At 36.5% G+C, this 115343-nt stretch carries 105 protein-coding genes (1 of these 105 cut by a window edge); 95 read left to right on the forward strand and 10 right to left on the reverse strand.

Annotated elements, in window-relative coordinates; translation table 11 throughout:
- The first annotated feature begins 70 nt into the window (after positions 1 to 70).
- The 22 genes from tsf to MKX83_RS10800 all read left to right on the forward strand — a co-directional run bounded on the left by tsf (position 71) and on the right by MKX83_RS10800 (position 26023).
- Entirely contained in the window at positions 71 to 952 is an 882-nt protein-coding gene (gene tsf, locus MKX83_RS10695) for a translation elongation factor Ts (protein ID WP_095369503.1), read from the forward strand.
- 122 nt (positions 953 to 1074) lie between these two features.
- Positions 1075 to 1800 (forward strand): UMP kinase, encoded by a 726-nt coding sequence (pyrH, locus tag MKX83_RS10700; RefSeq protein WP_095369502.1) that lies wholly within the window; start codon positions 1075 to 1077, stop codon positions 1798 to 1800.
- Positions 1801 to 2358, forward strand: coding sequence for a ribosome recycling factor (gene frr, locus MKX83_RS10705; protein ID WP_095369501.1), 558 nt, complete (start codon positions 1801 to 1803; stop codon positions 2356 to 2358). It abuts the gene before it with no gap.
- Between the two features lie 464 nt (positions 2359 to 2822).
- Positions 2823 to 3599, forward strand: coding sequence for an isoprenyl transferase (locus MKX83_RS10710; RefSeq protein WP_095369500.1), 777 nt, complete (start codon positions 2823 to 2825; stop codon positions 3597 to 3599).
- Between the two features lie 17 nt (positions 3600 to 3616).
- Positions 3617 to 4417, forward strand: a complete 801-nt coding sequence (locus MKX83_RS10715; protein WP_095369499.1) for a phosphatidate cytidylyltransferase — start codon at positions 3617 to 3619, stop codon at positions 4415 to 4417.
- A 118-nt stretch (positions 4418 to 4535) separates the two neighbouring features.
- Positions 4536 to 5681, forward strand: coding sequence for a 1-deoxy-D-xylulose-5-phosphate reductoisomerase (gene dxr, locus MKX83_RS10720; RefSeq protein ID WP_095369498.1), 1146 nt, complete (start codon positions 4536 to 4538; stop codon positions 5679 to 5681).
- A gap of 35 nt (positions 5682 to 5716) precedes the next feature.
- Positions 5717 to 6982: an RIP metalloprotease RseP gene (rseP, locus tag MKX83_RS10725; protein WP_095369497.1), complete on the forward strand. Its 1266-nt coding sequence runs from the start codon at positions 5717 to 5719 to the stop codon at positions 6980 to 6982.
- 92 nt (positions 6983 to 7074) lie between these two features.
- On the forward strand, positions 7075 to 8769 hold the full coding sequence (locus MKX83_RS10730) for a proline--tRNA ligase (protein WP_322909238.1): 1695 nt from the start codon (positions 7075 to 7077) through the stop codon (positions 8767 to 8769).
- 348 nt (positions 8770 to 9117) lie between these two features.
- A complete protein-coding gene (locus tag MKX83_RS10735) occupies positions 9118 to 13437 on the forward strand; it encodes a PolC-type DNA polymerase III (RefSeq protein WP_322909239.1) in 4320 nt (1439 codons plus the stop codon).
- Between the two features lie 235 nt (positions 13438 to 13672).
- A complete protein-coding gene (gene rimP, locus MKX83_RS10740) occupies positions 13673 to 14143 on the forward strand; it encodes a ribosome maturation factor RimP (protein WP_095369494.1) in 471 nt (156 codons plus the stop codon).
- A gap of 45 nt (positions 14144 to 14188) precedes the next feature.
- The gene (gene nusA / locus MKX83_RS10745; protein ID WP_341055287.1) at positions 14189 to 15307 is read left to right on the forward strand and encodes a transcription termination factor NusA; all 1119 of its coding nucleotides are present in this window, start codon (positions 14189 to 14191) and stop codon (positions 15305 to 15307) included.
- Between the two features lie 14 nt (positions 15308 to 15321).
- Positions 15322 to 15594 (forward strand): RNase P modulator RnpM, encoded by a 273-nt coding sequence (gene rnpM / locus MKX83_RS10750; RefSeq protein WP_095369493.1) that lies wholly within the window; start codon positions 15322 to 15324, stop codon positions 15592 to 15594.
- 9 nt (positions 15595 to 15603) lie between these two features.
- A complete protein-coding gene (locus MKX83_RS10755; protein WP_095369492.1) occupies positions 15604 to 15906 on the forward strand; it encodes a YlxQ family RNA-binding protein in 303 nt (100 codons plus the stop codon).
- Positions 15907 to 15925: 19 nt separating this feature from the next.
- Positions 15926 to 18058, forward strand: coding sequence for a translation initiation factor IF-2 (gene infB / locus MKX83_RS10760; protein WP_341055288.1), 2133 nt, complete (start codon positions 15926 to 15928; stop codon positions 18056 to 18058).
- The gene (locus tag MKX83_RS10765; RefSeq protein WP_095369490.1) at positions 18055 to 18336 is read left to right on the forward strand and encodes a DUF503 domain-containing protein; all 282 of its coding nucleotides are present in this window, start codon (positions 18055 to 18057) and stop codon (positions 18334 to 18336) included. Before infB ends, MKX83_RS10765 begins: the two co-directional genes overlap by 4 nt.
- Positions 18337 to 18352: 16 nt before the next feature.
- The gene (gene rbfA, locus MKX83_RS10770) at positions 18353 to 18715 is read left to right on the forward strand and encodes a 30S ribosome-binding factor RbfA (protein ID WP_095369489.1); all 363 of its coding nucleotides are present in this window, start codon (positions 18353 to 18355) and stop codon (positions 18713 to 18715) included.
- 76 nt (positions 18716 to 18791) lie between these two features.
- On the forward strand, positions 18792 to 19709 hold the full coding sequence (gene truB, locus MKX83_RS10775; protein WP_341055290.1) for a tRNA pseudouridine(55) synthase TruB: 918 nt from the start codon (positions 18792 to 18794) through the stop codon (positions 19707 to 19709).
- Positions 19710 to 19791: 82 nt separating this feature from the next.
- Complete coding sequence (gene ribF / locus MKX83_RS10780; protein ID WP_095369487.1) at positions 19792 to 20739, forward strand: bifunctional riboflavin kinase/FAD synthetase; 948 nt, start codon at positions 19792 to 19794, stop codon at positions 20737 to 20739.
- A gap of 126 nt (positions 20740 to 20865) precedes the next feature.
- A complete protein-coding gene (gene rpsO, locus MKX83_RS10785; protein ID WP_095369486.1) occupies positions 20866 to 21135 on the forward strand; it encodes a 30S ribosomal protein S15 in 270 nt (89 codons plus the stop codon).
- A gap of 201 nt (positions 21136 to 21336) precedes the next feature.
- Positions 21337 to 23460 carry a polyribonucleotide nucleotidyltransferase gene (pnp, locus tag MKX83_RS10790; protein ID WP_095369485.1) on the forward strand — a complete coding sequence of 708 codons (2124 nt, stop codon included), beginning with the start codon at positions 21337 to 21339 and terminating at the stop codon, positions 23458 to 23460.
- 204 nt (positions 23461 to 23664) lie between these two features.
- Positions 23665 to 24630 carry a polysaccharide deacetylase family protein gene (locus MKX83_RS10795; RefSeq protein ID WP_322909240.1) on the forward strand — a complete coding sequence of 322 codons (966 nt, stop codon included), beginning with the start codon at positions 23665 to 23667 and terminating at the stop codon, positions 24628 to 24630.
- Positions 24631 to 24787: 157 nt separating this feature from the next.
- Complete coding sequence (locus MKX83_RS10800) at positions 24788 to 26023, forward strand: M16 family metallopeptidase (RefSeq protein WP_341055296.1); 1236 nt, start codon at positions 24788 to 24790, stop codon at positions 26021 to 26023.
- A gap of 72 nt (positions 26024 to 26095) precedes the next feature.
- Here the strand turns inward: MKX83_RS10800 and MKX83_RS10805 are convergent, their stop codons facing one another.
- Positions 26096 to 26755 (reverse strand): class I SAM-dependent methyltransferase, encoded by a 660-nt coding sequence (locus MKX83_RS10805; protein WP_341055298.1) that lies wholly within the window; start codon positions 26753 to 26755, stop codon positions 26096 to 26098.
- 268 nt (positions 26756 to 27023) lie between these two features.
- Here MKX83_RS10805 and dpaA point away from each other — a divergent pair, with 268 nt between their 5' ends.
- The 34 genes from dpaA to mutL all read left to right on the forward strand — a co-directional run bounded on the left by dpaA (position 27024) and on the right by mutL (position 68569).
- Entirely contained in the window at positions 27024 to 27926 is a 903-nt protein-coding gene (gene dpaA, locus MKX83_RS10810) for a dipicolinic acid synthetase subunit A (protein WP_095369481.1), read from the forward strand.
- Positions 27923 to 28522, forward strand: coding sequence for a dipicolinate synthase subunit B (dpaB, locus tag MKX83_RS10815; RefSeq protein WP_095369480.1), 600 nt, complete (start codon positions 27923 to 27925; stop codon positions 28520 to 28522). The genes dpaA and dpaB overlap by 4 nt, the downstream gene beginning before the upstream one ends.
- Before the next feature lie 271 nt (positions 28523 to 28793).
- Positions 28794 to 29843, forward strand: coding sequence for an aspartate-semialdehyde dehydrogenase (gene asd, locus MKX83_RS10820; protein WP_095369479.1), 1050 nt, complete (start codon positions 28794 to 28796; stop codon positions 29841 to 29843).
- 24 nt (positions 29844 to 29867) lie between these two features.
- Positions 29868 to 31100, forward strand: coding sequence for an aspartate kinase (gene dapG, locus MKX83_RS10825; RefSeq protein ID WP_307314365.1), 1233 nt, complete (start codon positions 29868 to 29870; stop codon positions 31098 to 31100).
- Positions 31101 to 31125: 25 nt separating this feature from the next.
- Positions 31126 to 31995, forward strand: coding sequence for a 4-hydroxy-tetrahydrodipicolinate synthase (gene dapA / locus MKX83_RS10830; protein WP_341055300.1), 870 nt, complete (start codon positions 31126 to 31128; stop codon positions 31993 to 31995).
- A 567-nt stretch (positions 31996 to 32562) separates the two neighbouring features.
- Entirely contained in the window at positions 32563 to 34227 is a 1665-nt protein-coding gene (locus MKX83_RS10835; protein WP_218971969.1) for a ribonuclease J, read from the forward strand.
- A 155-nt stretch (positions 34228 to 34382) separates the two neighbouring features.
- On the forward strand, positions 34383 to 35105 hold the full coding sequence (locus tag MKX83_RS10840) for a ClpP family protease (protein ID WP_233435397.1): 723 nt from the start codon (positions 34383 to 34385) through the stop codon (positions 35103 to 35105).
- Positions 35102 to 35314, forward strand: a complete 213-nt coding sequence (locus tag MKX83_RS10845; RefSeq protein ID WP_095369475.1) for a YlzJ-like family protein — start codon at positions 35102 to 35104, stop codon at positions 35312 to 35314. Before MKX83_RS10840 ends, MKX83_RS10845 begins: the two co-directional genes overlap by 4 nt.
- Before the next feature lie 112 nt (positions 35315 to 35426).
- Positions 35427 to 37763: a DNA translocase FtsK gene (locus MKX83_RS10850; protein ID WP_095369474.1), complete on the forward strand. Its 2337-nt coding sequence runs from the start codon at positions 35427 to 35429 to the stop codon at positions 37761 to 37763.
- Positions 37764 to 38138: 375 nt separating this feature from the next.
- Complete coding sequence (locus MKX83_RS10855; protein ID WP_095369473.1) at positions 38139 to 38867, forward strand: GntR family transcriptional regulator; 729 nt, start codon at positions 38139 to 38141, stop codon at positions 38865 to 38867.
- Positions 38868 to 38917: 50 nt separating this feature from the next.
- Positions 38918 to 40012 (forward strand): BMP family lipoprotein, encoded by a 1095-nt coding sequence (locus MKX83_RS10860; RefSeq protein ID WP_095369472.1) that lies wholly within the window; start codon positions 38918 to 38920, stop codon positions 40010 to 40012.
- Positions 40013 to 40206: 194 nt separating this feature from the next.
- A complete protein-coding gene (locus MKX83_RS10865) occupies positions 40207 to 41739 on the forward strand; it encodes an ABC transporter ATP-binding protein (RefSeq protein WP_095369471.1) in 1533 nt (510 codons plus the stop codon).
- Positions 41732 to 42778 carry an ABC transporter permease gene (locus MKX83_RS10870; RefSeq protein ID WP_095369470.1) on the forward strand — a complete coding sequence of 349 codons (1047 nt, stop codon included), beginning with the start codon at positions 41732 to 41734 and terminating at the stop codon, positions 42776 to 42778. The genes MKX83_RS10865 and MKX83_RS10870 overlap by 8 nt, the downstream gene beginning before the upstream one ends.
- Positions 42779 to 43738 (forward strand): ABC transporter permease, encoded by a 960-nt coding sequence (locus tag MKX83_RS10875; protein WP_322909244.1) that lies wholly within the window; start codon positions 42779 to 42781, stop codon positions 43736 to 43738. It begins immediately after the preceding gene.
- 210 nt (positions 43739 to 43948) lie between these two features.
- Complete coding sequence (gene yfmF, locus MKX83_RS10880; RefSeq protein WP_341055303.1) at positions 43949 to 45229, forward strand: EF-P 5-aminopentanol modification-associated protein YfmF; 1281 nt, start codon at positions 43949 to 43951, stop codon at positions 45227 to 45229.
- On the forward strand, positions 45229 to 46515 hold the full coding sequence (gene yfmH / locus MKX83_RS10885; RefSeq protein ID WP_341055305.1) for an EF-P 5-aminopentanol modification-associated protein YfmH: 1287 nt from the start codon (positions 45229 to 45231) through the stop codon (positions 46513 to 46515). Before yfmF ends, yfmH begins: the two co-directional genes overlap by 1 nt.
- Positions 46516 to 46579: 64 nt before the next feature.
- Positions 46580 to 47302, forward strand: coding sequence for an elongation factor P 5-aminopentanone reductase (gene ymfI / locus MKX83_RS10890; protein ID WP_328199151.1), 723 nt, complete (start codon positions 46580 to 46582; stop codon positions 47300 to 47302).
- Between the two features lie 112 nt (positions 47303 to 47414).
- Positions 47415 to 47660 carry a DUF3243 domain-containing protein gene (locus tag MKX83_RS10895; RefSeq protein ID WP_095369466.1) on the forward strand — a complete coding sequence of 82 codons (246 nt, stop codon included), beginning with the start codon at positions 47415 to 47417 and terminating at the stop codon, positions 47658 to 47660.
- Between the two features lie 203 nt (positions 47661 to 47863).
- Positions 47864 to 48661 carry a DUF3388 domain-containing protein gene (locus MKX83_RS10900; protein ID WP_095369465.1) on the forward strand — a complete coding sequence of 266 codons (798 nt, stop codon included), beginning with the start codon at positions 47864 to 47866 and terminating at the stop codon, positions 48659 to 48661.
- A gap of 12 nt (positions 48662 to 48673) precedes the next feature.
- Positions 48674 to 49564, forward strand: coding sequence for a helix-turn-helix domain-containing protein (locus MKX83_RS10905; protein WP_341055307.1), 891 nt, complete (start codon positions 48674 to 48676; stop codon positions 49562 to 49564).
- A 159-nt stretch (positions 49565 to 49723) separates the two neighbouring features.
- Positions 49724 to 50302, forward strand: a complete 579-nt coding sequence (pgsA, locus tag MKX83_RS10910) for a CDP-diacylglycerol--glycerol-3-phosphate 3-phosphatidyltransferase (RefSeq protein WP_095369463.1) — start codon at positions 49724 to 49726, stop codon at positions 50300 to 50302.
- Positions 50303 to 50318: 16 nt separating this feature from the next.
- Positions 50319 to 51551: a competence/damage-inducible protein A gene (locus tag MKX83_RS10915; protein ID WP_307314351.1), complete on the forward strand. Its 1233-nt coding sequence runs from the start codon at positions 50319 to 50321 to the stop codon at positions 51549 to 51551.
- 370 nt (positions 51552 to 51921) lie between these two features.
- Positions 51922 to 52962 carry a recombinase RecA gene (gene recA / locus MKX83_RS10920; RefSeq protein WP_095369461.1) on the forward strand — a complete coding sequence of 347 codons (1041 nt, stop codon included), beginning with the start codon at positions 51922 to 51924 and terminating at the stop codon, positions 52960 to 52962.
- A gap of 464 nt (positions 52963 to 53426) precedes the next feature.
- Positions 53427 to 54986, forward strand: coding sequence for a ribonuclease Y (gene rny / locus MKX83_RS10925; RefSeq protein WP_095369460.1), 1560 nt, complete (start codon positions 53427 to 53429; stop codon positions 54984 to 54986).
- Positions 54987 to 55109: 123 nt separating this feature from the next.
- The gene (locus tag MKX83_RS10930) at positions 55110 to 55907 is read left to right on the forward strand and encodes a TIGR00282 family metallophosphoesterase (RefSeq protein WP_095369459.1); all 798 of its coding nucleotides are present in this window, start codon (positions 55110 to 55112) and stop codon (positions 55905 to 55907) included.
- Between the two features lie 151 nt (positions 55908 to 56058).
- On the forward strand, positions 56059 to 56319 hold the full coding sequence (gene spoVS / locus MKX83_RS10935) for a stage V sporulation protein SpoVS (protein ID WP_095369458.1): 261 nt from the start codon (positions 56059 to 56061) through the stop codon (positions 56317 to 56319).
- Positions 56320 to 56453: 134 nt separating this feature from the next.
- A complete protein-coding gene (locus MKX83_RS10940; RefSeq protein ID WP_095369457.1) occupies positions 56454 to 57380 on the forward strand; it encodes a dipeptidase in 927 nt (308 codons plus the stop codon).
- Between the two features lie 193 nt (positions 57381 to 57573).
- Positions 57574 to 59307 (forward strand): 2-oxoacid:acceptor oxidoreductase subunit alpha, encoded by a 1734-nt coding sequence (locus MKX83_RS10945; protein ID WP_322909245.1) that lies wholly within the window; start codon positions 57574 to 57576, stop codon positions 59305 to 59307.
- Positions 59308 to 60174 carry a 2-oxoacid:ferredoxin oxidoreductase subunit beta gene (locus tag MKX83_RS10950; protein WP_095369455.1) on the forward strand — a complete coding sequence of 289 codons (867 nt, stop codon included), beginning with the start codon at positions 59308 to 59310 and terminating at the stop codon, positions 60172 to 60174.
- A gap of 217 nt (positions 60175 to 60391) precedes the next feature.
- Positions 60392 to 61936: a tRNA (N6-isopentenyl adenosine(37)-C2)-methylthiotransferase MiaB gene (gene miaB, locus MKX83_RS10955; protein WP_095369454.1), complete on the forward strand. Its 1545-nt coding sequence runs from the start codon at positions 60392 to 60394 to the stop codon at positions 61934 to 61936.
- 1 nt (position 61937) lies between these two features.
- Positions 61938 to 62363, forward strand: coding sequence for a RicAFT regulatory complex protein RicA family protein (locus MKX83_RS10960; protein ID WP_095369453.1), 426 nt, complete (start codon positions 61938 to 61940; stop codon positions 62361 to 62363).
- Positions 62364 to 63383: 1020 nt separating this feature from the next.
- Positions 63384 to 63926, forward strand: a complete 543-nt coding sequence (locus MKX83_RS10965; RefSeq protein ID WP_095369452.1) for an outer spore coat protein CotE — start codon at positions 63384 to 63386, stop codon at positions 63924 to 63926.
- Positions 63927 to 64087: 161 nt separating this feature from the next.
- Complete coding sequence (gene mutS, locus MKX83_RS10970) at positions 64088 to 66688, forward strand: DNA mismatch repair protein MutS (RefSeq protein ID WP_341055311.1); 2601 nt, start codon at positions 64088 to 64090, stop codon at positions 66686 to 66688.
- A 21-nt stretch (positions 66689 to 66709) separates the two neighbouring features.
- Positions 66710 to 68569 (forward strand): DNA mismatch repair endonuclease MutL, encoded by a 1860-nt coding sequence (gene mutL / locus MKX83_RS10975; RefSeq protein WP_341055312.1) that lies wholly within the window; start codon positions 66710 to 66712, stop codon positions 68567 to 68569.
- A 120-nt stretch (positions 68570 to 68689) separates the two neighbouring features.
- Here mutL and mreBH read toward each other — a convergent pair whose 3' ends face one another.
- On the reverse strand, positions 68690 to 69700 hold the full coding sequence (gene mreBH / locus MKX83_RS10980) for a rod-share determining protein MreBH (RefSeq protein WP_095369449.1): 1011 nt from the start codon (positions 69698 to 69700) through the stop codon (positions 68690 to 68692).
- A 308-nt stretch (positions 69701 to 70008) separates the two neighbouring features.
- Here mreBH and miaA point away from each other — a divergent pair, with 308 nt between their 5' ends.
- The 3 genes from miaA to spoVK all read left to right on the forward strand — a co-directional run bounded on the left by miaA (position 70009) and on the right by spoVK (position 72473).
- A complete protein-coding gene (gene miaA, locus MKX83_RS10985; protein ID WP_095369448.1) occupies positions 70009 to 70974 on the forward strand; it encodes a tRNA (adenosine(37)-N6)-dimethylallyltransferase MiaA in 966 nt (321 codons plus the stop codon).
- A gap of 28 nt (positions 70975 to 71002) precedes the next feature.
- Positions 71003 to 71233 carry an RNA chaperone Hfq gene (gene hfq / locus MKX83_RS10990; protein ID WP_095369447.1) on the forward strand — a complete coding sequence of 77 codons (231 nt, stop codon included), beginning with the start codon at positions 71003 to 71005 and terminating at the stop codon, positions 71231 to 71233.
- 289 nt (positions 71234 to 71522) lie between these two features.
- Entirely contained in the window at positions 71523 to 72473 is a 951-nt protein-coding gene (gene spoVK / locus MKX83_RS10995) for a stage V sporulation protein K (RefSeq protein WP_095369446.1), read from the forward strand.
- A gap of 133 nt (positions 72474 to 72606) precedes the next feature.
- Here spoVK and MKX83_RS11000 read toward each other — a convergent pair whose 3' ends face one another.
- The gene (locus MKX83_RS11000) at positions 72607 to 73215 is read right to left on the reverse strand and encodes a trimeric intracellular cation channel family protein (RefSeq protein ID WP_095369445.1); all 609 of its coding nucleotides are present in this window, start codon (positions 73213 to 73215) and stop codon (positions 72607 to 72609) included.
- Between the two features lie 241 nt (positions 73216 to 73456).
- On the opposite strand from MKX83_RS11000, the gene hflX reads away from it, so the two are divergent.
- The 7 genes from hflX (at position 73457) to MKX83_RS11035 (ending at position 79808) form a co-directional block, all read left to right on the forward strand.
- Positions 73457 to 74713: a GTPase HflX gene (gene hflX / locus MKX83_RS11005; protein ID WP_307314327.1), complete on the forward strand. Its 1257-nt coding sequence runs from the start codon at positions 73457 to 73459 to the stop codon at positions 74711 to 74713.
- A gap of 18 nt (positions 74714 to 74731) precedes the next feature.
- Complete coding sequence (locus MKX83_RS11010) at positions 74732 to 76003, forward strand: methionine gamma-lyase family protein (protein ID WP_341055315.1); 1272 nt, start codon at positions 74732 to 74734, stop codon at positions 76001 to 76003.
- 183 nt (positions 76004 to 76186) lie between these two features.
- A complete protein-coding gene (locus tag MKX83_RS11015; RefSeq protein ID WP_095369443.1) occupies positions 76187 to 76597 on the forward strand; it encodes a MerR family transcriptional regulator in 411 nt (136 codons plus the stop codon).
- 41 nt (positions 76598 to 76638) lie between these two features.
- Positions 76639 to 77973, forward strand: coding sequence for a type I glutamate--ammonia ligase (gene glnA, locus MKX83_RS11020; protein WP_095369442.1), 1335 nt, complete (start codon positions 76639 to 76641; stop codon positions 77971 to 77973).
- A 284-nt stretch (positions 77974 to 78257) separates the two neighbouring features.
- Positions 78258 to 78560 (forward strand): hypothetical protein, encoded by a 303-nt coding sequence (locus MKX83_RS11025; RefSeq protein ID WP_095369441.1) that lies wholly within the window; start codon positions 78258 to 78260, stop codon positions 78558 to 78560.
- Positions 78561 to 78829: 269 nt separating this feature from the next.
- Positions 78830 to 79183, forward strand: coding sequence for a hypothetical protein (locus tag MKX83_RS11030; RefSeq protein WP_341055316.1), 354 nt, complete (start codon positions 78830 to 78832; stop codon positions 79181 to 79183).
- 439 nt (positions 79184 to 79622) lie between these two features.
- Positions 79623 to 79808 (forward strand): hypothetical protein, encoded by a 186-nt coding sequence (locus tag MKX83_RS11035; RefSeq protein ID WP_157733734.1) that lies wholly within the window; start codon positions 79623 to 79625, stop codon positions 79806 to 79808.
- 724 nt (positions 79809 to 80532) lie between these two features.
- On the opposite strand, the gene MKX83_RS11040 is transcribed toward MKX83_RS11035, so the two are convergent.
- Positions 80533 to 80817 (reverse strand): DUF4257 domain-containing protein, encoded by a 285-nt coding sequence (locus MKX83_RS11040; protein WP_224936226.1) that lies wholly within the window; start codon positions 80815 to 80817, stop codon positions 80533 to 80535.
- Between the two features lie 196 nt (positions 80818 to 81013).
- A complete protein-coding gene (gene lexA / locus MKX83_RS11045) occupies positions 81014 to 81661 on the reverse strand; it encodes a transcriptional repressor LexA (protein ID WP_095369436.1) in 648 nt (215 codons plus the stop codon).
- A 131-nt stretch (positions 81662 to 81792) separates the two neighbouring features.
- Here lexA and yneA point away from each other — a divergent pair, with 131 nt between their 5' ends.
- From yneA to MKX83_RS11075, 6 genes are all read left to right on the forward strand, one after another.
- Positions 81793 to 82125 (forward strand): cell division suppressor protein YneA, encoded by a 333-nt coding sequence (gene yneA, locus MKX83_RS11050; protein WP_095369435.1) that lies wholly within the window; start codon positions 81793 to 81795, stop codon positions 82123 to 82125.
- 14 nt (positions 82126 to 82139) lie between these two features.
- Positions 82140 to 82805, forward strand: coding sequence for a YneB family resolvase-like protein (locus MKX83_RS11055; RefSeq protein WP_341055318.1), 666 nt, complete (start codon positions 82140 to 82142; stop codon positions 82803 to 82805).
- A gap of 464 nt (positions 82806 to 83269) precedes the next feature.
- Complete coding sequence (locus tag MKX83_RS11060; protein ID WP_095369433.1) at positions 83270 to 83500, forward strand: DUF896 domain-containing protein; 231 nt, start codon at positions 83270 to 83272, stop codon at positions 83498 to 83500.
- A 159-nt stretch (positions 83501 to 83659) separates the two neighbouring features.
- A complete protein-coding gene (gene tkt / locus MKX83_RS11065; RefSeq protein ID WP_095369432.1) occupies positions 83660 to 85657 on the forward strand; it encodes a transketolase in 1998 nt (665 codons plus the stop codon).
- Between the two features lie 136 nt (positions 85658 to 85793).
- Positions 85794 to 86228, forward strand: a complete 435-nt coding sequence (gene sirA / locus MKX83_RS11070) for a sporulation inhibitor of replication protein SirA (RefSeq protein ID WP_095369431.1) — start codon at positions 85794 to 85796, stop codon at positions 86226 to 86228.
- A gap of 84 nt (positions 86229 to 86312) precedes the next feature.
- Positions 86313 to 86531 (forward strand): YneF family protein, encoded by a 219-nt coding sequence (locus MKX83_RS11075; RefSeq protein ID WP_095369430.1) that lies wholly within the window; start codon positions 86313 to 86315, stop codon positions 86529 to 86531.
- 199 nt (positions 86532 to 86730) lie between these two features.
- On the opposite strand, the gene MKX83_RS11080 is transcribed toward MKX83_RS11075, so the two are convergent.
- Positions 86731 to 86910, reverse strand: coding sequence for an aspartyl-phosphate phosphatase Spo0E family protein (locus MKX83_RS11080; RefSeq protein WP_095369429.1), 180 nt, complete (start codon positions 86908 to 86910; stop codon positions 86731 to 86733).
- Positions 86911 to 87214: 304 nt separating this feature from the next.
- On the opposite strand from MKX83_RS11080, the gene MKX83_RS11085 reads away from it, so the two are divergent.
- From MKX83_RS11085 to MKX83_RS11095, 3 genes are all read left to right on the forward strand, one after another.
- Entirely contained in the window at positions 87215 to 87922 is a 708-nt protein-coding gene (locus MKX83_RS11085) for a cytochrome c biogenesis CcdA family protein (protein ID WP_095369428.1), read from the forward strand.
- Between the two features lie 181 nt (positions 87923 to 88103).
- On the forward strand, positions 88104 to 88463 hold the full coding sequence (locus MKX83_RS11090; protein ID WP_095369427.1) for a response regulator: 360 nt from the start codon (positions 88104 to 88106) through the stop codon (positions 88461 to 88463).
- Positions 88464 to 88545: 82 nt separating this feature from the next.
- Entirely contained in the window at positions 88546 to 89040 is a 495-nt protein-coding gene (locus MKX83_RS11095) for a CcdC family protein (protein WP_095369426.1), read from the forward strand.
- 76 nt (positions 89041 to 89116) lie between these two features.
- Here MKX83_RS11095 and MKX83_RS11100 read toward each other — a convergent pair whose 3' ends face one another.
- Positions 89117 to 89542 carry a DUF2621 domain-containing protein gene (locus MKX83_RS11100; protein WP_095369425.1) on the reverse strand — a complete coding sequence of 142 codons (426 nt, stop codon included), beginning with the start codon at positions 89540 to 89542 and terminating at the stop codon, positions 89117 to 89119.
- Between the two features lie 71 nt (positions 89543 to 89613).
- Complete coding sequence (locus tag MKX83_RS11105) at positions 89614 to 89811, reverse strand: hypothetical protein (protein ID WP_095369424.1); 198 nt, start codon at positions 89809 to 89811, stop codon at positions 89614 to 89616.
- Between the two features lie 171 nt (positions 89812 to 89982).
- Between MKX83_RS11105 and MKX83_RS11110 the strand changes: the two genes are divergently transcribed.
- The 5 genes from MKX83_RS11110 to MKX83_RS11130 all read left to right on the forward strand — a co-directional run bounded on the left by MKX83_RS11110 (position 89983) and on the right by MKX83_RS11130 (position 95600).
- Positions 89983 to 90327 (forward strand): DUF485 domain-containing protein, encoded by a 345-nt coding sequence (locus MKX83_RS11110; protein ID WP_233435262.1) that lies wholly within the window; start codon positions 89983 to 89985, stop codon positions 90325 to 90327.
- Between the two features lie 2 nt (positions 90328 to 90329).
- A complete protein-coding gene (locus tag MKX83_RS11115) occupies positions 90330 to 91853 on the forward strand; it encodes a solute symporter family protein (RefSeq protein ID WP_095369422.1) in 1524 nt (507 codons plus the stop codon).
- 85 nt (positions 91854 to 91938) lie between these two features.
- Positions 91939 to 93102, forward strand: a complete 1164-nt coding sequence (locus MKX83_RS11120; RefSeq protein ID WP_341055321.1) for an alanine racemase — start codon at positions 91939 to 91941, stop codon at positions 93100 to 93102.
- Positions 93099 to 94448, forward strand: a complete 1350-nt coding sequence (locus tag MKX83_RS11125; protein WP_341055323.1) for a D-arabinono-1,4-lactone oxidase — start codon at positions 93099 to 93101, stop codon at positions 94446 to 94448. Before MKX83_RS11120 ends, MKX83_RS11125 begins: the two co-directional genes overlap by 4 nt.
- Before the next feature lie 72 nt (positions 94449 to 94520).
- Positions 94521 to 95600, forward strand: coding sequence for a nitric oxide synthase oxygenase (locus MKX83_RS11130; protein ID WP_095369420.1), 1080 nt, complete (start codon positions 94521 to 94523; stop codon positions 95598 to 95600).
- A gap of 46 nt (positions 95601 to 95646) precedes the next feature.
- Here the strand turns inward: MKX83_RS11130 and MKX83_RS11135 are convergent, their stop codons facing one another.
- A complete protein-coding gene (locus MKX83_RS11135) occupies positions 95647 to 96519 on the reverse strand; it encodes a TetR/AcrR family transcriptional regulator (RefSeq protein ID WP_328199183.1) in 873 nt (290 codons plus the stop codon).
- A 177-nt stretch (positions 96520 to 96696) separates the two neighbouring features.
- Here MKX83_RS11135 and MKX83_RS11140 point away from each other — a divergent pair, with 177 nt between their 5' ends.
- The 12 genes from MKX83_RS11140 to MKX83_RS11195 all read left to right on the forward strand — a co-directional run bounded on the left by MKX83_RS11140 (position 96697) and on the right by MKX83_RS11195 (position 111194).
- On the forward strand, positions 96697 to 98223 hold the full coding sequence (locus MKX83_RS11140) for a DHA2 family efflux MFS transporter permease subunit (protein WP_341055325.1): 1527 nt from the start codon (positions 96697 to 96699) through the stop codon (positions 98221 to 98223).
- A gap of 160 nt (positions 98224 to 98383) precedes the next feature.
- Positions 98384 to 99319, forward strand: a complete 936-nt coding sequence (locus MKX83_RS11145) for an ATP-grasp domain-containing protein (protein ID WP_341055327.1) — start codon at positions 98384 to 98386, stop codon at positions 99317 to 99319.
- A gap of 407 nt (positions 99320 to 99726) precedes the next feature.
- A complete protein-coding gene (locus MKX83_RS11150; protein ID WP_095373470.1) occupies positions 99727 to 101721 on the forward strand; it encodes an LTA synthase family protein in 1995 nt (664 codons plus the stop codon).
- Positions 101722 to 102016: 295 nt separating this feature from the next.
- Positions 102017 to 103204, forward strand: coding sequence for a CaiB/BaiF CoA transferase family protein (locus MKX83_RS11155; RefSeq protein ID WP_328199186.1), 1188 nt, complete (start codon positions 102017 to 102019; stop codon positions 103202 to 103204).
- 14 nt (positions 103205 to 103218) lie between these two features.
- Complete coding sequence (locus MKX83_RS11160) at positions 103219 to 104436, forward strand: acyl-CoA dehydrogenase family protein (protein ID WP_180317080.1); 1218 nt, start codon at positions 103219 to 103221, stop codon at positions 104434 to 104436.
- A gap of 14 nt (positions 104437 to 104450) precedes the next feature.
- Complete coding sequence (locus MKX83_RS11165; RefSeq protein WP_095373468.1) at positions 104451 to 104765, forward strand: DUF3870 domain-containing protein; 315 nt, start codon at positions 104451 to 104453, stop codon at positions 104763 to 104765.
- Positions 104766 to 104782: 17 nt separating this feature from the next.
- Positions 104783 to 105247 carry a hypothetical protein gene (locus MKX83_RS11170; RefSeq protein ID WP_341055329.1) on the forward strand — a complete coding sequence of 155 codons (465 nt, stop codon included), beginning with the start codon at positions 104783 to 104785 and terminating at the stop codon, positions 105245 to 105247.
- A gap of 5 nt (positions 105248 to 105252) precedes the next feature.
- Positions 105253 to 106563: a sigma-54 interaction domain-containing protein gene (locus MKX83_RS11175; RefSeq protein WP_341055331.1), complete on the forward strand. Its 1311-nt coding sequence runs from the start codon at positions 105253 to 105255 to the stop codon at positions 106561 to 106563.
- A 228-nt stretch (positions 106564 to 106791) separates the two neighbouring features.
- Positions 106792 to 107955 (forward strand): acyl-CoA dehydrogenase family protein, encoded by a 1164-nt coding sequence (locus tag MKX83_RS11180; RefSeq protein WP_341055335.1) that lies wholly within the window; start codon positions 106792 to 106794, stop codon positions 107953 to 107955.
- A 30-nt stretch (positions 107956 to 107985) separates the two neighbouring features.
- Positions 107986 to 108786 (forward strand): 1,4-dihydroxy-2-naphthoyl-CoA synthase, encoded by an 801-nt coding sequence (gene menB / locus MKX83_RS11185; RefSeq protein WP_095373464.1) that lies wholly within the window; start codon positions 107986 to 107988, stop codon positions 108784 to 108786.
- 24 nt (positions 108787 to 108810) lie between these two features.
- Positions 108811 to 110421, forward strand: a complete 1611-nt coding sequence (locus MKX83_RS11190; RefSeq protein WP_341055338.1) for an AMP-binding protein — start codon at positions 108811 to 108813, stop codon at positions 110419 to 110421.
- A 32-nt stretch (positions 110422 to 110453) separates the two neighbouring features.
- On the forward strand, positions 110454 to 111194 hold the full coding sequence (locus MKX83_RS11195; protein ID WP_095373462.1) for an SDR family NAD(P)-dependent oxidoreductase: 741 nt from the start codon (positions 110454 to 110456) through the stop codon (positions 111192 to 111194).
- 130 nt (positions 111195 to 111324) lie between these two features.
- Here MKX83_RS11195 and MKX83_RS11200 read toward each other — a convergent pair whose 3' ends face one another.
- Positions 111325 to 111783: a DUF2188 domain-containing protein gene (locus tag MKX83_RS11200; protein ID WP_341055343.1), complete on the reverse strand. Its 459-nt coding sequence runs from the start codon at positions 111781 to 111783 to the stop codon at positions 111325 to 111327.
- Positions 111784 to 111976: 193 nt separating this feature from the next.
- Here MKX83_RS11200 and MKX83_RS11205 point away from each other — a divergent pair, with 193 nt between their 5' ends.
- The 3 genes from MKX83_RS11205 to MKX83_RS11215 form a co-directional block, all read left to right on the forward strand.
- Complete coding sequence (locus MKX83_RS11205) at positions 111977 to 112780, forward strand: alpha/beta fold hydrolase (protein ID WP_341055347.1); 804 nt, start codon at positions 111977 to 111979, stop codon at positions 112778 to 112780.
- 83 nt (positions 112781 to 112863) lie between these two features.
- Positions 112864 to 113640, forward strand: a complete 777-nt coding sequence (locus MKX83_RS11210) for an IclR family transcriptional regulator (RefSeq protein ID WP_095373459.1) — start codon at positions 112864 to 112866, stop codon at positions 113638 to 113640.
- 633 nt (positions 113641 to 114273) lie between these two features.
- Positions 114274 to 115343: the 5' portion of an MFS transporter gene (locus tag MKX83_RS11215; RefSeq protein WP_095373458.1), read on the forward strand. Its footprint extends 202 nt past the window's final position; only the first 1070 of its 1272 coding nucleotides appear in the window; it begins with the start codon at positions 114274 to 114276; its stop codon lies beyond the right edge, outside the window.

Genomic DNA, 115343 nt, shown 5'->3' on the forward strand with positions numbered 1-115343 from the left:
ATGTAATAATAAAAAATCATGCTGAATGTTCATATACGACATTTACATATTCAATAAGGAGGATTCCATAATGGCAATCACTGCACAAATGGTAAAAGAATTACGTGAAAAAACAGGTGCTGGAATGATGGATTGTAAAAAAGCACTTCAAGAAGTAGACGGAGATATGGAAAAAGCAATTGACTTTCTTCGTGAGAAAGGTATTGCAAAAGCTGCGAAGAAAGGCGATCGTATCGCTGCTGAAGGCTTAACTTCTATTAAAGTAGAAGGAAATGAAGCTGTTATTCTTGAAGTAAATGCTGAAACAGACTTCGTTGCTAAAAACGAAGGTTTCCAAACACTTGTAAAAGAATTAGGAGAGCACTTGTTAAGTGTAAAACCTGCGTCAGTTGAAGAAGCACTTCAAGGATCTATGACAAATGGTAACACAGTTGAGTCTCATATCAATACAGCTATTTCTAAAATTGGAGAAAAACTATCATTACGCCGTTTTGAAGTTAAAACAAAAACAGATAACGATGCTTTTGGCGCATACCTACACATGGGTGGACGTATTGGTGTACTTACAGTACTTGAAGGTACAACTGATGAAGAAGCAGCAAAAGACGTATCTATGCATATTGCAGCATTAAACCCTAAATATATCTCTCGTGATGAAGTTTCACAAGAAGAAGTTGAACATGAGCGTCAAGTTCTTACTCAACAAGCGCTTAACGAAGGTAAACCAGAAAAAATCGTTGAGAAAATGGTTGAAGGTCGCTTAGGTAAATATTTCGAAGAAGTTTGTGTAAACGATCAATCATTTGTTAAAAACCCAGATGAAAAAGTTGGGAAATTTGTTGCTTCTAAAGGCGGTAAAATTAGCGAATTCGTACGTTATGAAGTAGGAGAAGGTATCGAAAAACGCGAAGATAACTTTGCAGAAGAAGTAATGAGCCAAGTGAAAAAATAATAAATCTACCATAGTAGATGAATTTGTGGGGAACACTGTGTGTTCCCTGTTTGTTAGAATAAATGTAATTTGAAATTTTAAGCAAAAGCTTTTTTTGCTTACTATTCATTATGGAGGTTCTTATGAGCGACCCTAAATATAAAAGAGTTGTTTTAAAATTAAGTGGTGAAGCATTGGCTGGAGAACAAGGTTTCGGCATTAATCCATCAGTAATTAAGTCAGTCGCACAGCAAGTGAAAGACTTAGCTGAGCTAGATGTTGAAGTAGCTGTCGTTGTTGGTGGCGGAAATATTTGGCGTGGTAAGATTGGTGAAGAGATGGGTATGGAACGTGCTAATGCAGATTATATGGGAATGCTTGCAACGGTAATGAACTCCTTAGCACTTCAAGATAGTTTAGAACAACTTGGGATTGAAACAAGAGTACAAACTTCAATTGAAATGAGACAAGTTGCTGAGCCATATATCCGTAGAAAAGCCATTCGTCACTTGGAAAAGAAAAGGGTCGTTATTTTCGCTGCAGGCACAGGAAACCCTTATTTCTCTACAGATACAACAGCTGCACTAAGAGCGGCAGAAATTGATGCTGAAGTTATATTAATGGCAAAAAATAATGTTGACGGTGTATACTCTGCTGATCCACGAATCGATAAAAATGCAAAAAAATACGATGAATTATCCTATTTAGATGTCATTAAAGAGGGATTAGCAGTCATGGATTCAACGGCATCATCACTTTGCATGGATAATAATATTCCACTGATTGTCTTTTCTATTATGGAAAAAGGAAATATCAATCGCGCTGTATTAGGCGAGCCAATCGGTACAATCGTAAGGGGGAAAAACTAAATGCCAAAAAATATCATAGCTAATGTAAAAGAACGTATGACAAAAGCAACACAATCTTACTCACGCGAATTAGCCGGTATCAGAGCTGGGAAAGCTAACTCTTCTATATTAGATAGAATAACAGTAGATTACTATGGTGCACCAACACCTATTAACCAATTAGCTGGTGTTTCTGTACCAGAAGCACGTTTATTAGTCATTCAACCCTATGATAAATCTATATTAGGTGACATTGAAAAGGCAATCTTGAAATCAGATTTAGGACTTACTCCAACAAGCGATGGAAACCTTATTCGTTTATCCATTCCACAACTAACTGAAGAGCGCCGTAAGGAACTTGTAAAAGTTGTGAAAAAAGAGGCGGAAGAAGCAAAAGTAGGCATCCGTAATATTAGAAGAGACGGTAATGATGATCTGAAAAAACTAGAAAAAAATGGAGAAATCACTGAGGATGATCAACGTGGTTACTCAGATGATATCCAAAAAGCAACAGATGAGTTCATTAAGAAAATTGATGAGCTTACAAAAGATAAAGAAAAAGAAATTTTAGAAGTATAATCTTATTTACATTATATAGGACATACTTTTTCGATTGTAGGCGAAGCCCTCTATGATAAATAGGGGGCTTTTTCTATAATGGACCGATTCTAAAACTTCGTGTTTTATGAATGAAGTGAAAAAGGCAGTAGCGTAGAAGAAAATGGAACTATTTTCTTTACTGATAGAATTTGTTGGCAGATAAACCAAAACGGCAATCCTTGAAATCGAACTCTTAATTTTAATTAATATCTTAAAAAAATATCTTATTGCATCGTTTTGTGGTAATCTTTAAAATGAGGAGCACAATTGGAGGAAAGTTATTGATGTGCTTACTTATTCTGCCTATAATGAATATATCTGAAATGGCAAAAGCGTCACTCGTTTAATCATCGAAGTAGTATGAACGGAAAAGGGTGCTTATCCATTAAATACATGGCATTACTTATTTAATGGTAAATCAGCCGATTAAAAGGAGTATTCAAATGTTCGATAAAATGAAACTTTGGAAAAATAATAATGACTCAATAGATCTTCAAGATAGAATAGATAATATTAAAGCACAGCCAATTCCAGAGCATGTAGCTATCATCATGGATGGTAATGGTCGCTGGGCTAAAAAAAGAACGTTGCCACGTGTTGCAGGTCATCATGAAGGGGCAAAAGTCGTTAGAAAAATCACACGATTCGCCAATCAACTGGGTGTTAAAACGTTAACATTATACGCCTTCTCTACTGAGAATTGGAAAAGGCCGAAAATGGAAGTCGATTTCCTTATGAAGTTGCCATCTGAATTTCTGCAAACGTTTTTACCCGAATTAATTGAAGAGAATGTTCAAGTGAAAATGATAGGAAATAAATCTATTTTACCGGCAGCGACATTAAAAGCGATTGACGAAGCGATCCAATCTACTGCTCATAATGATGGGTTAGTGTTAAATTTCGCTATGAACTACGGGAGTCGAGCGGAAATTATTGAGGCAGTTAAAAACGTCTTAATTGATGCGCAAAGTGGTATAATAGATGATGAAAAGTTAACAGAAGAAGTTTTTTCATCATACTTAATGACAAATGAGTTGACCGATCCAGACCTACTGATACGAACGAGTGGGGAAATTCGTTTAAGTAATTTTATGCTATGGCAACTAGCTTATGCTGAGTTTTGGTTTACAGATGTTTTATGGCCAGACTTTGGGGAAGAACATTTTGTTGAAGCAGTTGAAGTATTCCAAAAGCGTCAAAGGCGTTTTGGAGGAGTTTAATAAAGGTGTTGAAATGAATGAAAGAAAGAGTAATCACAGCAATCATTTTTGGAGCAGTTCTCTTGCCACTAGTATTTATTGGTGGGTGGCCATTGATGCTCCTTGCCTATTTTTTTGCAACAGTAGGCTTATACGAACTATTAAGAATGAAAGGGTTTAATCTATTTTCCCTTCCAGGACTCATATCTACGTTTATATTATGGATGATCATGATTCCTACAGAATTTTATTTTGCTTGGTTAATACGAGCAGGAGTTGGAAAGACAGATATTTTAGTACTTGGTGTACTTCTTTTGCTTACATATACAGTATTAACAAAGAATCGTGTTACATATGATGATATTGCCTTTATGCTCATTTCTACTATCTATATAGGTTTTGGTTTTCATTACTTTCTAGAAACGAGAGCGATGGAGAATGGTCTTATTTGGATCTTTTTTAGCCTATTTATTATATGGGCTTCTGATTCAGGTGCGTATTTCTTTGGAAAGGCATTTGGAAAAAGAAAGCTATGGCCAGATATTAGTCCTAATAAAACAATAGAGGGTAGTGTTGGCGGTGTTATTTCATCTGTTGTTGTTGCTTGTTTGTTTTTGATTTTTACAGATATTAGTGAACCCGCTATTCTCATTATTCTTATGACCTGTCTATTAGCTGTCTTTGGACAAGTTGGCGACTTGGCAGAATCAGCATTTAAAAGACATTACGGGGTAAAAGATTCGGGTAGAATATTACCTGGTCATGGTGGGATCCTTGACCGTTTCGATAGCTTGTTATTTGTTTGGCCATTTATGTATATTATCTTATCTATCATGTAATAAAAGACAGGGTAGAGAAACGATTATATAGAGACGCCGTTTTTAGCGGGGAAAGTGTAATCATACTATATGATATGTGGCTTAGTAGACACTTTTCTTAATAGGAGATGTTTTAGAAATGAAAAAAATTAGTTTAATGGGTGCTTCAGGTTCTATCGGTACACAAACGTTAGATATCATTAGACAGCATCCTGATGAATTCCAATTAGTAGCTTTTTCAGTAGGAAAAAATATTCATTTTGCCCGTCAAGTAATCAATGAATTCCATCCAGAGCTTGTTTCCGTCTTAGAAAAAAGTTCGATGGAGATGCTTAAAGCTGAGTTTCCAAGCATATCATTTACATATGGACAACTCGGTTTAACAGAAGTGGCTGTATACAATAAAGCAAATATATTGGTAAATGCTGTTTTAGGTCGTGTCGGACTAGAACCAACATTACAAGCAATTGAGGAAAGAAAAACGATTGCTATTGCAAATAAGGAAACATTGGTAACAGCGGGGCATTTAGTCATGGAAGCAGCAAAAAACTATGGTGTTGACCTTTTACCTGTTGATAGTGAGCATTCAGCGATTTTTCAAGCATTACAAGGTGAGAATGCGAAGAATATCGATAGATTGATTTTAACCGCTTCTGGAGGATCTTTTCGTGATTATAGCAGAGCGGATTTAGAAGCAGTAACAGTTGAACAAGCGTTAAATCATCCTAACTGGTCAATGGGAGCTAAAATCACAATTGACTCGGCAACAATGATGAATAAGGGCTTAGAAGTAATCGAAGCTCATTGGTTATTCTCATTACCATATGATAAGATTGACTGTCTTCTTCATAATGAAAGTATCATTCATTCAATGGTTGAATTCCATGATAGTAGTGTCATCGCACAATTAGGTACACCGGATATGAGGGTACCTATCCAGTACGCACTTTCATACCCAGACCGTTTACCATTAAAGAATAAGCGATTAGATCTAGCCAAAATTGGCCAGCTCCATTTTAAAGAGATGGATTATGATCGCTTTCGTTGTTTAGCGCTTGCTTACCAAGCAGGAAAAGAAGGTGGATCGATGCCTGCGGTTTTAAATGCAGCAAATGAAGCAGCGGTTGCAGCATTTTTAGAAGGAAAAATAAGCTTTTTAAAGATTGAAGAGTTAATTGAAAAAGCTTTAACAAGACATTCCTGTATAAAAGCACCGACATTATCAGAAATACAAGAAGTAGATGAGGAAACAAGAGCCTATATCTATTCGCTTTTATCAAGCTGATTCGTTTTTGATTCAGAAAAAAAGGTGGTTAAAAATTGAGTACAGTCATAGCCTTTATTATCATTTTTGGGGCACTAGTATTTTTCCATGAACTTGGACATTTAATCTTTGCGAAGCGAGCAGGTATCCTATGTCGTGAGTTCGCGATTGGTATGGGACCAAAAGTTTTTTCATTTACAAAAAATGATACACTTTATACGATCCGGTTGTTACCGATAGGTGGCTATGTTCGGATGGCTGGTGAAGATGTTGAAATGGTCGAATTGAAAGCAGGTTACCGTGTAGGATTAGTCTTCAATGACCAAAATGAAGTTCAGAAGATTATTTTAAATAACAAAGATAAATATCCGGATGCAAGGATTCTCGAAATCGAACATGCAGATATTGAACATGAATTGATATTAAAAGGGTATGTCGAAGGTGAGGAAGAAGAAAAATTAGAAACTTTTAAGGTGAATCGCCGAGCAGTATTGGTGGAAGATGGAACAGAAACACTGATTGCTCCTTATGATCGCCAATTTTCTTCTAAAACTTTAGGACAAAGAACAATGGCTATTTTCGCTGGACCGATGATGAACTTTGTTTTAGCTTTTGTTATTTTTGTCATCATCGCTTTATTACAGGGGATGCCATCAAATGCGCCGATGCTTGGGGAATTAACAGAAGATGGTGCAGCGATTGATGCAGGATTCAAACAAGGTGACATTGTTCATTCAGTCGATGGTGCAGAAATTTCAAGCTGGCAAGATGTTGTAGAAATCATTCAGAAAAACCCTAATAATGAGCTTGAATTTCAAATTGATCGCGGTGGGGAAGAAATGACGATCCCGGTTACACCTAAGTCACAAGAAATAGAAGATGGTCCGACAATCGGTGTGATCGGTGTATATAGTCCGATGGAAAAAAATCCATTAAAATCAGTTGTATACGGTGCTGAGGAGACCTTATTATGGACAAAAGAAATTTTTGTTATTTTAGGGAAGTTAATCTCTGGGGAATTTACGATTGATGCCCTTTCAGGTCCTGTTGGTATCTATGTTTCAGTTGACACAGTTGCTCAATCAGGTATATTTTATTTAATGAAGTGGGCAGGCGTCTTAAGCATCAATTTAGGTATCATGAACCTATTGCCTATCCCTGCTCTCGATGGTGGAAGATTAATGTTCTTTGCTATTGAAGGAGTTAGAGGAAAACCGATAGACAAACAAAAAGAAGGTATGGTTCACTTTGTAGGCTTTGCGCTATTAATGCTGCTTATGTTAGTTGTAACATGGAATGACATTCAGCGATTCTTTTTATAAGAAGATGAAACCTGAGGCTCAGAGATCCGTTTTCACTAAATGGTTTCTGAGCCTTGATAATGAAAATAAATAATAGAGGTGTATAAATTAAGATGAAACAAAGTCAGGTATTAATTCCAACTTTAAGGGAAAACCCTGCTGATGCAGAAATTAAAAGTCATCAACTTTTATTAAGAGCAGGATTTATTCGTCAAAATGCTAGTGGTATTTATAGTTATTTACCAATGGCAAGAAAAGTGTTACAAAATATTGAAACGATTATTAGAGAAGAGCTTGAAGCCATTAATGCCGTAGAGATGCTTATGCCTGCACTTCAGCAAGCAGAGTTGTGGCAAGAGTCTGGTCGCTGGTATACATATGGTTCAGAGTTAATGAGAATGAAAGACCGTCATGAGCGAGAATTTGCTCTTGGGCCAACACATGAAGAGGTTGTGACGAGTCTTGTACGTGATGAAGTGAAATCATATAAAAGGTTACCCCTTGCTCTGTATCAAATTCAAACGAAGTTTCGTGATGAAAAGCGTCCGCGTTTTGGTGTGCTAAGAGGTCGAGAATTTATTATGAAAGATGGTTATTCTTTCCATTCAAGCCAAGAAAGTTTAGATGAGATGTACGACCTTTTTTATCAAGCTTATTCCAATATTTTTTCTCGCGCAGGTTTGAATTTTAGAGCTGTTATTGCGGATTCTGGAGCAATGGGTGGTAAAGATACTCATGAATTTATGGTTCTGTCCGAAATTGGAGAAGATACGATTGCTTATTCTGATACATCTCAATATGCAGCAAATATTGAAATGGCAGAGGTAGTTTCAACATATGAAAAATCTAATGAAGAGTTAAGAGAAATTGAAAAAGTTAGTACTACGAATCAAAAAAGTATTGCAGAAATTGTGGATTATTTAAATGTCTCAGCAGAAAAATGCATAAAATCATTACTGTTTAAAGTAGATGAAGATTATGTATTGATACTTGTTCGTGGTGATCATGAAGTCAATGATATTAAAGTAAAGAATCTGCTCGCTGCCAATGATGTGGAATTAGCTGATGCTGAGGAGACAAAATCCGTTATTGGCTGTGAAATTGGTTCCATTGGTCCGGTTCATACAAATGTACGGATCATTGCCGACCATGCTGTCAGTGCAATTGTAAATGGTGTCTGCGGTGCAAATGAAGCTGGTTACCACTATGTCAATGTAAATGTGGATCGCGACTTTACCGTAGAACAATATGCAGATGTTCGCTTTATTCAAGAAGGAGACCCATCACCTGATGGAGAAGGTAGTATTCTTTTTGCAAAAGGAATTGAAGTTGGTCATATATTCAAGCTTGGTACGAGATATAGTGAAGCTATGGACGCGACTATTCTTGATGAAAATGGCCGTTCACAACCAATGATTATGGGTTGTTATGGCATCGGGGTTTCTCGTGTAATGGCAGCTATTGCGGAACAACATAGTGATGAAAATGGACTTGTTTGGCCGGAGAATATCGCACCTTATCAGCTTCATCTTGTTTCTTTAAATATGAAAAAAGAAGACCAAGTGCAATTAAGTGAAAGAGTATACGATTCTTTGAAAGATTTAGGGTATCGTATTTTATGGGATGATCGCGCTGAACGAGCTGGCGTAAAATTCGCTGATAGTGATTTAATCGGTTTACCTTTACGAATTACTGTTGGTAAAAAGGCAAATGAAGGCATCGTAGAAGTTAAATTAAGAAGTACAGGCGAGCAATTTGAAGTATCGGTGGATGAATTACCACAATTCATTCATAATCAGTTAGCATAAAAAACCTAAACATTCCTATATAAAAATATTCCGACCCCATTAGTCGTCAAATGTTAAAGATGAGAATGGGATCGGTTTTTTATTTATCATCGATAGAATTAGATTGTAGTCCTATTAATAAATTGCGTCACTTTCCGAATTATAGCTTGATACTTATGCTTAATAGCCTACGCTTCATTCATTTTTGAAGTGTTAAATAACCTGTTCATTCCTCGGGGAAATAATATACATTACCACAAAATAGTTGACAATTAGCGTGATTTTTACTTTATCAAATCTAGTATTTAATTATGATATAATAGTGACCGATTGAAAAAAATAGAACGTTAATGAAGGGGGAGGGCTGAAATGAGCGATGTAAAAGGAAACAAAGAACGTTTTCAGCTCCTGTTACAACAATTAGAATTAACAGAAGATGCTTTTGTTCATTATTTTGAACAAGCCGAAATCATGAAAGTATATATTCAAAAAAAGGAAAAAAGGTGGCATTTTTCCTTTAGCTTAGAACAAATCTTACCGGCAACTGTTCTTCAAAGATTTGCAGCTCAATTGCACCACAAGTTTTCTCATATTGCACGTACCTCTTTTTCTATTACTGTTACGAATCAACAATATGATGAGAGCTTAATTCAAGATTATTGGACATTTTGTATGAAAGAAATTGAAGGCATCTCACCACCGATGCTTAAGCTTCTTCATGAGCAATTGCCGAAAATAAAGGGAAATAAGGTAATCGTTACCGTTAGTAATGATATGGAAAGTCAGTCTATTAAAAATAAGTATGCGCCCCTTATTCTTGATAGCTTTCAATCATTTGGATTTCCACCATTTCAAATTGAAACAGAATTGTCAACCGAAGAGAGCAATGAAGCATATGAGCGTTTCTTAGAAGCAAAGAGAAAAGAAGATCAAGAACGCGGCATGCAAGCAGCAATTGAAATGGAGAAGAAAGCATTAGAGCAAGAATCAGATACACCGATACCACAAGGGCCATTGACAGTTGGCCTGACAATTAAAGATGATGCTGACTTCCGCAAACTAATTGATATAGTTGACGAAGAAAGAAGAATTGCTGTGGAAGGTTACGTCTTTCATGCAGAAACAAAAGAACTCAGAAGTGGTCGGACATTATTAACTTTCAAAATTACTGATTATACAAGCTCGATACTTGTAAAAATGTTTTCCCGAGATAAAGAAGATGCTGCACTCTTTCAAATGGTACAAAAAGGCATGTGGCTGAAAGTTCGTGGTAGCATTCAAAATGATACCTTCGTGCGTGACCTAGTCATGATTGGTAATGATTTAAATGAAATTAAACCAATTGAAAGAAAAGATACAGCTAAGGAAGATGAAAAGCGGGTTGAACTTCATCTTCATACACCAATGAGCCAAATGGATGCCGTTAGTTCGGTTAGTGCGCTTGTTTCACAAGCAAAGAAGTGGGGACATAAAGCAATTGCGATTACAGACCATGCTGGTGCTCAATCCTTTCCAGAAGCATTTAATGCCGGTAAGAAAAATGGTATCAAAATACTTTATGGTGTTGAGGCGAACTTAATCGATGACGGTGTACCAATTGCTTATAATGATGCTCATAGACGAGTAGCTGAAGATACTTATGTTGTGTTTGACGTTGAAACGACTGGATTATCTGCTGTTTATGACACCATTATAGAACTTGCAGCCGTGAAAATTCACGACGGCGAGATTATTGATCGTTTTGAATCCTTTGCTAATCCGCATCATCCATTATCTGCTACGACAATTAATTTAACGGGCATAACAGATGATTTAGTAGAGAATGCCCCTGAAGTAGCTGACGTTTTAAAAGATTTTTACGAATGGACTGGCGATAGTGTGCTTGTGGCCCATAACGCTTCATTTGATATGGGTTTTTTAAATGTAGGGTATAAGAAAATAGGTCTTGGAAAAGCAACAAATCCCGTTGTAGATACACTTGAATTAGCGCGATTTTTACACCCTGAAATGAAAAATCATCGCCTCAACACATTGGCAAAGAAGTTTGATGTTGAACTAACTCAACATCACCGGGCAATATACGATGCGGAAGCGACAGGCTATATATTAATCAAAATGCTGAAGGATGCGATGGCTAAAGGCATTGAATACCATGATCAATTTAATGACAATATGGGTAAAGGAAATGCTTATCAAAGGGCTAGACCGTCCCATTGTACTTTGATAGCGCAAACGAGTGAAGGATTGAAGAATCTTTTTAAATTAGTCTCGATTGCTCATATTAATTATTTTTATCGTGTGCCACGTATTCCTCGCTCGGTATTACAGAAATATAGAGAAGGTATTATTGTTGGTTCTGGATGTGACAAAGGTGAAGTTTTTGAAGGGATGATGCAAAAATCGCCTGATGAAGTGGAAGAGATAGCTGAGTTTTATGATTATCTAGAGGTTCACCCTAAAGAGGTCTATGCTCATTTATTAGAATTAGAGTTAGTTCGTGACGAAAAGGCGCTCGAAGAAATCATTACGAACGTTGTACAACTTGGTGAAAAATTAAATATCCCAGTTGTTGCCACAGGGAATGTTCATTACTTAAATCCGAATGATAAGATTTATCGTAAGATTTTAGTAAATTCTCAAGGTGGGGCAAATCCGCTCAACCGTCATGAACTGCCTGATGTGCATTTTCGCACGACCAATGAAATGCTTGAATGCTTTGCATTTTTAGGAAAAGAAACAGCGAAAAAAATCGTAGTAGATAATACGAATAAAATTGCTGAGATGATTGATGAAATCAAACCAATAAAAGATGATCTCTATACGCCAAAAATAGAAGGCGCAGACGAAGAAATGCGTGAAATGAGCTATAGCATGGCGAGAAGTATTTACGGAGAAGAACTACCTGAAATCGTAGAAGCTCGTTTAGAGAAAGAATTAAAAAGTATTATCGGACATGGCTTTGCCGTTATTTACTTGATCTCTCATAAACTTGTTAAAAAGTCACTAAATGATGGCTACTTAGTAGGATCAAGGGGTTCGGTAGGTTCCTCATTTGTTGCGACAATGACGGAAATAACAGAGGTTAATCCACTGCCTCCTCATTACGTCTGCCCTGATTGTAAACACTCTGAGTTTTTTGATGATGGTTCAGTAGGTTCAGGGTTTGATTTACCAGATAAAGATTGTCCAAACTGTTCTCAGCATTATCGTAAAGATGGCCATGATATTCCATTTGAAACTTTCTTAGGCTTTAAAGGGGATAAAGTACCAGATATTGACTTGAACTTCTCCGGGGAATATCAGCCTAGAGCTCATAACTATACAAAAGTTCTTTTTGGTGAAGAATATGTATATCGGGCAGGAACGATCGGTACTGTAGCAGACAAAACGGCATTCGGCTATGTTAAAGCGTATCAAAATGATAATAATCTTCAAATTCGAGGCGCAGAAATTGATCGCTTAGCTTCTGGTTGTACCGGTGTTAAGCGAACAACTGGACAACATCCAGGCGGCATTATTGTTGTTCCTGATTATATGGATATTTATGATTTTTCACCTATCCAGTTTCCGGCTGATGATCGTAATTCAGAATGGAAAACAACTCATTTTGACTTCCACTCCATTCATGATAATGTGTTGAAGCTAGATATACTTGGTCATGATGATCCCACTGTTATTAGGATGTTGCAAGATTTAAGTGGGATTGATCCGAAGACCATTCCAACCGATGATCCAGAAGTAATGAAAATCTTCAGTGGAACGGAATCGTTAGGCGTCACAGAAGAGCAAATTATGTGTAAAACAGGGACATTTGGTATTCCGGAGTTCGGAACAAGGTTTGTTCGACAAATGCTAGAAGACACGAAACCAACGACATTTTCTGAGCTTGTTCAAATTTCAGGTCTTTCACATGGAACTGATGTATGGCTCGGCAATGCCCAAGAGTTAATTCATAACAATACATGCACATTAAGTGAAGTTATTGGATGTCGTGATGATATTATGGTGTATTTAATTTATCAAGGCTTAGAACCGGCTTTCGCTTTTAAAATTATGGAATCAGTCCGAAAAGGAAAAGGCCTGACAGAAGAGATGGAAGCGGAAATGAGGAAGAATGAAGTACCTGAGTGGTATATTGACTCTTGCTTAAAGATAAAATATATGTTCCCTAAAGCCCATGCCGCTGCCTATGTCTTAATGGCGGTACGTATAGCCTACTTTAAAGTTCATCATGCGCTTTTATATTATGCAGCTTATTTTACCGTTCGTGCAGAAGATTTTGATATAGATGCGATGGTAAAAGGCTCACAGGCGATCCGAGCAAAAATTGAAGAAATCAATGCGAAAGGCTTAGATGCTTCTACAAAAGAAAAAAACTTGCTGACTGTAATGGAGTTAGCGCTTGAAATGAATGAAAGAGGATATAGTTTCCAAAAAGTTGATTTGTATAAATCCAGTGCAAGTGACTTTATTATTGAAGGTAATACACTGATTCCGCCGTTCAACTCTATACCAGGATTAGGTACGAACGCAGCACTGAATATTGTAAAAGCAAGAGGAGAAGGAGACTTCCTATCGAAGGAAGATCTTCAGCAAAGAGGTAAGGTATCTAAAACAATTATCGAGTACTTAAATAATCATGGTTGTTTAGAAGAATTACCAGACCAAAATCAGTTAAGTTTGTTCTAAGTCGCTTTTACAGCTATTCCATTTGCATAAAAATTATGGTTATGGTATAGTTTTATTGGAAATACTAACGGATATCTTCGCAAACAAGAGTGGGGCAACCCACTCTTTCGTCTTGTTATTAACCAAAATTTTCATCGGTTACAAAGATGATCCGGTATATCTCGATTAGCAGCAACTCTAGTGTTTGCTGCTACATTTATAATGAATAGGCATCTTGCTAGAAGGAGGGATAAAGATGAGTAAAGTGACTGAAGAAGTTGAACAATTAGTCACTCCTATTTTGAGCGATCTTCAGTTGGAATTAGTTGAGATCGAATATGTGAAGGAAGGAAAAGACTGGTTTCTTCGTGTCTTTATTGATAAAGAGACAGGCGTTGATATAGAAGAGTGTGGAGTAGTTAGTGAACGCTTAAGTGAGAAATTAGATGAAATTGACCCAATTCCTTACAACTATTTCCTTGAGGTCTCTTCACCAGGAGCGGAACGCCCTCTAAAAAAAGAACAAGATTTCATGAAAGCAATTGGTAAAAACGTATTTATAAAAACGTATGAACCAATAGATGGAGAAAAAACATTTGAAGGTGTATTAACAGACTTCGATGGCCATATCGTTAAAGTTGAAATGAAAGTTAAAACAAGAAAGAAAACGGTAGAATTACCGTATGAAAAAATCGCAAAAGCTCGCTTAGCTATTGTCTTCTCATAAAGCAATTGGCGTAACGCAACTTATTTAAAGGGGGATATGAATCACATGAGCAGTGAATTATTAGATGCTCTTATTTTGCTTGAAAAGGAAAAAGGAATTTCACGAGATGTCATTATTGATGCAATGGAAGCCGCGTTAGTGTCTGCTTATCGTAGAAACTTTAATCAAGCACAAAATGTCCGTATTGATTTAAATTTAGGTAGTGGCACTATGAAAGTATTTGCCCGCAAAGAAGTCGTTGATGAAGTGTTTGATCCAAGATTAGAGATTTCTATCGAGGATGCACGCAAGATTAATCCTAACTATACGGTTGAAGATATTGTAGAAATGGAAGTAACGCCAAAAGATTTTGGTAGAATTGCTGCACAAACAGCCAAACAAGTCGTTACTCAACGTGTTCGTGAAGCAGAAAGAGGCATTATCTATTCTGAATTCATTGATCGAGAAGAGGATATCATGACAGGCATTGTCCAAAGACAAGACGCAAAATTTATTTACGTTAGTCTTGGTAAGATTGAAGCGATTTTACCTGTAAGTGAACAGATGCCTAGTGAACAGTATCGCCCACATGATCGTATTAAAGTGTTTATTACAAAAGTCGAAAAAACGACAAAAGGTCCACAAATTTATGTTTCTAGAACACACCCAGGACTTTTAAAACGTCTTTTTGAAATTGAAGTACCAGAAATTTATGACGGTACTGTTGAATTAAAATCTGTTGCGCGTGAAGCGGGAGATCGCTCAAAAATCTCTGTACATTCTGATAATCCAGAGGTAGATCCAGTTGGTTCATGTGTTGGACCTAAAGGTACACGTGTGCAAGCCGTTGTTAACGAGTTAAAAGGTGAAAAAATTGACATTGTGAAGTGGTCTAGCGATCCAGTTGTCTTTGTAGCCAATGCATTAAGTCCTTCTAAAGTGTTAGATGTTGTAGTAAATGAAGAGGACAAAGCGACAACGGTTGTTGTTCCAGATTATCAACTATCGCTAGCTATTGGGAAACGCGGACAAAATGCAAGACTTGCGGCGAAGCTTACTGGTTGGAAAATTGATATTAAATCAGAGACAGAAGCAAGAGAAGCCGGCACATATCCAAGAGATGAAGCTCTTTTAAGCTATCATCAAGATGATGAAGATTTTACATTCCCTGAAGATAAGGAATAAGGGGTGAATGGCTGGTGAACAAAAGCAGAAAAATTCCGATGAGAAAATGTATAGCGACGGGAGAAATGATGCCGAAGAAATCACTCGTACGCATTGTTCGCTCAAAAGAAGGCGAAGTTTCGGTTGATGTTACAGGTAAGAAATCTGGTCGTGGAGCGTATCTTACAAAAAGCAAGGAAGCCATCTTACTTGCAAAAAAGAAAAATATTTTAGCTAGTCATCTAGATGTACAAGTGGATGAGGACATATATAACGAACTTTTAGATCTTATTGAAAAGGAGAAATGACCGTCCAAAATGAATGAGAGAAAATGGATGTCATTACTTGGCTTGGCCAATCGAGCGCGTAAAATCACTTCAGGTGAAGAGCTTTCTATAAGCGATATTAGAAAAGGGAAAGCGAAGCTGGTTTTGTTGTCTGCAGATGCTTCTGCTAATACGACAAAAAAAGTAACAGACAAATGTAAATCTTATGCTGTTCCTTATAAGATTGTCCCAGACAGAGAATTGTTAGGGCAAGCAATTGGCAAGGAAGCAAGAGTAGTGGTGGCTGTTTTAGACGCTGGATTCGCCAAAAAGCTATTAACGTTGCTCGATTAATTCTAGCGGGGGTGAAAGCATGAGTAAAATTCGCGTTTACGAATATGCTAAAAAACATAATCTATCTAGTAAAGATGTAATTACGAAATTAAAGGAAATGAATATAGAGGTTTCGAATCATATGACAACATTAGAACCAGGTGAAGTAACAAAATTAGACGGTATTTACAATAAGCAAGAAGAGAAGCAACCACAAAAACAACAATCAGCGCAAGCACAACCTGCAAACAATCAGAAAAATAAACCAGCAGGTGCACCAAAAGGCAATAGAAATAAGCCAAATAATAATAATAATAATAAGAATCAAAAACCTAATCGCAATAATAATCAAAAAAATAAACCAAAGAATAAAGGGCAGAAGCCACCTCAACCACCAGCACCTAAAAAAGTAAAAGAATTACCAGAGAAAATTACTTTTACTGAATCACTAACAGTTGGTGAGCTTGCTAAGAAGCTCCATAGAGAGCCTTCAGAAATCATTAAAAAGCTATTTATGCTTGGTGTGATGGCAACAATTAACCAAGAACTAGATAAAGATTCCATTGAGTTAATTGCAGGCGAATATGGTGTTGATGTAGAAGAAGAAGTATTAGTAGATGTGACAGATTTAGAAGCATATTTCACTGAAGATGAAGAGACTAATCTTGAGGAACGTCCATCTGTTGTAACGATTATGGGTCACGTTGACCATGGTAAAACGACATTACTTGATTCCATTCGCCACACAAAGGTAACTGCTGGCGAAGCTGGTGGAATTACACAGCATATCGGTGCCTATCAAGTAGAAGATAAAGGTAAGAAGATTACATTTCTAGATACACCTGGTCACGCGGCATTTACAACAATGCGTGCCCGTGGAGCGAAAATAACTGATATTACAATTTTAGTTGTTGCAGCGGATGATGGTGTGATGCCGCAGACAATTGAAGCAATTAACCATGCTAAAGCTGCTGAGGTACCAATTATTGTTGCTGTTAATAAAATGGATAAAGAAGCGGCAAATCCTGACCGTGTAATGCAAGAGCTAACAGAACATGGATTAGTTCCTGAAGCATGGGGCGGAGATACAATCTTTGTACCGATTTCAGCCATTAAAGGTGACGGTATTGATGAGTTGTTAGAAATGATTCTCCTTGTTGGTGAAGTAGAAGAATATAAGGCGAACCCTAATCGTAATGCTGTCGGAACAGTTATTGAAGCACAGCTTGATAAAGGTAGAGGATCAGTAGCCACATTACTTGTACAAAACGGAACATTGAAGGTTGGTGATCCGATTGTTGTCGGTAATACATTTGGACGCGTACGTGCAATGGTTAATGACCTTGGACGTCGAGTAAAGACTGCGGGACCATCTACTCCTGTAGAAATTACAGGATTGAATGATGTCCCTCAAGCAGGTGACAGATTTGCTGTTCTAGAAGACGAGAAATCTGCGCGCCAAGTAGGGGAAGCACGTGCACAATTAGCTCTACAAGCACAAAGATCTGAGAAATCTCGTGTTAGCCTTGATAACTTATTTGAGCATATGAAAGAAGGGGAAATGAAGGACATAAACATCGTTGTAAAAGCTGATGTCCAAGGTTCTGCTGAAGCCCTAACTTCCGCATTAAATAAGATTGATGTAGAAGGCGTAAAAGTACGTATTCTTCATACAGGTGCGGGTGCCATTAATGAATCAGATATTACGCTTGCTGCTGCATTTAACGCAATCGTTATCGGCTTTAACGTAAGACCAGATACGAATGCAAAACGTGCTGCTGAAGCAGAAGATGTTGATATTCGTCTACACCGCATCATTTATAACGTAATTGAAGAAATTGAATTAGCAATGAAAGGGATGCTAGACCCAGAGTTTGAAGAAAAAATTATTGGTCAAGCAGAAGTCCGTCAAACATTTAAAGTATCAAAAATTGGTACAATTGCTGGTTCTTATGTTACGGAAGGTAAAATCACAAGAGATTCTGGTATTCGCCTAATTAGAGATGGCGTTGTTATTTTCGAAGGTGAAATTGATGCGTTAAAACGCTTCAAAGATGATGCGAAAGAAGTAGCAACAAATTACGAATGTGGTATTACAATTAAGAACTACAATGATGTCAAAGAAGGCGACATCATTGAAGCTTATATTATGCAAGAAATTGAGCGTAAATGATTGTAGGTTTGGTTTCGTGTGAGTGTATGATATATGATGCTCGTTCATTAAAGGAGAAGAGAAGTGTATTACAGCGAATCCTCACTCGTCTGCAACAGAAGTTTAACATTTCTGTTGCAGAAGTAGGGTTTCAAGATACATGGCAACATACGCAAATTGCCATAACTGCTGTAGCTTCAAGTAAGCAAGCCGTTGAGTGGGAGCTTTCAAATGCGCTTAAATTAATTGATTCTTTTCCTGAGATTGAACGGACAATTACAGACATTGAATGGCTTTGAAAAAGAGGTGTAACAATTGAGCCTAAGATCAAATAGAGTTGGCGAGCAAATGAAAAAAGAGCTCGGAGAAATTATCGGTCGAAAAATTAAAGATCCACGAGTGGGATTTGTAACAGTAACAGACGTTCATGTGACAGGTGATTTACAACAAGCTACTGTCTATATTTCTGTTCTCGGTAATGAAGAGCAAAGAGAAGATACATTGAGAGGATTGGCTAAAGCTAAAGGGTTTATCCGTTCTGAAATTGGTCAGAGAATACGTTTGAGAAAAACCCCTGAAATCACTTTTGAGTTTGACGAATCAATCGATTACGGTAATCGTATTGAAACACTCCTTCATCAAATTCAAGATGACGGTCAATCCAAAGATAAGGAATAAATAATGATTGGCGGATAGACGTTTGTCTATCCGTATTTATTTCACCTTAATTTGAATTTGAAAGGGGGCGTACAAAATGGAAGGAATATTACCTTTATTAAAGCCAAAAGGAATGACTTCTCATGACTGTGTATTCAAGTTACGCAAGATTCTAAGAACGAAAAAGGTGGGTCACACAGGAACATTGGACCCTGAGGTAACTGGCGTATTACCTATTTGTATTGGACGTGCTACGAAGGTTGCCGAATATATTACGGATGCAGGTAAAGAGTATGAAGGAGAGGTCACAATAGGTTTCTCTACAACGACAGAAGATGCCTCAGGTGAAGTGGTTGAAGAGAAGAAGGTGGATAAACCGATTACTCGAGAAGAGATTATCGCGGTGTTCCAGCAATTAACTGGAGAGATTGTCCAAACACCACCCCTGTATTCTGCTGTTAAAGTGAATGGTAAAAGACTTTATGAATATGCACGACTAGGGCAAGAAGTGGAGCGGCCAAGTAGAAAAGTGCGCATTGATCGTATCACCTTGCTAAATGAGCAGGAAGTATATAATGGGGAACGGATTACTTTTCGTTTTCGTGTTGCATGTGGAAAAGGAACATATATTAGAACATTAGCAGTTATGATGGGTGAACTTCTTGGTTATCCTGCCCATATGTCTGATTTAACTCGCATCCGGTCTGCAGACTTTACTATTGAGGATTGTTTGACATTACCACAAGTGGAGGAAGTGATGAACGAGGGAAGAATAGCTGATGTGCTCAAACCTTTAGAATGGGGGATTAGCTATTTGCCGAAATATCAAATAAATGATAAAGTAGCAATGAAAGTGAAGAATGGCGCAGTTCTTCCTACTCCCGAAGAACTTGAGAGTGTATCTGGTCCTATTGTAATGGAGACTGTGAACAATCAAGCGTTAGCCCTGTATATCCATCATCCTGATAAACCAGGTATAATAAAGCCAACTAAAGTTCTATACATAGGTGAATAGGGTAAAGGTAAACGTTCTTTAACATAAAGTAGACGTTCTATGCCTATCTTCATGTTTAAACAATATAAAAAGGTGAATGATCATGGAAGTTATAAAAATAGTACATCCACATAACCATACTAAAGATAGCTGGCCACCTCTTTCAATGGCATTGGGCTTTTTCGACGGTGTTCATCTTGGTCACCAGAAAGTGATGCAAAATGCAAAGGAGAAGGCAGCTGAACTAGGGTTGAAAAGTGCCGTAATGACATTTGATCCTCATCCATCAGCTGTATTAGGTGATCCACAAGAACAAATTAGATACATCACACCGATAAATGAGAAAATTAAGATTGTTGCACAGTTAGGCATTGATTATTTATTTATTGTGCACTTTTCTAAAGCATTTGCTAATCTAGATCCAGAAGCTTTTATCGATCAGTATATTATTGATTTAAATGTATCACATGTATCTGCTGGATTTGATTATACGTATGGTAAATTCGGAAAAGGCACTATGGATACGATAAAGACACATGCTAAAGGGTATTTCTCTACAACCACGATTCCACAATTAAAAAGAGATAATGCCAAGATTAGTTCCTCGCTTATTAGGTCTTACTTAAAAGAGGGGAGCGTTGAAAAAATCCCTCCGCTTTTGGGAAGATACTATACAGTTAGTGGTCCGGTCGTGCAAGGTGATCAAAGAGGGAGACAATTAGGTTTTCCAACAGCAAACGTTGCTGTTAGCGAAGATTTCATCACCCCGCCTACAGGTGTTTACGCTGTAAGAATTTTTGTTCAAGGAAAATGGCGTAAAGGGGTCTGTAATTTAGGCTATAAGCCAACTTTCCATGATGACTTAAAGACCCCTTCTATTGAAGTTCATATTTTTGATTTCGATCAAGATATATATGGTGAAGAGGTTGAAGTAGAGTGGCATCAACATATTAGAGATGAACGAAAGTTTAATGGAATTGAAGCTTTAATAGAGCAAATTGCTAAAGATAAGCAAGCAACACTCGATTATTTTGCAAAAAACAACGGTTAATTCTTGCATTTTGTCTAAAAAAGTTGTATTCTTATAAACGTATTGATTGATGAACCTTTGCTTGGCAAGTCGAGTCACCGACGCTTGCTCAGTAACAGGGGATTGAAATTTTAGGAGGTGAATCGGATGGCAATCACTAAAGAACGTAAAAATGAACTTATCAGTGAGTACAAAACTCATGAAAATGATACTGGATCTCCAGAAGTTCAAATCGCTGTCCTTACAGAAGAAATCAACAATTTGAACGAACATTTACGTACTCATAAGAAAGATCACCACTCTCGTCGTGGTCTATTAAAAATGGTAGGTAAACGTCGTAACCTATTAACTTACCTTCGTAACAAAGATGTACAACGTTACCGTGAGTTAATCAATAAGCTTGGTTTACGTCGATAATAAGAAGCTTGTCTTCTTATTTGAAGAAGCGGGATTTTTTCCCGCTTTTTTATTAGCCTAAAAACGCTATTCTACATAAAATTTTGTTATTTTATATATTTGAAAAAGTGTGCATAATAGTATTAATGATGAAAATATGTCATGGCATTTTGCTTTAGTATATATGATTTTGTAAGTGAAATGGTAGAGAGGGGTACAAATATGGGACAAGATAAGCATATCTACAGCATAGATTGGGCTGGACGCAAGTTGTCTGTTGAAATTGGACAATTAGCAAAGCAAGCAAACGGTGCTGTATTGGTTCGCTATGGTGATACAGCTGTACTAAGTACAGCAACGGCATCAAAAGAACCGAAGAACTTAGATTTCTTTCCACTTACTGTGAACTATGAGGAAAGATTATACGCAGTCGGTAAAATACCTGGCGGCTTTATTAAACGTGAAGGCCGTCCAAGTGAAAGAGCCATTCTAGCTAGCCGATTAATTGATAGACCAATTCGACCACTTTTCCCGGACGGTTTCCGCAATGATGTTCAAGTTGTCAGTATGGTTATGAGTGTCGACCAAGATTGTTCTTCGGAAATGGCGGCAATGTTTGGGTCATCTCTTGCATTAAGTGTTTCTGATATTCCGTTTGCCGGTCCAATTGCAGGTGTAACTGTTGGCAGAGTTGACAATGAATTTATCATTAACCCTTCTGTAGAACAAACAGAAAAAAGTGATATTCATTTAGTCGTTGCTGGTACGAAAGATGCGATCAACATGGTAGAAGCAGGGGCAGAAGAAGTTCCTGAAGAAACGATGCTTGAAGCAATTATGTTTGGTCATGATGAGATAAAACGATTAATTGCCTTCCAAGAGAAGATTGCTGAAGAAATTGGTAAAGACAAGATGGAAGTTACACTTTATCAAGTCGATGAAGAGATTAATGCAACTGTGCGCGCTATGTGTGAAGCGGATATGATTCCTGCTATTCAAGTTCAAGAAAAACATGCTAGAGAAGCGGCCATTAAAGTTGTCAAAGATAAAGTGATCACCCATTTTGAAGAGCAAGAAGTTGATGATGACTATCTTAAACAAGTAAAGCAAGTACTTGATAAAATTGTTAAACAAGAAGTACGCCGCTTAATTACTGAAGATAAAGTAAGACCTGATGGGCGTGGACTAGAGGAAATTCGTCCGCTGTCATCTGAGATTGATTTACTTCCACGTACACATGGATCAGGACTGTTTACACGTGGTCAAACACAAGCGTTGAGCATTTGTACATTAGGTGCGCTTGGTGATGTACAAATTTTAGATGGTCTTGGCATTGAAGAAGAAAAACGTTTTATGCATCATTATAATTTTCCTAATTTCAGTGTTGGTGAAACTGGCCCGATGAGAGGACCTGGTCGTCGTGAAATCGGACACGGTGCTTTAGGAGAAAGAGCTTTAGAACCAATTATTCCATCAGAAAAGGATTTTCCTTATACGATTCGACTTGTTTCTGAAGTGTTGGAATCTAATGGTTCCACCTCACAAGCAAGTATCTGTGCAAGTACTTTAGCAATGATGGACGCTGGGGTACCAATTAAAGCGCCAGTTGCTGGTATTGCGATGGGTCTTATCAAATCAGGTGATTATTACTCTATTCTAACCGATATTCAAGGAATGGAAGATCACTTAGGTGATATGGACTTTAAAGTAGCAGGTACAAGTAAAGGCGTTACAGCACTACAAATGGATATTAAAATCGATGGTCTTTCTAGAGAAATTTTAGAAGAGGCATTACAACAAGCAAAAATCGGTAGAATGCAGATTCTTGATTCTATGCTAGCAACAATTGCTGAACCTAATAAAGAGCTTTCACAATATGCACCGAAAATCTTAATGATGTCAATTAACCCAGATAAAATCCGTGATGTTATTGGACCAAGTGGAAAACAAATCAATAAAATCATTGAAGAAACGGGCGTAAAAATTGATATCGAACAAGATGGTACAGTATTTATTTCTTCAGTCGATGAAGCGATGAACCAAAAAGCGAAGAAAATCATTGAAGATATCGTTCGTGAAGTAGAAGTTGGACAAATGTATTTGGGTAAAGTGAAGCGCATAGAGAAATTTGGTGCTTTCGTAGAAATCTTTAATGGGAAAGATGGACTTGTTCATATTTCTGAACTAGCTGAAGAGCGGGTAGGAAAAGTCGAAGATGTGCTTTCAATAGGTGATGAAGTCCTTGTAAAAGTGACGGAAATCGATAAACAAGGTAGAGTGAACCTTTCTCGTAAAGCTGTATTAAAAGAGCAGCGTGAACAAAAAGAAAAAGCTGAGAATAAATAAACTTGTAAGAAAGTCAGGGTTGTCCCCTGATTTTTTTCTTTCTTTTTTTGTTAGAATATAAAATGATGATGTTTTTTGTGAGCCCTTGGCTTGTTTCTTTTACTTGTCAAAGGGATTGTTATTATGTAAGCGCTTTATCAAATAGTTAAACTGTTCTACCTTGTCCTCCTTTAACATATTTTAATGAAGAGGGAGGCTGGTGTTATGAGAAAAATTGGATACACGCTGGTAATAGTCATTAGTGGATTTTTAATCGTTGCGAACCCGTTAACAGATCAATATATGTCTTTAGCCCTGAATGAAAGCATATCGGTAAGTAAAGTAGATGATCCGCTTTTAATAGAAATAAAGGAGCAAGCGAAGACGTTTGAAGTACCTGCCAAGGATGCTGTTATAGATAGAGTATGGAAGGCGATTCCAGGATTAAATGGACTAAAGGTTGATGTGAATGCATCTTATAAAAAGATGAAAAAGGACGGGTCCTTTGATAAAGAGAAACTCGTATTTTCCGAAGTAAAACCAAAAATCCATCTAGAAGATTTAGAACCTTCACCGATTTATAAGGGCCATCCAGACAAGCCGATGGTTAGTTTATTAATTAATGTAGCTTGGGGAAATGAGTATCTTCCTAAAATGTTGGAAACATTAAAGAAACATAATGTAAAAGCAACGTTTTTTTTAGAAGGAAGATGGACGCAAAATAACCCTGATTTAGCAAAAATGATTGTTGCCGCAGGGCACGAAATTGGCAATCATTCTTATACGCATCCTGATTTGAAAGTTGCTTCTGATCAAAAAACGAAAGAAGAAATTGCGAAAACTAACGAAGTCATAGAGGCGACGACTGAACAAAAGGTGAAATGGTTTGCCCCCCCAAGTGGTAGTTATCGTAATCAAACCGTCAACATTGCTAATGGGCAAGGACTACTTACTGTGATGTGGACTGTCGATACGATAGATTGGCAAAAACCATCACCTGAAACGATTATTAATCGTGTAGTCAATAAAGTAGAAAATGGTTCAATGGTCTTAATGCATCCAACAGAATCAACAGCAAATGCACTGGACAGAATGATTGTAGGGATTAAAGACAAAGACTTACAAATTGGGACAGTGACATCTTTATTATCAGAGGAAAGAATCGGATCACACGAAAAGCCGAAAAAATAACAAGCGAGATTTTGCAAAAAATAGCAACAATAGATACACTTATGTTATTCTACCATCATGAGTCTTTTTTTCTAATGAATGATAAACAGTTATTTTGAAAAGCATTTCGTATCATTCGGAAAAAAGACAGCTTGCAAACAGAACAGGAGGAGCATGCTTGATTAAAAGATATACTTGCAAAAATGGAACAAGAATCGTATTAGAAAATATTCCGACTGTCCGCTCTGTTGCCATTGGCGTTTGGATTGGAACAGGATCAAGAAATGAAGATAAAGAGAATAATGGGATTTCCCACTTTCTTGAACATATGATTTTTAAAGGTACAGAGTCAAAAACAGCTAGAGAAATAGCGGAGTCTTTTGATAGTATTGGTGGACAAGTGAACGCTTTCACATCAAAGGAATATACATGCTATTACGCAAAAGTACTGGATACTCACGCCTCATTTGCGTTAGATGTACTAGCAGATATGTTTTTCAACTCTTCCTTCGATAACGAAGAGTTGAAAAAAGAGAAAAATGTTGTCTACGAAGAAATTAAAATGTATGAAGATACACCGGATGATATTGTCCATGATGTTTTAAGCAAGGGTGTATATGAAAGTCATTCATTGGGGTACCCTATACTCGGAACGGAAGAAACACTAGAAACGTTTAACGGGGACACATTAAGAGACTATATGCATAATCACTATATACCTGAGAATGTTGTCATCTCCATTGCAGGTAATGTGCCTGAATCATTTATTAAAGAAGTTGAGTCGCATTTTGGTACATATACAGGTGGTAGTCCGGCAGTAAACGAAACAGTACCTACTTTTCACAATAATAAGATCGCCAGAAAGAAAGAAACGGAACAAGCGCATCTTTGTTTAGGGTTTAACGGACTTCCAGTCGGTCATGATGATATGTATCAGTTGATCGTTCTAAATAATATTCTTGGTGGTAGCATGAGTAGTCGCTTATTCCAAGATGTTAGGGAAGATAAGGGGCTCGCTTACTCTGTGTTTTCTTATCACTCTTCTTTTAAAGATAGTGGCCTGGTTACAATATATGGCGGTACCGGTGCGAAACAAATGAATGTTCTTTACGAAACGATTCAGAACACATTAGACGTTTTAAAACGAAACGGAATAACAGAAAAAGAATTAGTCAATAGTAAAGAGCAATTAAAAGGTGGTTTAATGCTAAGTTTAGAAAGTACAAATAGTCGCATGAGCCGTAACGGCAAAAATGAACTATTGCTTGGATCTCATCGTACATTAGATAAAATTATTGAAGAAATTGATGAAGTATCAATGGATGAAGTCAATGAAATGGCGAAAAAGATCTTTACAGATGACTACTCATTAGCCTTAATTAGTCCAGATGGTGAATTACCTCAAGGGCTATAAATAAAAGAGAACAATTTCCCGTTTGTTAAGATAGGAAATTGTTCTTTTTTTATTATAAAAATTATATTTTCTTTAGCCTTTGTTCTTTTTTAAAACCGCACGAAAACAACTTAATTCTCCCCATATAGTTGATGTGAGGACATTAGAAGGTCGGGTGAAGGTCACATGATCAAAAAAGGTTAATCCAGCTTCGTGAATCATACGATTGAACATGTCTAGATCGATGGTAGGATAATCACATGTTAAAATAATAAGTCCATCCTCTTTTAATACACGTTTAAACTCTACAAGGCTTTTATATATATCCTCAATACTTAAATGTTCAATAACGGAAATACAGAAGATTTTATCAAATAGTTGCCCACTGTATGGTAAATCAGTTAAGGAACAGCAATTCATAGATAAGTTGTTTAACAATCGCTGTACATTTCCTTCTTGTATGTCGTCATGTGTATATGTTTCCTTCATATCTAACAAAATGGCTTTACTGTCTAATAATCTCTCATCGATATCACAGGCAAAAGTGTGTTTGCATATCTCACTTAGATAAAATTTTAAGGGATGCCCCAATCCACAGGCTGCATCGAGAACAATTTCATTTTTGTCTGCAAAATTTTTTGCCCATTCATACTCATAGGGTCTTGTTTCCCATTCCTTAGGTAACTGGAAGATAAACTGCTGAGATTTCGGATCGTCAGTTGTAATAAACCTAGAATCTGTTATGTTTTTCATTTTATTTCCTCCTCACTTAGCATTTTATTGTATGTGAATAAAGATGAGTCGCTACCTCACTATTTAATAACTTTTCTTATTTAAAGTGTTTTTTAAAAGTAAGGAGTTTCGTCCTTCATTCTTTATCAATCTTCTCTTCACAACTAAGGTTCAAACTTAGAGTCTATTCTTTGTTAGAGAACTCACCGAATAGGTCATTTCTACATAAGATGTTGAAGTAATTGAGTAAAAGAACATAAAAAGTTCTTTAAAAGAAGGTGAGTGTTGCATGCTGACAGGATTACAAATTGCAGTGATCGGCGGAGATGCAAGGCAGCTTGAGGTCATTCGTAAGCTGACAGAATTGGATGCAAAATTATATTTAGTTGGTTTTGAACAGCTTGACCACGCTTTTTCTGGTGCAGTAAAGGAGAAGTTAGATGAAGTTGACTTTACATGCATTGACGCCATTATATTGCCAGTGCCTGGGGCTGGGGTGGATGGACAGATTGATACAATTTTCTCTAATGAAAAAATTACAATAAATGAAGAAATTTTAAAGAAAACACCGCAACATTGTAAAATTTATTCTGGTATTAATCCTCCTTATCTTCAAGAAATTTCAACCAAAGCAGATCGTGAAGTTGTTCAATTATTTAATCGTGATGATGTCGCAATATACAATTCAATCCCCACTGTTGAAGGTGCATTAATGATGGCCATTCAACATACTGATTTTACAATTCACGGATCAAATGTGACTGTATTAGGACTAGGAAGAACAGGTATGAGTATAGCTCGTGCATTTCATGCTTTAGGAGCTAAAGTGAAAGTAGGAGCTAGAAAAAGCGAGCATATAGCGAGAATAACTGAAATGGGTCTTACGCCTTTTCATTTGAGTGATATTGAAGAAGCCGTTGTGGATACAGATATATGCATTAATACAATTCCCGTACAAGTCGTGGTGGCGTCAGTAATAGCGAAAATGCCAGTTCATACGCTCATTATTGATTTAGCTTCTAAACCGGGTGGTACGGACTTTAGGTACGCAGAGAAACGCGGGGTCAAAGCACTATTAGCACCTGGCCTTCCAGGAATCGTTGCACCAAAAACAGCGGGACGTATTTTAGCTAATGTTCTTTCACAATTGATTTTGGCTAATTTTGATGAAAGGGAGGATAAACAATCATGAATTTAAAAGGGAAAAAAATAGGATTCGGGTTAACTGGGTCGCATTGCACATATGATGCCGTTTTTCCGGAAATAGAGAAGTTAGTCGGGGCAGGAGCTGAAGTAATACCAGTCGTGACTTTTACAGTTCAAAACACGGTGACAAGATTTGGCGATGGAGAAGATTGGATTAAAAGAATAGAAGAAGTGACTGGGAATAAAGTCATCGATTCTATTGTAAAAGCAGAACCATTAGGTCCGAAAATCCCATTAGATTGCATGGTTGTTGCCCCATTAACAGGAAACTCCATGAGTAAATTTGCAAATGCTATGACAGATTCTCCAGTGCTTATGGCTGCCAAAGCAACATTAAGGAACGAAAAACCAGTTGTACTAGGTATATCGACTAATGATGCACTTGGCTTAAATGGCACAAATCTCATGCGTTTAATGTCAACAAAAAATATTTATTTTATCCCATTTGGGCAAGATGACCCGGTGAAGAAACCGAACTCAATGGTCGCCCGTATGACCGCATTATCTGATACAATAGTGAAAGCAATAAATGGTGAACAGATTCAGCCAGTCATTGTAGAAAGATACAAAGATGGTAACTAAGTTCGAGATTTATCATAGTTCCTTTTGTTAACTCATGAATATTTAGCAGACGACGGCTTTCGCCAGTAGACTTGGCGATAAGCCATGTTTTCTCATAAAATTTTATTTTTTAATGCGGGAATATGATAAAATATAAAATAATCTTAGTATACTATCTCTAGCTCGCTCTCATAGCTGAAATACGACTGAAAGATAGTCGCTCACTTGTTTGTTAGCTGAAAGGTAAACTAAAAAATATCAATCATTATGTTGGCCGGAAGGAGAAATGGTTATGACAGAGAAAAAAGACTTCCATGTAGCTGTAGTAGGAGCAACAGGAGCAGTAGGTGAACAAATGTTAAAAACATTGGAAGAGCGTGCTTTTCCGATATCAACGTTGAAAGTATTATCTTCGTCTCGCTCAGCTGGGAAGAAGATTCAATATAACGGTAAGGAATATACTGTAGAAGAAGCTACACCTGATAGTTTTGAAGGTGTAGATATTGCCTTGTTTAGTGCAGGGGGAAGTGTATCCAAACAATTAGCTCCAGAAGCGGTAAAGAGAGGAGCAATTGTGGTTGATAATACGAGTGCATTCCGTATGGATGAAAATACTCCACTCATCGTACCTGAAGTAAATGAAGAAGACTTGCATAACCATAATGGCATCATTGCCAATCCCAATTGTTCAACCATTCAAATGGTTGTAGCGCTTGAACCGATTAGAAAAGCATTTGGTTTAAATAAAGTGATTGTCTCCACTTATCAAGCAGTCTCTGGCTCAGGGCAAGCAGCTATTGATGAATTGCAAGAGCAAACAAGAGCGATCCTAGATAATCAAGCATACACGCCTGAAGTATTGCCAGTAAAGGGTGATAAAAAGCATTATCAAATCGCTTTTAACGCCATTCCTCAAATAGATAAATTTGTTGATAACGGTTATACATTTGAAGAAATGAAAATGATTAATGAAACGAAAAAAATTATGCATCTGCCTTCTTTACCAGTCGCTGCGACTTGTGTTCGTCTACCCGTAGGAACTGGTCATTCTGAATCTGTGTATTTTGAGATTGATCAGGAAGGCATTAACGCAAAGGATATAAAAGCTTTGTTAAGTACCGCACCAGGTATAGAACTACAAGATGACCCTGAACAGCAAATTTATCCAATGCCAGCAGATTGTGTTGGTAAATCAGAAGTGTTCGTCGGTCGGATTCGCAATGACTTAGATGAGCCAAAAGGGTTCCATATGTGGGTCGTTTCTGATAATCTACTAAAAGGTGCAGCCTGGAATTCTGTACAAATCGCAGAAAGTCTTGTTAAATTAAAGTTAGTGAAATAAATTGCAATTACTCGAGGTGTTAAGATGAAAATCGTCGTTCAAAAATTTGGCGGTACATCGGTAAAAAATGAAGAAGGCAGGAGTCATGCATTAAGGCATATTAAAAATGCCGTTCAGGAAGGGTTCAAAGTGGTAGTTGTTGTTTCTGCAATGGGAAGAAAGGGAGACCCTTATGCAACAGACACGTTATTATCACTTGTTGGTGCGCCCCTTGCCAAAATCAATAAACGTGAAACAGATTTATTACTATCTTGTGGAGAAGTTATTTCAAGTGTTGTATTTACGAATATGCTTTTAGAAAATGAGCTAACGGCGACCGCATTAACAGGTGCGCAAGCTGGTTTTCGTACAAATCATGATCATATGAATGCGAAAATTATTGATATGAAATGTGAACGTTTAAAAAACGAGTTAGAATTACATGATGTTGTTGTCGTTGCAGGCTTTCAAGGATCAGCTAGAAACGGTGATACAACGACGATTGGACGTGGCGGTAGTGATACTTCAGCAGCTGCGCTAGGTTCTGCCCTTAATGCAGAGTGGATTGATATATTCACAGATGTTGAAGGGATTATGACAGCTGATCCGCGGATTGCACAGAATGCACGTTCTTTGGATGTCGTAACTTATACGGAAGTTTGCAATATGGCTTATCAAGGTGCAAAGGTTATTCATCCACGAGCAGTTGAAATCGCGATGCAATCAAAAATTCCCATTCGTATCCGTTCCACTTATACAGACGGTTTAGGGACGCTAGTTACGGCTGTTACGAAACAAAGTAGAGGAACAGATATAAAAGAAAGGCCGGTTACCGGGATTGCACATGTAGCGAATATTACGCAAATTAAAGTGGTTGCTAAAGAAAATCAGTATGACCTACAATCAGAGGTTTTTAAGGCAATGGCTAAAGAAGGCATTAGCGTTGATTTCATTAATATTTATCCACATGGAGTAACCTATACAGTGACCGAAGAAATGACCGATAAAGCGATACAAATTTTAAATGGATTAGGTCATGAACCAAAAGTGGAAAGAGGCTGTGCGAAAGTTTCAGTTGTCGGTGCAGGTATGCAAGGTGTACCTGGTGTTGCCTCTAAAATTGTAACAGCACTTTCGGAACAAGGCATTAGAATTATGCAATCAGCAGATAGCCATACGACTATTTGGGTTTTAGTTGAACAAGAAGATTTGCCGAAAGCAGTCAATGCACTCCATGATGCCTTTCATTTAGAAAAAGATCAAGTAGAAATGATATAAGTGATTATTAAAAAGAGGTGTAAAAATGGTTTTATTCGGAAGAGTTTCAACAGCAATGGTTACGCCATTCGATATCAATGGGCATATTGATTTTGCAAAGACAACTCAGTTGATCAATCATTTGATTGAGAATGGGACAGATTCTCTTGTTGTTGCTGGGACAACAGGCGAATCACCTACGTTAACGAAAGAAGAAAAGCTAGCTTTGTTTAAACATGTAGTGAAGGTAACGGATGGACGCGTGCCAGTTATTGCCGGTACAGGTAGCAATAATACTTACTCATCCATTGAATTAACGAAAAAAGCAGCAGAAATTGGTGTAGATGCCATCATGTTAGTCGCTCCTTATTACAATAAGCCAAACCAAGCTGGCTTATATGAACATTTTAAAGCGATCGCAGCAAGTACAGATTTACCTGTTATGTTATATAATATTCCAGGTCGATCATCTGTTAATATTGCACCTGAAACAATTATTGAACTATCCAAGATTAAAAATATTGTCTCTGTAAAAGAAGCGAGTGGTGATCTTAATGCAATGACGAAGATTATCGCTGAAACAGATGACGATTTCTTGTTATATAGTGGCGACGATGGTATCGCTTTACCAGTCTTATCCATTGGTGGAGCAGGTGTTGTATCAGTGGCCTCACATATAATCGGCTCTGAAATTCAAGAAATGGTGCAAGCATTTTTAGATGGACACTATCAAGAGGCTGCAAAATTGCACCAATCCTTACTACCAATAATGGAAGCGATGTTTGCAGCGCCAAGTCCTGTACCAGTTAAAACCGCTTTGCAGGTCAAAGGCCTTGATGTCGGTTCGGTGCGTTTACCAATGGTACCACTTTCTGAACAAGAAAGAGCTACACTGATTGCCATTATTAAAAAATAAGCAAAAAAATCTGAACGTTCATTCCCACCTTAGGGTTTGAATTGTTCAGATTTTTTTTGTGATGCCATAACATATTTACACTGGATAGTGGAGTAAAAAGGGGGCTCTTCGTATATTTCACACAAATCTAAAATATATTGAGCAAACATAAGTAGTGCAGCTATCCTTGGAGAAGTTTTCACATACTAGCTGAACTAGAGATATTTAAATCTTTGATTACTACTATTTAGTCCTTGTTAAATCCAAACCCAATATATCAATCTGGATGAAGGAAGTTTACACGTTTCTTGAGTCTTTTACGTTCTCTTTTTTAAAAGCAAGACTAACTGAATTATTAAAAACTTGATATTAGGTATCACTTTTTGAGGAGAGTATTTGCTAAAGTAAAATTATCCTTTATTGTGCCGTCTTCTTTAATTACTAAAGTGTTTAATTACTTAATTTAACAGGATAAATTGCTTAATAACCGCAAAAATGCATAAATTTGGTTGTTATTATTTTCTTAGTTAAAGTATAATGGGAATAACTGATTTTGATCGGGTGAATGAACTATAGGAGGATACATAAGTGAAAAGACAGAACGAAAGCATCAAGTTAGCAGCACTAGGTGGAGTTGGTGAATTAGGAAAGAATATGTACATAATCGAAGTTGATGAGGATTTATTCGTAATCGATGCAGGTTTAATGCTTCCAGAGAATGAAATGCTTGGAATTGATACGGTTATTCCAGATTTCACCTATCTTATTCAACAAAAAGATCGTGTGCAAGGAGTATTTTTAACCCACGGACATGAAGACCATATTGGAGCTTTATCTTATTTGCTTCGTCAAATTGAGGCCCCGGTATACGGAACTAAGCTTACGATTGCGTTAGCAAAAGCAAAAATGAAAGAGCAAGGATTTAAAGGGAAAGCTAAACTAGTGGAAATACATAGTGATACTGAACTACACTTTGATCATTGTGAAATTTCATTTTTTAAAACAAATCATAGCATCCCAGACAGTGTTGGGGTATGTATTCATACCTCACAAGGCAGTATCGTCTACACTGGGGATTTTAAATTTGACCAAGCGGCTGGCCCACTTTATAAAGCCGAAATTGGAAAAATGGCTAAAATCGGAGAAAATGGCGTTTTGTGCTTATTATCTGATAGTACAGAAGCAGAAAAGCCGGGCTACACAAAATCTGAAGCTGAAGTATTAGATGATTTAGTGAAGCATTTTTATCAAGCAAAAGGGAGAGTCGTAGTAGCTACATTTGCGTCTGAGTTAATTAGGATTCAACAAGTATTTGACGCTGCGAAACAGACTAACCGAAAAGTAGCAATAGTAGGAAGAAGTTTGCAAAAAATATATGATATTGCCATCAGATTAGGGTTTTTGGATATTTATGAAGACGTAATGGTTTCTATGAACGATGTGAAAAACTTGGCAGATGAAGAAATCATTTATTTAGTGACAGGTACGCAAGGAGAGCCAATTGATGCGCTGTATAAGATGGCGAAAAACTCTCACCGTCAAGTGCATATTCAATCTGGAGATTATGTGATATTCTTTGCTTCTCCTTTGAGAGGTTCGGAAGTTTATTTATCAAAAACAGTTGATGTATTGTTCAGGGGCGGAGCACATGTGGTCTCAGGTAAAGGGAGTTTTAATACATCTAGTCATGGTAGCAAAGAAGAGCTTAAATTCATGATTAATTTAATGAATCCGAGATATTTCTTTCCTGTTCATGGAGAATATAGGATGTTAAAGGCACATGCAAAAGTAGCTGAGTCGACTGGTATGGAAAGTGAAGCTATTTTTATTCCTGAAAAGGGAGAATTATATGAAATAGCAAAAGGAACCATGAAAAATGTGGGGAAAATCCCAACCGGACATGTATTAATTGATGGCAGTGGTGTAGGTGATGTTGGTAATATTGTCCTTAGAGATCGTAAGTTATTATCTCAAGATGGGATATTACTTGTGGTTGTTACGTTAAACAAAAAACAAAAAATCATTTCAGCAGGACCAGAAATTATTACAAGAGGCTTTGTTTATGTTAGAGAATCTGAAGAATTACTTGCAGAAGCAAGCAAATTGGTAAAAGAAATTGTTGAAGCCAAACTATCGAAAGAAGCTTTTGACTGGTCAGGTATCAAACAAGATATGAGAGAAGGTCTCAATCAGTTCTTATTTGATAAAACAAAACGTCGTCCGATGATCTTACCGATAATTATGGAGTCCTAAAAAAGCAGGCAATTACGTATTCGTGGTTGCCTGCTTATATTTTTATTTCGATAATAGATATCTTCGTTTCTAAAAGCATTAGTAGAATGAAAATCCCATCCCTGTTCATACTAAATATATAAAAGTTTGAAGGGAGAAGTCTTATGGATTTTGAAATGAATGGGAATGATCAAGAGCAACAACCTAAAGAAGATAAACAATCGCCTTTAATGGAAAAGATACAGCAATTAGGTCAAACAAATGTACCGCAACTATCTCAAGATTCCAAAATTCACTGTTTGACTATCGTTGGACAAATAGAAGGGCATTTACAACTACCGCCACAAAATAAGACAACAAAATATGAACATCTTATCCCTCAGATTGTAGCCATTGAGCAAAATCCAAAAATAGAAGGTTTGTTAGTAATATTAAATACTGTAGGTGGAGATGTAGAAGCAGGATTAGCGCTTGCTGAAATGTTAGCATCATTGTCGAAACCTACAGTTTCAATCGTGTTAGGTGGTGGACACTCAATAGGTGTACCTATAGCCGTATCTTGTGATTATGCCTATATTGCTGAATCAGCAACGATGACCATTCACCCCATTCGGTTAACCGGCTTAGTAATTGGGGTGCCACAAACTTTTGAGTATTTAGATAAAATGCAAGAACGCGTCATTAACTTTGTAACAAAACACTCACAGATTACTGAAGAGAAGTTTAAAGACTTAATGTTTGCTAAAGGAAATTTGACAAGAGATATTGGAACGAATGTGATTGGTGCTGATGCTGTTGAATTTGGTTTGATTAATGAAGTAGGTGGTATTGGCCCAGCATTAAAAAAACTTGAGGAGTTAATTGAAAACAATGAACATCAGGAGGGGCTTGTGCAATGATATTATATACAGCCATGCCAAGTGAATGGATATACCAAGCTGAACCATCTGAATATGCGAAACAAAAAGTGGTTAACTTTGAAGGTATCCCGTTACTAGTGGAATTAACTAGTGGTTCTGAATATCGTGTAATCCAAGTAATGAGTACGGACCCAAATGATTTCATGAATGAAAATATTGGACCTGGAGTAAAAATCACCCTCAGTTAAGTAAAAGATGGATGAAATTATGCTATAATAAATGAACAAACGTAGAGCAGCCACTAAAAGGCTGCTCTCTTCTTTCATGCATCATTCAAGTACTTATAAATCAGGTGATAAAATGGCGAAAAAAAAGAAGCGTAAAACGCGAAAAAAGCAACAAGTGAGACAAACTTTAAAATATGAATTAACTGCTCTAGTGATGCTCGCATTAGCAGTGATTGCTATAGCGAAATTAGGGGCAGTAGGTGGAGCAATCGTACTTTTTTTCAGGTTTTTTACCGGCGAATGGTACATGCTTTGTTTAATTGGATTAGTGATTTATGCAGGATTTCTAATGTGGAAAAGGGAGAGACCTGATCTCTTTCATATGAAATTAGTGGGCATGTACTTCATCATTAGTGCACTTCTTTTATTAAGTCATGTAACGTTATTTGAATTACTTTCAAATGGGGGAGCATTTACCGACCCAAGTGTAATCATGAATACATGGCGTCTCTATTGGGGTGAGGTGACAAATCAAGCCAGCACTTCAGATTTAGGTGGAGGCATGATTGGAGCATTAATGTTTGCCGTTTTCTATTATTTATTTGATGAAGCTGGCTCAAAAATTATTGCATTCCTCTTGATTATCGTAGGAATTATATTAATTACAGGGAAAACTTTTGGCCCTGCGATGGGCGATATGACCATTTCATTTGCTCAATTTCTAAAAAAACAATGGCTAGCATTTCTTGATGATGTAAAAGGTTGGGTAAGTAAAAAGAATAAGCGCAATGCTAAACCTCGTACGAGAAGAAGTAAAGAGAATCAAGAAGAGCGGGCAATAACAATCCATAACAGCTCAGAAGACATGGATAAAGACAATACACCAGAAGAACCAATTATTTCTAGTTTTTCTCAAAATGCTTATGATCAAGAACAAGATGTTACAGTCCCGGTACAAGGGATAAGCGAGAGACAACCGGAGGACGAAGAGCAGCAAGATGAGACTGTACCACCGATTACATTTACAGAAGTGGAAAATAAGGATTATAAACTACCACCAATGAAATTATTAAAGGCACCTAATCACACCGACCAAAGCGGTGAATATAAACTTATTCATGATAATGCAGCAAAGCTTGAGAGAACCTTCCAAAGCTTTGGTGTCAAAGCTAAAGTAACCCAAGTTCATCTTGGACCGGCAGTAACCAAATATGAAGTACATCCTGATGTAGGTGTGAAAGTGAGTAAAATTGTTAGTTTAAGTGACGACTTAGCACTTGCTTTAGCAGCAAAAGATATCCGAATTGAAGCACCAATTCCAGGAAAATCAGCTATCGGGATAGAGGTACCGAATTCAGAAGTTGCGATGGTTTCCTTAAGAGAGGTCATTGAACCTAAAGGTAAAGATCGCAATGATTCAAAACTATTAATCGGTTTAGGAAGAGATATTACTGGCGAAGCTGTCACGGCAGAGTTGAATAAAATGCCGCATTTGCTCGTCGCTGGAGCGACAGGAAGTGGGAAGAGTGTTTGTATTAATGGCATTATTACTAGTATTTTAATGAGAGCGAAACCTCATGAAGTGAAATTGATGATGATTGACCCAAAAATGGTAGAGCTTAATGTATATAATGGCGTCCCACATCTATTAGCGCCTGTTGTGACAAATGCCAAAAAAGCTTCTCAAGCACTGAAAAAGGTTGTAAGCGAAATGGAGAGAAGATATGAATTATTCTCCCATACAGGCACAAGAAACATAGAAGGTTATAATGAATTTATAAAAAGGCAAAATAAAATAGAGGAAGCTAAGCAACCACTACTCCCTTACATCGTTGTTATTGTTGATGAGTTAGCGGACTTAATGATGGTTGCTTCATCGGATGTTGAGGATGCAATCACTAGATTAGCACAAATGGCTAGGGCAGCTGGTATTCATCTAATCATTGCGACTCAACGTCCTTCAGTAGATGTCATCACCGGTGTGATAAAAGCAAATATTCCATCAAGAATTGCGTTTGCTGTTTCTTCTATGACGGATTCAAGGACGATTTTAGACATGGGCGGAGCAGAGAAGTTATTAGGAAGAGGCGATATGTTATTTATGCCAGTCGGCGCATCAAAACCTATTCGGGTACAAGGCGCATTTTTATCGGATGATGAAGTAGAAGAAATTGTTGATTTTGTCATTGGTCAGCAAAAAGCGCAATATCAAGAAGAAATGATTCCCGATGATTTACCAGATTCACAAGCAAGTGAAGTTGATGACAAATTATATGATGAAGCAGTTGAGCTTGTCATTGAAATGCAAACAGCCTCTGTTTCCATGTTGCAAAGGAGGTTCCGTATCGGTTATACGCGAGCAGCGAGGTTAATTGATGAAATGGAGCTGCGAGGAATCGTCGGACCTTATGAGGGAAGTAAACCAAGAACAGTACTCGTCAGCCAAAGTATGGATGAGGCATCTTCTTAAAAATATATTTAACGCTTTTTAGCAACACAGCTTTAATCAACAATTGAAAGAAAGTATGTACAAAGAATAGGTTAATATTTATTATAAATATGACCTATTCTTTTTTTAAAAGGTTTCTAAAATATTTTAGTAGCATTTGATTTTTATCAAAAGAAGCCTATAACGAAAGGGAAAATAAATAAACAAAACTCTTTAAGACATCAACTATGAGTCAACAAATGTGAAAAATATTCACTTTTTTCACTATCTTTTTCGACATTTTTTGAAAAATATGTTTCTTTATATTTAGAAAAATGGTATAGTATTTTCGATTAGTAGAGATGATTGAACATCAGAGGTCTGATGTCTTGAGATTTGGATTTGGAGGAGCACAGCATGTCTATTAAGTCAGATAGCCGCCATTTGTATTTACAAGTAATTGATCGTTTGAAGCAAGATATTGATAAAGGAATTTATAAAGAGAGAGAAAAATTACCTTCAGAATTTGATCTTGCCAAACAATTAGGTGTCAGTCGTGCGACATTAAGAGAGGCATTAAGGATATTAGAAGAAGAGAATGTCATTATTCGTAGACACGGTGTCGGCACGTTCGTAAATACAAAGCCATTATTTACATCAGGAATTGAACAGTTAAATAGTATCACTAATATGATTACCCAAGCAGGTATGCAACCTGGGACTATATTCCTTAGCTCAGAGACGCAATGTCCAAGTGAGGAAGATATCAGACTTTTTTCCTGTTCAGCAGATGAAGAAATCTTAGTAGTAGAACGGGTGAGAACGGCAAATGGTGAACCTGTTGTTCATTGCTTGGATAAAATGTTGGCGAAGCATATTCCAGACTCTATCTCTTGGGAAAAAGAATCTATTTTTGAAAATTTGGAAGAAAAAACAGGCAGAAGAATTACATATGCGGTCTCTGAAATTGAACCGATTGGTTATCACGAGAAGGTCTCACCTATTTTAGATTGTAGCCCTGAGACAGCTCTACTCGTTCTTAAGCAGATGCATTACACTGAACAAGACGAGCCATTACTCCTCTCGGTTAACTATTTTAGAGCAGACAAATTTAGCTTCCATGTTCTTAGAAAACGGATTAACTAATCAATCATACTCATCTACTAATGTAAACCAATTCCTTAAGGGGGAGCAAAATGAAAAAACGTAAACTTGGATTAGTACTTTCTTTTGCACTAGCAGCAGGTACCATTTTAGGAGCATGTGGTTCTTCAGAAGAAAACGAAAAAGGATCAAGTTCAGAAGGCAACAAAGAAGAGTCATTCACGGTTGCAATGGTAACAGATGTTGGTGGCGTAGATGATAAATCATTTAACCAATCTGCATGGGAAGGGATTAAAGCTTTTGGTGAAGACAATGGCTTAGAAGAAGGTAAAGGTGGATACACTTACCTTCAATCCCAATCTGATGCTGATTATGCAACAAATTTAAATAACTTAACTCGTCAAAAATTCAATTTAGTGTTTGGTGTTGGAGCGATGATGCATGATGCGATTGCTGAAATTGCCGAACAACAAAAAGATAGCCAATTTTCAATTATTGATTCAGAAGTAGAGGCAGATAATGTAGCTAGCATTATGTTTAAAGAACAAGAGTCAGGTTTCTTAGCTGGTGTCGTTGCTGCAAATGCAACAAAAGGGGATACAGTTGGTTTTATCGGCGGTATGGAACTTCCTGTTATTGAACGCTTTGAAGCAGGGTTTATTGCAGGTGTTAGAGCTGTAAATCCAGATATTAAAGTAGAAAGCAATTACTCAGGTGCATTTGACAAAGCAGAGCTTGGTCAATCAATAGCCTCTAAGATGTATGCTTCTGGCATTGATGTCATCTTCCATGCGGCTGGTGGAACAGGTAATGGATTATTCAAAGAAGCACGTGACTTAAAAGGAAAAGATCCAGAGAGAGAACTTTGGGCAATTGGTGTTGACGCAGACCAATCAGCAGAAGGGGTAGTCGGAGATCATAATATTATCCTTACATCTGCTATGAAACGTGTAGACGTTGCTGTACAAGATATCGCTACTAAAGCAAAAGATGGGAACTTCCCTGGTGGCGAAACTACTGTTTACGGTTTAAATGAAGATGGAGTGACTTTGGCACCAATCAACGAAGAGTTCGCTGCCAAAGCGGAAGTTGAAACACAAGTAAACGAATGGATTGAAAAAATTAAGAGTGGAGAAGTTACTCCTCCTCAATCAGTAGAAGAAGCGAAGGCATTTACAGCAGAGTAATGAGGAAAGGAATAAGGGACTTGAAATCTCTTATTCCTTTTTAACTTAAAAGGTTAATTGAAAAGAATAACAAATTATCCTTTTCAATTAGGTTTTTAAAGATAAGCCTAAAATTTCATTCATGGATGTTCAATCAATCATAAATAAAAAGCGAGGTCTGACCTCTAACTACATAAGGGTAAGGAGTGGAGAGGGTGGAATATGTTATTGAAATGCTCAATATTCGTAAAGAGTTTCCGGGTATTGTAGCGAATAATAATATCACACTTCAAGTTAAACCAGGAGAAATTCATGCGCTCCTCGGAGAAAATGGTGCAGGAAAATCAACGTTAATGAATGTTTTATTCGGTCTTTATCAACCTGAAAAAGGGGAGATTAAAGTCAGGGGAAACATTGAAAAAATCACCAATCCAAATGTCGCGAATGAGTTGGGTATTGGGATGGTTCATCAACATTTCATGTTAGTTGATAAATTTACAGTAACAGAAAATATTATTTTAGGGAAAGAGATCACATCAAAAGGTAAAATTGATTTAAAAGAAGCGGAAAAAGTAGTTAGCGACATTTCACAAAAATATGGTTTATCGGTAGATCCAAAAGCAAAAATTGCAGATATTTCTGTAGGAATGCAACAGCGTGTTGAGATTCTAAAAACACTTTATCGAGGAGCAGATATCCTAATATTCGATGAACCTACTGCAGTGCTAACACCACAGGAGATTGCAGAGCTTATTCAAATAATGGGTAAGCTGATTAAAGAGGGTAAATCTATCATTCTGATTACTCATAAACTAAAAGAAATTATGGAAGTATGTGACCGAGTAACGGTTATTCGCAAAGGTGAGGGAATCGGAACGCTAAATGTATCTGAAACAAATCCCGATGAATTAGCTAGTTTAATGGTTGGTAGGGAAGTGACGTTTAAAACTGAAAAAACAGAAGCTATGCCGAAAGAAGCGTCATTAGAAATACAATCGCTTACAGTAAAAGATTCTCGCAATATCGCAGTTGTAGACAATTTAAACTTAACAGTCAGAAAAGGGGAAATTGTCGGTATTGCAGGTGTAGATGGTAATGGACAAACAGAATTGGTAGAAGCCATTGCAGGATTAAGAAAAGTAGAAAAAGGGTCAATTCTGTTAAACAATAAAGAAATTACTAAATTAAATACAAGAAAAGTAACTGAATCAGGTATTGGACATATCCCGCAAGATCGCCATAAACATGGCTTAGTATTAGATTTTACAATTGGTGAAAATATGGTGCTACAAACCTATTACCAACAGCCTTATTCGAAAACAGGTTTGATGAATAAGAAAGCGATTTATGACCAAGCAAATAGATTAATAGAAGAATATGATGTACGAACACCAAGTGAATATACACCAGCTCGCGCTCTTTCTGGAGGTAATCAGCAAAAAGCGATTATCGGCAGAGAAGTAGATCGTAATCCAGATTTATTAATTGCCTCACAACCGACTAGGGGGCTTGACGTGGGTGCAATTGAATTCATCCATCGCAAGTTAATTGACCAAAGAGATCAAGGTAAAGCCGTGCTGTTAGTTTCTTTTGAAATGGACGAAATCATGAATGTGAGTGACCGTATTGCTGTTATTTTTGAAGGGGAAATCATTGCAATGGTTGATCCCAAGGAAACGACAGAGCAAGAGTTGGGCTTATTAATGGCTGGTTCAACGAAGAAAAAGGTAGGTGATGGAAATGTCTAACCGTATGCAAAACATATTAATACCAATCATTGCCGTGCTTCTTGGTATCATTGTCGGGACTATATTAATGATTGTAACAGGTTATGATGCTATTGCAGGGTTTATAGCTCTGTGGAATGGTGCATTTGGTGATGTTTATTTTTTCGGTGAAACCGTTAGACAAATCATCCCCTATATATTAGCTGGCCTTGCAGTTGCATTTGCTTTTAAAACAGGCCTTTTTAATATCGGAGTTGAAGGGCAATTAATTGTTGGTTGGTTAGCTGCTGTTTGGGTAGGTGTAGCTTTTGAACTACCGAAGATCATTCATTTACCTTTAGCTGTGCTAGCTGCTGCTTTAGCGGGGGCGATTTGGGCATTTATACCTGGTTTCTTAAAAGCACAATATCGTGTTCATGAAGTTATTGTCACAATTATGTTGAATTATACTGCACTTCATATTACGAACTATATTATTCGAACAAAATTGTCAGAAGGTAGTGATAGTTCGGACCCAATTGCTGAAACAGCAAGTCTTCGTTCACCTTTATTAGAATCTTTAACAGATTACTCTCGTATGCACTGGGGAATTGTTATTGCCATTATTGCTGTTATTATTATGTGGTTTATTTTGGAGAAAACAACGAGAGGATTTGAGTTGAAGGCTGTTGGCTTAAATCAACATGCTTCAAATTATGCAGGCATGAATGTTAAAAAGAATATTATTCTTTCCATGGTGATATCTGGAGTTTTTGCTGGTTTAGCTGGTGCAATGGAGGGGCTTGGGACTTTCGGATATGCCGCTGTGAAAAGTGGATTTACTGGAGTCGGCTTTGATGGTATCGCTGTAGCTTTATTAGGTGCTAATTCACCGATAGGCATTGTTTTGGCGGCGATTCTTTTCGGGAGCTTGAAGGTTGGTGCCCTTAATATGCCACTAGAAGCAGGCGTTCCGAACGAGTTGGTTGATATTATTATTGCTTTAATTGTTTTCTTTGTGGCTTCAAGTTATATGATTCGATTACTCATAAGAAAGATTAATAAGAAGGGGGTGAAGTAAGTGGGTATCATGGAAATATTAATGATTATTGTGCCAACTACTTTACTTTGGGCAGCACCCCTTATTTTCACCGCGTTAGGTGGAACTTTCTCAGAACGTTCAGGTGTAATTAATATTGGATTAGAAGGATTAATGGTAATAGGTGCTTTTACAGCAATTGTCTTCAATTTATCGTTTGCCGATGTATTAGGGGCATCGACCCCGTGGGTTTCGCTATTAGTAGCCATGCTTGCTGGAGTCATTTTTTCAGCTATTCATGCGGTAGCATCCATCACTTTTAGAGCGGATCAAACTGTTTCTGGTGTCGCAATCAATCTGTTAGCAGTAGGAGTTACCTTATTTCTAGTAAAATTTATTTATGATAAAGGGCAAACAGATATCATTCAAGAGAGCTTCAGTAAAATAGATATCCCGCTTTTAAGTGATATCCCGTTTATTGGCCCGATATTCTTTTCTAATACGTATTACACTTCGTTTGTAGCAATCATTTTCGCTGTGGTTGCTTGGTATGTCATTTATAAGACAAAATTCGGTCTCAGATTACGGTCTGTTGGCGAACATCCGATGGCCGCAGATACTATGGGGATTAATGTGACAAAAATGCGCTATTATGGCGTATTACTTTCGGGAGCGCTAGGTGGTATAGGTGGTGGTGTATATGCCCAAGCGATCTCTTCTGATTTTGGTCATGCGACAATTAGTGGCCAAGGATTTATGGCATTAGCTGCAATGATATTTGGGAAATGGCATCCCTTAGGAGCAATGGGTGCAGCGATATTCTTTGGCTTTGCCCAAAGTTTGAGTATTATTGGTTCTAGCTTACCGCTATTAGAGAATATCCCAAATGTCTATCTACTTGTTGCACCATATGTATTAACGATTATAGCACTCACTGGATTTATAGGTAGAGCAGATGCGCCAAAAGCTTCTGGGATACCGTATATTAAAGGAAATAGATAATAAGTAAAGTCTCGGGAGATTGGCCCTGAGACTTTTATTTTACTTATTTTCTCCTATAGATGTCTGCAAGATTAGCATAGGATGGTTATTAACGTATATAATAGAAAATATTGTTTTCTTTTCATACATATACTAAAAAGATGACAAAATAGGAAGAAGTGCGATTCAAATAGTATGTTTTAAGGTAAAAAGGAATAAGGAGGTTTATTAATGAATATTACAACAGAAACAGTTAAAGAAATTGATGGTGTTAAGCTCCATCAAATTAAAACAGATAAATATAAAACAAATACGATTGTTTGGAAAATGAAAGCGCCTTTAAGTAAAGATACTGTCACACTAAGGGCTTTATTACCGCATGTGTTAGAAAGTAGTAGCGCTGCATATCCTACCACGGCTAAGTTGAGGGCATACTTAGATGAGCTTTATGGCGCTTCCTTATATGTGGACCTCTCAAAAAAAGGGGAGTACCACATTATTTCCATGACTATTGAAATGGCAAATGAAAAATTTCTATCTGATCAGACCCCATTACTTAGAAAAGCTTTTGAATTACTTTCAGAGCTTTTACTCCATCCATTATCCAATAATGGAGCTTTTGACCGAGAGGTGGTTGAAAGTGAGAAAAGAACATTAAAGCAGCGGATACAAGCAGTTAATGATGATAAAATGAGATATGCTAATTTACGTCTTGTACAAGAAATGTGTAAAGATGAAGCCTATGCGCTCCATGTACACGGTGAATTAGATGATTTACCATTAATTACAGAATCGTCTCTTTATCATTATTACGAAAAGGCTCTAGCTGAAGATGAGCTTGATTTATATATGATTGGTGATATTGATACGAATGAAGTTGAACAATATGTTCGTGAATTATTACCTTTAAAAACTCGATCTATTAAAGAAACCTCAATGGCGAGAGCAAACGATTTGATTGAGCCAGAAACGATTAAGGAAGAGCAGGATGTGAAACAAGCGAAATTAAATATTGGTTATCGTACTGGTATCACTTATGGTGATCCTGAATATAGTGCGTTACAAATATTTAACGGAATTTTTGGCGGATTCTCCCACTCAAAATTATTTATTAATGTAAGAGAAAAAGCTTCTCTAGCCTATTATGTCGCCAGTCGTTTGGAAAGTCACAAAGGTCTATTGATGGTGATGTCTGGAATTGACAACAACAGCTATGGGCAAGCAACTTCTATTATTGAAGAACAATTAGAGGAAATGCAGAAGGGTGCCTTTACAGAAGAAGAGATTACGCAGACAAAAGCGGTTATTAAGAACCAAATGTTGGAAACGATGGATACGGCAAGAGGTGTCGTAGAAGTGCTCTATCATAATATCGTTTCTCAACAAAAAATGGACTTAACTGAATGGATGAATGGAATGGAAGCAGTTACAAAGGAAGACATTATAACTGTAGCTAAGAAAGTTCAGCTTGATACAATTTACTTTCTTCATGGAAAAGAGGTGCAAAAATAATGGAACAAATCGCATTTGATCAGCTTCAAGAAAAACTCTATTATGAAAAAATGGCCAATGGGTTAGATGTCTATGTCCTACCGAAAAATGGTTTTAATAAGACTTTTGCAACATTTACGACAAAATACGGATCGATTGATAATCACTTTGTTCCGCTTGATAAAAATGAACCAGTTAAAGTACCAGACGGTATCGCCCATTTCTTAGAGCATAAAATGTTTGAAAAAGAAGATGGAGATGTGTTTCAACAATTTAGTCGCCAAGGTGCATCTGCCAATGCATTTACTTCATTTACTCGCACGGCCTATCTTTTTTCAAGTACTTCAAACGTTCAAGAGAATTTAACTACATTGATTGACTTTGTCCAAGACCCTTATTTTACTAAGGAAACGGTAGAAAAAGAGAAAGGCATTATCGGACAAGAGATTACAATGTATGATGATAATCCTGACTGGCGTCTATATTATGGTCTAATAGCAAACCTATATCATCATCACCCTGTGAAAATCGATATCGCGGGAACGATTGAAAGTATTTCTCACATTACAAAGGATATGCTGTATGAATGTTATCATACTTTTTATCACCCAAGTAATATGTTGCTTTTTGTAGTGGGTCCAGTTGACCCAGAAGCTATAATTGCTCAAGTAAGGGAAAATCAGGCTAATAAAAGTTATAGCGAGCAGCCTGCAATTGATAGAATCTTTGATCAAGAGCCGCAAACGGTTGCTGAAACGATAAGTACATTAAGAATGAATGTGCAAACACCGAAATGTATGGTGGGCATTAAAACAAACGACGCCAGCCAGCAAGGAGCGGAGATGCTTAAAAAAGAACTAAGCCTAAATGTTATGTTAGACTTGTTATTTGGAAAAAGTGGGCAACATTACAATGATCTCTATCGAGAAGGTTTAATCGATGATACTTTCTCTTACGATTACTCCCAAGAATCTGGGTTTGGCTTTGCTATGATTGGCGGAGATACAAGTGACCCAAATAAACTTGCTGAAAAAGTGAAAGAGATTTTATTGCAGTCTACGAATGGTGCAAAATGGGATGAAGCGGCACTTCAACGCTCAATCAAGAAGAAGATTGGTGGGTTTTTAAGGGCGCTTAACTCTCCTGAATATATAGCCAATCAATTTACTCGTTACTCATTCAATGATATGGACCTCTTTCAAATTGTTCCTTTTCTTGAAAAGTTAACGTTGGATGATATTAATGAAGCGGCAAAAGAATTAATTTCGGAAGAAAGAATGTCTGTGTGCCAAGTTTTACCAAAATAAACAATGCTAGCCCCGTTTTAGGTGGGCTAGCTTGATTTATGTATTTGTTTTTTGGAGGAAAAAAATGAAGAAATTTGTATTAATAACGGGAGCTAGTGGAGATATTGGCGAAGCAATTGCGCAGTTATTAGCGAAAGAAGGTTATTCCCTTTATTTGCATTACAACAAAAATCAGTCTCGTATTGATCAGTTAATGGCTGCTTTGAATACTTATGGCGGTGAATATATTGCTATTTCTGCTGATTTAACCTCAACTGAAGGATATCAAAAAATTGTTAAAAACATTTTTTCACTTGATGCGATCATTCATTGCAGCGGTCATGCTTATTATGGTCTATTAACTGATATGACAGATGCTGATGTCCAACATTTAATGAACGTACACGTCTTAAACCCGATTTTATTAACGAGAGCATTAATGCCAAAACTTGTAACAAAACAAAGAGGAAATATACAGTTTATTTCTTCGATATGGGGACAAACAGGCTCTGCCTGTGAAACTGTCTATTCAGCTGTTAAAGGGGCACAGATTAGCTTTGTGAAGGCATTGAGTAAAGAAGTAGCCTATAGTGGCATACGGGTAAATGCAATTGCTCCAGGTGCCATTGAGTCAAAGATGATGTCCTCTTTTAACGAAATGGAAATGGAAGATATTAAGAATGATATTCCTATCGGTCGGTTCGGTCATCCAAGTGAAGTAGCTCATGCTTGTGCATTTTTACTATCTGACGCCTCTTCTTATATAACTGGTCAAACCATAAGTGTCAATGGTGGCTGGTATACATAAAGAATGAATAATTTATTTCTCCTCGTTGCATGATAATATTGTACGTTCTAATATTTTGCATTTGCACCATCTACCTGTTGAGGCAAATGTCTATAACGAGGAGGAAATACAAATGTCTGTACTAGATAATTGGCAACAATGGAAAGATTTTTTAGGTGAGCGTTTAGAACAAGGTCAAGATCAAGGGATGAATCAATCTACGGTAAGTGAAATTGCTTATCAAATTGGAGATTATCTTGCTGGTTCAGTAGAGCCGAAAAACGACCAAGAGAAAATTCTTGCTGATCTTTGGTCTGTCGCAAGTGAGGAAGAACAACATGCGATTGCTAATTTAGTTGTGAAATTAGTACAAAAATAATTAGCGGGTATGGGAAAAGCAATGAAGGTGTATATGCCTTTAATTGCTTTTTTCTTATTTTACATATATTTTTACGAACGAAAAGGATTTTCCTTTCATATTAGTGGAAAATCATATATTATAGAACCTAGATTTAATTAAAAATAAATTAATATTGTGTAATAAGAATATCTGGAACTGTAGGCGAATAAGGAGTGTTTTAGGTGGAGAAAAAAGAATGGTATTTCGAATATGAAATCCAAAAAAACAGACCTGGATTACTCGGAGATATTTCATCATTGTTAGGGATGCTTTCCATCAACATTATTACGATTAATGGAGTTGATCAAGGTAGGCGTGGAATGTTGATCCTTGCTAAAGATGATGACCAAATCGTTCGATTGGAATCAATATTAAAGACGATGGATACGATTAAGCTCATTAAACTAAGAGAGCCAAAGCTTCGCGATCGGCTGGCTGTGAGACATGGGAGATACATACAGAGAGACGCAGATGATAAGAAGACTTTTCGATTTGTCAGAGATGAGCTCGGTCTTTTAGTAGATTTTATGGCAGAATTATTTAAGAAGGAAGGCCATAAATTAATTGGTATTCGTGGCATGCCTAGGGTTGGGAAAACAGAATCTATTGTGGCATCAAGTGTTTGTGCGAATAAACGATGGCTGTTTGTTTCGTCAACGTTGCTTAAACAAACGATTCGCAATCAATTAATTGAAGATGAGTATAGCGATGATAATTTATTTATCATTGATGGGATTGTTTCGACAAAAAGAGCAAATGAACGTCATTGGCAGCTTGTGAGAGAGATAATGAGACTCCCAGCTATTAAAGTAATTGAACATCCTGATGTTTTTGTGCAAAATTCAGAATATACTTTGGATGATTTTGATTATATTATCGAGCTTCGTCACGACCATGATGAAGATATCGTCTATGATGTAGTCGAACGTAACAATCATAATATGTTCTCCGATACAGGCTTCGGAGGTTTTGATTTTTAGTAATGTTGGAAGGTGTTAGTTTTGACAGAATTAGGTAGTCGTTTGAAAGAAGCACGTTTACAAAAAGGGATGTCTCTTGATGAGTTACAGACAGTTACAAAAATACAGAAAAGATATTTAATCGGCATAGAAGAAGGTAATTACCGTATAATGCCGGGTGAATTTTATGTGCGTGCTTTCATTAAGCAATATGCAGAGGCAGTGGGCTTAAATCATGAAGAGCTGTTAGATGAGTATAAAAGTGAAATTCCAGCAACATCCAATGAAGATATTCCAGAGAAACTTTCACGTGTGCAAACAAGTAAGAATATCTCTCCTTCAACTTCGAAGTTTTTAGATCTTTTACCAAAAGTTTTAATTATTGTCTTTATCATTGGTGTTATTGCTGTCATTTATTATTTTGTTGAAAATAACGTGTCTAATAGTGATAAGCAATCAAATGAAGACAATAATAATCCAGGTGCAATTGTTGAAAATAATATGCCTAAAGATGAGAAACAAAATGAAGATGCTGCTCCTGAGGAAGAAAAAGACGATGCAGCAGATGAAAATGCAGAAGAAGAGGAGAAACCAGTTCAAGAGTTAAGTGTACAAGAATCCTCGGGTAAAAACACTGTATATGAATTGAAAAATACGGATACGTTTACACTATCTTTATTAGCAGAAGGTAAAAGCTGGGTAAGAGTGGCTAGTGCTGATAATGAAACCTTCTATGAAGAAACAATGGAAGAAGGCGTTGAAAAAGAGTTAGATTTAACAGATCAAAAAGAAGTACAAGTAATCATTGGAAATACAACTGCTACTGAAATTAAAATCAATGATGAGAGACTCGAATATGAAGTCTCACCATCAGAGTATGTAAACCAAAACATTACAATCCGTTTTACATCGCTTGGCGAATAGTCATCAACCATTGATGACTATTTTCGTGTTTAGCCCCCTGAGGTGGGAAATATAAATAAATCCTAACATTGTATCGCAAATTTAGGCTTTATGACTTTTTTTTGATAAAATATGATCATCCCACCAAGGGAAGAATTACATAATTACCGGAGGGAACTTATGAATTTACCAAATAAGATAACGATTTCAAGGATTTTGTTAATACCGATTTTCATTATTATTATGTACAACCCTTTCTCATGGGGAGACATGAATTTTATCGGTGTGACGCTCCCAATTGCTCATTTTGTTGGCGCGCTTATTTTTATATTCGCTTCCGTTACAGATTGGATTGATGGATATGTAGCGAGAAAATATCAATTAGTAACCAATTTAGGGAAATTTTTAGACCCTTTAGCAGATAAGTTATTAGTTTCCAGTGCATTAATCATCCTTGTAGAATTAGGGATGGCTCCCGCTTGGATTGTGATTATTATTATTAGTAGGGAGTTTGCAATAACTGGTCTTCGCCTGATTTTAGCAGGTGGTGGTGAGGTAGTTGCAGCGAATATGTTAGGTAAGATTAAAACTTGGACGCAAATTATAGCTGTATCTGCGTTATTGCTGCATAATACAATCTTCGCATTGATTCCATTTGACTTTGCGACATTTGCTCTATGGGTGAGCATGGTGTTTACTGTTTGGTCTGGCGTTGATTATTTTATTAAAAACAAACATGCCTTTACCAATTCAAAATAATAGGAGAGTGGTCATCATGAATGCTGAAATTATTGCCGTTGGCTCTGAGTTGTTATTAGGACAAATTAACAATACGAACGCCAAATTTTTATCACAGCAGTTAGCTGACCTTGGTGTGAATGTTTTTTATCATACGGTCGTCGGAGACAATGCGGGGCGGTTAGAGTCTGCTATAAAAATTGCTGAAAATAGAGCTGAACTCATTATCTTCACTGGTGGGCTTGGTCCGACAAAAGACGATTTAACAAAAGAAACCATTGCTAAGCATTTGCAAACAAATCTCGTAATGGATGATACAGCACTGGCGTCTATTGAAGAATATTTTAAACGGACGAATCGACCGATGACTGAAAATAATCGTAAGCAAGCCTTAGTTCTTTCTGGTGCGAAAGTACTTCCTAATGATTACGGTATGGCACCTGGTATGTTTTATCAGACGGAAAATAAGCAATATATGCTTTTACCTGGGCCACCAAAAGAAATGGAACCGATGTTTTTGAAATACGGATTTTCTGCAATAAAATCACAATCAGTAGAAGAAGCAGTTATCTCGTCGCGTGTCCTTAGATTCTTTGGCATTGGTGAAGCAATGCTAGAGGCGGAAATAGAAGATATACTTGATAACCAAACAAACCCGACGATTGCGCCGTTAGCGGGAGATCATGAAGTTACATTGAGGTTGACAGCCAAACATCATAATCTTGATACTGCTTTAACACTTTTGGAAGAAAAAGAGAAAGAAATTATGGCAGTAGTAGGAGACTATTTTTACGGTTATGATGATACGTCGCTCTTTAAAGAGCTCTCAAAAAGAATGCAGGAAAAGAAATTAACCCTGTCTGCTGCGGAAAGTTTAACTGGGGGCATGTTTCAAGAAACATTTACATCGATTCCTGGAGCTGGTGGGCTAATAAATGGTGGCGTCGTTTGTTATACAAATGAAGTAAAAGCTAAAGTACTCAATGTAAAGCTAGAGACAATTAAAAATGAAGGTGTTGTCAGTGCTACATGTGCAAAGGAACTTGCGGAAAATGTCGCCAAGTTAATGGAAAGTGACATTGGTGTAAGCTTTACGGGTGTTGCCGGACCTGATGAATTAGAAGGCAATCCAGTCGGTACCGTTTATATAGGGATTTATCACGATGGTGAAGCAAGAGCTGAGAAGCTCAACCTTGGTGGTTCCCGCACATCAATCAGAAAGAGGTCATCTCTTTATGGCGCCTATTTTCTATTGAAATCCTTGGCGTAGTGAGGCGTTTTAGATACTGAAGGAAGTAAGTAGTTGAAGAAATCCGGACAATGATTAACGTTGTTCGGATTTCTCACTTCTAAAGAAGCAATAGATGCTTGTTATGATCGGCTAGGGTGCAAATATAGCTAAAGGAATAGTCGGAGATTAAAAGAAATTTGAAGTTTATACTGAGAAAGAGGTTTGATTAATGGATTTCTATCTGGCAAAACGATCATTTTTCCAAAAAAACCAACCGATAAAAAAAACGAATGGATGTTCGATTTTTTCCTCGACAAAGTCATAAAAAAAAGCTATAGTATAAATATGAAATCGAAAGACCTAATGATAAATTTATCATAGATAATCGAAATTTAAAGGAGGAAATAGCATGAGCGATCGTCAAGCAGCCTTAGATATGGCGTTGAAACAAATAGAAAAGCAGTTTGGTAAAGGCTCGATTATGAAGTTAGGAGAACAAGCAGAGCGTAAAATATCCACTATTCCAAGTGGTTCATTAGCTTTAGATACCGCTTTAGGAGTAGGTGGATATCCGAGAGGACGTATCATCGAAATTTACGGGCCTGAAAGTTCGGGTAAAACAACTGTTGCTCTGCACGCCATTGCTGAAGTACAAGCAGCAGGTGGACAAGCAGCATTTATCGATGCAGAGCATGCACTTGACCCTGTATATGCTCAAAACCTTGGGGTAAATATTGATGAGCTTCTTTTATCACAACCAGATACAGGGGAACAAGCCCTTGAAATAGCTGAAGCTTTAGTTAGAAGTGGTGCCGTTGATATTTTAGTTATTGACTCTGTAGCTGCTTTAGTACCAAAGGCAGAAATTGAAGGGGAAATGGGAGATTCTCACGTTGGTCTTCAAGCAAGATTAATGTCGCAGGCACTAAGGAAACTATCTGGTGCGATTAATAAATCCAAAACGATTGCGATCTTCATTAACCAAATTCGTGAAAAAGTAGGCGTTATGTTCGGTAACCCTGAAACAACACCAGGTGGTCGTGCATTAAAATTCTACTCAACGGTACGTTTAGAAGTGCGTAGAGCAGAAGCTTTGAAGCAAGGCAATGAGATTGTCGGTAATAAAACAAAAATTAAAATTGTAAAAAATAAAGTAGCTCCGCCTTTTAGAGTAGCGGAAGTTGATATCATGTATGGTGAAGGTGTATCAAAAGAAGGGGAAATTATTGATCTCGGATCAGAGATTGATATTGTACAAAAAAGTGGTTCTTGGTACTCCTATAATGATGAACGTTTAGGTCAAGGAAGAGAAAATGCAAAGCAATTCCTTAAAGAGAATACGGAAATTCGTTTGCAAATTCAAGAGAAAATCCGGGAGTACTATGGTTTAGACGTAGATAAATCTTCTAACAGCGATGATGAACAAGAGGAATTCGAACTAATCGATTAATTGAGAGAAAGCAGAGTACAGACTACTGTAACTCTTGTTACTTCGAAAAGAGATATTCACAACTTATAAATATAGTTGAATATCTCTTTTTGTATAGAAAAATCATGCGGTGAAAATCGTCATCTTCTTGAGCTCGTGATTATACATAATAACAGGCATTGTGGACTTATACTCTACCTTCAAGTACTTGACAATGAAATTCTGCGGCTTTACAATTAAAACTGTATAATTTACATTTTTTATATGTTAATTTGCATATTTGTTAAGGGAAGGTAGAAATAACCTTTTCAGAAGATATCTCTGTTGCAAACAATGGAGAATGCTTCCAAATAACTGTATTATTTGCAAACAATAAGAAGAATGAAAGCGTTGAAAAGCTTAAGTGCAGTATATTGTTAAAACGGTATACATGCCAACACTTTAAAAACGTAACAAAAAAGTTTATAGCAAGAGGAGGTGAAATGATGGAACTAGGTTATATCATCTCCATTTTGCTTGGCCTAATCGTTGCTGCTTTTGTTGGCTATTTCTTTCGAAAATCCGTTACGGAAGCAAAAATCGCTGGTGCCCGAGGAGCTGCTGATCAAATCTTAGAAGATGCAAAACGTGAAGCAGAAGCTCTAAAGAAAGAGGCATTACTTGAAGCGAAGGATGAGAATCATAAGCTTCGCACAGAGGCGGAACGTGAAATTCGTGAACGTAGGAATGAACTGCAAAAACAAGAAAATCGTTTATTGCAAAAAGAAGAGAATCTAGACCGAAAAGATGAAACGCTAGATAAGCGTGAAGCGGTTTTGGAAAAAAGAGACGACTCTCTTGGCAAAAGACAACAGCATATTGAAGAGATGGAAAGCAAAGTGGACAAAATGGTACAGTCTCAGCAAACTGAACTGGAAAGAATCTCCGGGTTAACTCGTGAGGAAGCTAAATCCATCATTTTAGATCGTACTGAACAAGAGGTTGCACATGATATTGCCATCATGGTAAAAGAGAGTGAATCAAGGGCGAAGGAAGAAGCGGATAAGCGTGCGAAAGAAATCTTATCATTAGCGATTCAAAGATGTGCTGCGGACCATGTAGCTGAAACAACGGTGTCAGTTGTTAACTTGCCAAACGACGAAATGAAAGGTCGTATTATCGGTCGTGAAGGGCGTAATATCCGTACACTTGAAACGTTGACAGGTATTGATTTGATTATCGATGATACACCAGAAGCCGTTATTCTTTCAGGATTTGATCCTATCCGACGAGAAACTGCTCGTCTTGCACTTGATAAACTTGTACAGGATGGAAGAATTCATCCAGCTCGAATCGAGGAAATGGTGGACAAGGCCAGACGAGAAGTGGATGAGCATATTCGAGAAATTGGAGAGCAAACGACATTCGAAGTTGGTGTCCATGGTTTACATCCTGACTTGATCAAAATATTAGGTCGCCTAAAATTCCGTACAAGCTACGGTCAAAATGTATTGAAACACTCGATGGAAGTAGCACAGTTGTCCGGTATGCTTGCTGCGGAATTAGGTCAAGATGAGACATTAGCTCGCCGAGCAGGATTATTACATGATGTTGGGAAAGCGATTGACCATGAAGTAGAAGGAAGCCATGTGGAAATTGGGGTTGAACTAGCGACGAAATATAAAGAACACCCAGTTGTCATTAATAGTATCGCTTCCCATCATGGTGACACGGAACCAACATCCATTATCGCTGTTTTAGTAGCTGCAGCTGATGCACTTTCTGCTGCAAGACCGGGGGCAAGAAGAGAAACGCTTGAGAATTATATTCGACGTTTAGAAAAGCTCGAAGAAATCTCAGAGTCATATGATGGTGTTGAAAAATCATTTGCTATTCAAGCGGGTCGTGAAATTCGCATTATGGTTAAACCGGAGCAAATTGATGATTTGGAAGCACACCGTCTTGCAAGAGATATAAGGAAGAAAATCGAAGAAGAACTCGATTATCCAGGTCATATAAAAGTAACGGTTATTAGGGAAACAAGAGCCGTAGAATATGCGAAATAAGAGCGATGCCTTTTAGGCATCGCTTCCTTTTTTGAAGGATAAAAAATCTTAAAGAGCTAACAATCTAGCATAGAGCTTGATTGGCGTATGTATGAATACAAGTATTTTTAGAAGGGGAATTTTATGAGAATTTTATTTGTAGGGGACGTTGTTGGATCATTAGGCCGTGAAATGGTAGAAGAGTATTTACCGAAGTTAAAGGAAAAGTATCGACCGCAAATAACCATTATTAATGGGGAGAACGCTGCTGGTGGTAGAGGCATTACCGAAAAAATATACAGGGAATTTTTATCGGCTGGAGCACAAGCGGTGACATTAGGTAATCACACATGGGATAATAAGGAAATATTTGATTTCATTGAGGAAGCAAAGTATTTAGTTAGGCCAGCTAATTTCCCTGATAATAATCCAGGGAAGGGTTTAGTTTATTTAAAATATAATAGTGAAGAAATAGCTGTTATCAATCTACAAGGTCGAACATTTATGCAACCAAGTGATTGCCCTTTTGAGAAGGCAGAGCAACTTATTGAAGAGGCAAAGCAAAGAACTCCGGTTATTTTCGTCGATTTTCATGGTGAAACAACAAGTGAGAAACAAGCAATGGGCTGGTATTTAGATGGTAAAGTGTCAGCAGTAATTGGGACTCATACACATGTGCAAACAGCAGATCAACGCATTCTGCCAAATGGGACAGCATTCATGAGTGATGTAGGTATGACTGGACCATACGATGGTATTCTTGGTATGGAAAGAGAAGCTGTATTAAAGCGGTTTATTACGAATATGCCGGTTCGTTTTGAAGTACCGAAAAGTGGAAGAGGAATATTGAGTGCCGTAACCATTGACATTGATATGAAAACAGGAAAAGCGAAGAAGATAGAAAGCGTTTTAATTAATGATGATCACCCATTTTATAGCTAAAAAAAACCTCCTCATTTTTTAATTTTTCTGGTCAAGCTGGAATATGTCTTTTTCATTATGAATATAGTAGCAGTGGAAACATTTATTGAAACCTGATGAACTCTTTAAAAAAAGAGCATTCAGGAGGGGGAAAAATGAGGAGGAGCTAGGAATGGAAATATTAAAAGTTTCAGCAAAATCTAATCCTAATTCTGTAGCTGGTGCGCTTGCTGGTGTTCTACGTGAAAGAGGAGCAGCAGAAATCCAGGCAATTGGTGCGGGTGCATTGAATCAAGCGGTTAAAGCAGTAGCAATCGCAAGAGGATTTGTAGCGCCTAGCGGTGTAGACTTAGTATGTATTCCTGCGTTTACAGATATTTTGATAGATGGGGAAGAGAGAACAGCTATAAAGCTGATCGTAGAACCTAGATAATGGCTGTCATGTCCCATCAGAAAAAGTAAAAGCTCATTTGATTATCAAATGGGTTTTTTTTCTCTTTGTAGAACGAAAAACAATAGAGAATGAATGAAATATTTTGTATATTTAAATAATAAGGGAGTGAGAAAGTGAAGATAGTTGATGGTCATTGTGATGTATTAGTAAAAATGTTTTTGGACCCTTCCATTGAGTTTCAGTATTCGCAGCAGCTTCAGGCTAATCTCAATCGATTATTAGCCGGTGATGTGAAAGTCCAATTGTTTGCTATTTATGTACCAGAGAAAATTCATCCAGAATTAAAGTTTAACGCAGCACTACAAATGGTTGATATTTTTTATGAGAAAATAGTTAAACCTCATCCTCAAGTGAAGGTAATTCAGTCGAGTGATGATCTTCAAGGATTACAGGAAAATGAAATAGGGGCGGTTTTAACTCTAGAAGGCTGTGATGCGATTTACAATGATGAAGTGAAATTAAAATCGCTGTTAAGGTTAGGTGTACAATCGGTCGGCTTAACTTGGAATTACGGAAATTTTGTTGCCGATGGTGTATTAGAGGAGAATGCAGGAGGACTATCACGATTTGGCAAAAAGGTTATAGAAATATTAAATGAACGCAATATATTATGTGACGTCTCTCATATAGCAGAAAAAGGCTTCTGGGATGTAATGGATATAGCTAAGAGACCGTTTGCTTCACACTCTAATTGTCTTCATTATTGTTCACATCCAAGGAATTTAACCGATGACCAAATTCGAGCTCTTATTAAGAAAGATGGTTTGATTGGATTGACTTTTGTTAGAGAATTCTTAAATGAGCCACATAGAGCTTCAATCAATGATGTATTAAAACATATTGATCATATCTGCTCCCTTGGTGGAGAAGACCATATTGGCCTTGGTTCAGACTTTGATGGCACTGAACCACCACTAAGAGGGCTTGAGCATGCTGGAGAATATCAATATTTGATTGACACATTATTACAGCACTTTCCACACGATGTCGTAGAAAAGATTACCTATTATAATTTTAAAAATATGTTATTTAGTAGATAAATAGATGAATTTTTCAAAACTATCTAAAAAAAATAAACAAATCTATCAATTATTTAATCTTAAAGGCTTGCAATTTTACATTGTTAGGTCTAGAATTGAAAGCGTTTAGTACGTTAAATGGTGAAATGGATGTATAAAAAGAGATTATACAAGTTATTTACATATTTCTCATGTAATAAAAGGGGTGTAGGACATGGTGAAACAACTTTCGTGGAAGGTTGGCGGACAACAAGGCGAAGGAATTGAAAGTACTGGTGAAATATTTTCTATTGCATTGAATCGCCTTGGCTATTATTTATACGGATACCGTCATTTTTCTTCTCGTATCAAAGGGGGGCATACGAATAATAAAATTCGTGTGAGTACCTCTCAAACTCGGTCTGTTGCGGATGATTTAGACGTTCTTGTGGCGTTTGACCAAGAAACGATAGATGTCAATTATAAAGAGTTACATGATGGTGGGATTATCTTAGCAGATGCAAAATTTAATCCAGTGAAACCAGAAGATACAAACGCGCTACTTCTATCCATTCCATTTACACAAATGGCGACTGATCTAGGTACATCACTGATGAAAAATATGGTCGCTGTAGGCTCAACTTGTGCCGTTTTAAATTTGGATGTGGAAGTTTTCAAAGAAGTGGTAGAAGAGATTTTTGCTCGCAAAGGACAAGCCGTTGTAGATAAAAATATGGAAGCGATAAAAGCTGGCTATGATACAACAGTTGAACAATTAGGTAAAACAGATGGCTTGATGCAGTTGGATGAAGCGGATGGTAAGAAAAGAATGTTCATGATCGGAAATGATGCCATTGCTCTGGGTGCATTAGCTGCAGGAAGTCGATTTATGGCTGCTTATCCAATTACACCAGCCTCGGAAATTATGGAGTATCTAATAAAAAAATTACCTGAACTTGGTGGTACTGTTATTCAGACAGAGGATGAAATTGCTGCTGCAACTATGGCGATTGGTGCTAACTATGCAGGAGTACGTGCTTTCACAGCCTCAGCCGGCCCAGGATTATCTTTGAAAATGGAATCGATTGGCCTAGCGGGTATTACAGAGACACCATTAGTTATCGTTGATACTCAACGTGGTGGCCCGTCAACAGGTCTACCAACGAAACAAGAACAGTCAGATTTAATGGCTATGATTTATGGAACACATGGAGAAATTCCAAAAATTGTTCTTGCACCAAGTACAGTACAGGAAGCGTTTTATGATACTGCTGAAGCATTTAATCTAGCTGAAGAATATCAATGTCCTGTAATTGTTTTATCAGATCTACAATTATCATTAGGTAAACAAACAGTGGAACCGTTGAATTTTAATGAAGTAGAAATTCGCCGTGGGAAGCTGCAAGGCGATCTACCTGAAATAGATAGCAAAGAATATTTTAAACGTTATGAAGTGACGGAGGATGGCGTATCGCCAAGGGTAATCCCAGGGATGAAATATGGAATCCACCATGTTACAGGTGTAGAGCATGATCAATCTGGAAAACCATCGGAATCAGCAGCAAATCGTATTCAACAAATGGATAAACGGTTCCGTAAAATTGAAAATGTGAAATTTAATACACCAGTATATAAAAATGCCCCTCATGAAGAAGCAGACTTGTTATTAGTTGGTTTCATTTCAACAAGAGGTGCAATTGAAGAAGCGATTACTAGATTAGAAGCAGACGGTTTGAAGGTTAATCACGCACATATTCGTTTGATTCATCCATTCCCAACTGATGAGTTAATGCCGTTAGTTGCATCTGCTAAAAAGGTTGTGGTGGTTGAAAACAATGCCACTGGACAGTTAGCAAATATTATCAAAATGAATGTTGGACATGCGAATAAAATCATTAAATATAATAAGTACGACGGGAATCCTTTCTTGCCGCACGAAATCCATACAAAGTGCAAGGAGTTGTTCTAAATGGCTACGTTTAAAGACTTTCGAAATAATGTAAAACCGAATTGGTGCCCAGGCTGTGGTGACTTCTCTGTTCAAGCTGCTATTCAACGCGCATCAGCTAATGTTGGTTTAGAACCTGAAGAGTTAGCTGTAGTATCTGGAATTGGTTGTTCTGGACGAATTTCTGGCTATATTAATTCATATGGATTTCACGGAATCCATGGACGTTCATTACCGATTGCTCAAGGTGTTAAGATGGCGAATAAGGACTTAACGGTTATTGCTTCTGGTGGTGATGGGGATGGCTTTGCTATCGGTATGGGGCACACGATTCATGCTATTCGCCGCAATATTAATGTTACGTATATCGTAATGGATAACCAAATTTATGGCTTAACTAAGGGCCAAACATCTCCGCGTTCATCTACCGGTTTTAAAACAAAATCAACACCTGAAGGTTCCATTGAACAAGCGATTTCACCAATGGAAATGGCTTTAACGGCAGGAGCTACGTTTGTTGCACAAAGTTTTTCAACCGACTTGAAAGATTTAACTGCTCTCATTGAACAAGGAATTCAACATGATGGATTTTCACTTATTAATGTGTTTAGTCCATGTGTCACTTATAACAAAATCAATACGTATGATTGGTTTAAAGCGAACTTAACTAAATTAAAAGATATTGAAGGATACGATTCTTCCAATAGAGAACAAGCAATGCAAACCTTAATGAAACACGAAGGATTAGTAACTGGACTTATTTATCAAGACACAGAACGTAAGTCTTATCAGGAAATGCTACATGGTTATTCAGAGACACCGTTAGCAAAGGCTGATTTAAACTTAGATCAAGCGTACTTTGATAAGTTAGTAGAAGAATTTATGTAAATTAAATAAAAGACTTAAGAGAATCCATTGTTGATTTTCTTAGGTCTTTTTTATTCTTTATAGAATGTACGCCTATTTTTAATACTTTCCTACGAAAAAGAATAGATCAGGTGCATTGCTATTGTGTTCAATAGAAATACGCTTTATACTATAGTAATGTGTATAGAAATAATGGATAGAAATCGCCTACAGTATCATAGAAAGGGGCATGTCGTAAATGAATGAAAAACAAAGATTAGAAAGTCAACAAGTAAAGGTCGCAAATCCTGCGGACAAAAAATCCGAAAAGGATTACAGTAAGTATTTTGAACATGTGTATACAGCTCCATCTTTAAAGGATGCGAAGAAACGTGGAAAAGAAGATGTCAAATACCATAAGGATTTTGAAATACCGAGTGAATTTGCCGGCTTAGGGGAAGGTCGTAAGTTCTATATCCGTACATATGGATGTCAAATGAATGAGCATGACACGGAAGTAATGGCAGGGATTTTTATGAATTTAGGCTATGAACCAACTGAATCCGTAGATGATGCCAATGTGATTCTTCTAAATACTTGTGCAATCCGTGAAAATGCGGAAAATAAGGTGTTTGGTGAACTCGGACATTTGAAACATTTAAAACAGCAAAATCCTGATTTACTTATCGGTGTTTGTGGGTGTATGTCTCAAGAAGAATCTGTCGTTAATAAAATTCTTAAAACATATAACCAAGTAGATATGGTGTTCGGAACACATAATATTCACCGCTTGCCAAATATTTTACAAGAAGCTTATATGTCTAAGGAAATGGTACTTGAAGTTTGGTCTAAAGAAGGCGATGTGATTGAAAATTTACCTAAAGTGAGAAGAGGTAATATCAAGGCTTGGGTAAATATTATGTATGGCTGTGATAAATTCTGTACGTATTGCATTGTTCCTTACACAAGAGGAAAAGAGAGAAGTCGCAGACCGGAAGATATCATTCAAGAAGTTCGTCAACTAGCGGCAAAAGGCTATCAAGAAATTACTTTATTAGGACAAAATGTGAATGCTTACGGTAAAGACTTTAAAGACATAAAGTATGGTCTTGGGGATTTAATGGATGAAATTCATAAAATTGATATTCCTAGGGTCCGTTTTACAACTAGTCATCCACGTGACTTTGATGACCATCTCATTGAAGTGCTTGCAAAAGGCGGCAACCTTGTAGAACATATTCATTTACCTGTACAATCAGGTTCGAATGATGTATTGAAAATTATGGCTAGAAAGTATACCAGAGAACAGTTTCTAGAGTTAGTACGCAAAATAAAAGAAAACATACCAGGAGCAACTTTTACTACGGATATAATTGTTGGTTATCCGAATGAAACTGAAGAACAGTTCGAGGAAACGATGTCGCTCTATCGTGAAGTAGGTTTTGAAGCGGCGTATACTTTTATCTATTCTCCTCGTGAAGGTACACCTGCTGCGAAAATGAAGGATAATGTACCAATGGAAGTGAAGAAGGAACGCTTACAAAGATTAAACGCGCTAGTAAATGAAATATCTGCTGAATCTATGAAGAAATACCAAGATGAAATAGTTGAAGTGTTAGTAGAAGGGGAAAGCAAAAACAACCCTGATACATTAGCAGGCTATACAAGAAAGAACAAGTTGGTAAACTTTAAAGGACCGAAGACAGCAATAGGAAAAATCGTCAAGGTGAAAGTGACGGATGCTAAAACTTGGTCACTTAATGGTGAGATGATTGAAGAAAAAGAAAATCTTGAGGTGAGCTAAGATGGCGAAGTATTCTAAAGATGATATTGTAAAGCGTGCAAGAGAACTAGCTGTAATGATTGCTGAAACGGAAGAAGTAGATTTCTTTAAACGTGCGGAAGCACAAATTAATGAGAATGAAAAAGTTTCAAAGATTATTACGCAAATTAAAGGTCTACAAAAACAAGCGGTTAATTTACAACATTATGGGAAAGAGGAAGCTTTAAGAAAAACAGAAGCGAAAATTGATTCTCTTGAAGAAGAGCTAGATGCAATTCCTGTTGTTCAAGAGTTTAAACAATCTCAAGTGGATGTGAATGATTTATTACAAATTGTCTCTTCAGCCATTTCTAACAGAGTGACAGATGAGATTATTTCGTCAACTGGTGGCGATTTACTATCTGGTCAAACCGGTTCACAATTGAAAAATTCAGGCTGTCAACATTAAGAATGAAATTGAAGGGTGATCACAAGTCGATGTGATCACCCTTTTGATTTTTCACTATTGATATCAGCAGCTTTTAGAAACTTGTTTTATAAGTTTATGGTTCTTTAAGAAAGGAAGTGTTTATCATGGATTACTTTAGACTTATGAATATATTCTTAGATTTCGAACTTCTTATTGTTGAATAGAATGATTATCAATATAGGTTAAATATGTGGATTTATCACCCTTTCCTTCGTTGTGTAAGAGGAAAATAGGGTCTTTTTTTGCTTGTTAAAAAATACATCACATTCAATGCAACCGTATTTATAACCAATTGCCTGCAATCCATAATCGCCCTTTTTAAAAGCAATAATACATCTGCATCGTTGTCGCTTTGGGCAATGATTGAATCGGTTGCAGCTGCACAACCTTTGTTGATGAAAAACTGTAAAGTTATAAAGATATTGTAAAAAAATAGTCTAAAGACCAGCAATAGTACCCAGCGCTGCTGATCTGTGCTTATTTAAACGGCTAATCTCACTTATGCATGTATCTTATTTGTTTCTATTGAGGAGTAAATTTATATCTCTAATTTTGCGCCGTTTTGTGAGAAATGAAAAAGTGTACTATAAGAAAACAATATAATTGGGAACAAACTATACAGTAAGGTGAAATTTGAGAATTCAAATTTTCTACAAGTGAGATGCGTTTTCAAGATATTATTTAACTGACCAATTAATCCTTCGTAAGACAACTATCACAATAACGCCACTTCTATCCTCGTATGATTAATTTAACAGCTACGTGACAATCAATACCGGTATTTGAACCAAAATTGAGAGAGAATGTTTCAAGAGGTTGCTGAAAAATCTTTCCTAGATTGGGCCCTTGCCCACCTCAGTCCGTAACAATCGCCCGTATGCGGCATATGATAAAGCATGCTAATGGATTTGGCTAATTGCCCACAAGAAAATATGTCGCACACTAGTCTAATATCCCGCATAGGATGAATTGAAAATGAATGAGGAGGGTTCGCTCGCAATGGGAGACTATAGAGAGATAATAACGAAGGCAGTCGTTGCGAAAGGACGTAAGTTTATCCAGTCCAATCACACGGTTTGTCCTCAACACCACCCATCTAGTATTCTTGGTGCTTGGATCATTAACCATAAGTACAAAGCGAAAAAGGTGGGAAATACTGTAGAGGTTAGCGGAAGCTTTGATATCAATATCTGGTATTCTTATAAAGATAACACGCAAACTGAAGTAGTAACAGAATGCGTGGAATACAAAGATGTAATCAAAGTGAAGTATCGTGATGAAGAAATCCTTGACGATATTGAAGTTGTTGCACGGGTCGTTCAACAACCAAACTGTATTGAAGCAACAATCTCTAAAAATGGCAATAAAATTATTGTACATGTGGAGAGAGAGTTTATTGTTGAAGTCATTGGAGAAACAAAGATTTGTGTAGCAGTTGCTGATGCTGGTGACTGCGAAGATGAAGATTGGGGATTAGAAGCAGAAGATGAGGAATTTGAAGACTTAAACCCAGACTTCATCATTGGAACTGAAGAGGAATAAAAACTAACTAGGAGGTTTTACTTCCTAGTTTTTTTCTTTTTTCAAAGTGTTGAAGAGTTAAGGCGGGTAAGAGTATGAAGCATTTCTAATCGTTTGTTGACTTTCAAGTATGATATAATGAGATAAGAAAATAATAGATTATGAATTATGTGGAGGAAATTATGGCAGCAACATATACGCCGATGATACAACAATATTTAAGGGTAAAGGCAGATTATCAAGATGCCTTTTTATTTTTTCGTTTAGGCGATTTTTATGAGATGTTTTTTGACGATGCGATTTCAGCATCAAGAGAGTTAGAAATTACATTAACAAGTAGAGACGGAGGAGCTGAAGACCGCATACCGATGTGCGGGGTACCTTATCATTCAGCCCCGAATTATATCGAACGCTTAATTGAAAAAGGCTACAAAGTAGCCATATGTGAACAAACCGAAGATCCGAAACAGGCTAAAGGTGTAGTCAAAAGGGAAGTTGTTCAATTAATTACACCTGGGACTCGGATGGAAGGTAAGGGGTTAAATGAAAAGGAAAATAACTATATCGCTACAGTAAGCGCATTTGAAGATGATACCTATGGTTTTGCATATAGTGATTTATCAACAGGAGAAACAAAAGCGACCATTATAACTGATGGTTTTACTTCCATTTTGAATGAGCTTTCAGTTTCTAATGCGAAAGAAATTGTCGTCTCTTCGCAGTTCTCAGATAAATGGCTCAAAAAGATGAAAGAGAGAATGGTACTGACCATTTCTATTGAAGACGATATCCAAACTCGGGAAGTGTTTCAGGAAAGTGTAGCAAAGTTAGCAAATGATCGTCTGCGTGAAACAGTAATGAGATTATATAATTATTTATACAAAACACAAAAACGTAGCCTTGACCATTTGCAACTTGCTGAAGTGTATGAAGTGAACCAATTTATGAAAATTGATTACTTCTCGAAGAAAAACCTAGAACTAACTGAAACGATGCGTTCAAATGGAAAGAAAGGTTCACTTCTTTGGCTGCTGGATGAAACGAAAACAGCGATGGGTTCGAGAATGTTAAAACAATGGATAGATCGTCCGCTAATTAATAAGGATGCCATTATAGAACGACAATCAATGGTGGAAACTTTCATGAATCATTATTTCGAACGAGAAGAGCTAAGAGATACTTTAAAAGAGGTATATGACATAGAGCGACTTGCAGGTAGAGTCGCATTCGGTAATGTCAATGCTCGTGACTTATTTCAATTGCAAAAATCATTACAGCAAGTACCCAAAATAGGTCATGTAGTGAATCAGTTAACGAATGACGTTGCTAAACAGTTGGCAAATGAACTTGATCCTTGTGAGGATGTAACCGACTTGTTAGAAAGAGCCATTACCGATAATCCCCCGTTAACCATCAAGGAAGGGAATATTATTGCTGACGGTTTTAATGAAGCACTCGATCAATATCGTGACGCAACGAAAAACGGTAAAAATTGGATCGCTCAGCTTGAGAAGAGAGAGAGAGAGAAGACAGGGATTAAGTCATTAAAAATCGGATACAATCGTGTCTTCGGATATTATATTGAAGTGACAAAGTCTAATCTTCATCTGTTAGAAGAAGGTTTATATGAACGAAAGCAAACCTTAACAAATGCTGAACGGTTTATTACTCCAGAGCTAAAAGAAAAAGAGGCATTAATTCTACAAGCGGAAGAAAAATCGGTTGAACTAGAATACACATTATTCTTAGAGGTAAGAGAACAGGTAAAAGAGCATATTCCACGCATCCAGAATCTTGCCAAGCTAATAAGTGAATTGGATGTATTGCAATGTTTCTCTGTGGTTAGCGAACAGCGGCAATACCATAAACCGTCCTTTTCTAGTGAACGGAAAATCGTCATTGAGGACGGGAGACATCCGGTTGTTGAAAAAGTGATGAATGCGCAAGAATATGTAGCAAATGACTGTTATATGGATGATGAAAGAGAGTTGTTACTTATTACTGGACCTAATATGTCAGGTAAAAGTACATATATGCGACAAATTGCTTTAACCTCAATTTTGGCACAAGTTGGTTGTTTTGTTCCTGCCAAACAAGCGGTGTTACCTATTTTTGACCAAGTGTTTACTAGAATAGGTGCGGCAGATGATTTAATCTCTGGACAAAGCACATTTATGGTCGAGATGTTAGAAGCAAGGAATGCCATTGTTCATGCCACAGAAAATAGTCTTATCCTATTTGACGAAATTGGTAGGGGAACGTCGACCTATGATGGAATGGCCCTTGCTCAGGCGATTATTGAATATATTCACCACCATATTGGGGCGAAAACATTGTTCTCAACGCATTATCATGAGCTTACTGTTTTGGCAGAGGAGTTACCCCATTTAGAAAATGTGCATGTAAGTGCAGTTGAACAAAACGGGAAGGTCGTATTTCTCCATAAGATTAAAGAAGGCTCAGCAGATAAAAGTTATGGTATACATGTTGCCCAACTTGCAGAGCTACCGGAGACATTGATTCAAAGAGCAAACGAAATCCTTACGCGACTAGAAGCAAAGGATTCAACAAAAATAAATGCAACAGCAACAAAAATAGACGTACAAGAAGAAGCGGTTGGCCAATTGTCATTCTTTGAAGAAGAAACGCAAGCGAAAAGAGGAACAAATATTGCAACAAAGGAAAGAAAGTTGCTTGATCAGCTAAAGAAACTAGATATTCTAGAAATGACACCGATGACGGCATTAAATACCTTATATGAGATACAAAAAAAATTAAAATAAAGATTGAAAGGGTGAATCCTAATGGGTAAAATCAAGCTCTTAGATGATTATCTATCAAATAAAATCGCAGCAGGAGAAGTCGTTGAGCGTCCAGCATCTGTTGTAAAAGAATTAGTTGAAAATGCAATTGATGCAGGCAGTTCTGTTATAGAAGTGGAAGTAGAAGAAGCTGGCCTTTCAAGTATCCGCATCATCGATAATGGAGAAGGAATAGCAGAAGATGACGTTCTCCATGCGTTCCACCGACATGCGACAAGTAAAATCCAAGACGAGAGCGACCTATTTAGGATTCGCACATTAGGATTTAGAGGGGAAGCGTTGCCCTCTATTGCTTCCGTTTCCAAAGTTGAATTGAAGACTTGCCATAGTGATATAGGTACGAGAGTGGTGCTTGAAGGCGGAAAAGTTGTAACGATGGAAAAGGCAGCTAGTCGTAAAGGTACAGATATTACCGTGTCAGATTTGTTTTACAATACGCCGGCTAGACTTAAATATATGAAAACGATTCATACCGAATTAGGTAATATTACAGATGTCATGAATCGCTTATCTTTATCACACCCGGAGATTTCATTCAGGTTACTCCATAATGATAAGCAATTGTTAAAAACAACAGGTAATGGTGATGTTCGTCAAGTTTTAGCGGCGATCTATGGTTTAAATATTGTCAAAAAAATGATTCCCATTCAAACTCAGTCCCTTGACTTCAAGGTTTCTGGTTATGTAGCGTTACCAGAAATAACGAGAGCTTCGAGAAATTATATTTCAACGATGATCAATGGTAGGTTTATTAAAAACTACCCTTTAGTGAAAGCGATTCAGGAAGGTTATCATACATTATTGCCGATAGGACGGTATCCCATTGTTTTATTAAACATTGAAATGGACCCATTATTAGTAGATGTAAACGTTCATCCTTCTAAAATGGAAGTTCGGTTAAGTAAAGAGCATGAATTAAACGAATTAGTAACGGCCACCATTAAACAAGTCTTTAAAAAAGAAGAATTAATTCCAAGTGGCTTTACCGAAAAGAAAATAATTAAGCCAAAAGATGAACAAACATTCCTTCACCTCGATCATTTACCTGAAAGAAAACCATTTAAAGAGATCGAGCAAGAAAGGAAAGAAACAGAAGTACAATTCATCCAAGAAGATTCAGTAACACCAAATCAACAAGTAAAAAATACGATCTTTGAAACGGCTCCTGCAATAGAAGTTTCTGCTCCACCTAAAGAAGTGGATTCACAAGAAAAAGAAAATATAACGCTTGCAGAAGAAGAGGAATTCGTGCTTCCTTCTAGAGTCCCAGCGATGTATCCTATAGGTCAAATGCATGGTACCTATATTTTTGCACAAAATGATAATGGTTTGTATATCATTGACCAGCATGCGGCTCAGGAAAGAATCAAATATGAGTTTTTTAAGGAAAAGGTTGGGAAAGTAGAAAGTGAATTACAGGAGCTTTTGATTCCAATGACCTTTGAATATGCGAATGACGATGTGATAAAGATTGAAGAATATAAAGACGAACTTGAAAAAGTGGGAGTTTTCTTAGAGGAGTTTGGCCACAACAGTTATATCGTTCGTGCGCATCCACAATGGTTTCCTAAAGGAGAGGAACAAGAAACGATTGTGGATATGATAGAACAATTGCTGAATATGAAACGAGTGGATATAAAAAAACTGAGAGAAGAAGCGGCTATCATGATGAGTTGTAAAGGTTCCATAAAAGCAAATCGCCATTTACGTAACGATGAAATTCAAGCATTACTTGATGAGTTACGACAAACGAATGATCCCTTTACTTGTCCTCATGGTCGCCCAATTATCATTCATTATTCTATATATGAAATGGAAAAAATGTTTAAGCGTATTATGTAAGACTTGCTTTAAAGAGACCTTTGTTTTAAGAAGGATACAGGAAATCAACTTTAAAACGCTTATGGTCACATAAAAAGAGAGAACCGCAAAATTAGTGATACGCGGTTCTCTCTTTTTTAATTATTTCGCATTGGCTGTTTGTAATTTGTCCATGTATTTTAATGATTTTCCTGTTCCAATTGCGACGGATTCTAACGGATTTGGAGCAAGGTGAACAGGCACATCAATCTCTTGACTGATCCATTCTTGCATACCGTTAAGTAAAGCTCCACCGCCAGTTAAAATGACTCCACGGTCAACGATATCACCGCTTAATTCAGCAGGGCTATCTTCTAATGTTGCTCTTAGTGCTTCTAAAATACTGAGTAACGCTTCTTTCATCGCATCCCTAATTTCAAAGGAAGAAAGCTCAATGGTTTTTGGTAAACCAGTAACTAAATCTCTCCCACGTATCTCCATTTTTAATTCATCATGGTTAATCAGCGCATGGCCAATTTCAATTTTAATATTCTCTGCTGTTCTTTCACCAATAAGTACGTTGTATTCTTTACGCACATACTGAATAATATCATCGTCTAAACGGTCTCCGCCAATACGGACGGAGTGGCAAGCAACTACACCACCGAAGGAAATAATCGCCACTTCAGTTGAACCGCCACCTATGTCAACTACTACATTTGCGACTGGCTCATCGACTGGCATACCAGCGCCAATTGCTGCTGCAACAGGTTCCTCAATCACGAAAACTTTTTTTGCACCGGCGTTTCGTACTGCGTCTTGAATCGCTCTTCTTTCAACACTTGTCGACCCGGAAGGTGTACATACAACAACACTCGGCTTTCTAATTGAGAAGCCACCAGCTTTTGCAGCTTTTTTCATAATATGACGTAACATTTCTGTTGTTGTATCGAAATCGGCAATTACCCCATCTTTTAGTGGGCGTATGGCGACAATTCGTCCCGGTGTTTTACCAATCATTTCTTTTGCTTCAGAGCCAACTGCAAGCACTTTTTTTGTTTCTGTATCAATCGCAACAACAGAAGGCTCATTAAGAGCGATTCCTTTTGCTTTACTATAAACAAGTATATTAGCTGTTCCTAAATCGATTCCAATTTCAGCATTTCCTATCATTATCAATCACCTAATTTCCTATAATTCTGCTTCGTCTCAATCCATTTTCATAAGACCATATTCATAAGACATCTTATCTTAAACTCCGCTTTTTATAAGGTAACATGAAACGACTATAGAAGCCTGAATGTAAATAAAACGTTATAAAAATGTAATCTCCATTGTAAAAAAGAATCGAATCCGCAATAAAAAAGGTTTAATTTGTAGAAAAAGGGTGAATAATGTTTGAGTATTGATTGTCTTTTTTCCTTCCTATGCTTATGGTACGATAAGGTAGAAATTGAAAGACTAAAAGGCAGTGTGAGTGAATGACAAATCAAAAAGAAAAAATCATTATTCTTATAGGACCTACTGCTGTAGGGAAAACAAAAACAAGTATTGAACTGGCAAAAAAATATAATGGTGAAATTATTAGTGGTGATTCCATGCAAATTTACAAAGGTATGGACATTGGTACAGCTAAAATAACGAAAGAAGAGACAGAAGGTATCAGCCATCATTTAATTGATATTAAAGAGCCAGATGAAAGTTTTTCGACAGCTGAATTTCAAACAATTGTCAGAGAAAAGATAACTGAAATCAGTAGTAAAGGGAAGTTACCCATTATTGTAGGGGGGACGGGACTATATATACAATCCGTTCTATTTGACTATCAATTTTCAAATGCCCCCTCAGATGATGATTTTCGATATCGCTTAGAGGAAAGGGCGAAAGTTGAAGGGAATGTTTGTATACATAAGGAATTACAGGTGGTCGATCCGGTATCTGCGGGAAAAATACATCCTAATAATATTCGAAGAGTGATTCGGGCTCTCGAAGTATACCATTGTACGGGAAAAACGATGACAGAATGGCAAAGTAAACAGGAACTTGAATCGGTATATAATGCCGCTGTAATCGGTTTAACAATGGACAGAGATCTTTTGTATAAACGAATTAATCAGAGAATAGATATGATGATGGATAATGGCCTATTGGAAGAGGTGAAAGGGTTTAGTGATAAGGGGTTGCAAAACTGTCAGTCCATGCAAGCGATAGGATATAAGGAATTCTACCCTTATTTTGATGGTTTGATTACTTTAGACGAAGCTGTTGATCAACTAAAACAAAACTCACGAAGATATGCCAAAAGACAGCTAACATGGTTTCGTAATAAACTGGATGTTAGTTGGATAGATATGAGTGAAGCTCTCGATTCAAAGGGGTTCCATAAAAAAATAAATGAAATTTATGTAACGATTGAAGGAAAGCTGAAAATTAAATCGAATACATAATAATAGAGATAAAAGAGGAGGATTTGTAATGAAAACATCAATCAATATCCAAGATCAATTTCTAAATCAATTGCGAAAAGATAATGCCAATGTGACAGTTTTCTTGTTAAACGGTTTCCAAATTAGAGGGCAAGTAAAGGGATTTGATAATTTTACTGTCCTATTTGAATCAGAAGGAAAACAACAACTTGTTTATAAGCACGCGATTTCAACATTTGCTCCTCAACGAAATGTATCGCTAGATATGGAACAAAAATAATAAAGTTGCCTTGTCGAGTCCGCAAATGATGCGGGCTTTTTCTTATGCTTTGACAATCTTGTTGGAAGAAATTCTGTTGTTCTATAATTTATATTTAATTAGTAACAATTTTGTTTTCACTAAAAAAACTTTAATGATTTTCCTCCAAATTGAATATATATGAACAAGAAGACTCTAACTTCTAATAATAGAATAGGCTAAATAACGACTTGAGATAACGACTAGGCTTTTGTCACAATTAAGGCAATCTTAGCGTATACTGGTGCAAGAGAATGTGAGGTGAAAGCTATTGGATCAGCCGATTCGTTTGAAAAATAATGGACAAATCAGTATTGTACTAAATTCTCAAAAAAGAAAAGCCTTAACAAAGGAAATACCCGAACCGAATGTTGTACAAAAAACCTTACAATCAGAGCATCTTGCTCTTAGAGAAATTGAAGAAGAATTAGCTGCCTTAGTAGGCATGGAAGAAATGAAGAGAATGATTAAAGAAATTTATGCCTGGATCTATGTGAACAAGAAGCGAGAAGAAGCAGGACTGAAAGCGGGAAAGCAGTCCCTTCATATGATGTTCAAGGGAAACCCTGGTACAGGGAAAACAACGGTAGCGAGGTTAATAAGTAAGCTATTTCAAAAAATGGATGTTTTGACAAAGGGACATTTGATCGAAGCTGAAAGGGCTGACTTAGTAGGAGAATATATTGGCCATACAGCTCAAAAAACGAGAGATTTAATTAAGAAAGCAATCGGAGGCATACTTTTTATCGATGAAGCTTATTCCCTCGGTAGAGGAGGGGAAAAGGATTTTGGTAAAGAGGCAATCGATACATTAGTGAAACATATGGAAGATAAACAGCATGATTTTATACTGATTTTAGCCGGATATTCAAAAGAAATGGACTATTTTTTATCTTTAAATCCGGGTTTACATTCTAGGTTTCCGCTAGTTATAGATTTTCCAGATTATTCGATTGAACAATTAATGGAGATTGGGCAAAGAATGCTGAAACAAAAAGAGTACGTACTTAGTAGAGAAAGTGAAAGGAAATTAAAAGATCACTTACTTTGGGTGAAAACAGTCTTAAATCCACAAACATTTTCTAATGGAAGATATATAAGAAATATTATCGAAAAGGCAATACGCGCACAATCCATGAGGCTTTTAATGCAAAGTCATTATGACCGCCATGAATTAATGACTATTAGAAGCAACGACTTAGTTTTTGAAGAAGATGATTGACCTTGTTTTAGCTCCGATTAATTTAGGAGCTTGTTTTTGTTATTAATAGAGATGGAAATTGAATTAAGCAGAGCCAGTCTCCTACCTTTTATCGTGGGCTGAAACGTGGCTCTGTTTTTTTACTATTTTATCTTTAATTTAACTTGAATTGTTTTGTAGGAAGTTTCCATTTATAAGTGTAAGATAATACTCTAAGGGCTGTAATTGTTATGAATAATATTATGAGTTCTACTGCTGATGTGAAAATATTTAATCCAATTAATAGCCCAGTAATAATGGCCCAAACAGCATAGATTTCTGATCGTAATACTAAAGGTTTTCTTTGTGCTAATAAATCACGAATCATTCCACCACCACTACCGGTTAATACTGCGGCAACGATAATTGCGCTTAATGGATGATTCATATCAGCAGCATAAAGTGCACCTTGTATAGCAAATGCTGATAATCCGATGGCATCAGTGAAGTTTCCCCACTTATGCCAATGCTTCAATAAGTGATGGGGAAAAATAATAATCAATGTAATAGACAAGAGGGCGATTTGAAAAAAAGTTCCCTGTTCCCACAATGTTGATACGGGTACCCCAATTAATAAATTACGGATGGCTCCCCCACCAAAGGCAGTGACAATACCTAAAATATAAATGCCTAATATATCATAATCTTCTTCCATTGCTACGATAGCACCGCTAATGGCAAAAGCAATTGTACCAATCATACTTAAAAAATCCCAAGTTAACATCACATATCACCACACGTTCTTAAAATCCTGCTAAAACACAAACATATAGATTTTAACATGAAAAAGCATGAAATCAATGATTTTCAATAAATAAATTTTTGTGGTAAACAATAATTATTGATTACTTAGCAGGGACATTTTGGATAACCGGAAATTTTCTCCCTTTAACGTAAAGAATAATTAGTGAATTACAAAAGAATTTGATATGATAATGATATGTTAAAAAGAAAGTAGGGCTTTAATGGAACAACAGTCTTTTAAAGAAAAAGCGATACTTGTCGGCTGTCAAACGACTGAAGACGATTTGCAATATAGTTATTCAATGGATGAGCTTGTGTCTCTAACAAAAACAGCTAAAGGTGAAGTGATTACAAGTGTTGTACAAAAAAGAGAGAGAATTCATCCATCTACATATATAGGAAAAGGGAAAGTTGAAGAAATATCACGCCTACAAGAAGAGACCGAAGCAGATGTGATTATTTTTAATGATGAATTATCTCCTAGTCAAGTTCGTAACTTATCCGAATTCATTTCGGCAAGAATTATTGATCGAACCCAGTTGATTCTTGATATTTTTGCTGGCAGAGCTCGTTCAAAAGAAGGGAAACTGCAAGTTGAACTAGCTCAATTAAAATATTTACTACCGAGATTATTGGGACAAGGAACAGCACTTTCACGCTTAGGCGGGGGAATTGGAACAAGAGGTCCAGGTGAGACAAAGCTTGAATCAGATCGCCGTCATATACGAAGGAAAATTGATGATATTGATAAGCAATTGAGGGCAGTTGTTCATCATAGAAAGCGTTATCGTGAAAGAAGAAAGAAGAACCAAGCACTGCAAATAGCCTTAGTAGGTTATACGAATGCGGGTAAATCGACCTTGTTTAATCGCCTAACCGAAGCTGATTCCTATGAAGAAAATCAATTATTTGCCACACTTGATCCAATGACAAGAAAAATGTCTTTACCAAGTGGATATACAGCTCTTTTAACCGATACAGTTGGATTTATACAAGACTTACCGACTACGTTAATTGCAGCTTTTAGATCTACTTTAGAAGAAGTAAACGAAGCGGATCTCATTTTACATGTAGTCGATATGTCTAATCCGGACTACACCCAACATGAACAAACCGTACAACAATTAATTGATGATTTAGAGCAGGAAGAGATTCCACAATTGATTGTTTATAATAAAAAAGATGAAGCACATGAAAGGTTCATTCCAACAAAAGGTAGGCACACGTTACAAATGAGTGCATTAAATGATCGTGATCGCTATTTGCTAAAAGAAGCAATTGAACATGCGGTCACCCAATTAATGGATTCGTATACTGCTGCAATCCCTGCTTCAGAAGGAAAGTTATTATCGCTCCTAAATACGGTGACTATTGTGCGGAGTAGTGAGTTTATAGAAGAAAAACAAATGTATTTGGCTAAAGGTTTTTACTTCAAAGATCATCCAATCACACAAATGCTAAATCATTATAGAGTATAGAAAGTAAAGGTGTAAATCATGTTCCAAAGCTTAATAAATGGAGAATCTCTTTCTGAGATTGTTCAAGAAGTAGAAAAAAAAATTTCTTGTGTGACACATAAAATAGAGGAAAGAATAGATGAGAATCAATTTCGGGTTCTGCGGAGTTTTCAAAAACACCGTGTAAGTGATAGCCATTTTATACCGTCGACGGGATATGGTTATGACGATGCGGGTAGAGATACTTTAGAATTAATCTATGCAGATGTCTTTGGTGGCGAAGCAGCATTGGTTAGACCACAAATCATTTCTGGTACGCATGCTATATCCACTGCGCTATTTGGTATTTTACGACCGGGGGATGACCTTTTATATATTACTGGTAAACCATACGATACGTTAGAAGAAATCGTCGGTATAAGAGGTAAAGGGGTAGGGTCTCTAAAAGAATTTCGTATTGGGTATGATGCGGTTGAATTGCAAGAGGATGGTACTGTTGATTTTGAGGTACTCAAAGAAAGAATGACATCCTCAACAAAGATGGTTGGTATACAACGTTCAAAAGGTTATGCGGAAAGACCATCATTTACAATAAATGAAATTAAAGAAATGATTCATTTTGTTAAGTCCATCAACCCTAAAGTCGTTATCTTCGTCGATAATTGTTATGGTGAATTTGTTGAAGAAATGGAACCTTGTCATGTTGGTGCCGATTTAATGGCCGGTTCCCTTATTAAGAACCCAGGCGGTGGATTGGCGAAAACGGGTGGTTACATTGTTGGAAAAAAAGCCCTTGTTGAAGCGTGCTCTTATCGATTAACTTCCCCTGGCATTGGAGCGGAAGCTGGAGCCTCACTATATAGTTTACAGGAGATGTATCAGGGTTTTTTCTTAGCCCCCCATGTAGTAGGACAAGCTTTGAAGGGAGCGGTTTTTACAGCTGCAATTCTCGAATACTTTGGGATGAAAACTAATCCAAGATGGGATGCAGAGAGAACAGACCTTATACAATCAGTACAATTTGGTGATGCTAAAATGATGGTTGCCTTTTGTCAAGCGATTCAATATGCTTCCCCAATCAACTCTCACGTTACTGCCTATCCAGCATATATGCCAGGATATGAGGATGATGTCATTATGGCTGCGGGTACTTTTATTCAAGGAGCAAGTATTGAGTTAACAGCAGACGGACCTATTCGGCCCCCGTTTGAAGCATATGTTCAAGGCGGATTAACCTATTCTCATGTAAAAATCGCCATTTGTACAGCGTTAGACCAATTATTAGAGAAAAAACTCATTCAAAAGTATTAATAAATATAGGGAAAGGAGGCGGATATACGCTGCCTTCTTTCAGTATTAGGAAAAAAGTTTGAAAATTTCATGATTTCCATGTGATAAAACATAACATTTTGTTGACAGATTATCTAACACGACATATAATAGGATATAAGATACAAAGAAATTAAAAGTAAAAGAATGAAGGAGGAGAGATGGTTGACTGGAAGTGAAATACGTCGTTCCATGCCGCTCTTTCCAATTGGCATTGTGATGCAGCTGACTGAGCTAACAGCAAGACAGATTCGCTATTATGAAGAACACCAATTGATTACTCCAGCTAGAACGGATACGAATAGAAGGCTATATTCATTGAATGATATTGATAAATTGCTAGAGATCAAAGATTTAATTGATCAAGGTGTCAATATGGCTGGAATAAAGCAACTATTCACAGTGAAACAACAACAAGAGATGGATGAACAAGCATTTAAGAAGCAAGAAGAAAAAGTGAGACACGATTTGTCAGATGACGAATTGAGAAAGCTTTTGCGTAAAGAATTTATGCAAGCAGGTAGGTTTACTCGATCGTCTTTAAGACAAGGTGATTTATCACGCTTTTTCCATTAAAATAAAAAATCTTTTCTTGACTTTAAAGGAGGAAACACAAGGTGGCAAAATTCACTAAAGAAGATATCACACGAATTGCTGAAGAAGAAAATGTAAAATTTATCAGATTACAATTTACTGACATTTTAGGAACAATTAAAAACGTAGAAATCCCAATTAGTCAGCTTGAAAAAGCTTTGGACAATAAAATGATGTTCGATGGTTCCTCAATTGAAGGTTTCGTTCGCATTGAAGAATCAGATATGTATTTATTCCCAGACTTAGACACATGGGTAGTCTTCCCTTGGACAGCTGAAAAAGGAAAAGTTGCACGTTTAATCTGCGATATTTATAATCCAGATGGTACGCCATTCGCGGGAGACCCTCGTAATAACTTAAGAAGAATCCTTAAAGAAATGGAAGACCTCGGCTTTACAGATTTTAACCTTGGACCAGAACCAGAATTCTTCTTATTTAAGTTAGATCAACAAGGTGAACCAACTTTAGAACTTAATGATAATGGTGGTTATTTTGATTTAGCTCCAACTGATTTAGGTGAAAATTGCCGTCGTGATATCGTTCTTGAGCTAGAAGAAATGGGCTTTGAAATTGAAGCTTCTCACCATGAAGTGGCTCCAGGGCAACATGAAATCGATTTTAAATATGCTGATGCACTTACAGCATGCGATAACATCCAAACATTTAAATTAGTGGTTAAAACAATTGCACGTAAACACGGTTTACACGCAACATTTATGCCAAAACCATTATTCGGTGTGAACGGATCAGGTATGCACTGTAACGTTTCATTATTTAAAGATGGTGTAAATGCATTCTATGATACAAAAGGTGATTTAGAACTTAGTGATACAGCACGTAATTTTATTGCAGGTATCATTAACCATGCACCAAGTTTCACAGCTGTAACAAATCCAACAGTAAACTCTTTTAAACGTTTAGTGCCTGGATATGAAGCTCCTTGTTATGTTGCTTGGTCTGCGAGAAACCGTTCACCACTTATTCGTATCCCAGCATCACGTGGTGTCAGTACACGTGTAGAAGTACGTAGTGTTGACCCAGCTGCCAATCCATACCTTGCAATGGCTGTTCTTCTTAAGGCTGGATTAGATGGTGTGAAAAACAACCTAACACCACCAGCTCCGGTAGACCGTAATATTTATGTTATGAGCAAAGAGGAACGTGAAGCTGAAGGTATTAAAGATCTTCCAGCTACACTTTATAGCGCGCTAGAACTTCTTAAACAAGATGAAGTAATGGTTGCTGCACTTGGTGAACATATTCTTGAGCACTTTATTGAAGCAAAAGAAATTGAGTGGGATATGTTCAGAACGCAAGTTCACCCATGGGAACGCGAGCAATATTTACAAATGTATTAATAGATAATACCAAAGTGGTTTTTCAGACTGTAGGTAAACTCGGTGTAATCGAGGTACCTACAGTCTTTTTTTATTTGAAAATATAAGAGGTGAGGATCATCCTTGAGGCGTTTATTATGAACCTCTTTACATTTAATTTATAGAAGTAGCCTTAACATCTGATTTTTCATAAAAACTTAAGAAGATGTAATATAAAATGGTCTTTTAACAAGGTAATATAGCCCGTACAACTCTTCATCTTCCACATATAGTATTAACATAATCATAGAAAGGAGGATGAGAATATGGGATATAATAATCAAAACTATTCAGACTCATACGGATATGATCATAATGATTGTGGCTGTGATGAGTTCTTTAGGAACATTTCCCGTGGTGAGGATGTGAAAGTATTCCTTAAAGGTGGCGGCCATGTGTTCGGAGAGTTTATCGATGTTCGTGGAAATTTAGTTTTCCTAGCAAAAGCTAACTGTAATCGTCACGATGATCGTCATGATGATCGTCACAAAGATTGTTGCAACAAGAAAGATCGTGTAAGGATTACTACGATCTGTTGTGATGATATCATTGCAGTTGAAACTCGATAGTAAGAGTCCTTTTTATGAGTCTAAAAGAAGTTCTTGCAAGGGGTATAACTGCTTCGTATCATCATTCAACTAATTAATAGAAACTAAAAAGGGTCTCAGATTAAAGCAGCCATAATGGCTGCTTTTTTATATTTGCTAGGATAGGTTTGAAAAACAAAAAAGGTCCACAGAGAAAAATAAAATGGTTTTTCAACAGGGGGATATAGCCCGTACAACTCTAAGACCATCCACATATAGTATTAACATAATCATAGAAAGGAGGAAGAAAAATGGGATGTAATAATAATTTCTATGGAAGAGGCTCAAGATATTCAGACTCATATGACAACAACAATCACGGTTGTGGTAATTACAGTAAAAACGACAATAAGGATTGTGGCTGTGATGAGTTCTTTAAGAATATCTCCCGTGGTGAGGATGTGAGAGTATTTCTTAAAGGCGGCGACCATGTGACAGGAGAATTCGTTGATGTTCGCGGTAATTTAGTTTTCTTAGCAAAAGCTAACTGTGATCGTCACGATGATCGTCACGATGATCGTCACGATGATTGTTGCGACAAGAAAAATCGTGTAAGAATCACTACGATCTGTTGCGATAATATCGTTGCAGTTGAAACACGATAGTTAGTAGTTTCTTTATTGTGTCTAAACAGATATGTATGCAAGGAGTATAACTGTTGAGTATTAACATTCAACTTGGTATCTCTTTATTAGATACTAAAAAGAGTCCAACCAAAGCAGCCATAACGGCTGCTTCTTTATTTTAGTTAGGATAGGATAGCAAATTAAAAGATAGAAACAAAGAGAAAATAAATGGTCTTTTAACAGGGGGATATAGCCCGTACACCTCCAATACCCTCGACATATAGTATTAACATAATGATAGAAAGGAGGAAGAGATATGGGATATAATAATTGTTTTTTTGGAAGAAGACCAAGATATTCAGACTCATATGGATATGACAACAACAATCACGGTTGTGGTAATTACAGCAAAGACGACAATAAGGATTGTGGCTGCGATGAGTTCTTTAAGAACGTTTCCCGTGGTGAGGATGTGAGAGTGTTTCTTAAAGGTGGCGGCCATGTGTTCGGGGAGTTTATCGATATTCGCGGTAATTTAGTCTTCCTAGCTAAAGCAGACTGTGATCGTCACGATGATCGTCACGATCATTGTTGTTGTGACAAGAAAGCTCGTGTAAGAATTACTACGATCTGTTGTGATGATATTGTTGCAGTTGAAGTATAAGGAACTTAGGAACCCCGTAAGTTGAGAGTGCTTTTACTGTGTTTTAATGGAAGCTTATATATGGGAAAATAACTATTGCTGAAACTAAAAGGCATCTTCAAATACCGTTTTAACGGCTGCTTCAGACTGTAGATAAACTCCTTAAATGAGTTTGTCTACAGATTTATTTATTAATAATAGGAAGAAAAAATATAAGTAATGATGCGGATAGTCGAAATCAATGAGAAATAGTTATTTTAAGCGATTTAGTACTTGTGGGTTATTGGGTATGTAAAATCAAGGGGGGCAATTGATTCATTTATGAACTGAATTTAAGGTGTATGTATGATGAAGTAGGTCGTTCAAGTTACCAATCAATTGAATAATTGGCATTTAATCATCCTAGCTATTTGTTTTCATGAAAAATGCTTTAATATTTATTTACCCATAAAACATCATGTCAAGTAGTAGGTATCAAATTTAAAAACATTAGCTCGTATTGAATGGATGAACAGTACTTCAGGAGAGTGGTTCTATGGGCTGTGTAAGACATACATATTACAATTTAAGAAGCAACACAAAACGTTAAACGAAAATGTGTTATGTCCCTTCCATAAAGGTGAAATAGAACTGTTTAAGCGGGTATTTCTAGCGCTAGAATAGTAGGTAAAAAGCGAAGTTGTCTAAATAAAATTTGTTCTTGTTATATACAACAAAAAACCGTTCATAAGAACGGAATAAAATTTTATTCTTGATCTTTTACTTTTAGGGTATCTAATAATTTTAAGATACCCTCACCTCCCATACCAGATACGAGAGAGATGATGAAAACAGCAGTGGGGGAATCCGGTGTTGTTGTCACAATGACAAATACGGCCGCCAGTCCTCCTAGTAAGATGTCTTCTAAGAACCCTAAATAAATGAATTTTTTCGTCATCCGTGGCTTGACTAGTTTGCCTAATCTCTGCAAATGTCCTGCAACACCGACAATTCCACCAATCAACGCAGCGAAGAGAATGTTCATTAACATTTTTCCTTCACACTCCTAAAGCCGAGATTTTTTTGCGACCTTAGGTTGATTCTTGGTGTAAATTTCATTATAATATATTTTTGTCTCGATGTAATGATTCTATTTTACTGAATTTTTTAAATTTTATAATTGTATGAGTAACATATAAAGATAATTGCAAACTATTAAAAAGGAGTGTCAATAATGACACTCTTTTTTAATGTATTTGACGATAAACACCAATAACTTTGCCTAAAATAGATACATTGTGCAAGATAATCGGCTCCATAGTAGGGTTTTCTGGTTGCAAGCGGATAAAGTTCTTCTCTTTAAAGAATCGCTTAACGGTGGCCTCATCATCTTCTGTCATAGCAACCACGATTTCTCCATTATTTGCTGTTTGTTGCTGCTTGACTATGACATAATCACCATCTAATATGCCAGCTTCAATCATACTTTCTCCCATAATTTCAAGCATGAAGATATTTTCATCACTCGGAGCCATTCTTTCAGGTAAAGGGAAATATTCCTCAACATTCTCAATCGCAGTAATGGGGTGACCAGCAGTAACCTTACCGATAATAGGTACGTTCACCGTTTGCACTTTAGGTATTGGGTTGCTCTCTTCTAGATTTAATACCTCAATGGCACGGGGTTTTGTCGGATCTCGACGAATAAGACCTTTACTCTCTAGTCTGGCTAGATGGCCATGTACGGTTGAACTTGAAGCAAGTCCAACAGCTTCACCTATTTCCCTAACGGAAGGTGGATAACCTTTTTGTTTTACTTCATCTTTTATAAAATTCAATATATCTTGCTGCCTCTTAGATAATTTCACGCTATCACGCACCTTCGTCAATTTCATTAAGATTATTATACCATCAGTAGTAAATAGATACAAACATAAGTTCGAATTTTCTTATTGACAGAAACAAATGTTCGCATTATACTAAAATTATTAAATCGAACATATATTCTATTCAGGGGTGGCAATTAATGATAAAACAATTGTGGAATTCTTATAGTTATGCTATTATTCTTATCGCTTTTAGTTTCGGTATGGTTTTCTTATTATTTTTGAACACTGGTAATGCAAATCAGGAGGAATATGTAAAAGTTGAAGTAAAACAAGGAGATTCTTTATGGAAAATAGCGGAGGAGTTTAAAGATGCCCATAATATGTCTTCTAAAGACTTTGTTGCTTGGGTAGAAGAATTTAATCATATACATTTAGGTAAAATACATCCTGGTGATACGGTATATCTTCCCATTACAAATGGTGAAATAATATCTGAAACAAATTTAGCTAGTGTGATATTAGAAGACTAAAGGAATGAAAGAGAATGAATGTAATTATATATTGCAGGGTGAGTACGACGAAGGATACACAGGAAACGTCTCTTGCTAGACAAGAAGAAGAACTTTTACATTTAGCGAGAATGAAGGATATGAATGTAGTTGAAGTCATACGTGAGAAAGCAAGTGGCTATGATTTAGAAAGAATTGGTGTGTTGCAATTATTGGAGTTACTTAAACAAAATCAAGCAGAGGCTGTTCTTATTCAAGATGAAACCAGGATTGGAAGAGGAAATGCTAAAATTGCCATCTTACATTGTATACTTAAAGAAAATGGGAAGATTTATACAATTGCCCATAATGGAGAATTGCAACTTTCAGATTCTGATTCTATGGTATTACAAATTGTTAGCATGGTTGAAGAGTATCAAAGAAAACTACATAATGTAAAAATAAAAAGAGGGATGCAAAAAGCTGTTCAAAAAGGCTTTCGACCTGAAAAAAATTTAAAAAACCAAGGAAATATAAACGGAAGAGAACGAATAGAGGTACCAATAGAAGAAATAGTAAAATTGAGACAAAATAACCTTACTTTTGCAGAAATTGCTGCAACGTTAAGAGGCTTTGGTTATAAAATATCTAAAGCGACAGTAAACCGTAGGTATAATGAATATATAGATAATATAGAGCAGATGGATAATGAATCATCATGATATAGGCATAATAAGTTAAGTCGATTGATTAGTTGTAATTCAACTAAAAAACTAAGAAATATTAGTACTGATACCAAGCAAGATAAAGGCATACTAAAAGATTCTACAATCGTTCGTGGGTTCAGACAAGTGAACTGTGAATGGTTATTTGTTTCCGAGGATTCATCCGTGTTTTTTCATTTAACGTTAGTTGTTAGTGAAAGTATTATTCCCTTATTCCCCTTATTTACATACATACGCTCCCTATATTAATAGTCTCACATTTTTAAGTTGAGAACACTGCTACATTGCCATACCTAATAATAAAGCAAGACGATACCAACTTATTGGCGTCTGAAATGAAAATCAAAAGATGATTGTAAAACTGCTTTCTTGTAAAATGCAGTCATATTTAGTAATATGGCTATTAAGTATCTTCTCCATATGGAATGAAGAACTTTTTGGATGGGAAGGAGTGTAGCACAATGATTTCAAAAGAAAAATTAGCGAGAATTAATTCGCTTGCTAAGAAAGCGAAAACAGAAGGTTTATCAGAACCAGAAGCAAAGGAACAATCTAAATTAAGAAAAGAATATTTAGAGAAGTTTAGAGCTTCTATGTTAAATACATTAAAAGGTGTTACTGTTATTGACCCTGAAGGTAATGATGTTACACCAGAGAAGTTAAAACGTGAACAAAATAAACCACTTCACTAAGATTGTGTTTATAAATTTTTAAAAGGAAACTGTCACGAACAGTTTCCTTTGTTGTTGTTTTATATGACAATTATATAATTTTTTACCTTTCTGGTTGTAACTGAAGGTGAAAGTCTATTATATTTAATTTGTAGGATATATATTGAAAGGATGTCGTTCATGTTCAACAAAACAGATGCTTTATCAATTAGTGCCATAAGAACATTGTCTATCGATGCAGTCGAGAAGGCAAACTCTGGTCATCCAGGAATGCCAATGGGAGCTGCGCCAATGGCGTATACTTTATGGACAAAGTTTATGAATCATAACCCCAAAAATCCTGATTGGTTTAATCGTGATCGCTTTGTGTTATCTGCGGGTCATGGGTCTATGCTTTTGTATAGTCTCCTTCATTTATCGGGATATGGTCTTTCTTTAGATGATATTAAAGAATTTCGCCAGTGGGGTAGTAAAACACCAGGACATCCTGAATATGGCCATACACCAGGTGTAGATGCGACAACAGGTCCATTAGGACAAGGGATTGCCATGGCAGTAGGGATGGCAATGGCAGAAAGTCACTTATCAGCTGAATATAATAAAGATGGCTACAATGTAGTAGACCACTATACATATAGTATATGCGGAGATGGAGACTTAATGGAGGGAGTGTCTGCAGAAGCAGCTTCTCTTGCTGGTCACCTTCAATTAGGAAAGTTGATTGTAATGTATGATTCTAATGACATCTCATTAGACGGAGATTTAGATCAATCATTTTCTGAAAGTGTAGCCGATCGTTTTAAAAGTTATGGCTGGCATTATCTTCGAGTAGAAGATGGAAATAATCTCGATGAAATTGCCCAGGCAATTGACAGCGCTCGTCAAAATACTACACAACCGACGTTAATAGAAGTTAAAACAGTAATTGGTTATGGATCCCCGAATAAGGCAGGCTCATCTGCTTCTCATGGTTCACCACTAGGCTCATCTGAATTAAAATTAACAAAAGATGCTTATGAGTGGACATTTGAAGAAGATTTTCATGTTCCTGAAGAAGTATATGCACACTTCAAACAAAATGTAGCTATTAACGGTGAAAAAGCAGATAGTGAATGGAAAGATCTTTTCGCTGCTTACAAAAAAAATCATCCGGAATTAGCAGAACAGCTAGAAGGTGCAATCAAAGGTGAATTACCAAATGGTTGGGATAAAGATATTCCCGTATATGAAGAAGGTAAAAGTTTAGCCACTAGAGCGTCTTCAGGGGAAGCTCTCAATAGTATTGCGAAGAACTTACCATCTTTCTTTGGTGGTTCAGCTGATTTAGCAGGTTCGAATAAGACGATGATTAAAGATGCAGAAGACTTCTCAGCAACTAATTATGCTGGAAAAAATATTTGGTTTGGCGTACGAGAATTTGCTATGGGTGCCGCTTTAAATGGTATGGCTTTACACGGTGGTCTAAATGTTTTTGGAGGGACATTCTTTGTATTCTCTGACTACTTAAGACCAGCTATTCGGCTTGCAGCATTAATGAAGCTACCTGTTACTTATGTTCTTACACATGACAGTATTGCTGTAGGTGAAGATGGACCTACTCATGAACCAGTTGAACAATTAGCAGCGCTTCGTGCCATGCCAAATTTAGCAGTTATTCGCCCAGCTGATGGAAATGAGACTTCAGCTGCTTGGAAGTTAGCGATTGAATCAAAAGATCAACCAACAGCACTTGTGTTAACTAGGCAAAATATTGCTACACTACCAAACTCAGCAGAGTTAGCCCCTGAAGGAGTTCAAAAAGGTGCTTATGTGATTGCAAAAGCAGAAAAAGAGCAACCAGATGCGCTTCTTTTAGCGACAGGGTCAGAGGTAGAATTAGCGGTGAAGGCTAAAGCTGCTTTAAAAGAAGAGGGCTTTGATGTGGCAGTAATCAGTATGCCGGATTGGAAACGATTTGATGCTCAATCAAATGAATATAAAGAATCTGTATTACCTAAAAATGTAACCAAACGTTTAGCCATTGAAATGGCAGCATCATTTGGCTGGCATAAATACGTCGGTCTAGAGGGCGACGTTTTAGGAATTGATCAATTCGGTGCTTCTGCACCAGGAGATATTCTAATAAAAGAGTATGGGTTTACTGTAGAGAACATCGTAAGTAAATTAAAAAGTTTATAAACATGAGCGAAGAGGGAATTTCCCTCTTCGTTTTTTTTCGACAAAAAAAGTAGAAATTTATAACAAAAAGAGACAGAAAATACAGAAATAAAATTTTATAATAAGAAAAAGACTTGTCTAAAAAAGGAGTAATTCTATGAGAACGTATCAGCTATATTTAATAGATGAACCTTTTGCGTCTCATTATTTTGGTAGAGAGCAAATGTTTTATCAGCTGTTCAAGGAATATGAACAAGCGACTGGGACGATCCAATTTATTTTGGGAAAACAAATTGCCTTTATCACCAAGAATATTCCAAAAGATAAAGTAAATAATGATTTATATAGAGAATTATATGCAGAGAAAAAAGTTTCTTATAAGAGTAATGCGTTTTATATTAAAGAAAAAAATAGTCAAGCTAAGTTGATGATCTATGATCGTTTTCTTAGTTTAGAGGCTCAAGGAAACTATGATGCAGAGACGGTTTTCTTTGAAGTCCTACGAAAAGAAGAAAGTTCTTATTTAGCTATCGACCTTTTTCATAATCGATTTGGCTGGTTAAAGCCAATAAAAGAAAGAAAGTTTGTCTAAATTAGAGAAAATCATCAGCAAATATTGTATAATAACCTTTGGTCTAGTACACTGTATGATAGACAACATGAAGGAGGAAGTAGTATGTGGACATATATTCTAGTTGGTATATTAGCATTACTTGCTGGTGTAGCACTAGGATTTTTCATCGCTCGTAAATATATGATGAGCTACCTAAAGAAAAATCCACCAATTAATGAACAAATGCTTAAAATGATGATGATGCAAATGGGAATGAAGCCGTCTCAGAAGAAAATTAACCAAATGATGAATGCGATGAATAAGCAACAACCTGGAAAATAACTTACGAACTATAGTTAGATAAAGTTACTAGGTTCAATTGCATATAGATAGAAACAGAGCAAACTTTATTTTTCGGTTCTTCATTGCAACTAAGAAATAGACCAAAGCTAAACTTTAGCTTTGGTCTATTTCTTTAGTCAGTATCATATTGTCGAATTCTCTGATATCACGTCACTTGTTTAATCCAAGTGTTAGCCTTTTATGCTTGTCTATTTAATGTGAGTCTGCTCTCGTAAAGACGATTATATTCATTTAATAAAGAATCTAACTCCTGACTATATTTTATGGCAGAAGCAGAGTTGAGGCCGTTTCTCATAGCGGTTTGTATCAGTTCTCGTCTTTTTTGTTCAATTAATAGTAGTAAGTCTTGTTTGTTCACGCACCTAAAACTCCTCTGCGATTTTGTTCTAACCATGAAGTAGTTTCTATTTTGTCCCAAATATACTTTTATTAATTATAGCGAATAATGGTAATTAATTCAAAAGAAACTTATGTAAAACTTTTTACATTCATTATACATATCACCAAATGATTCAACGAGATTGATACAATATCGAAATAAAACTGGTGTTTAACGTGTGTGTTAAATGTTAGACACAAATTATTCAAAAAGATTAATTTCTTTTCTCATAATGTTTTGATAGAATGGGGAAGGAAAAAGGGGAAGGTATGGAGGTGTTGGTATGACTGATGTGAATTTTATTATTGCTCTTGGTGCAGGCTTTTTGAGTTTCATCTCGCCATGCTGTTTACCATTATATCCGGCATTTTTATCGTATATCACTGGAATGAGCGTAGGTGAATTAAAAACGGAGAATGCACTGCTACAAAAACGTAGTTTGATACATACGCTATGCTTTTTATTAGGATTTTCAATTGTGTTTATTGCCATCGGCTTTGGTTCTTCTTATATAGGTAACTTTTTTTATGAATATGCTGACCTCATCCGTCAAATTGGAGCCATTTTTATTGTTATATTTGGTCTAGTGATCTTAGGTTTACTTAAACCAGCATTTTTAATGAAAGAAAGGAGATTTGATTTTAAAAATCGACCGACTGGTTACTTCGGTTCAGTTTTAATAGGCTTAGCCTTTGCTGCTGGTTGGACACCTTGCTCTGGACCTATTTTAGCATCAGTTATTTTACTTTCAGCGACAAATCCTGGATCTGGCCTATTTTATATGATTGCCTATATTATTGGCTTTGCTGTGCCATTTTTAATATTGTCTTTCTTTATCGGTAAAATGAAATGGATTAAAAAACATAATGTAAAGATTATGAGAATTGGTGGGATTTTAATGATAGTAATGGGTGTCGTCTTGTTTTTTGATTGGATGACTGATATAATCTCCCTTCTCACTATGTTGACAGGTGGTTTTACTGGTTTTTAACAGTGATAATTGGATTAAAAAGCGAGGAAAACTCGCTTTTTGTTCCTTGCGAAAATTGTCGTTGGGTTTAAATTGAAATTATTAGAAAAATTAGATATATTGTAATGAGTGATATTACTTTGAAATCGTAGTTCTTTAATATGAGATGTTGTAGCGGATGTGTTTGGAGGAGGAATAATAGGTGGCAAAGATACTAGTAGTAGATGATGCAAAATTTATGAGGCTGACTTTAACAAATATATTAAAAAAAGCCAATCATGATATTGTGGGCGAAGCGGAGAATGGTAAACAAGCCATTGCTTTATATGAAGAATTAACACCAGACCTTGTGACAATGGATATTACAATGCCAGAGATGAGTGGATTAGAAGCAATGAGAAAAATTAGAGCTGAATACCCAACAGCTAGAATTGTTATGTGTTCAGCCATGGGTCAACAAAAAATGGTAGTAGAAGCGATCGAAGCTGGGGCAAAAGATTTTATCATCAAACCATTTGATGAAGTTAGAGTGATAGATGCAGTATCGCGAGTGTTATCTTAATATCATACATATAATTTACTATTGAATAGGAATTAGCTATAATAATAAGTGTCATTGATTTTATTGTAAAAGGATGTTTTTTATGGACATGGTGTTGTTGACATCAATTGGAGCTGTTTCTATGGCAGTATTAGCTATGTTCATCCGAATGAAGGCAGCTAATCATCCAGTCACGATTAAGAAGATAATTTTACCTCCCGTGTTTATGAGTACGGGGGCATTAATGTTTATTTTTCCCTATTTTCGCGTTACGCCAATTGAATTAATGGAAGCTGTTATAGTAGGGGCATTGTTTTCCTTAATATTAATCAAAACGACTAAATTTGAAAAGAAGGAAGACGAAATCTATTTAAAGAAATCGAAAGCGTTTATATTTATCTTGATAGGTTTACTTATTATTCGGCTCGTTGCCAAACTGATGCTAAGTTCGACTATAGACATAGGTGCACTTGCAGGAATGTTTTACTTATTAGCATTTGCGATGATTGTTCCATGGCGTATGGCAATGTTCGTTCAATTTCGCAAAATGGACAAAGCGGTAAATGTCAAACAAGTTAGATCAAGACCAACTACTTAACAAGAAAAGAAGCACCTTTAAGAGTGTCCTAACTTTTAAAGGTGCTTCTTTGTTATTGTGCAATTTCTGCTTCGTTTTAAAAAAGATGTTCATATGGTGTCATGTTGATTTCTTTTTGTGCCAATTTTTTTCTTAGAAATTTATGATCTTTTTTTGGAGTAGCAATTATGTAGCCGCGGATGAGAATTTCCTCTGTTATCTTTGTTGCTTTTTCCTTTACAGCTAATTCCCCAATTTTTCCAGCTATCTTTTGTCTGGCAACATCACGAAAAAGTTCTGGTACTGGACTAACGAGATCATTTAATAACTCTTTTTCTTGTTGGCCCCATAAATGCTGTGTTTGTCTTACGTAATATTCTTCCCAATCCATATCAGATTTACCGTCAGCTTTAGGCAGCCGTTTTAAAAACTTTCGGAACATAAAGAAACCACCAATGGACATAAGGATTACTAATATGACAACCCAAAAAAGTATAAACCACATAAACCAACCATCGAGCATGTTCTTTTCACCCTTACCGTTCTTATTCTCTCATTATTATAAGCCTTCTTATGCAATCAGACAAGCAAGCGTCACAGAAGAGGTTCGTTTTTCCCAATTTGTGAAAACAATGTGGCGTATTCCTTGTCAGTGATTAGTAATCGATGATGTAAATCATATGTTCTCAAGACATATTCTTTTACACCTATAAATTCAGATTCAGTAATGACGAGAAAAGGGGTACCTTTTTGAAAATTTTGATAGTCTTTTAATAGACGTACTCTCTTCATGATTTCCCTCGCAAACTATAGTAAATAATTTACTTTCTATTATATTAAAATTTCTTGTTATTGTCGAAACTTGTCTAAAAATAAATCTTTTCTTTTAGTACAAATACTATTGCATATATTAATTATATTTTTTAGAATATACATATATTTCAGAAAATGGGAGGGGATCCATTGGATAACTTAGCGAAAGCGCATGACCAAAAGGAAGAGAATGTAGATTATGAGGTTGTGGCAAGTAGTTCAGCTTTTAAAAGTTTATTAAGTGCTAAGAAAGCCTTTTTAGTACCAATGATTATTTTTTTCATGCTCTTTTATTTTATGCTACCGATACTGACTTCGTTTACGAATGTGCTTAATCAACCGGCAATTGGTTCTATTACATGGACTTGGATGTATGCGTTTGCACAATTTGTGATGACTTGGGTTTTATGCATGATTTACGTTAAAAAAGCTGCAAAATTTGATAAAGATGCAGAACAAATCATTGAAAGTCATAAAACACAAGGAGAACGTTAATTATGAGTGGAATTGGTTTAACTTTATTCGTATTAATCGTAGCAATGACATTGGTGGTCACTTATTGGGCAGCAAAACGCACGAATACAGCAAGTGAGTTTTATACAGCCGGAGGGGGATTAACCGGTTGGCAGAATGGCTTAGCGATTGCTGGTGATTATTTATCAGCCGCTTCCTTTTTAGGTATTGCGGGCGCGATTGCATTATTCGGGTTTGATGGTTTCTTCTATTCCATCGGATACTTAGTAGCCTATTTAGTCGTATTATATATAGTTGCGGAACCACTTAGAAATTTGGGTAAATATACAATTGCTGATATGATTAGTGCCAGATTTAGTGAAAAGAAAGTTCGAGGAGTCGCAGCAATTAGTACGTTAACGATTGTTATTTTCTATATGATTGCTCAATTAGTTGGAGCTGGTGCACTTATACAATTATTGTTGGGTATTGATTACTGGATTGCTGTTGTAATCGTTGGTGTCATGATGACAACTTATGTTTTATTTGGCGGAATGACGGCAACTAGTTGGGTTCAAATTATTAAAGCAGCACTATTAATGATAGGAACAGTCATTATTTCATTCCTTGTATTAAAAGAGTTTAACTTTAATATTCTCGGTATGTTTGAGCAAATGAAAACGGTAACATCCCACGGTGAATCTTATTTAAACCCAGGTGTGAAATATACGAACGGTGTTGACACATTGTCAATGATGGTCGCTCTTGTATTAGGTACTGCTGGACTTCCTCATATTTTGATGAGGTTTTTCACAGTGAAAGATGCTAAAACAGCGAGAAGTTCTGTTGTCACAGCTACTTGGATTGTAGGAATATTCTATATCTTAACGATCTTCCTAGGATTTGGAGCTGCAGCGTTTGTAGGCTCACAAGATATCGTTGCAGCAAATGCAGCTGGTAATATGGCAGCACCTCTATTAGCTGAAGCACTTGGTGGAGACTTCCTAATGTCATTCGTTTCTGCCGTTGCTTTTGCAACCATTCTTGCCGTCGTTGCTGGGCTTGTGCTTTCAGGAGCTTCAGCCTTCGCACATGATATTTATGGGCAAATTATTAAAAAAGGTAAAGCAACTGAGAGAGAGCAAATGCTAGCCGCAAGATATGCTTCCATTGGTGTTTCTGTACTTTCGATTATTCTTGCCCTATTTGCGCAAACGTTAAATGTTGCCTTCTTAGTATCTTTAGCTTTCTGTGTGGCAGCAAGTGCGAACCTTCCAGTTATCATTTATACAATATACTGGAAGAAGTTCAACACAGCGGGTGCCATTTCAGGAATGGTTACCGGTCTCGTTACTGCACTTGTTCTAGTAGCTATTAGTCCAAGTGTATTGAGCCCTGAAGGAACAGCAATCCTTGTTGGTGATCCAATATTTCCATTAACCAACCCGGCAATCATATCAGTTCCAGCAGGATTTCTAGCAGCCTATATTGGTGCAGTTGTTTCAAATAAACGAGATGAGAAGAAATATGCTGAAGTAACTGTTAAAGCGAATACAGGTGTTAAATAATATTTTTAATACAACGCACAAGAGCGGCTTTCCATTAGAAAGTCGCTTTTCTTATATTTTGCGAAATAATGGTGGTGGGGATTTAATGGATATGGAAAGAATAGAAAATTTATCGAAGCCTGCACTTATATTAGATTTAGATGCTCTTGATCGAAACTGCCAGGTCATCGCAATGCATGCAAAAGGCAAAAAAATAAGAGTAGCAACAAAGTCTATTCGTTCCATTGATGTAATCAAGCGTATTTTAGCTTCAAATGAATGCTATCAAGGTATTATGACTTATTCTGCTGATGAGAGCTTAGTATTAGTGAAAGATGGTTTTAATGACATTTTGCTTGGATACCCAAGTATGGATGAAAATTCTCTAATGCTAATTGCTCGAGAGCATCCTAAAGAAATAACTGTCATGGTCGATTCTTTAGCGCATGTTGATTATTTAATAAAACTAGCAAAGTCTGTAAATGGCCAGTTTTCAATTTGTGTAGATATAGATATGAGTACAAATATTTTTGGATTTCATTTTGGGGTTCGACGTTCTTCTTTAAGGAGCTCCTCTGAGGTCCTAGCTATAGTAGAAGCTATTCATGCTAGTGATGTGCTTCACTGGAAGGGAATCATGGGATATGAAGCACAAATTGCTGGCGTTGGTGATAACGTCCCGCATTCATATGGGAAAAATACCATTATCCGTTTAATGAAACAAAAAGCAAAGCGAGAAGTAAAACGGAAGAGGGAAGCAATCATTACAGCTTTACTACAAAAAGGGTATACACCTGCTTTAGTGAATGGTGGCGGGACTGGTAGTATCCATTATACGGCAACAGACGAACAAGTGTCGGAAATTACTGTCGGGTCAGGCTTTTATTCACCACTTCTTTTTGATTATTATCAAGAGATTAAATATGAACCTGCTCTCTTCTTTGCCATACCTATTGTTCGTCAAGCGAAAGCGGATATATATACATGTCTCGGCGGAGGTTACATTGCTTCCGGTGTTACTGATCAAACGAAGATGCCACTTCCCGTATATCCATATGGCATGAGACTTTTATCAATGGAAGGTGCTGGCGAGGTGCAAACACCAGTGTCTTATTCAAAAGAACGTTTATCCATAGGAAGTGCAGTTGTTTTTAGAGCTGCGAAAGCTGGGGAGGTATGTGAAAGGTTCACAGAGATTCATTGCTACTCGGAAAGTCAATCTACATCAACTGTAAAAACGTATAGAGGGGAAGGGATGTGTTTCCTATGAGAAAAACTTCGCTCGCATCTATCCGTAACTGGGCAGAAAATGTACAATTCAATGCTGAGCAACTATTTTTTCCACAAAGCATAGAGGATGTCATAAAAGTTATAAATAATGCAAGAAAGGAAAAGAAGAAGATTAGAGTGGTAGGATCTGGACATTCTTTCACAAATCTAATTCAAACCGAAGAGTGGTTCGTTTCATTAGACCGTTTATCAGGTATGATTTCTTTTGATGAGGACCAAGGTTTAGTAGAGGTATATGGTGGTACCAAATTATATGAAATCGGCAAATACTTAGGTGAGAAAGGTTGGGCCCAAGAAAACCTTGGTGATATAAATACGCAAAGTATTGCCGGCGCAATATCAACTGGTACACACGGGACAGGTATGAAATTCGGCAATATTTCTACACAAGTTGAAGAACTAGTGATGATTACAGCAGGAGGAGAGGAACTGTTAATCTCTCGTCAAGTAAACTCACAATTGTACGATGCATCGCTCGTTTCGTTAGGGTTGTTGGGCATCGTTGTAAAGGTGAAATTAAAGGTCATTCAAGCACCGACCTATGTTTATAAAAGTAGGAAAATACTTTATAGTGATTTAAAGTCTCATATTAGTTTATATATCCAACACAATCGCCATTTTGAATGCTTCTTATTCCCCTTTTCTAACCATGTGCAAATAAAAACAATGAATATAACAGACAAGAAGCCGAGGAAAAGAAAATGGCGTAAGATGGAAAGTATGATAATGGAGAATTATATATTTGGTTTTCTATCTGTCTTATGTCGCAAATGGCCAAATCTAACGAAACCAGTTAGTCGTATAAGCGCAAAAGCCATTAGTGATAGTGAGCAATATGCGCCAAGTTATGATTTATTTGCTACTCCACGAAAAGTAAAGTTTGTTGAAATGGAGTATGCCATTCCGTTAGAGCATATGGTTGCTTGTCTCGATGAAATAAGGAAAAAAATAGAAGAGCAGCAATACAAGGTCCATTTTCCAATCGAATGTCGCGTCGTGAAAAGAGACAATATTTGGTTTAGCCCATCTTTTGGGAGAGATTCAGCTTATATTGCTTTTCATATGTTTAAAGGTATGCCATATGAAACCTATTTTAACGATATGGAAGCAATTATGAATAAGTATAATGGGCGTCCTCATTGGGGGAAGATTCATCAAGCAAAGGTTTCAGAGTTGACTCGTAAATACAGCCACCTAAGAGAATTCCTCATTTGGAGAGCAAAACTTGATCCAAACCATTTATTTGTCAATCCCTATTTGGCGAAGTTGTTTCATATTGAAAAGGGCAACATGTACGGGAAAGAAACAATGACAGAAAAGCCATGATTTTTCTAACATACGAAAGGGATATGGTAAGATAGTATTATCGAATCTACATTCAGGAGGATTCAGTCTATCTTGTCTAAAGAACTATTTCAAAAAGCTCAGGAATTTATTTATCAGTTTTACGAAGAAACAAGGCAAACAAAAGAACAAGCGGATAGAAGATTAAGTATGATATTTGATGAAATAGAATCAACTGGAACATATACGCAATTACAGGAAGAATTGGCTTATGGTAGCAAACTTGCATGGCGTAATAGTAATCGTTGTATAGGGCGTTTCTTTTGGGAAACACTTCAAGTCATCGATAAGAGATTATGTAACACAGAAGAGGAAGTAGCAAAGGCGCTTTTTGAGCACATAAAACTAGCGACGAATAGTGGGAAAATTAAACCTTTTATTACTGTATTTCCAAGTAACGAAAGTGATACAACCTTTCGTATATGGAATCACCAATTGATTAGATATGCTGGATATGACACCAAAGATGGTATATTAGGTGATTCATCTTCTATTGAATTTACAAAAAAGTGCATCGAGCTAGGGTGGGAGCCAACCTATAGTCATTTCGATATATTACCGCTTGTTATTCAAAAGAACAATGAAGAACCCAAATGGTTTACGATACCGACAGAATTAATTGTTGAGGTAGAAATCGAACACCCCGAATATACTTGGTTTAAAGAATTACAGTTAAAATGGTATGGAATCCCCATCATTGCTGATATGAAAATGGAAATAGGCGGTCTTATTTATGAAGCGGCACCTTTTAACGGTTGGTATATGGGGACAGAAATAGGTGCTAGAAATTTAGCAGATGAAGATAGGTACAATCAGTTACCTATTATAGCAGAATTGTTAGAGTTAAATATTCGCTCGAATGCTTCACTTTGGAAAGATCGTGCATTAATCGAATTAAATTTAGCTGTCATGCATTCTTTTCGACGGGCCGGAGTTAGTATTGTAGATCATCATACGGCTGCAGAACAATTCAAACAATTTGAAACGAAGGAAAGAAAACACAAGAGAGAAGTCACTGGAGATTGGACTTGGCTTATTCCCCCTTTATCACCAGCTACTACTCACATTTTTCATAAACCTTATAAAAATGTAAGTAAGTCACCCAATTTTTATTATCAGCATAAACCTTATTAAAAAAAGATAGATACTCTACCCTAAATGGTTAGAATATCTATCTTTTTTATGATGGGGAAGAAGTGTTGTGAACAATAGACTGAAGCCGTATTATACTACTTTTATTACATATTGAATCTGTCCGTTTTAATGTCTCTAAGGCACTATCAATAAGAAACTTCCTTGGTTTTTTTCTTAAAAGGAGTTCGTCTTGAATAAACTGTATCAATAATTCTTCGTCCTTAGTTAGTGCTTCCGTTTCTAAGATAAGTTCACATAAATACTTAATTTCATCCTGTGTTTCAGTACCTAATAAATCATTGATCTCTGTATCGATTAAAGAAGGTGAGAATAGTTGAACTTCTTTTGTCGCAACTTGATTTGTCATTTCTACAATTCTCTCAACACTATATTGAACAACCTTAGTAATACTGACCGATGATTGGAATAATTCAGTATAATATTTGCTCAACTGATGAAGAATACCAAGGAAGATAATTGACATATCAAGAAGGTATGCTCGCCGATTCTCTCCAAACAGATCAATAAAACGGTAATAAATCCACTTAATTGTCTGGAGCTGACCTTTTCTTATAAATGCTTTAAGTTCTATGTCATCTGATATGAACATTTCATCAAATAAGGAGATGAGCTGATGTTTATGATTAAACATGACTTGCTGTTCCACTTGCTGCTTGAAAACATCAATACTTTGTGGGCTTTTGCCGATAAGTAAAGCATCTCTCTCCTTTTCCATCAGTTTGTAACTATCTTTAAAGATGGCCATTAGTAATTCTGCTTTTGATGAAAAGTAATTATAGAATGTACCTTTAGATATACCTGTATAAGATAATATATCTTGGATAGAAGTAGCTTGAAATCCTTTTTCAATAAATAATTCATGAGCTAAATGAATGACATGTAATTTTCTGTCCTTCAAAAAATATCACCTTATCTTTAAGTTTTAAATAATTAGTATCATAACATAAAATTCTCCTAAGAAAAAATTCGCAAAGCGAAATATAATGATTGCATTCACTAATCATATCAGTTATGATAAGTCCTACGTGAAATAGTGGTATAAACAATTGAACAATGTGTATAGGGAGGGGAAACAATGACCGCAAATCACCAAAATTCAAATACACCACCCTATGGATTATTAGCAATCCTAATGGTGGGTGCGTTTATTGCGTTTTTAAACAATACTCTATTAAATATCGCCTTACCATCAATCATGGAGGATTTGAATGTAGATACAGCTACTGTCCAGTGGCTAACAACTGGCTATATGTTAGTAAATGGGGTCTTAATCCCTGCAACAGCGTTCTTAATCCGTAAATATAGTGTTCGTATTTTGTTTTTATTTGCGATGCTTATGTTCACATTAGGAACATTTGTAGCTGGATTTGCCGATATTTTTAGCATGTTACTTATAGGAAGAATGATGCAGGCTTCTGGTTCGGCTATATTAATGCCTGTTCTAATGAATGTGATGCTCGTTTCTTTCCCTGTTGAAAAGCGTGGTTCTGCGATGGGGATATTTGGTTTAATATTAATGGCAGCCCCAGCGATAGGTCCAACATTGTCAGGGTGGATTGTCGAAAATTATGATTGGCGAATGTTGTTTCATTTTATTTCTCCAATTGCAATTATCGTTTTACTATTAGGCTTTATATGGTTAAGAGATAAAAAAGAAAAGCAATCAATTAAATTAGATTTTCTTTCATTATTATTGTCTAGTATTGGGTTTGGTGGTATTTTATATGGATTCAGCTCAGCAGGTAATGATGGATGGAGTGCTGCAAACGTTTATTTAACCATCATTGTCGGTGCTATTTCTCTATTCATTTTTATAATTAGACAAAACAAGCAAAAAGAACCAATGTTAAACTTTGGTGTTTTTCAATTTCCAATGTTTACTCTCTCAACGATTATTACAATGGTTGTGAATATGGCGATGTTCTCAGGGATGCTACTCATTCCTATCTATGTACAGAATATCCGAGGTATTGCCCCTTTTGATGCCGGTTTAATGATGCTGCCAGGTGCATTAGTAATGGCAGCAATGTCACCCCTAACTGGAAAGTTATTTGATAAATTCGGTGGGAAAATATTAGCTTTAACCGGCTTAAGCATTATGACAATCTCGACTTTCTTTTTTAGTCGTCTTGGTATGGATACAGGAGCAATTCATATTATGGTATTACATACGATTAGAATGTTCGGTATGTCAATGGTAATGATGCCTGTGTCTACAAACGGTTTGAATCAATTACCACCACGGTTTTATCCCCATGGTACGGCGATGAATAATACACTTAACCAGGTATCTGGTGCCATTGGTACAGCGTTGCTTATTACAATTATGTCTAATAAAGCAAACGCAGTCGGAGAAGATTTAGCAAAAACTACTCTACGTGAAAATGGTGGAGGAGAACTATCTCAAGAAGCGATGATACAAATTGGGTTGCAATCTACATTAGACGGGATTAATTTTGCCTTTTTTGTTTCAACTTTTATTTCGGTTATCGCGTTGATTCTCGTCTTCTTTATGAAACGCTCAGTACCTGCAAAAGATCCCGAAGAACAGACTGAAGCATTAGAAACGGGACCTTTAAATGAAACAAAATCGTCAAGATGATAGAATAAAGTGACTGGAGATCCTCATCTCACAGTCATTTTTTTTGATTTTGTTAAAGTATGATTAATTGCATCTTTATACGAAATAATTGAGAATTTCTGATACCCGTGAAATAATAGGTACCATACATAATAGTTTTTATTAAAAGGAAGTGTTTTCTTTGAAAAAGATATATATTATTCACGAGAATGATGAATGGACAGACCATTTGACAAGAAGATTAGATGAATTACAAGTACCTTACGAAACATGGCACTTACATGAGGGAATAATTGATTTAAATTCTACACCACCAGAAGGTGTGTTTTATAATCGCATGAGTGCTTCATCTCACACGAGAGGGCATCGTTTCGCTCCAGAATTAGCAGCAAGTGTGATTACATGGTTAGAAAGTCACGGTAGACAAGTGTTAAATGGGAGTAACGCACTTTCGTTAGAGGTGAGTAAAGTGAAACAATATGCTCTACTAGAAAAAAGCGGGATTAAAACACCAAAAACAATTGGAGCAGTTGGGAAAGAAAATATTATAACTGCAGCTGAAAAAATAGGAACCACTCCTTTTATAACGAAACACAATCGTGCAGGAAAAGGTTTAGGTGTGCAGTTATTCCAAACAATCGATTCTTTAAGAACGTATGTTAATAGCAATTCCTTCGAAGAACCTGTTGATGGGATTACTCTTATTCAGCAATATATAAAATCGGAGGATCAGATAATTACAAGGGCAGAGTTCATTGGCGGGAAGTTTTATTATGCTGTAAATGTTGATACTTCAGAAGGCTTTGAATTATGTCCGGCAGATGCTTGTCAAATTGGCGATGCTTTTTGTCCAATGGGAGAAGAGCCACAGATACGTCCTAAATTCGAAATTACTGAAGAAGTGGATACTGAACAAATGGTTAAATATGAGAAATTTCTTGAATATGCAGGAATTGATGTAGCAGGGATTGAATTTATAAAAGATGGTGATGGTAACGTTTATACGTATGACATCAATACAAATACGAATTATAATGCAGACGCTGAAGCAATTGCAGGTAAATACGGCATGTTACAACTAGCAACGTTTTTGAAGGAACAGTTGAAGCTAGCATAATTCATGTTAGCCATCATATACTAATGAAGCTAGTCCATTTTTCTATGAACAGTTCTAAATAGAATGACATATGCTAATTCAAAATGTGTATGTCAGTAATACTGAAATGTTAGGTAATACATCTAAGGGCTGCTTAATTTTAAGCAGCTCTTGATTATGGAGGACTTTAACGTTATTTCTTGACATTTGCTCAAAAAAGAGTATATTTATAACTCGTGATAGCGTTAAGTTTAAAGAAAAATTTACATTGTCATAGAACGTTCATAATTATCGACTATAATCATAATATGCTATTGTTCAATACAAACGAGGAAAGTAGTTGGTGAGAAAAGGGTTTTTATTACCAATTGCTTATAGAATTTTTTTAAAAGCATGTTATAATAATGTGCTAGAAGGTAGGTGCAATAATGGATAATTTATCTAAAAAAGGTCAAAGTTTATTCTTCGATAAATATATTGGCTTCTTTATGTTAGCTGTATTCTTCCTTTGGATGAAAACGTATATAACACAATTAACTCAATTTAATCTCGGGGTTGACAGCCCAATACAGCAATTTCTCTTATTTTTAAATCCTTTAGGGTCATCGTTGATCTTTCTTAGTTTAGCTTTATTTTTTAAAGGAAGACGAAAGTATATTGCGACATTAGTGATATACAGCATAATGTCATTTTTGTTATATGCGAATGTGGTATATTATCGTTCATTTACGGATTTTATTACATTACCAACATTAACAATGACACAGAACTTTGCAGATGTTAGTAAAAGTGTAACCACTCTACTACGCCCATATGATTTCTTATTCTTCATAGACATCCTTTTCTTAATTGGTCTATTAGCATTTAAATTTGTTAAGATCGAGAAGAAAGATTATGGTAAGAGACGCATGGTTGCCGTATTATCTTTAGGGTTAGCAATCTCATGTGCAAACCTAGGACTGGCTGAAGCAGATCGACCACAATTATTAACACGTGGGTTTGATAGAAACTATATTGTTAAATATCTCGGTATGTACAATTATACTATTTATGATGCAGTACAAAGTACGAAAGCATCAGCTCAAAGGGTTATGGCAGATAGCAATGATACAACCGAAGTCGTGAACTTTACGCAATCTAATTATGCTGAACCAAATCCAGAAACATTCGGTATTGGGAAGGATATGAATGTGATATATCTTCACTTGGAATCCATTCAAACTTTCTTAATGAACTATGAATTGCATGGAGAAGAAGTTACACCATTTCTCAATTCATTAATTGAAGAAGAAAACACAACTTATTTTGATAACTTCTTCCATCAAACAGCTCAAGGAAAAACAGCTGATGCAGAATTTATGCTTGAAAACTCGTTGTACGGGTTACCACAAGGTTCTGCTTTTACTACAAAAGGAATGAATACATTCCATGCAGCACCAGCCATTTTAAAAGAAAAAGGCTATACGTCTGCAGTATTCCATGGAAATAATGGGACATTCTGGAACAGGAATGAGATATATAAAGGATTTGGCTATGACCGTTTTTATGATGCAAGTTATTTTGATATGAATTCAGATAACTTAACTGACTATGGATTAATGGATAAACCATTCTTTGAGCAATCAGAAGCTTATTTGGATGAATTACCACAACCTTTCTATTCGAAGTTTATTACCGTAACTCATCACTATCCGTATCCATTAGATGAAGAAGAAGCGACAATTGATAAACATACAACTGGCGATCCATCTGTGGATAATTATTTCCAAACGGCAAGATATGCGGATGAAGCACTTGAAGAGTTCTTTAATTATCTTAAAGAATCAGGACTCTATGATAATTCAATTATCGTTATGTATGGTGACCATTATGGAATTTCAAGTAGCCATAAGAAAGCAATGGAACAAGTATTAGATACAGAGTATAATGATTTTCTTGATACAAGTTTACAACGTGTGCCTTTATTCATTCGTGTCCCAGGGATGGAAGGTGGAACGAACCATGAATATGCAGGCCAAATTGATTTAAAACCAACGTTATTACATTTACTTGGTATCGATTCGAAAGAGTATATTCACTTTGGAACTGATATTTTCTCAAAAGAACATGATGATTTAATACCGTTTAGAAATGGAGATTTTGTTAGTCCAACAATTACAGCTATCGGTGGAAAATATTACGATTCAAATACAGGTGAACTAATAGAAGATGAAGAAGTTATTGCAAAAGGCGATGAGATGAATGAAAATGTTGAGCAAAAGCTCGCATATTCAGATAAAGTCGTCAATGCTGATTTACTTCGATTCTATGAACCAGAGAATTTCACTCCTGTAAATCGATCAGATTATGATTATGCCGACTTTAAAAAGTTGTTTACTGACACTGAATCAAGTACAAACTCAAACGATATGATTAGAGAATAAAAAGAGGAGCCATTAGTGCTCCTCTTTTTATTATTTCACGTTATTTTTTCAAAAACTATTGAATTTTTTAAAAATTTTAATTATTATATAATATATAAACCAATGACAGTAATTACCTTACTGCAAAAATGGTTTCCCTTTTTGAATTGTGAATATGAAAATCATTGACAATGATTCACTTGATTTTTCTTGCCGAAAAACAAGCCGTGAATAGGAGTCAGTAGAGTAAACTTTTCGGAGGAAAGTTTATTTTGCTGACTCTATTTTATTGTTGTAGAAATGGAGTGTATAAAAGATGGGGCTTGCATTAGAAGGGGTTAAGATTATCGACCTATCACGGGTGTTAGCAGGACCATTCTGTACGATGATACTTGGTGATTTAGGTGCAGAAGTCATTAAAATTGAACATCATCAGAATGGAGATGAAACAAGATTCTGGGGACCTCCTTTTGTTGAAGGTGAAAGCGCTTATTATTTATGTGCAAACAGAAATAAAGAGAGTATGACATTGAACTTAAAAGCTGAAGAAGGGAAGGAGGTTTTTCGTCAATTAGTAAAAGACGCTGATATCGTAGTACAGAATTTTAAGACTGGTACATTAGATAAATGGGGACTTGGATACGAGCAGTTAAATGAATGGAACAGTAAAATTATTTTAGCTTCTATTACAGGGTTTGGTCAAAGTGGCCCATATAAAGATCTACCTGGGTATGATTACATCATTCAAGCAATGAGTGGTTTAATGAATATTACCGGAGAGGAAGCTGGCTCACCAATGAAAGTTGGTGTTGCCATTTCTGATGTGATTACAGGATTATATACTTGTATTGGAATATTAAGTGCATTACAACACCGTCAGCACACTGGAGAAGGTCAAGAGATTGATATAGCATTATTAGATTGTCAAATATCGGCTTTAGTTAATGTAGCGAGTAATTATTTGGTCGGTCAAACAGAACCTAAGCGGTTAGGTAATCGCCATCCAAATATAGCCCCATATCAAGTATTTACGGTGGCTGATGGAGAAATGGTCATTGCTGTTGGCAACGATCAACAATTTGCCCGTTTCTGTAATATTTTAGAATTAGCTGAGTTGATAAACGATAAACGGTATGCCACCAATCGTAGTCGCGTTGAAAATCGTAGTTCGCTAATACCAATTCTTCAACGAGAGTTGTTAAAAAATTCAAAACAAAATTGGAAGCGTTTATTTGATGAACATGCGATTCCAAACGGTCCAATTCATACAATTAGCGAAATGTTTAATGATCCACAAGTTCTGGCAAGAGAGATGGTGATAGAGGGCAATCATCCTCATATACCGTCGTTGAAATTAACAGGTTCTCCATTAAAGCTGTCAAAATCTCCGGTCAAAGTAAGACATCATCCGCCGCTTTATGGGGAACAGACAGCCGAAATATTACAGAGAGTGGGATATACCAGAGCTGAAATAAAAGAAATGAAAAAAAATCAAGTGATATAGGAGGAATTATGATGATGAATTTCGAATTAACAGAAGAACAAGAAAGTGTAAAAAAATTAGTGAGACGGTTCGTTGACAATGAAATTATGCCAAATATTCAAGAGTGGGATCGTAAACAACATTTTGAACCTCGTATTTTAGAAAGGCTGTCAGAACTTCAATTAATGGGTGTATGTATTCCTGAGCAATACGGCGGGGCGGGGATGGATTATAACACCCTAGCAATTGTATGTGAGGAATTAGAAAGAGGAGATACAGCATATAGAACAGCAGTGTCTGTTCATACTGGATTAAATAGTATGACCTTATTGCAATGGGGAACTGAAGAACAAAAGCAAAAATATTTAGTTCCTCAAGCAAAAGGTGTAAAAATAGGTGCTTTTGGTCTTACTGAACCGAATGCTGGATCAGATGTAGCAGCAATGAATTCGACAGCGAAAAAAGATGGTGATTATTATATTTTAAACGGATCAAAGACTTGGATTTCACTTTGTGATGTTGCTGATCACTTTCTTGTATTTGCTAAAACAGATCATGATGCAGCTCATAAAGGTATCACAGCTTTTATCGTTGAGAGAACATTTGCAGGAGTAGAAACAAAGGCCATTAAAGGAAAGTTAGGTATACGAGCGGGTAATACTGGAGAAGTGTTCTTATCTGATGTAAAAGTACCAGTAGCCAACCGTTTAGGTGAGGAAGGGGAAGGCTTCAAAATCGCCATGTCAGCTTTAGATAATGGTCGATTCACAGTAGCTGCTGGTGCAGTAGGCTTAATCGCTGCTAGTTTAGAAGCAAGTGTGAAATATTGTCATGAAAGAAAAACATTTGGTAAAGAGATAGGAAAGCATCAACTTGTTCAACAAATGATTGCTAAGATGACTGCTAACCTAGAAATTTCACGCCTACTTGTTTTCAAAGCTGGATCGCTGAAAAATGCTGGTAAGAGAAATACAAAAGAAACGTCCTTAGCCAAATGGATTGCGTGTGATGCTGCGTTTGAGGCGGCAAATGATGCGGTACAAGTCCATGGTGCTTATGGTTATTCAGATGAATACCCCGTAGAAAGATACTTGAGAAATTCAAAAGCTCCGGTTATTTACGAAGGAACGAGAGAAATTCATACCGTTATGCAAGGTGAATATGCACTAGGCTATCGTGAAGATAAGCCATTGCGTAACCCACTGCCATCTTGGCCCTTTGAAGAAGAAGAGGTGGCAATTCAACAAAGATAAGGAGAGCAACTATCATGAATACATTTTTTCTAGCAGGACACGCTAAGCTTCCTCAAGGAATGGCGGCAAGGAACCTATATGATTCTATTACAATTACATTAGAATTGGATCAAAAGTATGGTGTAATCATTGATGCATCATGCACGTTAGCAACAGAGCATGGAAGAGAATTTATTCGCCAGTTATTAAGAGGATATAGTTTAAATGATGGTTTGGAACCTTTGATACAGAGAGTAAAAGATCATTATAAAGGCAAAGCGGGTCAAGCGATATTAGCTGCTTTAAAAGATGTGCACACACAATATGAAATGGTTTTATCTATGAAATAAGGAGGGGGGCTGCTTTCATGCAGACCCCTTTTTCCTATCATCGTGTAAAAAAGGAGAAGAGTGATATGGATACCATTCGTTTTAAGATCGGAGACAGTGCAGCCATAGCAAGAAAATTTACAGAAGAAGAAATTTTGAGCTGTCAGCAACTAACAAATGATTATAGCCCTGTTTACCAATTACACAATAAGAAATGGGATGAACCTTTTCATAAAGCAATCGTACCCGCATTGTTAATTGAAGGACTGATCCATCAAGTAGTTAGTGAAAAATTACCAGGTTGTCCATGTGTGCTCCTTCAAAAAGAACTGTTATTTTATGACCCTGTCTACCGTGACGAAATTATTACAGCTAAGTTAGATTTGCTAGACTGTCATAACGAACGTCATTGGTTGACGATGAAGGTATCATGCATAAACGAAGATAATCATGAAGTCATTAGAGGTCAGCTCGTGGTACAATTACTCGGGCATAGAGGTTGAATAAGATGAAGGATATTACATTGATGGAACAATCTCATCAAAATCCAATATTAATCGTAACTGAGCACGGAAGAATGGTTACTGCTAACCCTATATTTACCCAACGGTTTGCGATTACAATACAAGAATTGAAAGGTCAGTTGATAGAAGTTAGTAATTTTCCTTATCTGATTGGCAAACTTCACTGTCTAACGATCTTATCGGTTCTCTGTATCGTCAAAGTTAATAAAGAAAATGGTCATTATCGTTTAACTATTTTTTTAAAAGCAGATGAAATTTCTCTCCCTGTTTTAAAACAGTTTCTTTCTTTATTACAAGAAAAAGAGCAATATACACCTAAGACACATACAGCTAATTATGAATTTACGCATATTATCGGTGAAAGTCAAAAGTTATTAGAAGTGAAAGAACTAGCTGCTCGTATAGCTGTTAGTTCATCCACAGTTTTAATTACCGGTGAAAGTGGTACTGGTAAAGAATTATTCGCTCAAGCGATTCATCATGCCAGTCCAAGGAGAAAAGGCCCTTTTATTGCAGTCAATTGTGCAGCCATTCCATCAGAATTATTTGAATCTGAAGTATTTGGTTATGAAGAAGGCGCATTTAGTGGAGCGAAAAAAACAGGCAAACCAGGAAAAATTGAGCTAGCACAAAATGGCACATTGTTCCTTGACGAAATTTCTGAATTGCCTAAAGCGGCTCAAGGAAAGCTATTAAGGGTATTGCAAGAGAGAGAAGTTGAGAGGCTTGGATCCATAGGAAAAAAGCGAGTGGATATTCGGATAATAGCCGCCACGAATAGAGATCTATTTGAGCTCGTCTCGGCAGGGGAATTCAGACAAGATCTATATTATCGTTTATTCGTATTTGATCTGCCTATCCCCCCATTAAGAGACAGAAAAGAAGATATATTACCGCTTGTTCACTATTTTTTAGATAAATATAATCAACAACTAAATAAAAACGTAAATCAGATTCATCCACATTTGCTAAAATGCTTAATGGAGCATGAATGGCCTGGTAATATAAGAGAATTAAAAGCTGTGGTAGAAAGAGGGGTAACACTTTCTTTAGGAGAAGAGTTAGGCGACAATGCTATGGTGAAAAGAATAGCGACTCAGACTAGTCAAACCCAGTGTTTACCAAGCAATAATACTTCAAAAACCTTAGAAGAGATCGTGAAAGAAACAGAAAAAAAAGCTATTGTTGAGGCTTTAGAAAAATCGGATGGAGATAAAACGATGGCTGCTGTAAAATTAAATATTCATTTAGCTAGTTTATATAGAAAAATGGCTAAATATCAAATCAAAACCTAAGTAAGTAGAAAACGTAAGCAGATTTTGGCAGAGAGCCAATTTGTTTACGTTTTTTTTGTTGATAACACTCGTTCATCTACTGTATAATGACTCACTTTTGCAAATATATTTCGCAAAAGTGAGATAAATTCGCAATAGTAAGAAGAATGAAACTGAATAAACAGCTTCAAACAAATAAACTAATTTGGCATGGTTCTTGCTTAATAGTAACTGAGAGGAGGATGGATGATGTTACAATTTTCATTTACTGAAGAGCAAGAGGACTTTCGAAAAATTTTAAGAAAATATTCTAAAGAGGTATTATTACCTCAATATACAAAGTGGGACAGAGAAAAAAAGACGCCGAGACATTTATGGGAGGAGCTAGGGGAGTTAGGTGTAACAGGTCTGCGTATTCCAGAAAAATATGGTGGAAGCGCGGCAGATTGTATCACGACAGGTATTGCTGCTGAAGAAATAGGCAAAGGTGATTTTAATTTAACTTATTCAGTAATGTTAAATGCTTTAATAGGAGAAATTCTCTCCATTCATGCAAATAATGCTATTAAATCAGAGTGGCTTCCGAAAATTGCACAGGGAAAATCGATTGTTGGGATTGCAATTACTGAGCCACAAGCAGGTACCGATGCAGGGGGAATACAATCAACAGCTATTAGAAAAGGCGATCATTTCATTCTAAATGGTGAGAAATCGGGGATTAGTGTGGCAACAGTGGCGGATGCATTTATTCTTTTTGCTAAAACCGACCCAACTGCCGGAAATAGAGGAATATCCGCTTTTCTTGTACCTAGTGATTTACCAGGAGTAGACTGTAGAGGTTATGAAGATATGGGAAATATCCCAATAGGTAGAGGCTCCGTTTATTTAACTGATGTCATGATTCCTGAGCAATACTTGATTGGTAATCTAAATGAAGGCTTCTCTCAAGTGATGAATGGCTTTGATTTAAGCCGACTTTTAATAGGACTTCAATGTATAGGTACAGCCACACAAAGTTTGGATGAAACAATAGAACATGTGAAAACAAGACATTCTTTCGGCAAACCATTAGCTGTGAATCAAGCAGTCTCTTTTCCGATAGTACACCATTATACTCAACTGGAGCTCGTTAAATGGCAAGCTTATCGAGGACTGTGGTTGCGTGATGAAGGTTTACAACATACGAAGGAAGCAGCATCTGTTAAGTGGCTTGCACCTAAATATAGTAGTGAAGCGATTCATGAATGCCTCCTTTTAAATGGGCACTATGCTTATACAAAAGAAATGCCATTTGAACAACGATTAAGAGATGTCATTGGATTAGAGATTGGTGATGGAACAGCCCAAGCAAACCAAATGGTAATCGCCAAACACCTTATAGGGAAAGAATTCCGATCTTATCAAAAAATATAAATTCAAATCAGAAGAAAAGGAGAATCACTAATGGAATTAATAGATACGATACTAGAAAAGAAAAATGGCGTAGCGAAAATAACTATTAACCGACCAGAAGTTTATAATGCCTTTCGAGCACAAACGATTAAAGAATTAATTTGGTGTTTTCGTGAAGCTTGGGATGATAACACTGTTGGTGTGGTGATTTTAACAGGTACAGGAGAAAAAGCATTCTGTACAGGTGGCGATCAAAAACAAAAAGATGGAGAAAGTGGTTATGATGGTAAAGGTGGTCTAGGAAATGGAATTGGCCTTGAAATAGAGAATCTCCATCAAACGATAAGAAACATCCCTAAGCCAGTTATTGCTGCTGTTAATGGCTATGCAATCGGTGGGGGCCACGTATTACATGTAGTTTGTGATTTAACAATTGCTGCTGATACCGCAAAGTTTGGGCAATCAGGGCCAAAGGTTGGGAGCTTTGATGCAGGATATGGATCTGCCTATTTAGCAAGAATCGTTGGTGAGAAGAGAGCAAGAGAAATTTGGTACTTATGTGAACAATATAGCGCTGATGAATGTAAAGAAATGGGACTAGTGAATAAAGTTGTACCATTACATGAATTACAGCAGGCGTCAGAAGACTGGGCACAAAAAATACTGCAAAAAAGTCCAACAGCAATTAAAATGTTGAAACTGTCCTTCAATGCAGATAGTGCAAATATCCAAGGGATTACGCAGTTGTCAATGGCAAATTTAGCATTATTCTATCAATCTAATGAATCAGCGGAAGGAAAAAATGCTTTCCTAGAAAAACGCCCAGTAGATTTTTCTACGTTTAGAAGTTAAATGAAAGATGAAGGAGTGTTTATTGTGGAACAATTAGATGGATTAACATCATATTCTTCACAATGGCTCAATAAAACGATGATTGATTACTTAGATGAAGCAATCACACGTACACCAAATAAAACAGCGATTATCGATAGTAAAAGTCGATACACATACAAAATGTTAGGTTCAATGGTCGATCGCGTCGCACTAGGTTTATTGGACTTAGGTATAAAAAAAGGCGATGTCATTTCTATTCAGCTTCCGAATTGGAATGAGTTTGTTATTCTACATTATGCTGCTTCAAAAATTGGGGCGATTACGAACCCTCTTGTACCTATTTACCGAGAAAGAGAACTTACTTATATGGTTAAAGAGGCAGGGGCTAAATTATTAATTATTCCAGATTGTTTTAGAGGCCATGATTATATTGAAATGGTAGGAAAATGTCTAAACGAATGGCCGGAACTTGAGAATATTGTTGTTGTAGGAAATTCGTTACCAATACCGGAAAAAATGAAATCGTTTGCATCAATAGTCACTTCTATAGACATACTTCAAAAGCGTAGAGATGAGCTAAATATAGAAATAGATCCTAATGAAGTGACTGAGATTATCTTTACATCAGGTACAACAGGTCTTCCTAAAGGTGTCATGCATACTCATAATACTTTATGTATTACTTCCCATTATTGGATTGATCATTTGCAATTAACGAATGAAGATGTGTTATTTATGGCTTCAACTTTTGCCCATCAAACTGGGTTTGCATACGGCGTAAGGTTACCAACACAATATGGTGGTACAGCCGTCTACCAAGATACTTGGAATCCAGATTCATTCTTAAAGCTTATAGAAACAGAGAAAGTGACTTTTACGGCTGGAGCTACACCTTTTCTAAAAGACACAATCGCAGCGGCTAAAAAAAGCACAGCAGATATTAGTAGTTTGAAGTATTTTATTGCTTTAGGCGCCCCTATTCCGAGAAACTTAGTCAAGCAAGCAGAAAAGGTTGTATCATTCAAAATATTGGCCGGTTGGGGGCAAACAGAAAATGGGTTAGTTACCTTAACAAAGAGAACTGATTCCATTCAAAAATTGACAGAAACAGATGGTGTTGCTTTCACTGGCATGGAAGTAAATGTTGTCAATCAAGAAGGGGAGACTTGCCAGGCGGGAGAAGAAGGTAATATTTATTGCCGTGGACCGGCTTTATTTCGCGGTTATTATAAACAAATAGAGAAAACGCAGTCTGAATTCGATCGAGATTGGTTTATTACTGGTGATAGAGGCGTGTTGGATGAGGATGGTTATTTAAGAATTACTGGTAGAAACAAAGATATTATTATTCGAGGTGGGGAAAATATCCCCGTATCTTATATTGAAAATGTCCTATATGAGTATGAGTTGATCAATGATGTGCAGGTTGTGGCAATGCCAGATGAACGATTGCAAGAAAAAGCATGCGTATTTATTCAATTGAAACAAGGGGCTACTACGCTTACTTTAGCTATGTTACAACAGTTTTTACTGGAAAAAGGGGTAGCGAAACAATATTGGCCCGAACATTTTGTCCTTCTAGAGGAATTTCCACGAACAGCAAGTGGGAAAATCCAGAAGTTTAAATTAAGAGAATCGTTACTAAAGAATTGAATGTAACTTAAGTAAAAAGGAGTGTTTGAATAATGAGTAAAATTGCCTATATTACCGGTGGCGGTAGGGGGATGGGAAGAGCAATTTGTTTAGCTGTTGCAAATAATTATCAAGTGGTTGCCAGTGATATCAATATAAATAATGCGAAAGAAACTATTGAACTTGTGAAAGAAATAGGCGGAGAGGGGTTTGCTGTACATTGTGATGTTACGAGTTTAGAAAGTGTAGAACGATCAGTAAAGGAAGTGCAGCAGAAGTATGGGAGTATTGATTTACTTGTAAATAATGCGGGATGGGATAAAATTGAACCATTTTTACAAAGTGAACCCGATACTTGGAGAAAGGTAATAGACATTAATTTAATGGGTCAAGTACACACATGTAAAATGATCCTGCCATTAATGATAGAAAATGGGAAAGGAAAGGTAGTCAACATTGCTTCAGATTCTGGGAGAGTAGGTTCAAGTGGAGAAGGAGTTTACTCTGCTGCTAAAGGTGGTGTAATTGCATTTACAAAGACGATTGCAAGAGAAATGGCCAGATATCAGATTAATGTGAACTGCATTGCGCCAGGTCCAGCCGATACGCCACTTTTCCAGGAGATAGGATCTTATAATAAAGGGATTGCTGCTGCACTAGAGAAAGCCATTCCATTCCGAAAATTAGCCCAACCAGAGGATATTGCTGGTGCAGTCGCTTTTTTTGCTTCGAAGGAAGCGGATTATATTACCGGGCAAACACTTTCTGTTAATGGCGGTTTAACAATGTGTTAAACAAGATAAAAAAAAGGATAACCTTTTTCCTAAGATCTTAAGGATAGAAAATAAGTATAAGAGCATACAAACAAGCCGAAACCTTATTCGGCTTGTTTGTGTTTGTGCTTGAATAGGCAGTAATATATTGTTACTCATCTATGTCATATGAATGTTTCTCGTCAATGGTTCCATCTTTTTTATATATTACAAGATGTGTTTTTTTATTTTGAGCGATTTCCTTTGCTCTTTTGACTGCTTCTGCCTTCGTAGGAAGGATCTCAGATGGTTTTTTTCCATGATCAGTTGTAATTGCCCAACCATCATCGTGTGGTAGTACATGTTGTCCTTCTTGAACTCGTTTACTCTTTTCTTTATCCCCTTTTCCTTCGGGTTGTAACTCACTGTCAGTTGCTTGAATCATTTGGTTTCGTTCTTTCGTTGTTGCATCGCTATACCATTTTTTACTTTGTTCAATGGCAATTGGGATAGCACGACTTTCATTATAGCCATCACGAATAAGACTGTTAGCTATTTCAATGGCTTTTTTCTTCATCGCTGTTTCTAAGTTTTTGAATGAATCTGGAAAATCTGTCGTATGCCAGGGCATGTTCTCCACCTCCTAGTTTATTATTAAATTCATACCCTAGTTTGATAAAGATTACTCATAAAAAAAAGTAAGAGTAGTACATAACAATAGTGAAATATCTAAAAATTTAGAATAATGATTGACAAATGATGGGTATCTATTTAAAATTAAAACAATGTTTTGTTATAGAAACATAATGAAGAGGAGGAGTAAAATGCCTACCATAAGAGTAAGTAAAGAAATGAAGATTCATTACAGAGTGAAAGGTGAGGGAAAGCCGCTTATTATTTTACACGGGTTAGGTAATAATTCTCAGTCGTGGACAAAACAATTGGATGATTTATCAAAAGACTTTCAAGTATTCGTTTGGGATGCACCAGGTTATGGTCATAGTAGTGATCCGGAGGAAGAGTTTACAAGTTTCCGGCAATTTGCTGATATACTAAAGCAATTTGTCGATGCCCTAGAATTACAAAAATTTTACTTACTTGGTCATTCAATGGGTTCTGCTATTGCTATAGATTTTACCTATCGATTCAAAGATCGAGTTGAATTACTTATTATTGCTGATCCAACACGAGGGGCTGCTGGGAATAGTGAAGAAGAGAACAGGAAAAAGTTAACTAGAAGAGTTTATAATGTGACAAATCTAACAGGAGAAGAACTAGCAAAACAAAGAGTAAGAGAATTGTTAGCGCCAGAGGCAAATCTGGAGGTTGTGAAAGAAGCAGAAAGAATTATGGCGCAAGTTCGACCGAAAGGATATATTTCGGTTGCTAACTCATTATATTCCTTGGATCACACGGACATTTATGGGAGCATAACAACGCCAACTTTAATATTATGTGGTGAATTTGATAAGGCAACTCCTGTTGAAGAGGCAAAAATATTTCATCATGCGATTGCCGAATCACAGTTGGTGATCATTCCTAATACAGGCCATCTTTGCTATCAAGAGGACCCAGCATCTTTTAATGAAGCCGTTCGGACATTTCTGCAAAATCCTGTAAATATATAAATGAAAATGATTCTTAATATCTTTTTCATCGATTTTTTGTTAAAATAGTAATATAGCATTTACTGGGAAAGTGGGGTGATGGAGTGGCTAACGGTGAAAAAGAGAGATATAATGCCAATTCATTAGTCAGAGGATTAGAAATCTTGAAATTATTCAACGGTGGACGTCCAACGATGTCTCTAGCTGAAATTGCGAAGGAACTAAATGTAAGTCGTACAGTACCATACCGTTTACTTTATACATTGCAAACGTTAGGTTACTTACATCAAGATGAACATACAAAGCGCTATAGCTTAACACCAAAAGTGCTTGAGCTTGGGTTTGCTTATTTGAATAGTTTAAACTTACCTGAAATCATTCAGCCTTATTTGGATACACTCCGTGATACAACTGGAGCGTCATGTCATTTATCGATATTAGATGATTATGAAGTCGTATACATAGGTAGTGCACCTGTTCGCGGGGTATCTGCCATAAATGTAAATATCGGTTTAAGATTGCCTGCACATGCAACAGCTAATGGCAAGCTTTTATTAGCTATGCAACCAGAAGGGAAGCTACGTGAGACAGTGTATGGATCTAACTTAAAACCGTATACAGAAAAAACGCAAACTGATTTACCTGGGTTCTTTGAAGAATTAGAAACAATCAGGAAAAACGGTTATGCAATTTCTTTAGGTGAATTCCATCAAGGAATTCAATCTGTAGCGGCGCCAATATATGATCGTAGTGGAAAAGTAGTAGCAGCCATTAATATTGTCGCCACTGATGTTACATATCAGAATGATTTTATCGAAAAAGTTGCTTTACCGAAAATCCTTGATATATCCAAACAATTATCCGGACTTATTGGAAATTGATTCACTAGAAGACACGAACTACTCATTAACAATTGTTGTACCCGAATCTAATTGATTCGGGTTTTTTTATTGGATTTACCTTTTTCTTTCACATGAAACTTACTTCTTTCCAGTTTATCTTTCTTTAGGTATGAAAGAGTAATTGTTTTTTATATATGTACAATCTTTCCCCTAGTGTTGCTCTCATAGTAATAACTCTACAAATTAATCTACTAGATTAATATATTACTTCTCATCATCAACCTCTTCATTTGTCGTTCCTTTAATTGGCAGGGACTCACTTTTTATAAATAGTTCACAATAAAAAAGGTCATTAAATTAAATAGATTCTAAAAAATATATGAAATCACCTGATAAAGTGACTAAAATTTCGAATCTTTTTGGGCTTCTTTAAAAAAATACGTATTCACTATTAAAATAAGTGAAATCAGTTGGGATGTTCAATTTTTATTATAAGTATAGTGAAAATAATTTTAATTTATAACAATCTGTATTGACAAAATTTTTTAAAAATTTTAAGATTATATAAACTTTGTTTTGTATAAAAAACAAAGTTTTAAATGGATCGAAATTTATATGGAGGTGATTTTTGTTAATTAGTGATTTTTTCCACATATGATAGGAGGGTAAAGAATGTTAACAGGAAAGAAAAGATGGTTATATATTGCTGTACCGATATTCTTCTTTTGGTTTTTTGGCCAAATTGACAAGCTTGGTATTTCTATTATTCAAACAGATGCTGATTTTCTTAGTGACTTAGGGATTGCTGGTGAAAATGCCAAGATTGGTTTCATCACTTTTATATTCACAATTGCTTATGCGGTTTCAAACCTATTTTGGGGTGTAATTATTGATAAACTAGGTGCCAGAAAAACAGCAATGTTAGGTTTGGTTGTTTGGACCATTACGATGATTACCGCTGGCTTGTCGACTACATATGAGATGTTTATCTTGTCAAGAATCGTTCTTGGGTTTGGTGAGGGAATGATGATTCCTGTATGTGGAAAATTCATTGCTAACTGGTTCCATTATAAAGAATTAGGAAAAGCACAAGCATCATGGTTATCTGGTAACTATTTAGGGCCGGCTGTTGGTGCATTAATGCTAACCGCTATCATTGCTAGTCTCCATTGGCAAGCTGCATTTTTCCTACTCGCTGCTTTTAATTTATTGCTTGTACTGCCACTTTTTTATTTTCTTACAAGAGATATACCAGAAGAGCATAAAGGGATTACACATGAGGAGCTTGCCTATATACGTGAGAAAAACCCGATTGATAAAAAAGATGGATCGAAAAATTTTGCTCAAGACTATAGGTACTGGATTGTATGGTTTGGAATGCTGATGTCTTCCTTCTTATTTTTTGGTATTAGTATATGGTTACCTACTTATTTAATCGAAGCGAAGAGTTTTTCTAGGGAAGCAATGAGTAGTATTACATCCTTATCTTGGTTATTTGCCTTAGGATTTGTCCTTATTTGTGGTTACTTATCAGATAAGACAAACCGCCCAAGCCTGATGGCGACCATTTTATTTGCATTAACAACAATCTTTTTATGTGGTGGCATTATGTCGCCTAACGCGATAGTTGCAGGTATTTGCATGGGGTTAGCTATGGGTACACAAGGTGGCGTCTTCCATCTAAGTAATTTATTTATTGTGAAATTCTCTACACCTGAAACCGCTGGTAGAGCAGCAGGTAT

It is taken from the genome of Cytobacillus sp. FSL M8-0252 (genome assembly GCF_038007345.1).
In the GTDB taxonomy this organism is placed as follows: Bacteria; Bacillota; Bacilli; order Bacillales; family Cytobacillaceae; genus Cytobacillus; species Cytobacillus kochii.

Excerpts from the sequence above, each read along its gene's own strand:
- tsf (WP_095369503.1), top strand. The coding sequence starts at position 71 with ATGGCAATCACTGCACAAATGGTAAAAGAATTACGTGAAAAAACAGGT.
- pyrH (WP_095369502.1), top strand. The coding sequence starts at position 1,075 with ATGAGCGACCCTAAATATAAAAGAGTTGTTTTAAAATTAAGTGGTGAA.
- frr (WP_095369501.1), top strand. The coding sequence starts at position 1,801 with ATGCCAAAAAATATCATAGCTAATGTAAAAGAACGTATGACAAAAGCA.
- MKX83_RS10710 (WP_095369500.1), top strand. The coding sequence starts at position 2,823 with ATGTTCGATAAAATGAAACTTTGGAAAAATAATAATGACTCAATAGAT.
- MKX83_RS10715 (WP_095369499.1), top strand. The coding sequence starts at position 3,617 with ATGAAAGAAAGAGTAATCACAGCAATCATTTTTGGAGCAGTTCTCTTG.
- dxr (WP_095369498.1), top strand. The coding sequence starts at position 4,536 with ATGAAAAAAATTAGTTTAATGGGTGCTTCAGGTTCTATCGGTACACAA.
- MKX83_RS10730 (WP_322909238.1), top strand. The coding sequence starts at position 7,075 with ATGAAACAAAGTCAGGTATTAATTCCAACTTTAAGGGAAAACCCTGCT.
- MKX83_RS10735 (WP_322909239.1), top strand. The coding sequence starts at position 9,118 with ATGAGCGATGTAAAAGGAAACAAAGAACGTTTTCAGCTCCTGTTACAA.
- rimP (WP_095369494.1), top strand. The coding sequence starts at position 13,673 with ATGAGTAAAGTGACTGAAGAAGTTGAACAATTAGTCACTCCTATTTTG.
- nusA (WP_341055287.1), top strand. The coding sequence starts at position 14,189 with ATGAGCAGTGAATTATTAGATGCTCTTATTTTGCTTGAAAAGGAAAAA.
- MKX83_RS10755 (WP_095369492.1), top strand. The coding sequence starts at position 15,604 with ATGAATGAGAGAAAATGGATGTCATTACTTGGCTTGGCCAATCGAGCG.
- infB (WP_341055288.1), top strand. The coding sequence starts at position 15,926 with ATGAGTAAAATTCGCGTTTACGAATATGCTAAAAAACATAATCTATCT.
- MKX83_RS10765 (WP_095369490.1), top strand. The coding sequence starts at position 18,055 with ATGATTGTAGGTTTGGTTTCGTGTGAGTGTATGATATATGATGCTCGT.
- truB (WP_341055290.1), top strand. The coding sequence starts at position 18,792 with ATGGAAGGAATATTACCTTTATTAAAGCCAAAAGGAATGACTTCTCAT.
- ribF (WP_095369487.1), top strand. The coding sequence starts at position 19,792 with ATGGAAGTTATAAAAATAGTACATCCACATAACCATACTAAAGATAGC.
- rpsO (WP_095369486.1), top strand. The coding sequence starts at position 20,866 with ATGGCAATCACTAAAGAACGTAAAAATGAACTTATCAGTGAGTACAAA.
- pnp (WP_095369485.1), top strand. The coding sequence starts at position 21,337 with ATGGGACAAGATAAGCATATCTACAGCATAGATTGGGCTGGACGCAAG.
- MKX83_RS10795 (WP_322909240.1), top strand. The coding sequence starts at position 23,665 with ATGAGAAAAATTGGATACACGCTGGTAATAGTCATTAGTGGATTTTTA.
- MKX83_RS10805 (WP_341055298.1), bottom strand. The coding sequence starts at position 26,755 with ATGAAAAACATAACAGATTCTAGGTTTATTACAACTGACGATCCGAAA.
- dpaA (WP_095369481.1), top strand. The coding sequence starts at position 27,024 with ATGCTGACAGGATTACAAATTGCAGTGATCGGCGGAGATGCAAGGCAG.
- dpaB (WP_095369480.1), top strand. The coding sequence starts at position 27,923 with ATGAATTTAAAAGGGAAAAAAATAGGATTCGGGTTAACTGGGTCGCAT.
- asd (WP_095369479.1), top strand. The coding sequence starts at position 28,794 with ATGACAGAGAAAAAAGACTTCCATGTAGCTGTAGTAGGAGCAACAGGA.
- dapG (WP_307314365.1), top strand. The coding sequence starts at position 29,868 with ATGAAAATCGTCGTTCAAAAATTTGGCGGTACATCGGTAAAAAATGAA.
- dapA (WP_341055300.1), top strand. The coding sequence starts at position 31,126 with ATGGTTTTATTCGGAAGAGTTTCAACAGCAATGGTTACGCCATTCGAT.
- MKX83_RS10840 (WP_233435397.1), top strand. The coding sequence starts at position 34,383 with ATGAATGGGAATGATCAAGAGCAACAACCTAAAGAAGATAAACAATCG.
- MKX83_RS10845 (WP_095369475.1), top strand. The coding sequence starts at position 35,102 with ATGATATTATATACAGCCATGCCAAGTGAATGGATATACCAAGCTGAA.
- MKX83_RS10850 (WP_095369474.1), top strand. The coding sequence starts at position 35,427 with ATGGCGAAAAAAAAGAAGCGTAAAACGCGAAAAAAGCAACAAGTGAGA.
- MKX83_RS10855 (WP_095369473.1), top strand. The coding sequence starts at position 38,139 with ATGTCTATTAAGTCAGATAGCCGCCATTTGTATTTACAAGTAATTGAT.
- MKX83_RS10860 (WP_095369472.1), top strand. The coding sequence starts at position 38,918 with ATGAAAAAACGTAAACTTGGATTAGTACTTTCTTTTGCACTAGCAGCA.
- MKX83_RS10870 (WP_095369470.1), top strand. The coding sequence starts at position 41,732 with ATGTCTAACCGTATGCAAAACATATTAATACCAATCATTGCCGTGCTT.
- yfmF (WP_341055303.1), top strand. The coding sequence starts at position 43,949 with ATGAATATTACAACAGAAACAGTTAAAGAAATTGATGGTGTTAAGCTC.
- yfmH (WP_341055305.1), top strand. The coding sequence starts at position 45,229 with ATGGAACAAATCGCATTTGATCAGCTTCAAGAAAAACTCTATTATGAA.
- ymfI (WP_328199151.1), top strand. The coding sequence starts at position 46,580 with ATGAAGAAATTTGTATTAATAACGGGAGCTAGTGGAGATATTGGCGAA.
- MKX83_RS10895 (WP_095369466.1), top strand. The coding sequence starts at position 47,415 with ATGTCTGTACTAGATAATTGGCAACAATGGAAAGATTTTTTAGGTGAG.
- pgsA (WP_095369463.1), top strand. The coding sequence starts at position 49,724 with ATGAATTTACCAAATAAGATAACGATTTCAAGGATTTTGTTAATACCG.
- MKX83_RS10915 (WP_307314351.1), top strand. The coding sequence starts at position 50,319 with ATGAATGCTGAAATTATTGCCGTTGGCTCTGAGTTGTTATTAGGACAA.
- recA (WP_095369461.1), top strand. The coding sequence starts at position 51,922 with ATGAGCGATCGTCAAGCAGCCTTAGATATGGCGTTGAAACAAATAGAA.
- rny (WP_095369460.1), top strand. The coding sequence starts at position 53,427 with ATGGAACTAGGTTATATCATCTCCATTTTGCTTGGCCTAATCGTTGCT.
- MKX83_RS10930 (WP_095369459.1), top strand. The coding sequence starts at position 55,110 with ATGAGAATTTTATTTGTAGGGGACGTTGTTGGATCATTAGGCCGTGAA.
- spoVS (WP_095369458.1), top strand. The coding sequence starts at position 56,059 with ATGGAAATATTAAAAGTTTCAGCAAAATCTAATCCTAATTCTGTAGCT.
- MKX83_RS10945 (WP_322909245.1), top strand. The coding sequence starts at position 57,574 with ATGGTGAAACAACTTTCGTGGAAGGTTGGCGGACAACAAGGCGAAGGA.
- MKX83_RS10950 (WP_095369455.1), top strand. The coding sequence starts at position 59,308 with ATGGCTACGTTTAAAGACTTTCGAAATAATGTAAAACCGAATTGGTGC.
- miaB (WP_095369454.1), top strand. The coding sequence starts at position 60,392 with ATGAATGAAAAACAAAGATTAGAAAGTCAACAAGTAAAGGTCGCAAAT.
- MKX83_RS10960 (WP_095369453.1), top strand. The coding sequence starts at position 61,938 with ATGGCGAAGTATTCTAAAGATGATATTGTAAAGCGTGCAAGAGAACTA.
- MKX83_RS10965 (WP_095369452.1), top strand. The coding sequence starts at position 63,384 with ATGGGAGACTATAGAGAGATAATAACGAAGGCAGTCGTTGCGAAAGGA.
- mutS (WP_341055311.1), top strand. The coding sequence starts at position 64,088 with ATGGCAGCAACATATACGCCGATGATACAACAATATTTAAGGGTAAAG.
- mutL (WP_341055312.1), top strand. The coding sequence starts at position 66,710 with ATGGGTAAAATCAAGCTCTTAGATGATTATCTATCAAATAAAATCGCA.
- mreBH (WP_095369449.1), bottom strand. The coding sequence starts at position 69,700 with ATGATAGGAAATGCTGAAATTGGAATCGATTTAGGAACAGCTAATATA.
- miaA (WP_095369448.1), top strand. The coding sequence starts at position 70,009 with ATGACAAATCAAAAAGAAAAAATCATTATTCTTATAGGACCTACTGCT.
- hfq (WP_095369447.1), top strand. The coding sequence starts at position 71,003 with ATGAAAACATCAATCAATATCCAAGATCAATTTCTAAATCAATTGCGA.
- MKX83_RS11000 (WP_095369445.1), bottom strand. The coding sequence starts at position 73,215 with ATGTTAACTTGGGATTTTTTAAGTATGATTGGTACAATTGCTTTTGCC.
- hflX (WP_307314327.1), top strand. The coding sequence starts at position 73,457 with ATGGAACAACAGTCTTTTAAAGAAAAAGCGATACTTGTCGGCTGTCAA.
- MKX83_RS11010 (WP_341055315.1), top strand. The coding sequence starts at position 74,732 with ATGTTCCAAAGCTTAATAAATGGAGAATCTCTTTCTGAGATTGTTCAA.
- MKX83_RS11025 (WP_095369441.1), top strand. The coding sequence starts at position 78,258 with ATGGGATATAATAATCAAAACTATTCAGACTCATACGGATATGATCAT.
- MKX83_RS11030 (WP_341055316.1), top strand. The coding sequence starts at position 78,830 with ATGGGATGTAATAATAATTTCTATGGAAGAGGCTCAAGATATTCAGAC.
- MKX83_RS11040 (WP_224936226.1), bottom strand. The coding sequence starts at position 80,817 with ATGTTAATGAACATTCTCTTCGCTGCGTTGATTGGTGGAATTGTCGGT.
- lexA (WP_095369436.1), bottom strand. The coding sequence starts at position 81,661 with ATGAAATTGACGAAGGTGCGTGATAGCGTGAAATTATCTAAGAGGCAG.
- yneA (WP_095369435.1), top strand. The coding sequence starts at position 81,793 with ATGATAAAACAATTGTGGAATTCTTATAGTTATGCTATTATTCTTATC.
- MKX83_RS11055 (WP_341055318.1), top strand. The coding sequence starts at position 82,140 with ATGAATGTAATTATATATTGCAGGGTGAGTACGACGAAGGATACACAG.
- MKX83_RS11060 (WP_095369433.1), top strand. The coding sequence starts at position 83,270 with ATGATTTCAAAAGAAAAATTAGCGAGAATTAATTCGCTTGCTAAGAAA.
- tkt (WP_095369432.1), top strand. The coding sequence starts at position 83,660 with ATGTTCAACAAAACAGATGCTTTATCAATTAGTGCCATAAGAACATTG.
- sirA (WP_095369431.1), top strand. The coding sequence starts at position 85,794 with ATGAGAACGTATCAGCTATATTTAATAGATGAACCTTTTGCGTCTCAT.
- MKX83_RS11075 (WP_095369430.1), top strand. The coding sequence starts at position 86,313 with ATGTGGACATATATTCTAGTTGGTATATTAGCATTACTTGCTGGTGTA.
- MKX83_RS11085 (WP_095369428.1), top strand. The coding sequence starts at position 87,215 with ATGACTGATGTGAATTTTATTATTGCTCTTGGTGCAGGCTTTTTGAGT.
- MKX83_RS11095 (WP_095369426.1), top strand. The coding sequence starts at position 88,546 with ATGGACATGGTGTTGTTGACATCAATTGGAGCTGTTTCTATGGCAGTA.
- MKX83_RS11100 (WP_095369425.1), bottom strand. The coding sequence starts at position 89,542 with ATGCTCGATGGTTGGTTTATGTGGTTTATACTTTTTTGGGTTGTCATA.
- MKX83_RS11105 (WP_095369424.1), bottom strand. The coding sequence starts at position 89,811 with ATGAAGAGAGTACGTCTATTAAAAGACTATCAAAATTTTCAAAAAGGT.
- MKX83_RS11115 (WP_095369422.1), top strand. The coding sequence starts at position 90,330 with ATGAGTGGAATTGGTTTAACTTTATTCGTATTAATCGTAGCAATGACA.
- MKX83_RS11120 (WP_341055321.1), top strand. The coding sequence starts at position 91,939 with ATGGATATGGAAAGAATAGAAAATTTATCGAAGCCTGCACTTATATTA.
- MKX83_RS11125 (WP_341055323.1), top strand. The coding sequence starts at position 93,099 with ATGAGAAAAACTTCGCTCGCATCTATCCGTAACTGGGCAGAAAATGTA.
- MKX83_RS11140 (WP_341055325.1), top strand. The coding sequence starts at position 96,697 with ATGACCGCAAATCACCAAAATTCAAATACACCACCCTATGGATTATTA.
- MKX83_RS11150 (WP_095373470.1), top strand. The coding sequence starts at position 99,727 with ATGGATAATTTATCTAAAAAAGGTCAAAGTTTATTCTTCGATAAATAT.
- MKX83_RS11155 (WP_328199186.1), top strand. The coding sequence starts at position 102,017 with ATGGGGCTTGCATTAGAAGGGGTTAAGATTATCGACCTATCACGGGTG.
- MKX83_RS11160 (WP_180317080.1), top strand. The coding sequence starts at position 103,219 with ATGAATTTCGAATTAACAGAAGAACAAGAAAGTGTAAAAAAATTAGTG.
- MKX83_RS11165 (WP_095373468.1), top strand. The coding sequence starts at position 104,451 with ATGAATACATTTTTTCTAGCAGGACACGCTAAGCTTCCTCAAGGAATG.
- MKX83_RS11170 (WP_341055329.1), top strand. The coding sequence starts at position 104,783 with ATGCAGACCCCTTTTTCCTATCATCGTGTAAAAAAGGAGAAGAGTGAT.
- MKX83_RS11175 (WP_341055331.1), top strand. The coding sequence starts at position 105,253 with ATGAAGGATATTACATTGATGGAACAATCTCATCAAAATCCAATATTA.
- MKX83_RS11180 (WP_341055335.1), top strand. The coding sequence starts at position 106,792 with ATGTTACAATTTTCATTTACTGAAGAGCAAGAGGACTTTCGAAAAATT.
- menB (WP_095373464.1), top strand. The coding sequence starts at position 107,986 with ATGGAATTAATAGATACGATACTAGAAAAGAAAAATGGCGTAGCGAAA.
- MKX83_RS11195 (WP_095373462.1), top strand. The coding sequence starts at position 110,454 with ATGAGTAAAATTGCCTATATTACCGGTGGCGGTAGGGGGATGGGAAGA.
- MKX83_RS11200 (WP_341055343.1), bottom strand. The coding sequence starts at position 111,783 with ATGCCCTGGCATACGACAGATTTTCCAGATTCATTCAAAAACTTAGAA.
- MKX83_RS11205 (WP_341055347.1), top strand. The coding sequence starts at position 111,977 with ATGCCTACCATAAGAGTAAGTAAAGAAATGAAGATTCATTACAGAGTG.